A 115,343-nucleotide genomic window follows, 5' to 3' on the forward strand; every position below is an offset into this window, starting at 1 on the left:
AGGGGGGAAAGAGGAAACTATAGTACCCAACGTATTAAATTTAACTGCAATTGCTCTGTTTAACTTTTCGTTACATATTTAGGAATTTTCCTGCCCACTTACTTACTTGTCGAGAAATACCTGTTAATGTCAATGCATTGCCAAAATCGGACAACGAAAGTATAGAGTTGTAGCATCATCCAATTTTGCGATCGCATCAACTACCCAAGCTTCAACAAACCTTATATATACTGGTTTATCTGTAGCGAGGCTTGCTCTACTTTTCTTAACAAAATAATTAGCAATATCTGCATATTAAATAAAGAATTGTATTAGTTTGAGAACTGACACATCTGTATGCTCATATACTTATGGTGTTCCCCATTCGCGTGCATACTGCACATTTGGAGGTTCCAAAATGGTTCATACATACGAAGTATTAGTCGATATTAAGGAATTTATTGACCTGCCGAACAATACTTTTCAACGCGGAACAACAAGGTACGAAATCGACGCTCCTTCTAAAGAAACAGCTGATGGTATGGCGTTCCAAAAGGCTAGAAGCGAGCATCCACAAGGCACTGAATACGATGTTAGGGTAACCAGGCTGCTCAGATAAAGCGAACATTAAGTATGCTTGTTCTTCAGAATTAGCATTCTTCATAGTTGTAAATTAACTAATTCATATAAAGTAAAAAGCCGCCCTCAAACAATCGAGGGCGGTTGAATTTTTATAGAGCTATATTTTATATAATTAAAACTATAGAAATTTAAATATAAAAATAATTTTCTTCAAATTGTAAATAAAAATAATATCAAAAGCATTTAGTCTCAAAAAGTTAAATTAATAAATTTTCCATTTTTATGATTTTCCCGCTGATATAGCAATCCGGTTTAATTTTTAACTTGTTTCCCTGTTGCCTCGCTCTACGAGTAATTTCACAACTAAGTAAGTAGATGCTAATATTTAAAGCTATGTTACTGAATGTAAATGTAGGGGAGCCAGTGCGTTGCGGAGGTTTCCTCCGTTGTAGCAACTGGCGTTGTGTTGTCGCGCCGCGCAACGCACCGACCCACGATCAAGGATTCAAAGTGCGTTAGCCTACGGCATAACACACCCTCCTTCAAATTTATATTTCTTAATATGTATTGAATTTTTCTCACTGACTTACTTAATTTAGGATTTTATACTAAGTAAGTAGACATAATTAAACATAAAATGCCGATTTATGGACGGCAGACAGAAACAGCTTTTTGTCTTCTGCCTTCTACTTATAGCCAACAGTTAACAGAAAATAAACAGAAAGCCTCTGGTGCATTGTCAGGGGCTTTCTGTTTTACAAGATAGTTTGTAGGTTGCTCACTGACCCCAAGGTGAGGAAATAGGCGTTGTTGAAAGCACCTTGCTTGCTGTTAACCTAAGAGCCGTTTTGCCGCAACTAGGACATTGTATTTCTAGAAACGCTGGAGTTGCTGACTCTACTTCACTTAATAGACCTTGTTTACAGTGCCAACACTCAAAAATTATGCGACTAACTGGTTTGTTACAGTCGAGTATCTTGATGTGTTGACAACTAGTTGCCTCGGTATCTAGTTTTTTGGGTTTGTACGGTTTCTTAATTTCTTTTGATTCCATTGTTTTACTTGTCTCCATCAACATCGGCGGGGCTGGGGCGTTCAATCACGACATCATCGAGACACATACAGTCTTGACCTAATGTGGGTAAATATGGCTCAGAAAAAACTACTTTGCTTTAAAAGCATAGCAGGGTAGAGTGAATCGGGGGGATCTTCATTCACGTCTGCGATAGTTATAATATTGCCCCATTGATATTGATAATTTTAATAATCTCTCTTAAAGCAGGTGCGTTCTCTTTAATTAACAAGCCACTACTTAGGAAGGATTCATGAGGAGAACGCAATGTATTACAGAGTCACGAATATACTACATAGCAGGAGCAGTATTTGATGGCTAATATTGCAAAAAAGAAGTTCAGCAAACAGTTAATTAGCTGGTTGCTCGAAGAAGACCACAAACCAAAGGAAGGCCCCTACCACAAGGCAGAACCGCACCGTAAGCATCCTTGGTGGCAGGTTATGTGTTTGACTGGTGTAGACTATTTCTCAACACTTGGTTACCAACCTGGAATTGCAGCACTAGCAGCAGGTACTCTTTCGCCTCTGGCTACCTTGATTCTGGTGCTGCTGACATTGTTTGGAGCATTGCCAATTTATCGACGTGTGGCTGGCAAAAGTCCTCATGGCGAAGGGTCGATAGCAATGCTGGAAAATTTGCTTCCCTGGTGGCAAGGCAAGCTATTTGTACTTTGCCTACTCGGTTTTGTGGCAACAGACTTTATCATCACTATTACCCTCTCAGCTGCTGATGCTACTGCCCACATCATCGAAAATCCGCTGATGCCAAGTATCTTCCACCATCAAGAGATTACGATTACGCTAGTACTGGTGGCATTACTTGGTGCAGTCTTTCTTAGAGGTTTCCGAGAAGCGATTGGCATAGCAGTACTGTTGGTTGGAGTTTACCTATTTTTAAACTTTATTGTTATTAGTTTTGGTCTGTTGCAGCTGTTCAATCATCCATCTTTGATTAGTGACTGGCAAACTACACTTTTCCAGCAGCATTCTAACCCTTTAAAAATGATCGGCATAGCCTTGTGGGTATTTCCGAAACTGGCATTGGGATTATCGGGCTTTGAAACTGGCGTGACTGTTATGCCTCTGGTACAAGGCAACAACGAAATCTCCGACCATCCCAAGGGACGCATTCGGAATACGCACAAGCTGCTGGCGACTGCGGCTGGGATTATGAGCTTCTTTCTCCTCACCAGCAGCTTAGTAACTACTCTATTAATTCCAACAGCAGAATTTCAAACCGGAGGCAAAGCAAATGGACGTGCTCTTGCCTATTTAGCACATCAATATCTAGGCAATAGCTTTGGTACTATTTACGACATCAGCACTATTACGATTTTGTGGTTTGCAGGTGCATCGGCAATGGCAGGGTTGCTCAATATCGTACCTCGCTACTTACCACGTTATGGCATGGCACCAACTTGGACAAGAGCAGCAAGACCCTTGGTTTTAGTGTTTATAACTATTGCTTTTATTGTCACTATTCTATTTAAAGCTAATGTGGAAGCTCAAGGCGGAGCTTATGCAACAGGCGTACTCGTGCTGATGACTTCAGCTGCGTTTGCTGTAACCTTATCTGTTCATCGTCAGAGAAGTAAGCGAGGACAACTTGCCTTTGGCATAATTACACTGCTGTTTTTATATACCACTGTTACCAATATAATTGAGCGACCTGAGGGGATTAGGATTGCAGGATTTTTCATCAGCGCCATCATTCTCACCTCATTAATTTCCCGGGTATGGCGTTCAACCGAGCTGCGAGTAGAACGAATTGAAATTGACGAAAAGGCGCGTCAATTAATTACCGAACAAAGTCGGGGTGAGATACGACTTATTGCCAATCGATTGAATGAGGGCGATGTGCAAGAGTATTTTCTCAAAGAAAAAGAGGTGCGTGAGGATAATCATATTCCAGCCAGCGACCCCATTCTGTTTTTAGAAGTTATGGTAGCGGATGCTTCAGAATTTGCAGATGTGATTACAGTCGAAGGAGTGCAGGTTGGTGATTACCGCATCTTGCGTGCGGAAAGTGCAGCAGTACCTAATGCTATTGCCGCTTTACTTCTGTATATTCGCGACCAAACAGGTAAGATTCCACACGTTTACTTTGGCTGGGTAGAAGGAAACCCCATACAATATTTGCTGCGTTTTATCTTGTTTGGTGAAGGCGATATTCCTGTGGTGACTCGTGAAGTACTACGTAGGGCAGAGACAGATCCTGAGCGCCGTCCAGGTATTCATGTTGGGGGTTAGGTGGTATTTCAGACTGCGGTTTATCTGTCTGCAAAACCCCTACACCCTGGCTCAACAAAAAACATTTTTGCGTAAGTTGTGAAAGTAATAGCGATCGCCTTTACGAAAATACAAACATCACTGTTACACAAACTGCTCATAGCAATTTTCGCTGCCACTTAATTGGTGATGCTAGCTGGCAATTTATGAGTTGTCATTTCAAATAATTGCTGGGCATTTTTGCCTAAAAAAGCATCAAACAGTAGATGTTTTCCGGGTTCTATTTCTACAGGATAGCGCTGGGCAATTTCATAATAGGCGTAAGTCCAGGGTATCTGAATTTCTGCACCAGTGCGATCGTCTAACACCGTTACCATTTCTGTTACTGCTTGAGTTGCTGTTTGACGCAAACCGCAAGCAATATCACCTTCTATCTCTGTTTTCATTGGTACACCTAGGTTAATTAAACCGCTGACTGTGGCATCAATGTCTGGGTATTGTATAGTGTTTTGGCGGTTGATGTAGCCTGTGAAGTGGTTAACAGCATAACCATGTAGCAATACCCAAGCACCATACTGAGTTACCTGATTGACTTCTTCCACAACAGAACGTTGGGGAGTTTGCCAAGGACGGGTGAAGATTTTTTGGAGTTGTTGGGCAATGCTTTCTACGTTCCCATCTTCTATTAGGGAATCAGTTACAGGAGAGATGAGTTCGTATTGAAGTAAAGATACTGTTGTATAGATGAGTTGGGCAATTCTTGGAGGTAATTCATCGACAATTAACTCGCTGATAAACAGCTTGGGTAAGTCGAATTCTACTTGCTGGGGATGACTATAATGACGAGCATATAAATGAGTTTCAGGAAAAATATATTCCCCAGCAGCGACGTAACCCAAAGCTGTGGCCAGTTGTTCAAGGTAGTTAATTCCCAAGTTAATCTGACCTTTTGGACTATCTAGCGACAGACGCAAAGACCTCAAGGCAATGTGGTCATTTGCAACAGTCCCACCCGCAGCAGTAATCATTTGCTGGTAGGTACGGGCATGATTTACTCTGGCACTGTATTCTTGCCATAGTAATGAATAGAGATGAAGGGCTATTTCAGGTTTCATAAGTTATTTATTATTAGTTATTTGCCGCTTGGCATTGGTTTGGAGGCTTGCCATATTTATAAGCCATAACCCATCTAATTTATATATTAAATTTCATCAAATTTTATGGAGTGTGGAAACATGCCGGCTTCATAAAACTTTTGTCTAAAAGCAGCTTCTAGTTTATTTGGTTTCATAATTCTGATCTTTAGGAATTTGATTTGCTCACTAAAACCCTGATACGGTGGGCAGTACCCACCTTACTCGGATTGCTATACTTTATAAGTCTGCAATAAGTATTCTCCATTAAAATGGATGAGATGAGTGGCATCTTCAGCAACCCAAACATCTGTGTCCCATGCAATATCAGCTAAATACTCCACCATAGCTTTACGGCTTAGAAAAGCCGTTACCATGACCAGAGGAATTTTTATTTCTGCAAATAGAGATTGAAGCTCTTTTTTCCTTTTAGGGTTAATTGGACCGTGAGAAGTTACGGCTTCAATTAAAACTAACCAGTTATTTTTTAAATGATGGATAATCACATCAGGCATTTTCCCGTGAGCATCAACAGTAACACCTAAATCTTGCAAAGCCAGTTCATTAAAATGTGCAAACTTTTCATCTGTGTCGCCAATATAAATTAGCCTACCCCCTGGCGTAAAACGTTGTGCGAACTCATTAATAATTTTCTCAATTAAAACGTTTTGTCCACCTGGTGATAAGGTTTTCACTTCTCCTTCAATTACTACAGGGATACGTGATAATTCCCGCTCCTGTGCATATCGCTGTTTTAATGTTTCAACCGAAGAAAGGTAAGTACGAATACTTTTTTCCCATTCTGAACTTCCATAAGTCCGTAATAATTCCAGCACACTTTCTTCAATCTGATATACAGTTTTCGGACTATTAATCGGACGTTCAGGTGCATCTGGATTTGTAATTATTAAAGCTGCGTCTAAGAATTGATGAACTGTTTGGCGGCGAACAGTTTCCCGAGTATTGGGTTTGTATGATTTGCCATAGTGCTGTGCCATGAATTCCATCATGGGTGTGATTCCTATTAAAGGCGATGCCGCAGCAGACCAAGGATCATTGGGCTTTAAGTCAAGTAGAGCCAGAAGAGTTAAGGCTGAACGCTCATTAAGTTGTGCCCGTGGCAGTCCAAGTTCAACTAATATTTGCAGTGCTTCATCAATGCGGGCTTTAATTATTAAAGGGTTGTTGTCAAACTGATTTGTCATCCTGAGTAGTTCTTGTACAAGTTGATCAATTTCTTGCTGTGACGGAAAATGTTCCCCAATACTTAGTCCCACATTTATTAACTGCTCTATCGTCGGATATTTTAAATTGCGTAAATCGGTTGCATTAACCTGAGTATGCCCATTAAATAAACGAAAAAATGCGTCTACAAGACTGGAGTTAAGATAAGCAGCAAGACCGCGTGCTAGGGTGATATCGAGTCCCTTTCCATCTTGATGAAAGTAATTTAGGTGATTTTCAAAACCTACCCAATCACAATTAACTCGGTCAGCATCATATACGACTGCAACGACTCGCTTTTTTTCCTCTTTGGAAGAGAATCGTTTAGTCAGAACATAATGTTCGTTCGGTACTAGTAGAGAAATAGTTTCTTCTGCATAAACTAGAGCTTGGTGTTTTTTAGTTACCTTGGGATACTCAACATATCCTGCTGACAAATTCAATGGATAAATCAAAGGAACAGTGCTTTTCTCTGGTATTAAACGCAGATATTCTTTGGCACGGAAATCTACAACACGTCCAGTTGATACGGTTAATCTTAGGTCTTTTAATGTGCAGGTAAAATTCGTCATTTGTTGAATGACCTGCTGACTCAGAGTATCTGGAATAATGTGGATGAATTGTTGCGCGTCGTGGGGATGAACTATCTCTGCATAAGCTAAGGAATTGGTCATCACAAAATCGTCATCAGCACTTGAAGATGTGGTGATGAATACACGATCAAATTTTTGTTTTTGTTTGACAGCATGAATGATAATTGTTTCTTGCAAAACTTCATCATCGTTAAAAGCTTCCTGTCTGGATTCAAAAAGATGTATTTGGTCTAAAGCCATCATCCCCAAAAACATCCTGCGGAAGTCTTTAAAATATGGGCCATTACAAAAACTACGCGGTGAGATAGCGACAAACTCTCCTCCTGGCTGAAGAAGTTGGGCTGTAGCAGCCATAAAACCTGTGTAGAGATTGCTGGTTTCTAATCCTAAAGAACGTAATAAGCCACGAACTTGAGATTGAGCGTTGATTTTTAAATATGGGGGATTGAGAATAGCGTGTGTAAATCTAGAATGGTCAGGATTATCGAATACACTGGGCTGAAGTAACCTGACTGCATCTTGAATAAAGTCTTGATTTCGGATGTGATAATTCAAGGAAATACCAGCTAGTTGACATTCCCTGGCACATAATTCCAATGTCTGGTGTAAATATTTAATTAGAAAAGGATCAATTTCATAGGCAACAATATCTAAACTAGCTGGGCGTTGTTGCTGCTGACAAAGGTTACCCACAAACGCTGCAATTAATGAGCCAACTCCTGCGCCAGCATCAAGTAAAGATATTCGAGGCAGATTAGGCTTGTTAAACATCCCAGCCATTAATTCCGCTACTGATGCGGGAGTGAAAAACTGACCCAGTGTTCCCTTGTGTTTTTGCTCCAGTTTTAAGCTGGCGGCAATTCTCAGCAAGTCTACTTCATGGAGTAAGTTTCTGGTAGAGTGTTTTACCAAGCTGTTGAATTTCAACGACTTGTGATGATTCTCTGTAAACTCTCTACTGCTTGATGGGAACATTGGGGTTGATTTTTTGGAACAGGAGCGATGCCTTCGGCAGTAAACTACGCTCTTTTAAATCTACGCGATCGCTCTATCCTTTCTACCCCAAAAATAGCTTGTAGGCTGGATTCTTGTTTTCATCCCAATAACGGTAGCCGAGTGTATCCAAAAATGCTTGCCATTCTTTCATTTCGTGAGGTGGAACCTGGATACCGACGACAATTCGCCCGTAATCTGCCCCGTTGTTGCGATAGTGGAACATACTAATATTCCAGTTGGGACTCATGGAACCGACAAACTTCATTAACGCACCGGGGCGTTCGGGAAACTCAAAGCGGTAGAGTAATTCATTGTGTGCCAGGGGAGAATGTCCGCCAACCATGTGGCGCAGATGCAGTTTTGTGAGTTCGTCGTCGGTTAAATCGATAGTTTTGAAGCCGCAGCCTTCAAAGGTTTCGCGCATCTTTGTCGCATCGGCACGGTTTTGAATTTGTACGCCGACGAAGATATGTGCTTCTTGTTCATCGGCAATGCGGTAGTTAAACTCAGTTAAGTTACGGTTGCCGATACATTCACAAAATTTACGCAGACTTCCGCGTTCTTCGGGAATCGCTACAGCAAAGATGGCTTCGCGGCGTTCGCCAAATTCTGCCCGTTCTGCCACAAAGCGCAAGCGGTCGAAGTTCATGTTAGCACCGCAGGCGACGGCAATTAAGGTTTGTCCCTCGATTTGCTCGCGTTCAGCGTAGGCTTTGGCAGCTGCGATCGCTAATGCTCCAGCTGGTTCTAAAATCGATCGCGTATCTTCAAATACGTCTTTAATGGCGGCGCAGGTAGCATCGGTATCTACTAAAATGATTTCATCTACATACTGCTGACACAAGTGAAAGGTTTCCTCTCCTACTTCCCGCACTGCTACGCCATCGGCAAATAACCCCACCTGGGATAAGCGCACCCGATGTCCAGCTTTCAGCGATTGATTCATCGCGTCAGCATCCACTGGTTCCACACCAATAATCTTGATTTCTGGACGCAACCGTTTGACATAAGCTGCAATCCCCGCAATCAATCCGCCACCACCAATGGCGACAAAAATTGCATGGATGGGTTGTTGATATTGCCGCAGAATTTCCATGCCAATGGTTCCCTGTCCGGCAATCACATCGGGGTCATCAAAAGGGTGAATAAACGTGAGTCCCTTTTCTGCCTCCAATTCACGGGCATAGGCATAGGCATCATCGTAGGTATTGCCATGCAACACCACCTGTCCCCCCCGTGCTTTAACTGCATCTACCTTTACCTGGGGTGTAGTCACGGGCATGACAATAATTGCTTGCGTTCCCAACCGACTGGCAGATAGCGCGACCCCTTGGGCATGGTTGCCAGCGGATGCCGCAATTACACCTTGCTTTAATAAATCCGGTGGTAGGTTTACCATCTTGTTATAAGCACCACGCAGCTTGAAGGAAAATACTGACTGCATATCTTCCCGCTTCAGTAATAGCTTATTGTTCAGTCTCTTAGAAAGATTTGGGGCATACTCTAAAGGTGTTTCCTGGGCAACATCATACACGCGGGCGGTCAGAATTTGAACCAGGTAGTCGCAATACATGGGCGTCAAGGGGGTAGCAGATGCCGATAAATGATAATTTTACGGCACTTGTGTACCCATTACTGCGGATATTATTAGCGTAAGTTGCAGGGAGCGCTGACAATTACTAATTCGTAATTCGTAATTAACGAGTCTTTGATACTCGTGAATGAGTCTTTTATCCTCGTGAGCGAGTCTTTGATACTCGTCGGCGAGTCTTTAATACTCGTGAATGAGTCTTTTATCCTCGTGAACGAGTCTTTGATACTCGTGAATGAGTCTTTTATCCTCGTGAGCGAGTCTTTGATACTCGTCGGCGAGTCTTTAATACTCGTGAATGAGGCTTTTATCCTCGTGAATGAGGCTTTGATACTCATTAATGAATATCCAATGTTGAATCCGGATACAAATTTGTCATTGCAAGTGAAGCGATCGCAATCATTGTAAATATTTTTGCGCCTGTGTGCGGCTCACAGTGGGAAAATCTTCGAGAAATTCATCAAGGCGATCGCTAGTTAAATTGTATCTGGGTCAATATTTAATTCTCGCAGTTTGGCTGCCAAGCGTTCTGCGCGTTGAATTTCCTGTTCTGCGACTTCTTCTGGTGTGGGCACTAATTGCCCTGAGGGTGTAAAAAAACGCAATAATCCCTCATGAATTCCCAAATATAAATTTAGCTGTTGGCTCCACAAATGTCCTTGAGGATTTTGTTCTAGGGGTTGGTACTTACCATCTACTAAATGAAAGCCTGCAAATTCTAAATTATCTGGATCGAACCAAAAATAATCAGGGGTGCGAAAGGTATCTTGGTAAATTTGTTTTTTTAAATTTTTGTCAGTACTAGCAGTTTTTGGCGAAAGAATTTCAACAATTACATTCGGATATTTCCCATCTTCTTGACAAACTACCCAACTTTTACGAGTTTTCCGTTCAGTTCCTAACACAACGAAAAAATCTGGGCCGCGAAAATCTTCAGATTTACGTTGATTTGGGCTGTAGTAAATAGTCAGATTACCAGCCATGTAAAAGTCTTTTCTGTCCCGCCACAACCATTCCAAGCATGTCAGCAGTAGGATTATCTGTCGTAGATGCAGTTCCGTTTCCAAAGGAGGCTCATCGCTATATAAATCACCTGGAGGAAAGATAACATCTTCTGGGATATCCTGACGAGTATCGAAGTCTTGAGTAATAGACATGGCAAGGGTTAGGTGAACTGACTATGTGTTTAGTGTAGTTGGGATTAGCTGTGATGGGGTTGAATTGAAGCAGTAATTTGATGATTGCGATCGCTATACTACTGGCAGTACCAATACCTTTGATCGCGATCGTGAAAAATCAATGGGTGCAACAATTATTATTTTTGTCATCATTGGATTGATTGTCGCTGGGATTCTGCTCAGTCCTATCCTTACTAAACAGCGCAGAAATCGCATGAAATATCGACCTTTCCCGCCACTTTGGCAAGCAATTATAGAGAATAATCTTCCTATCTACTTAAATCTTGCTCCTGATCAATGTCGAAGACTTCAGGGACATATTCAGGTGTTCTTGGCAGAAAAACAGTTCATCGGCTGTAAAGGATTGCAGGTAACCGAAGAAATGAAATTGATCATTGCATCTGTTAGCTGTTTGCTGCTACTCAATGAGAGAGGCGAATACTTCCCAAAACTGCGTTCAATTTTGATTTATCCCAGCACTTATTTGGTAAATCAAACCGTCGCCACCGGAGATTATGTTGTCGAAGAAAGGCGAGAAGCAAGACTGGGAGAATCATGGAGTCGCGATCAAGTGGTACTGTCTTGGGATCAGGTGCAACAAGACACTCACAACTGGAAGGATGGACATAACGTTGTACTGCATGAATTCGCCCATCAATTAGATCAAGAGGATGGTAAAGCGGAAGGTGTGCCGATTTTGCCCCGAAAATCAGATTATCCAATTTGGGCGCAGGTGATGACAGCAGAATATCAGCAACTCTGCAATGATGTAGAACAAGGTGTCAAAAGTGTTATAGATAGCTATGGCGCAACTAATCCCGCAGAGTTTTTTGCTGTAGCTACTGAAACATTTTTTGAGAAACCTCACCAGTTACTACACAAGCATCCGGCACTATATGATTTACTGCAACGCTACTATCAAGTAGATCCTGGGCAATGGGTTCAGGAATGATATATAGCAGTTTTTATTTGCATGAGGTAGAAAGTAACTGGTTTTGAGGCAGGAGGCAGGAGGCAGGAGGTAGAAGAATTTCTAATATTTAATTCTCCAGTTGTGTACCTCATTTATTTGCAACCTGCTGTATATCATTGCGAGTGCAACATAAATTTTATGAAAAAACAGTATTAGCTCTCGTTATCAACTATCAAGCTATAAGGCCAAATTAAAGCTTTGAGTAAACAACCAAATTTTGAGACTAAATTTGCTGCCCAAACAATCGGAAAGTTAGTGTATTCCTCAAATTCTCGAAGTTTATTATTGAGTTGTAGCCATTGGATAATGGCTCCCAAAAGATAAGAAGAAATAGCAATAAATAGCCAGATAGACATATCAATATTTCTCTCTGATTTTATAGTAGATATGACAATATAGGAACTCTTAGTTAATAAGTTAAACTGTTTAAGTTTGGTGTTTCTGTCTGCTCCAAGCTTTAACCTTGGCTGTTGGAAGCCTTAACCTAATCGTTGTACTCAGATTTGGTATAACCACAAATAGCACGCAAAACCTCTCACACATCACCTCCTTTAGAATTATTTAGTGGGTAAATTTCTATTTCGTCAGATAGTACTTGATTTAAAAAATATCTACAACGTCCTCCTAGATAATTTTGGAAAGGTGAGTAGATAGTAATCCTAAATTTTTTGTAAAATTCTGCCTAACTCTGTAACCTTTACGTCCTCATTAGCAGCTTGCGATCGCCAGAGCCGTGTTGATATCAAAAAATACAGATAATACACCAATTTTCTAAATCGCTTACACAAATTACTTTTTTCTGCTTCTTTGTTCCTCTAGATTCCTATTTGGAGTATCCAGTCAGAGAAAAAGTATGACGCTAATCATGTATCATTTATAAAGTATTTTCTGTAAGTATTTACCCAAAGACTTAACAGTTCTGTTCTTTATTTAAACTGTAAACGTTTCTACGTCTTTTATGCCGCGAACAACCTCATCTACATCTGGCTCAGTCAAATCAACACCACTAGCTCTGTCTGAACTACATATCCGCTTAGAGGCTCTAGATAAAGAACACCAATCCCTACTAAAACAGATTAAGCGCAAGCGAACTGAACTGAAAAACTTTGTGGAAAAAATGCGTTCTCTAGCCACAGAAATATTTCAACGAGCTACTCCCAGCCTCAACAAAATGACAGACCTCGATCGAGAAATTCATGCTCTGTTTGAGGAAATTTTTGCTACAAGAAAATTTGGTAAACAAACTGAGAAAAATATCCAAGCAGTTTACCGTAAACTCCAGTTAGCAGGAATCATCAGTCCAAAACGCGATCGCGAACTAGAAGAGCCAGAGTTAGACGAGCTATTTGAAAATTTCCAGCAAGATAATAATTTCTCCCAAGGTGCTGAACAAGATTATCAAAATTGGAGAGGACAACAAGGATTTTCATCTTCTGCTGAAATCAATAAAGATGAATCTCGAAAAATTCGTCAGACATTTCTGAAATTAGCTGAAATATTTCACCCCGATAAGGTAAAAGACAGCGAAACGCAGATGTACCATACAGAAATCATGAAGGAGATTAATAAAGCTTACCAAGAAGGTGACTTGGCAAGACTTTTGGAAATTGAAAAACAGCATGAAGTGGGAGAATATATTGATAATAATAACGAAGATGATTTAACTCGAAAATGTAAGACATTAGAACAGCAAAATCAAATTCTCAAAAATCAGTATGAGAACTTAAAAAGGGAACTGCGTCAGGCAAAAAATACTCCTGAAGGCGCGATGGTATCTGATTCGCGTAAAGCTGCTAAACAAGGTATTGACTCTATTGATATGATGTTAGAAACAATAGAAGCACAAATGACTATAGTGACTCAAATTCGCGATTTTGTGCAAGACTTTAAAGAAGAAAAAATAACTATTAAAGAATTTCTAGGTGGTCCAGCAGTTTTACATTCTTTAAACCAGGAAATGATGGAAGACCTTCTAGAGCAAATGTTGTCAGAATTAGATAGGGTAGTGAATTTCTAAAGTTTGGAGACTCTTAGCTATTTCCTAATATCTGAAACATCTAACGTCGAAGCGGCAAGGTAATAATAAACTCTGCGCCTTCACCCGGTGTAGACTGACACTCTAACTTTCCTTGGTGCTTATCTACAATGATTTGGTAACTAATAGATAATCCTAAGCCAGTACCTTGACCAACTTGTTTGGTAGTAAAAAATGGGTTAAATATATAAGGCTTAGTACTGTCGCTAATGCCAATACCATTATCAGCAATGCAAATTCTAATTTTATCTGAATTACAAATTTGGGTACGAATTAAAATTTGGAGTTTTTCAGCAGTTTTTCCCCGAATAATTGACTTTTCTAAAGCCTCAATTGCATTCATCAGTAAGTTTAAAAATACTTGATTGAGTTGTCCCGCATAACATTCAATAGCTGGGAGTTGGCTGTATTCTTTAATAACAAAAATTTCTGGACGCTCCGGTTTTGCTTGCATGAGATTTTGCAAAATCATCAACGTGCTATCGATGCCTTCATGAACATCAACGGCTTTGATTTCTGCTTCATCGAGACGCGAGAAATTCCGCAGTGACATGACAATATCTCGAATTCTTTCAGCGCCAACTTGCATAGAATTGAGAAGTTTAGGTAAGTCTTCGGTGATAAAATCGAGTTCAATTTTGGCAATTTCGGCTTGTAGTTGTGGTGTAGGACTGGGATAGTGTCGGCGATAGGTTTGTAATACAAACATTAAATCATCAATGTATTCAGTGGCTGGTGTGAGATTACCATAGATAAAGCTGATAGGATTATTGATTTCGTGAGCAATTCCTGCTACTAGTTGCCCTAAAGAAGACATTTTTTCATTTTGAATTAGTTGAGATTGAGCGGTTTGTAAATTTTTGAATGCTTCTTCTAATTGCTGTGTTTGTGCATTTAATTGCGATGTCCGCTCGGCAACTTTTTCTTCTAAAGTATGCGAATATTCTGCTAATTGAAAGTTTGCCTGTTTTAGTTCTGCTGTTGTTTTCGATAAATTAGTGTAGAGTTGAGCATTTTGTAAAGAGATGGCGGCTTGCGCTGTTAGTAGTTGCACAACTTCTAAACGATCACGCGTGAAAACTCCTGCTGTCAGTTGATTTTCTAAATACAGCAAACCTATCCACTCACCTTGATTGATAATCGGAGTACACAACACACTTCTCGGTTGATGTTGAGTAATGTAGGGATCGCTAGCAAATCGAGGTTGTGTGGCAATGTCATCAATTACCAAGGATTCTAAGGTACGCTTCACGTAGTTGATAACGGTAAGCGGTATCTCCTGACTTGCTTCTAAAGGTATGGCTGAGACATCTGTTTGAGCGAAAATTTTTCCTTGATCAAAACCAGCTATGGAGGCGATCGCTAACCGATTATTTTTGGGTAACAAAAGTACAGATTTTTTCGCTCCAGCATTCTCCAGCATGACTTGCATAAAAATTGACAGGAGTTGTTCGAGTTGAATTTCTCCAGCGATCGCTTGTGAGGCTTTTAAAAATGCCGCAAAGTCTAATTGTGCTGAGAAACTGACGTTACTGCTAGAGATAGTTGTTTGTTCATGATATTCTATGTCCAACTGCGTCACAGCTTGATTTTGCTCCAACAGTTGCGGGTAATGTGCTTCTAAACGCTTAACTTGTGCGATGGCTCCCCACTGAGTATAAGCACTAACCGCCGCAGTTAAATAAAGTTGTGCAATATTAGTTTTATTTTTTGTTAGCCAAAACTTTGCGGCTAATTCATTAGCTAGGGCCAAATTTTGCGTAAATCCATTGGCTTCGGCAGAAGCGATCGCGCGATCGTAAAGATCCATCGCCTCTAATTCTTGTTTGCTAATCCGAGCCATCTCAGCTTGAATCAACAAATATTGATGCTCAAAGTTTTCCGGGCAATTATCTGCCCAAATTTTCAGTTGGTTTTGATGATTAATTAGGCTTTGCCAATATTGGCGTTGTTTGGATGGTGAAACTTGGCAATAAAGCGCAGTTAAAATCAAAGCCTGATAAAAGGGATAGCTAGCCGAAGTTGTAAAACCTAAAATTGCTGGGAGATAGCTTTCTGCCTGAGTTATATGCTTCAAAGCCAGCTGATACTGTTCTTGAAAATAAGCCAATTGGGCTTGCAAAATTTGGGCGATCGCTATTGCCATTGGGGTGTGGCTAACATGATGGCGTTCTGAAGCATCTTGATAATTGCAGGAGCCAATTAAACCATCTATTACCTTTTGTACTTCGAGTAAAATTTCAGATAATAAAGTGTTTTGCGTTTGTTGTGCAAATGGCAGAAATTTGCCAATATCCAAGCGAATACTATTCAGATTAATTCCCTGGAAATACTGATTGCATATATTGCCAAAAATATTATAGCCAGCAAATTGTAATTCTCCAGATTCTAGTCCAGCTTGATAACCATCATTATTGATAGGAATTGCTAAATGAGTTGGCTTCATCCAATTATTTAACCAACTACCTAATAATAAATTAACCTGAGATTTCTGACCTTTATGTTGAAATTTTTCGGCTATTTCTGTAGCCACAACTCCAAAATCGTATCCTGTGGAGTAATCTCCAAAAAAAGAACCAAGCAGAAAACCATAATTAGCATAAGCTTTGGCAGATTCTGCCACATTGCCGTATTGAATCGATAAATTGACAGCCTTCACTGTAATCAAGATATATAAATCAAGCTCAGAATTAATATAAGTAGGTGGATCTAAATTTATTAGTAATTTAATTGCATAACAATAAATAGGATCTAGATTATCTGGCAACTCTAAAATAGCAGTTATTCTCTGATTTTCTAAACGGGCTTGAATTGCCGCAATTTCTGCATCAATGGCAAAGTTAAGATTATCTGTTGGTAAATGAATACCTAATAACTCTAAAGCTTGTTTACCAGCTTGAATAGCAACTGAGTAATCTGCTTGAAGTGTCCGCTGCACAATTAACAAGTTATATATTTCGGCTTTGTCTAGTGCTGATTGTGCCAGTAATAATGCTTCTTCTATAAGCGTATACGACTGTTCAAAATTGCTGTTAAGATATTCAACTTCTAAGCTTTCTTTGTAAATGGCAAAAGTTAATTCATACTGCTGTAACCAACTATCTTCAGCCAAAAATTGCATGGCGATCGCTAAATATTGTGATGCTGTAGCATAAGCTGTAGATGCTTTAGCTTTACGCCCCGCCTGTAAATTTAACCGAGCGATTTGCTCTTTTTCCTGAGGTTCGGTAAGCAATTGGCATCCCATATTTAGGTGATTGACAATCTCAAAAATATGTTCTTCCTGTTCTGCTATTGGAATATTTTGCAGCAATAATTTTCCAATTTGTAAATGAGTAATTTGTTTTTGTGCTTCGTCAATTAGAGAATAACCTGCCTGTTGGACGCGATCGTGAAGGAACTCGTATACATAATCTTGAGAGGGTAGAAAATTTACTTCAGAAACAGATGCAGACCACTGCTGAAGGTCAGCCACTAAATCAAGTTGATTATTGTCAAGAAAACCTTGCTCTTGATTATATTCTTGAGCTTGTCTTTGCTCGTTTTCTTGTTGAAAAATTTTATATGTCTGACTCGTAGGCATAATTAGTCCCTCAGCTAAAGCCGACCATAAATCACTTGCGGTTTTTTCTAGCGAGTTTTCATAGACAATTGCTAACGTTACTAAGTCAAAGGTATTACCAATACAAGCTGCTAATTTTAAAACATCTTGCGTTGTCTGTGGTAGCTTCTGCAATTGCAAAACCATAAACTCTACAACATTATCTGTAAGGTTTAAAGTTTGTACTTGCTTTAAGTCATACTGCCAACTGCCAACTTCTGGGACAAAAGTAATATGTCCTTCTGCATAAAGTGTTTTCAGCATTTGAATGCTAAAAAAGGGATTCCCCTGGGTTTTTTGGTAAATTAGTTGTGTTAGTGGTAATGCTTCTTCTAGCTTGCAATTCAAGCTATCTGCAAACAGGTGATTTAGATCTGTGGCAGTAAGAGCAGTTAAAGTAATAGTCGTTATTGCTCCTTGATATTCACAATTGCGAATTTCTTCTAATGTCAGCATTAAGGGATGAGTATCAGAAACTTCGTTATTTCGGTATGCTCCAATTAATAACAAATGACTAATCTGCTTTTCAGTCATCAGCATCTGGAGTAACTTGAGTGATGCCATATCAGCCCACTGCAAATCATCCAGAAATATCACTAATGGATGTTCTGGGATTGTAAATACTTGAATAAATTTGCGAAATAAGCGATTAAATCGTTTCTGTGCTGTATTCCCAAAAAGTTCTATTACTGCTGGTTGTGAACCAATAATTTTCTTAAGTTCAGGAATCACATCAATAATTACTTGAGCATTATCCCCTAACGCAGCCAAAATTTTATTTTTCCAATCATTAATTTGTGCATCGTTTTGGGTGAGAATTTGTGCCATTAAATCCTGTAATGCCTGTACAAACGCAAAGAAAGGAATATTGCGTTGAAACTGGTCAAACTTACCTGCAATAAAATAGCCTCTATGCCGAACAATGGGCTTTTGCACTTCATTAATTACAGCAGTTTTACCAATACCAGAAAAACCTTCTATGAGAATCAATTCGCTTTGAGGTGATATATCGGAGGTTTGATTTATCTGTTCTTGATTGCCAGCAACTCGGTCAAATACTGCTAGTAACGTCTCTACCTCATTTTGGCGGCCATAGAGTTTTTCTGGAATTAAAAAGCGATCGCTAATGTCTTTTTGCGCGAGTTGGAAGGGTACAATCTCTCTTTTTTCTTGCCACTGACAAAAACACTGCTCTAAGTCATACTTTAAACCGACAGCACTCTGATAGCGGTCTTCAGCATTTTTCGCCATCAGTTTCAGCACAATATCTGAAATCACTTGCGGAATTTCTTCTTCTCTCCTGCCTCCTAACGGTGGTGGTTGTTTGGCAATATGACAGTAAACTAACTCCATTGGATCGGATGATTCAAAGGGTAACTGTCCAGTCAATAACTCGTAAAAAGTCACACCTAGAGAATAAAAATCTGTGCGATAATCAATCCCCCGATTCATTCTTCCAGTTTGTTCTGGAGAAATATAAGCTAGAGTTCCTTCTAAAATATTAGGGTTTTGAAGTTGTTGGGTTTCTCGCGGTAATAAAGAAGCGATAGAAAAATCAATTAGTTTAACTTGCTTAGTTTGGGGATGAATTAAAATATTGGCAGGTTTAACATCTTTATAAAGAATGCGTTGTCGGTGGAGTTCACCAATAGTTGTCGTAATTGCAATGGCTATAGGGAAAAATTCTTCTAGGGTAAATTTACCTGACGTAGTATATTGATTGAGGTAACTAGGCAAAGAGATACCACCATAATCTTCCATTACTAAAACATAGCCATTTCCATATTCTTCAAGGCTATATGGTTTGACGATACCGCCGATATCAAGATTTGCAGTAATAGTGTACTGGTTACGAAACTGAATAAATTCGCTGAAATTGGGGGATTCATTCCGCATCATTTTGAGAATCACAGAGTGTAAATCTTGTTCTCTAATTCCCCGGTAGACAAGCGTTCTCGCACCAGCGTAGATTTGTTCATCAATCCGGTACCCAGGAATTTTTAATAATGCAGTCAGCATATCTATGGAACTACTGTTAATAATGTTTTAGCTCAACCACATCTATTTTGATAACCATAGTTTTAAAAGTAGTGGGAGCGGCTTGCTCCCTGCTCTTAGTAGCAGGCTTTCCGTCCCGCACTACTCCAGGTTTCAAAATGGACGAGGTTTATTAAATAGTGTTCCCATGAAGCTATGCTGTATAACAGTGAATGATTCGCCAAGAGTAATTAGATACTTATCTAGTTAGCGACTCTAGCTATTTATTAAGAGCAATTAGTGATTATTACAATCAATTTAATTTTATGGAAGTAAAAAATCTCAACAAATTTGCAGTTAAAAATACTAAAATATTAACCGAATAAAAATTTATAATTCAAAATACTTTACACAAAAAGTATAGAGCTTTAATTTTGCAGCATCAAATTATACAGCAGCGATCGCACAAACTTGTAAACCAACAGGTGTATGGATAATTACAGATTCTACGCCAAAGACTTGGGCGATGGTATGGGGAGTGAGAACTGCTTCTGGTGTACCAACATCCCACAAATTACCATGTTTTAATAAAGCAATGCGGGAACTATAGCGTGCAGCTAAATTCAATTCATGTAACACCGTAACAATAGTTAATTGTTGTTGCTGATTGAGGTCTTTGAGCAACTCTAATAGTTGTAGTTGATAGTTAATATCTAAATAAGTCGTTGGCTCATCTAACAATAAAACTTGCGGTTCTTGCGCCAATGCTAAAGCTAAAAAAGCACGTTGCCTCTCACCACCAGAGAGTTGTTCAACTAGGCGATCGCTCAATTTTTCTAGTTGCGTTTTGGCAATTGCTGCTTCTACTTGTTGCCTATCTTTCGCTGTTAATTCCCATTGCCACCAAGGTTGATGAGGTGTACGTCCTAAACTAACTAATTGTCGTACAGTTAAACCCACAGGAACAGTTTGTTGTTGGGGTAACAATGCCAATTTCTGAGCAACTAAATTCGGTGGTTGCGAGTGAATTGCTTTACCATCAAGTAGCACTGTTCCCTGTTGGGGTGAGAGAATGCGACTCAGCAATTTCAATAATGTAGACTTACCAGAACCATTGGCACCAACTAAACTTAACCATTCTCCGGTTTGCAGAGTGAGGTTAATGTTTTGAATAATTGGCGCTGTGGTGTAACCACCAGTCAGGTTTTGTAATTCGAGTGGCATTTGAAGAATGTATAGCAGGGCACAAGCAATAGCTTTGAAAGGCTTTTGCTACCTGTATTGTATGTAATGCAGGTTTACTAATCTATCTGGCGATCGCTATACTATTTAAAAATTTACTGTTGAACTGGAATTTTGATCGCAAATTCCGTTCCTTTTCCCGGTGTAGATTGGCATTCGATACTACCACCATGCTTTTCTACGACAATTTGGTAGCTTATAGATAAACCCAATCCAGTTCCTTTACCTATAGCTTTAGTCGTAAAGAAAGGATTAAATAGCTTTGCTTTTACTTCTTCACACATTCCTGGGCCATTATCAGCGATGTAAATGGCAACCCAATCATCTTCAATCATCATCGTCCGAATTTTAATCAGACTGGGATTTTGTTTAATATCTTCCAATGAACGCTGTTGATTATATTCATCTAGGGCATCAATAGCATTAGCAATAATATTCATAAATACTTGATTAATTTGTCCAACATAGCATTCAACTAGCTGAAACAAATTGTAATCTTTAACTACTTCGATTTCAGGATGCTCAGGTTGTGCTTTTAGGCGATGATTCAAAATTGTCAGTGTACCATCAATACATTCATGGATATCAATCTCTGCCAAACGAACTTCATCTACATGAGAGAAAATCTGCATAGACTTGACTATTTCACGTATGCGCCGTGCGCCAAAATTCATCGATTTGAGTAGATTTAACAAGTCATTATCAATAAATTCTATGTCAGTCAATTCTAGTTCTGCTTGAATGCGAGGGGTAGGAGTTGGATATTCCTCTTGATACAGATGCAGAAGATGTAGCATTTCTTGCGTATATTCATTGGCATGGATGAGATTACCATAAATAAAATCCACTGGGTTATTAATCTCATGAGAAATTCCAGCAAACATCTGCCCTAAGCTTGACAGTTTTTCACCTTGAACTAGCTTGATTTGTAGCTGTTTTAGATCATCATAAGCTTGATTTGCTTCGGCAAATTTTTGCTCTAACAAAGTATTTTTATGTTCTAATTCTTGTCCCAAGGTATGCAGCTTTAAATGCAATTTCACCCGTGACAAGACTTCTTGTTGCTGAAATGGTTTAGTGATATAGTCCACAGCCCCAACTTGAAAACCTGCAACTTTATTGGTGGTGTCAGAAAGTGCTGTCATAAAAATAACAGGAACATCTTGAGTTTGTGGATTTGCCTTTAATTGCCGACAGGTCTCAAATCCATCAATCTCTGGCATCATTACATCCAATAATATTAAATTGGGTAAGGCATATTTGACTCTTTCTAGAGCTACCTTCCCGGATTTTGCTACCCATACTTCAAGACCAGCTTGATCCAAGGTATCAGATAAGACACCTAAATTAGCAGGATTATCATCAACAATTAGAACTGTCGTAGTTTGTGCAGTTGCAAAATTCATAACGCTTACTTGTGAAATTGAAGTAGTGCCAGAATTTCTTGATCTTGAAATCCTTTTGCTAGTTGGTGCAAATGTTGTGCGAAGGGAATATATTTGTGATCCATTTGTGTAATTAATGTAGCTTGTTTTATAATTCCCTTAAAATTGCCTTTCATTACCAACTCATACAAAATTTCTATTTCTGATTGCGGTGGTAAGACAAATTCAGCATTTTTCAGATTTAGCTGATTTTCAGGTTTTTTCTGTTCATAAATCCAATCTAAATTGAGATAATGCCGCATTTTTTGAAATAGTACACTCGCTTGTATAGGTTTAGCCATAAAATCATTGCCGCCTGCTTCTATGCTGCGGTGTTGATCGCTTTCAAATACGCTCGCTGAAGAAACAATAATAATAATGTTTTTATATGTTTCGGACTCACGAATGCGCTTGATCAACTCGAAACCATCAAGCTCTGGCATGAGCAAGTCAGTAATTACGAGATCTGGTTGAAATTCCAAAATTTTCTGCCAACCCTCTTCGCCATCGGTGGCTTCAGTGACATCAAAACCAATGGGACTGAGCAAATTGTTAACTACTGAGCGATTTTCCCATTTATCATCAACAACCAAAATCTTCGGTTTACGGTCTTTAATACCAATAATTTGACCATAATCATCAGCTTGAGAGGTTTTCACCCATTCATCAGCTTCCGGTAAGTGAACCTCAAACCAGAAAATACTGCCAACACCTAGATCACTCTGAACTTGAATGGTACTGCCCATCAATTCCACAATTCTTTGGCTGATTGCCAATCCCAATCCTGTACCCTCGATCTGTCGCCGGCGATCGCCTGCTTGCTCGAAGGGTTGAAAAATCGCTTGCAGTTTTTCTGGGGCGATGCCAACACCTGAATCACGAACTTCAAAGCGAATTTTGCCTTCAGAAGCATAGCTGATGGTAAAGGTGACAGTGCCAGCATCGGTAAACTTAATGGCGTTGCTGAGTAGGTTGATTAATACTTGTCGGAGTCGTTTTTCATCGGCACGGATCGCAACGGGTAATTCTAAAGCCAATTGATGGCAGAATTGAATACCTTTAAGTTCTGCACGAATACGACACATCTCAGCTACACCTTGGAGAAATGCGGGGAAGTGGAAGTCGCTAGTCATAAGTTCCACTTTCTGAGCTTCGATTTTCGACAAATCTAAGATGTCATTAATTAAGGTGAGCAAATGGGAACCGCACTGGTAAATGACATCAATTCGCGATCGCTCGTCTTCATTCAGGTGTTTAGAACGCTGGAGAATTTGCGCATAACCGAGAATACCATTTAGGGGAGTGCGTAACTCGTGGCTCATGTTGGCAAGAAATTCACTTTTGGCATGACTGGCGGCTTCCGCTGCTTCTTTGGCTTGAGCGAGGGCAAGTTCAAATAGCTTGCGTTCAGTAATATCAGTGTTAGCACCTACCCACTCTCGAATACTATTATCTGCATTCAAAATTGGTACACCACGCACATTCAAGTAACGATACTCACCGTCATAACGCCGAATCCGTGTCTCCGCCTCATAAGCAGTGCGGTTGGTAAGTGCTGCTGACCATGCCTCATTAGTCTGAGCCTGATCTCCTGGATGTATCATATTTAGCCATCCCCAACCCCAAATTTCTTCAACGGTTTGTCCTGTGAAAGCTCGCCATTGTGGTTGGTCGGTAACAAATGCACCTTCAGCATCAGTGCTCCAAACAATTTGAGATGTCGCTTCAATTAGGGAACGGAATCGTTCTTCACTCTGTTGTAGTGCTCGTTCAGTTTCTTTGCGATCGCTAATATTCCGTGTGATGGCGATGATACCCAAGATGTTGCCATGAACATCTTGCCAAGGAGCCTTGGTAGTAAGAAAAGTACCGCCGATTTCACCATTAGAAACATCTTCCTCATAAGTTTGAGTCATGCCTGTGGCAAGAACCTGGCGGTCTTTTGCCATGATTTCACGGGCAACATCTAATGGGAGTATTTCCGTATCATCTTTGCCAATAATCTCTTCAATTGGTTTACCCATGAAGTTGGCTAAATTCGAGTTAAGAGCGACATGACGCCCTTGACAGTCTTTGACGACAATAAAATCTGGTGTACTTTCTAAAATTGAACGTAAAAGTGCGTTATTTTCCCGTAGGGCAACTTCAGCTTGTTTGCGATCGTGGATGTCATTGCAAATGCCTACCCATTCGCGGATACTACCATCTAGTTCAAAAAGCGGGATACTCCGCATCTGCATATGACGGTATTCGCCATCATGTCGTCGCAGGCGATATTCTACTTCATATGCACTACGTGTTTTAATCGCTGTTTCCCAAGCCTCGCCAGCTGCTAGGCGATCGTCTGAATGAATTACCTCTAGCCATCCCCAGCCCAAAAATTCCTCTAATGTTTGCCCAGTAAAGTCCCGCCAACTGAGATTATCATTAACGACGTTGCCATCAGAAGGCACGACCCAAACGACCTGAGAGATTGCAGTAACGAGAGACCGATAGCGCTCTTCATTGTGGCGCATAGCGATTTCTGCTTGTTTGCGCTGGGTAATGTTTTCGCTAAACATCATAATGCCGCCGATTTCACCGCTTGCCACATACCAAGGGCGAATTGACCAACGTACCCACTCTACTGAACCATCTGCCCGCGGGTAGGGATCTTCATCACATTGTTCAATTGCTCCTGCTAAACAGCGTTGGTGAATCTGCTTCCACTCTTGGGGGATATCAGGAAATATTTCATAGTGAGAGTGCCCGATAATATCTTTGGGCAGATTATATTCTTCCAGCCATTTGTGACTCAGAGCAAAATAGCGCATTTCTTGGTCTAATATGGCGATCGCAACGGGAGCATATTCAATTGACTGCTGCAAGTATACTTCGCTCTGATAAGAGTTGATTTCTGCCTGTTTGCGATTTGGATTAATATTCCCTTTTTGCTGGGCAGTGTCCTGGCAGTTTTCCGATGGTGAAATATCGCTCATCTTAAATGTTGGATCTTGCTGGAATTTAGTATTTTTACTCAGGAGTCAGATTCGCAATCTAAAGATTGGTTAAGTATAACCAGCAGTGTTTGCTCTCCTGTAAATACAGAATTCCCTCTCACAGCCAACAAATAACAAGGATTAAGCAAATTTAAAGTAAAAGGGTATTACCAATTCAAGTGCCAGAAAGTTGAGGATCTAATGTTGATGCGATGTCTTCTCTACGAGACGCTGCGCGAACGACAAGCCGCTCCGCGTCTACGCCCCGTGATTAATTACAATTGCAGGTCGATGTAATCGTATTGCAGGTCGATGTAATCGTATTGCAGGTCGATGTAATTGAATTGCAGGTCGATGTAATCGTATTGCAGGTCGATGTAATTGAATTGCAGGTCGATGTAATCGTATTGTCAACTTCAAAATTATCGAGAATCACCTGCAAAAAACATTGTGCCCTACTGATTCAAACCAGCAGAACGGCGATAAAGTAACCAGATAAATAACGGTGAACCCAGCAAGGCGGTGACGGAACCTACAGGTAATTCTATGGCTCCTAATCTAGAGAGTAAATCGGCAAAGATGAGTAACCATGCACCTGCTAGTGCTGAAAGCGGTAAAACAAAGCGATGATCTGTACCGACAATTAAGCGGACACCGTGGGGAACTACAAGACCGACGAACCCAATCAAGCCGCTGATGCTAACTGCACCTGCGGCGAGTAAAGTAGCAACACCACCAATTAAAAGACGCGATCGCGTTAATGATACTCCCAAACCCAAAGCTAAATCATCTCCCAAGGCCAGCACGTTGAGCGATCGCGCCAGCAAACATCCGCCCAGCAATGCCACAATAATGTAAGGGCCAGTAGTGGTAATTTCTTTCCAACCCCGTCCATTTAGGCTACCAACCAGCCAGTTAAGTGCAATTTGAATTTGACCGTCTTCGGCTAACAGCAGTAATGTACTTTGTACTGCACCAAATAAAGAACTCACAGCCACTCCGCCTAAAATTAAGCGCTCAACTGCAATTCCTGACCCCGCACGGCCCAGGAAAATAACTATAGCCGAAGTCAAAATTGCTCCCACCCACGCCGCCAGAGGAATAGCAGCCGGGAAGATTTGCAACACCACCATAAATATGACAATTAGCCCTGCACCTGCGGAAATACCCAAAATAAAGGGATCGGCAAGACTATTACGCAACATTCCTTGCAGCAGCGTGCCTGACATTCCCAAAGCTGCACCAACAATCAGTGCGGCAATAATCCGCGGAAGCCGCAAATCCCAGAGAATTGTCTGCTTCACCGGATCGCCTTGGTGAAGAATTGCTTGCCATAATTCACTTCCACTCAAAGGTACTGCGCCTTGAGAGAGGGAAAGCCCTAAAGTCACTAGCAGTGCTGTAACTAAGAGTAAAATCGCCCAGAGTAGACGGTGTTTGGTAAAGATTGTCTGCAATGATTTATTCATCTCAACGATTAAGGATGAGTCTAGCGCCATTGGTGTCAACTGAAGTTTAAACGCCTATCCGAGATACATTTGATTCCAAATTTTTACTACCAAACAAAACATGGGTGGAGCGATCGGCAGTTATTGTAGCTAATTTGGGGCAATTATCTGATAGCGTTTCTATGACCTTGGGAATGCAGACATCACCTTTTTGATAGACAGCAGTATCGAGTATTTTCAATTATGTTTCTTTCTATAGAGTGAGTGACAAAAGCAGGTTAAGTGTGAACTGCACCATCAGGCATAATGGCTCCACTTAAATTAGCTCCAATGAGTTTAACCAGAAGGCGCTCGCCAGAGCGAATCCGCGCACCTGTTAAATCAGCTCCCCGCAAGTCAGCGCCACTGAGGTCTGCTCCAATTAAATTAGCAGAGCGCAAATTTGCCTCTCGGAGATCGGCTAAAAGTAGGTTAGCCCGAAATAAATTTGCTTCCGATAAATTTGCACCTCTCAAATTAACTTTGTGCATAAAAGTATCGCTGAGATTTGCACCACTCAAGTTCGCAAAACTCAAGTTTCTTCCGGATAAATCTTTGTTACTCAAATTAGCTCGACTAAAGTCTTGACCACTCAAATCGGAATTTTTCTGTGTTGGTTGATGGTTTGTTTGCGGTGGCTTTTTTGGTTGAGGTGGTGGTGGTGGAGAGTCAGGCGGTGAGTAAGGTTGTGAGTAACGCGGTGAGTAAGTTGCAGGTTGATGCTTAACTTCAGGTTGATGCTTAACTTTTAGAGAACGCAATTTATCACGTGCTTCATTAATTGCTTTAATTTTGTCTTGTGCCTTTTGTTGTAAACGGAGATTGTCTTGCGGAATGCGATCGGGGTGCCACACAAAAACCAAATCTTTATAAGCCTGGTTCACTTCCTCAAGTGTTGCACCAGGCTCTAATTCCAAGGCTCTATAATACCGTTCCAACTCGCTCATAAGATGTTTTAGTGGACAATCAAGTTAATTATGAGTGATGCATCCCTCTATTGGCTTAATTCTTTATTAAATCTCTATTTACTTGTACTATTTAATAACACATATACTTTGAGTTTTTGAGTGCCAATAGAAGTAGTTTTAGCAACCTGACTAGCTCAATATATTAATTGAGCCACAGTAGCCTTCGTTGCAAAAAAAGTTATATTAATATGCTAACTGATACAGTACGGCAATTTTATCAGGTGTATTAGCTATTGTAAAAGCTACTTGTATAGTGTTTTTGTCGTATTTATCTACTCCTTTAACATTATCTAAAAATGATCGCAAATAGTTTTGTTGTTCAATTTGACGATTAGTGGTTGGTGAAACTCCTATGATTGTAAATAATCAAGCCAGATACGATCTTTGCTGACTGCTGATTCTGAGCGTAAGCGCAGAATAGGCAAATTCGACCCTTTCGCCAAACCTGAAACGAGAGACGGGGTATTTCTGTTGCAACTGCTTGTATAGTGAAGTCTTACAGCAGAACACTTTCACACAGTTATTATACAAGCCAATAGTGACGAACTCAGTCCATCAATAACCTTTCTGTTGGCAAACCACTCTTAGCAGCTGGCATAATTGGGCTGTTCTGGGATTTTTCCTTTAGTTAATAGTTATGATTAATTTTTTTCTATCTTCTATCTCTCCATCTATCCATTTCTCCATCGATTTATAGCTCTTAAATATGCTGCAACTGGAATTTGATAAACCTCAATAAAAATCCAAACAATAATTGCTAAATGTAACAGAAAAGTTAATATAGTCCAGATATATGGTATCCAAGTAATAAATTGATGTGGAGATGGAGGAAAATTGTAAGCCACAATGCCAATCAAAGTTGTGGGCAAGAGTATAAAAGCAATTGCTGCTAACCCATAGCCCCAACCTAATTCCACCCCTTCTAACTGGGCTTCTGTCCAGCTAAAACCATTCCAAGACCAAATTAGCGGCGGTTGGCGGGAAGGCATCTTGATTTGCTGTTGTTCTAGGTTGACAGTAAAAATCTCTTGGCAGAAGTCACAAGCCATAGCTTCCATTAATGGCATCCGAGTAATCTTACCTACACGGCAGACTGGGCAAGGGTAAGCTCCTTGAGAGTCGAAAGATGTGGCTAAAATTTTAGAACGAGGCATCATAAAACCTAGTGGCACTAATAATGTGATTGGGCTGCCGCGGAATTTGACAGGAATGATGAATTGCTAGATTGTTTAGAGTTCATCAATATCCTGTTACCCATGACCCAAAAATAGTTGTAAGTTTATATAATTTCTACGGTTATAAGTCAGGAAAACGTCTTGACAGGCGCAATAGTACTGAGTTTAACCCTTTTTCAAGAGTTGTGGAGCTATTGACTCCTCCAACTGGGTCTGTTATCGTGACTTATATATAAGGATTACATCAAAATTATCTAGTTGCGTACACTAAAAATGTTCAACAGCAAATCTTACTTTTATTTTTGGTTTAAGGCGGTTCACCGGCGGTGAATTAGTTTCCTAATGGAAACCGCCAGGTGAACCGCAGAGCAAACTCTGCGGTTTTTGTTTTTTTGGAGCATTTCATCGTCATGATCTATTTCGGTAGTTGGTTTTATGGTTTTTACTTTTGGCCCAGAGCAAGTTCCAGGTAAATAGCGTCATGTCGATGATTTAGAACGCGCCCGGAACTCTCAAGCTGAGTTTCCGGGCTTTTTTGTTATCAACCTCACTCTCATAACCTCATACAAGGAGAATCTCACAATGATTAATGCTCAACTCGCTGCTCAATCTCATCCTAGCCACCAAACAATTGTCAAACTCTCAGAAACAGTCAGCTTCGGAGGAGAAGAAATAGTAATTATCGGTGGTCCCTGCACAGTTGAAAGCTTAGGGCAAATGCAGACAGTCGCGCAAAAGTTAGCTGCTGCACCTGTACAGGCTTTACGTGGCGGCGTCTACAAACCTCGCACATCTCCTTACGCTTTCCAAGGAATGGGAGAAGAAGGACTGGAAATTTTGGCAGCGGTGCGATCGCGTTACAATATCCCAGTTGTGACTGAAGTTATGTCAATTGCCCAAATTGAAATAGTTGCTGCCCATGCTGATATGCTGCAAATTGGTAGCCGTAATATGCAAAACTTCGATTTGCTCAAAGCTTTGGGACAAGCTGGGAAGCCGATACTACTCAAGCGAGGACTGGCGGCGACAATTGAAGAATTCGTCATGGCAGCTGAATATATTTTGAGCCACGGCAATCCTCATGTGGTACTCTGCGAAAGAGGTATTCGTAGCTTTGATAATTACACTCGCAATGTGTTGGACTTAGGAGCAGTAGCTGCTCTCAAACAAATCACTCATCTACCTGTGATTGTAGATCCATCCCATGCTGTGGGTAAAAGAGAATTAGTAGCACCTATGGCTAAAGCTGCTGTTGCTTGTGGGGCAGATGGATTAATTATCGAGTGTCACCCAGAACCAGAAAAATCTGTTTCCGATGCACGTCAAGCACTATCTTTAGAAGATATGGTGAATCTAGTTAATAGTTTAAAGCCTGTAGCCGCAGCAGTTGGGCGGAATATCTCAGAATCAATCGGGGTGGGTTTAAAACCTGCCCCGATTTTTTGTGCTGCTTAAATTTTGCTGCCAAGCGATGTCTGAAAATATTAATCTTAGAGACATAGGATGCTATGTCTCTAAATTGCGTCTAGATTTACTGAGTATAAAGACTTGAAGAACCGCTTTTCTGCATCTTGGGATCATCATCTGTTGCACCTTTTTGAAGAATTAGTATTCTTGTAAACTGATGACTTTCAATCCTGCACAATTTCCAATATGGCAATTGGATGATTGCGATCGCAGTTTGTATTACCAAGTAGGTATGCTAACAAATTTCTACAGTCTGAAGAGCATAATGCGTTAGTTAGCCTGCCTGTTCAAAAATTCTGCCATTAGTATTTAATCATAAAGCACAGTTCGGTTGCCTATTCCTAGTCTAGCGCCAAGATATAGCACTAAGGATGAGTTTTGCTGCCTTGCATAGCTACTCAAAGATTGAAAACGTAGCGACAAAATCCGAAGTGGCACTAAATATTTTTACTTACAAAGAGTTATAGAGATTTCATCACTCTAAAGATAGGTAATTGATTTAAAATTGGTTGGAGCAACTATTCTTTATCTTAGCTTCACAGATAATTGTGATTTTTTAATCAGCCTTTGTATAATCTAGAATCTCATGATGAATGCTTTAAATACTTAAAGTATTGAAGGGTGTATTTTGTTTACTGTGCTATAACAGAATGAACATCAGTCATGCTTTTGATAGATTTTTGTGCTGGAATTACCTGCTTAATAGCCATTTTTTATACCTTTAAATATAAAACACTGACTTAATATTCTCTTAATAAAACCAGATATGATACTTAAAAAGCTTAGTATTTAAGAGTATTAGTAAGACTTTATACGAACTTTATGGACTAATGTATTTTTTTTACAAACACTTTATGTAAGTCTAGAGTAAACACTTAGATAATGAAAATATCTGCGACAATGAGATTAACATGTCCTTGTTATTGCTACTAACAGCAAATATAAATAAGGAAGTGAATGTTTACTAACTCCTGAAGAGCTAATGTTTGCAACTCATTAGGAAAGTTTGCAGATAGCAAAAATCTAGTAATTCTGGATGGAGAAAATTATGAATTTCAAATCAATAGGCTTGGGAATAGCTTTGACTTGTGGCACATTGTCCTTAGGTAGCACTGTCGGTGTATCACAAGCTCAAGCAGCTACAGTAGGAAGTGCAAATTTTGCGGGACTGCTGAGTTTTCAGAATCAATCCCAGGTTAATCCACTCACTGAAACACTCAAATTCAGTAATCCAGGAACTGTTTTGAGTGCTGATGGTATATTTGCTGGTTCAACCAATGTTACCATCGGCACTGGCAACCCCTATAGCCTGCTATTGAATAAAATTTCTAACGTCAATGCTACATCAGCTCTATACACAGCAAATTTAGCTTCCATAACTGACCCATTCCTTACTTTTAGTAATGGGATAAAGTTTCAGGTAACTAGCATATCCAACTTTCTGAGAACGACCGAATCAAACACTACCAGTATTGATGGCTTTTCGATCGCTGGAAAATTCTACAATGGTGTAAATGCCGTAGCTGATGGAGCTATCACTGGACAACAGAAAAAAGGCGCTATTGGCAGTTACTCATACAGCATAGTTGCTACAGATGTTCCTGAACCTTTAACTATCTTAGGTTCAGCAACGGCTTTAGGATTTGGCGCTGCCTTGAAGAAGAAATACGCCAAAAAGCAGAGTAAAGAAAAGGCAATGGCTTAATCACCTTTTCAAGAACTGTCATTGATAATGCTGAAACGCTGGTTGAATAGCTAGATTTTTAATTGTTGCATCTAACCATTTATTTATCTACCCAAACAAATAGTACCCTTAGTCTCTCAACAGAGCTTAAGAGTAGTGATTGAGTTCCCTATTTGGTATTAGTACGAAATTTCCCAGATTATTATATTGTTATCAGGTTTATTCAGGTGTTACCAGCAAATGATTCAATTCTTCACAAATATGAAATGTTGTACTAAACCATCATTACAATAAATTCTGAAGTACAAGGTGCATTTTCTTAAAGCTTATTCACCCAGCGAAAAAATTAGCTAAAGTCAGAAGTAATTAGAAAATTTGAAGTTTGAATTACGTTAATTAATTAGACCCATCAGAAAATTAACTCAGTAAAAAAATAGAAGATAAAATTTTATTTTTATATGTCTTAATGTCTTAGCCATATACCTTTAGCGGATTATACAGCATAATAAATCATGCTGAGGCTCAAAATTTGAAAATTCTATTTTAGTTATCTAAATCATTATCAACTATGAAAAAATCTAATAGCTAAGTTGATTGAAGGCATGTAAGCAATCTTTAAAATCCTTGTAAAAACTGGGTTATAAATGTTTTAACCTATGTATTAAACATCTAGAATGATTGCCCTTATCGATGAGGCTTGCTAGCTAACGAAGCACTACCAAGAAAACTGGACAAACCTACTAGCATCCAGCCTAGACAGACATGCTTTCGTGTCTGCCAATCCTCTTGCTTGCTGATGATTACTAATTTAGTATTAGTATCAATGATTTCTAGCCCCCAACATCCCAACGCACTTATCCCGAAAAAGCTAGCAATCAACACAGAAGAAATTGTGATTGTTTCTAAAATGTGATCGCCCAGAGTTTGTTGTATGCTAAAACGCTTGACAGCCCGGCGATTCTGAATCATAGCCAACTCAATTTTGTCTATAGGCTTTATATAGTTTTGTTGAGATGGATGATCAGCAATTTGTTTATTATTAACCATTTTTTTCCACCTTTGTATTGTTTCTGAGGTGTGAATGTAGACAGGTAATCAGACAGCTTATTTGATTTAGAATGGCTTTTATATCTTGGCTTCTGTGAACTAGAATCTGTTGAAAACAGTACAAAAAAATACCTCTTTATTGTAAAAAAATCTTGTTATTTAAGTAAGCTTTTCATTAAGCTGTGATAGCAACTTTAGGACAAATACTGCCATATTGCATTTCATTACGGCTTTCAGACTTACCTAAAACTTTTGTAACCTCTCAGCATAGCTGGCAGTACATTCTCCAGTAAATAATTATAAGTTGTTGTGCACCACTGCTATTCTTTTTTATAAGAGAAAATAGGTAGTGCAAAACTCCCCCTAAATCTTTGGTTCATTGTTTGCAAAGACTCAGCTAGTACCTCGCCTCAAAGGCTTGATTTGTTCTTGCCATTGATTCATTTATTACTTTGTTTCATATTTATTTTGTAAAAGCAGTATTTGGTCACTACCTCGCATTCTTATAGCAGATGAACAGGCACACATGAGTCATACCGAGGCCGTAGATTTTGGTCATGCTGCTATGATGCTCAGACTATTACACTCAATAATGGCGATCGCAGTGCACAATAAAGACAAATAAGAGCGATTTTTAGCGCCACCATGAGCTACTGCCTTAATCCCCGTTGCCCAAAACCGGAAAATTCTGATGTTGTCAAGTTTTGCCTGACTTGTGGATCTAAGTTACTCCTTAAAGAACGTTATCGCGCTATTCAACCTATAGGGCAAGGTGGTTTTGGTAGAACTTTTTTGGCGGTAGATGAGGATAAACCCTCGAAACCGCGCTGCGTGATTAAGCAATTTTACCCCCAAGCCCAAGGCACTAATACTGTGCAAAAAGCTGTGGAGTTATTTACCCAAGAAGCCGTGCAGTTGGATGAATTAGGCAAACATCCCCAAATTCCAGAACTGCTGGCATATTTTACTCAAGATGACAGACAGTATCTTGTACAAGAATTTATTGATGGAAAAAACTTAGCGCAGGAATTAGTAGAGCAAGGCGCTTTCAATGAAGTGCAGATACGGCAGTTGCTCAATGATTTATTGACAGTACTGAAATTTTGTCATGCCAGACAAGTAATTCACCGCGATATTAAACCCGAAAATATTATTTTACGTGCGAGCGATGCCAAACTAGTATTAGTAGATTTTGGTGCTTCTAAATCTGCCACCAACACCGCTCTCAACAGAACTGGTACAAGTATTGGTAGCCCAGAATATGTCGCTCCAGAACAAATTAGAGGACGGGCGATTTTTGCCAGTGATATCTACAGCTTGGGAGCTACTTGTATTCGGTTATTAACTGAGCGATCGCCTTTTGATTCTTATGATATTAATAATGATGCTTGGATTTGGCAGCAGTACTTAAAAACTCCTGTTAGTAATGAGTTGAGCCGCATTCTCAACAAAATGCTAGAAAGTATCCCCATTCGTCGCTATCAAACAGCCGATGAAGTTCTCAACGATCTCCAAAAGTCGCCAGTAGCGCCTACACCAGCCATATCAGCCAAGCCTGTTACTATTTCGCCATCTACACCTCAACCTGCTGGAAACAGCAAATCTCACAGTCAAATTGATCGAGAATTAGAGGAGATGAAAACTCAATTTCTTGGCGGCGTTAAGCCTCAAAAAAATAAAATAAACCCACCAACTTCAACTTCTCAATCTACTAGTAAAAGCATCATAGATGATGAGCTAGAAGAATTAAAAGCTAAATACCTTGGAAACAATAACACACCAAATCAATAAGAACTACAGATAAAAAAGTCTCTATTACATCACACATCTTGAAAATCTACTCTCGATACTTCAAAGAGGTATCATATTGCACAAAAAAATTGAGAAGTTAGGAGTTTCAAATCTACTAATCTAAGTATGGCGCGAGATTTATTCCATGACATTGTTAGATCAGCCCTAGAAAAAGACGGGTGGACAATTACAGACGACCCGTTAAGTATTCGTTGTGGTGGTGTAGACGTGCAAATTGATTTAGGTGCAGAACGCCTCATTGCCGCCGAAAAAGCCGGGGAGAAAATAGCAGTTGAAATCAAAAGTTTCGCTAGTGCCTCAAAAATATCAGAATTTCATACAGCCTTGGGGCAATTTATCAACTATCGTTTTGCCCTGCGGACAGAAGATCCAGAACGAATTTTATATTTGGCAGTCCCTTCTTTAATTTATAACGATTTTTTTAGCTTGCCCTTTACCCAATCAGTAGTACAGGAAACTAAACTTCTACTGCTAATTTACAACATTGAAACGGAGGAAATAGTGCAATGGCTAAATTAGATCAATATCGGCTGATAATTCAGCAATTGCTGGACAAATATGCACAGTATAAACCTAGTTATGGCGATGTAGACGTCGAGCCGATATTTGATACACAACGTGACCACTACCAAATTATCAGCGTTGGTTGGAATCAACAAAAACGGGTTTATGGCCCTATCATCCACCTGGATCTCAAAAATGAAAAGATCTGGATTCAGCAAAATACTACTGAAGTAGACATCGCTACGGAATTAATAGAAATGGGTGTACCTAAACAGGATATTGTCATTGGCTTTCACACACCAAAAATGCGGCAACTGACTGGTTTTGCTGTGGAATAATATTTGTGTCTTTATGGTTATGACAAAAAAAGTGACTCTAATATCTAGAGTCACCAGCAAATAATCTAAGAATTTAGAGAGGTGAAAGTTTATCCTTTCTCAGCTTCAGCAATGGGAACCCATTCAGTGTGGAAGGTTCCAGGCTTATCAGTACGCAGGTAGGTATGCGCGCCGAAATAGTCGCGTTGTGCTTGAGTCAAGTTTTGCGGCAAGCGATCGCGGCGATAGCTGTCAAAATAATCTAAAGATGCACTAAATGCTGGGACTGGAATTCCCAATTTGGCGGCTGTTGCTATGACTTCCCGCCAAGCGGTTTGCCTGTCGAGAATTGTTTGCTTAAATTCAGGGGCCAATAGCAAGTTAGGCAATGCTGGATTTTCGTTAAAAGCCTTCTTAATCTTATTCAAGAAGCCAGCGCGAATAATACAGCCACCTTTCCAAATCCGCGCCATTTCGCTCAGATTCAAATTCCAATTATATGTTTTTGAAGCTGTAGATAGCAGTGCCATCCCTTGAGCGTAAGAACAGATTTTTGAGCAATAGAGAGCATCCCGTACCTTGTTCACAAAGTCTTTGACCTGCCCATCATACTTACCGCTAGGCCCTGTCAAAATCTTGGATGCTGCTACCCGTTCGTCTTTAATAGAAGAGATAATTCGGGCATTAACTGCGGCTGTGATTGTGGGAATGGAAACTCCCAATTCCAATGCAGTCTGCACAGTCCAGCGTCCGGTTCCCTTTTGACCTGCGGCGTCAACAATTAAATCGACTAGGGGTAAATTTGTTTCAGGGTCAATGTAAGGGAAAATATTGGACGTAATCTCAATCAAAAATGAATTGAGTTCGTCGGTGGTGTTCCATTCAGTGAACACTTCATGCAGTTGATTGTGGTCAAGCCCAGCAGCACTTTTGAGCAAATCGTAGGCTTCAGCAATTAGCTGCATATCGCCGTACTCAATGCCGTTGTGTACCATTTTGACGTAGTGACCAGAACCACCAGGCCCAATGTAAGTTACGCAAGGACCGTCATCGACTTGGGCAGCAATTTTGTTAAAAATTGGTGAGAGATACTCGTAGGAGCTTTGTGTACCTCCAGGCATTAGTGATGGGCCATTCAAAGCACCTTCTTCGCCACCACTGACACCCATACCGAGAAACCGCAACCCAGCAGGTTCTAATTCTTGGGTGCGTCGTTCTGTATCTTCAAACCAAGAGTTACCACCGTCGATAATGATATCGCCTTCATCTAGCAATGGTTTGAGTTGAGCAATCACAGCATCGACTGGCTTACCAGCTTGCACCATCACTAATATTTTGCGAGGACGTTCTAGTGCAGCTACGAATTCTTCCAAGGTAAAGGCGGCTTTGACATTCCGTCCTGGCGCACGTTGCGCCATAAAGGCATCGGTTTTTTCTCTGGACCGGTTGTAAACTGCAATTGGGAAGCCATTACGCTCGACGTTTAGAGCGATATTTTCGCCCATAACGGCTAAACCAATCACACCAAAGCTTTGTAGTGTCATAAACTATGTTTGGCTAACTCTTGCAGATCCTTTTATCTTTAAGGGTAGTCCGAGATTTTCGCTTCTCTCCTAAAGAAGACATTAAGAAAGAGTAAATCTAGGCTGCAAAGATACACAACTAACATAGATAATTAGTTTTAATTTGTATCTAAATCAACAATTAAGTTGCAAAATTTGCAAAAGTGAAATATCTAGTCAAAGGACACAGTAAGGAGTAACCAAATAATGCTGGCATATGTCCTAGCTTTGGCGGTGGGCCTTGGAAGCTTAGCCATTTATTTATCAGCTTTCTTCTTTCCGGAAATCCATCGCAAGAATGATTTTATTTGGAGTGGGATAGGGCTATTTTATGCTCTGATGTTATGGGTTTTTGCACAACGCATTAATGGCGGTCTTTTGCTGGGTCATGTGGCTAGTGTCGCTCTTTTGGGTTGGTTTGGCTGGCAAACTTTCTCATTACGTCGGCAGGTAACACCGCAAGCACAACAAACACAAGTCCCCAGTTCAGAAGCTGTAAAAACTTCAATTCAGCAACAGGTTACTAAGTTGTCTCTGCCAGAACGGCTGGCCCAGTTGCAAAAGGGTGTTGGTAACACCTTTAGTGGAGTAACAGATAAATTTCAAAAAACTCCTAAAAAAGCACCTGCAACATCCAAAACTAAAGCTTCTTCTCTGGTTGAAATTATCGACAACACTACTGATACAACAGAAACCCCAGTAGCAGAAGTAGTTACGACCACTGACACCGACTTTCAAACTGCCATATCAGAAAAACCAACCGATGAGGTAGTCACCACTACTGACACGGAAGCGAAAACTGAGAGTCTTCCAGAAGTAGTTCCACCAAATCCCCCATCTCCGGAGTTGGTGGAAGCAGCACAAGCCCATTCTGAGGCTGAGAATAAAGAACCAATTCCCGTCGAGGAAATTGCACCGGATGCGGTACTCGCTCCCCCAGCGGAAGTACCGCCAGACCAAATACCGCCAACTGATCAGGCTAGTTGAATTGAGTGAAACCCAGCATTAATCGTAAGATAATGTTGGGTTTTACTTAAAGGTATAGGCACCTTGAAGAGCTAGTAGCACAGATAAAACAATGTCTTAGTGACTTAGCTGATAGCTTGATTGAGGCTGGGATCTAGATGGAACCAACAACAGAACAGTTGAAAGCTTTTTACAACTGATGAAGCCGCTGCCCAAGCAATTCTTGCTAAAATCGCCTCAAGCTAAATGGTCATGTGATCAATCACACAATGCTCGGTATTAAAATCAATGCCCTATTTTTAGCATATAAAAGTTTACCAAGCTCTGCTTTTATTTTCGAGGAGAGGTTTATAAAATCAGTATGCAACCAAATACTGATTCTTATGTTTGGGTAACTAAAGATGTCTACACAGCCTTTTGATCCCACAAAGTACTACCCATCTTATGTCAATCCCAATCCTCAATTGACACCTGAACAGTTTCGCCAAATCCAGAATTCTTGGAAGCTAGTTAAAGACGGTCAGTTTGATGATTTTAAACAGCAGGAGTTGATTTCTGACTCATTGGGTTTTTGGGGGTTAGAGTTTTACGAGATACTCTTTGAACTCGATCCAGCGCTGAAACTTATGTTCAAAAACAAGTTTAATCAGAGCCGAATGCTGACACAGATGGTTGATGCTGCCTTGGGTCTGTTACCAGGTACTATAGACCCATTTTTGGGTGATGAGAAGACAGAACTAGACCCTAAACTTATACCTATATTAGTAGACTTGGCATCAAAGCACGTTTCTTATAACGTAAAGGCGAGTCATTATCATACTGTAGGTTTGGCACTCGTCCGTACTTTGGAGAAAACATTAAAGAACAATTTTGATAAGGAAACTAAGGCTGCTTGGTTAGAGCTTTGGTCTTTGATGTGTACGGTGATGATTCCTGAACATGTGAAGAAAACTCAAGAATTAGGTCTAGAGGTATAAGTTTTATTTCCCGAGAATTTCAACAACTCAAGGTTATATATCTCAGATTTGGGGCGAAGAATTGAAAAATTATTGCGATCGCAATAATCAGATTATGCCCGTTCAAATACCTGTCATTGCGTACTATTTCGGATAACCCGTTTGCATAGCGTCTCTGGCAGGAGAAGGGTACGAAGTGAAGCAATCGCAGAGTCCTTGTGATTGCTTTATTACACTACCCTACGGGAACGCCTAACGGCGAACGGGAAGCCACCTTTCAGGCGTCTAAGTTGCACTCGCTGCGGACATATTAAGGGCAATTTGCCGGACATCATATGAATCAAGCAATTCTCTAGCCTAGAACCAATGCATATTTCCCAAGCACCGTATCGTGAACTGTTTGATTCGATTCTTAGTTATCAAGGAACCGATCTCTATTCAGAGATATTGCATCCGTGGTGTGCAAATGCAATGGCAATCAAGGCTTGGTTAAGCGATTTTGCAACAAGAAGCGGTTCTCCAATACCAGAAGCATCAATTGAGGATTTGTGGCAACTTTATGCACTTTCCCGTATAAACGACTTGTTAATCTGGCATCTCCGTGATGAGGATACTGAAATTGGTTCTGGAGCAGAAATTACAAGTGGTAATTATCTTGAATTTATGCGATCGCTAGGTTTCGAGGTAGTGACCTCTAGACAATTTTCGCCGTTCTATCACGAAATTGTTCAGGTTATTCAAGATGAACACCGCTATCCAGAAATCACTGTTATTAGTATCTTTTGGGATTCTCTGATGCTAGGGGACATGATATTTTCTCGTGCTGGTGCTTGCGTAGCTGGTGGTATAGCAAACATTAATAAATCCATTGCAGAGAAGTCAACGCTGTACTGGACTTATCGTAGAAAGACACGAAAATGCCAAGATCTTTCCTATGGTTGGGGAAGCAATTCTCAGTGGCGAACAAGTTTTCGACGAGATTACAAGATTAACAATTTTGTTTACTACAATATTGACGGAAAAAATGATCTAAATTTGGGGCAGTGCGAGAACGCTGAAAGTGATGATTTAGAATTGCAAGAGCGAATTGAATTAGTCAAGCATCGATGTTTTATTACCGTCAATAAACCTGATGATGATTTGTTTCCATACGATGATTGCTATTGCGAAGCCCTCCAATAGAGTCATATTCCCAAATGCACAATCTGAAAACCCGCCACTATATCCTACTGGCGATCGCACAATTAGAATTTCCACAAAAGCTTATGATCTTCTAATCTGTTGAAGAAACTCAACATTTAGATCTAACTTATTTCCTAACCACAAAGAATGGTCTATATGGTCTGCCACATCGTCACCAGTTGAAGGGTGAACAAGAATGTCTAACTCCTCACGATTGAGCATTAACCAGGGAACAACATTGCCAAACTGCTCTGGAGAAAATGCAACTTGATACATTGATTTTGGGTGAGGGCCAATAGGCTTTTCATGCCAACGTCCGAGCTGCACATCAAAACTAGCACCTAATCCTTCGCGTACACGTGCAGCCGCCTCACGACTTGCAATATCGAAGTAAACATGAGCGTGAAAACCAGTGATTTTAACAGTATCTTCTTTCATCACTCTTAGCTCCACTAATAAACTTCAAACTCAACCCAAAAGCTCGTCAGCGGTAAAGGAGATAAACAATTCAAAATTCAAAATCGCGAAGCGCTGCGAGCGTATGTATATTTAAAAATAAATCAGGTAGTAATCCTATATATCAAATAATATAAATCTATTTTTAATCAAATTATCGATTTATAGAATGACTATTGATATAAGCGTTTTCCGTAAATAAGGGCACGCAATCACTAATATTAAAAGCTGCTGCTAATTCAACATCCAATTCATAACCTTTATCAATCAATTCTTTTCCAGAACTGCATTTTTTTAAAAATGTTAGCAAATTATTCTGAAAAGTATGAAATGCTACTATGGCAGTTTCAGCTTCCGGAGATAAGCTACCACTTAAGCAACTTAGGATTGCGCCAGCACCAATTAAATCTTCAAAAGCTGGCCGCAGTGTACCATCTTCCCACTTTTCACCAGCGGGAATGACTGCAATTCTTGAACCATATTTTTGAGCAAATTTTGCCACGGCTTCACTGTTTCGCAAGCAACCTGCTATCGTTGGAGTCTTACCAGTTAGCAATGTCAGAGTAGAACCATTAGGAGAAGGTATAACTAACTTAGTTCCCGTAGGAATTTTAGTTAAAGATGCAGGAGAAAGTGAATAACCTTCTTGAGACATACGACCTTTTGATAATTCTGCTTTTAGAGACTTGGCATAATCAATTGCCGAATCATCTCTCCATTGATAGGGATATATAATTGCACCATTATTGGTAGCAATTTCTGTCGCAGTAGAGAAAGATAGAACATCGACAATAATAATGGCATCACTAATTGGTGCAAGTTGAGCAACTCCTTGCTGTCCCCACTCACAGCGTAAAGCAAATTCTGCTTGGTCAAAAATCATTTTTTTACTGATGAATTTTTCTATGATAGAGTAGCGCGATCGCAATTCTAATTATGGATTTGAGAACCGCCGCCTATTTTAAAATAGTACTAGCTTATATGAGGTGCGATCGCTACTATTTTCTCTGCTTCATCCACTGTTACGCGTGCTAATCCAAACCGTTCAATGATCGCTGCATTTGTTGTTAAATGAGTACTAATCTCAGATGCTCGATACTGGCTTGCCCCAGATGCTAAAGTTGCTGGCAATAATAATTGATCTGCCAAATGTTCATCCACTGGCGCACCTGTTTGGTGAAACTGTAATAGTTGCCGACAAGCAATATCTGCAACTTTCTCTGCTGGTAAGCGCAAACGTCCAAATCCACCAAACCCTGTTAAGCTGTTTTTATACTCAGCAGTTAAAAAAACACCTGCCCCAGGTGCGACACCTTTTTCTCGCAATGCCTCAATAGCAGCTTTCAATCCAGCTTGACGCAACAAATTCTCGGCACGATTCGCCATTCGTTGGGCAATATGAGAAGCTAATTCTGTTACTACTGCTAGTCCCCGCACTTGGTGTAAGTTACCCCGTTCCAACAAAGTAATCCCATTGATTGTGCCACTACCACTGACTTTTATATGCATCTCTCCACCACCTTGAGGATACCATCCCCACGCACGTAACTTTGCTGTCGCCTTTACTCCCATGCGGCGCAGCATCGGTAGATAAACTTGCTCAATGTATGTCATTGTCGGACTAAAAGGAACATGAGTTCCGCCTTTTAAAATCACTTGCGAGTCATCAGCAGCCAAGGCTAAAGGTAAAAGCACAGTCTGCAAAACCAGAGTCATCGCCCCAGCCGAACCACCTTGCTGTGCTTCTGTGACATCAAAAGTATATTGTCCTGGCTGTACAGCACTACCAGGAATGAATTCCAGCTTCATTGAACCTAAAGCATCACCTCGCAATTGCGCATGACAGATTTTGGCCGCAGCACGAACTGCTGTGAGGTGTTGTGCGGCTAGCCCTGGCCTTTTACGTTTGGCACGAATACCTGCAATGCTGATAGCTTCACCAGTGATAGCGGCTAAACTCAAGGAGGTACGCAGAACTTGTCCACCGCCTTCTCCGTAGGAACCGTCAATTTCAATCATGGGCAATTGGTGATTTTTAAACTTTGATTATCTCTACGGTTGAGTAATCAGATTACAAAGTTTATAGCGGTTTACACTTGAGTGCAATACAACTTTTGCAGGCAAGGGAAATCTTTACAGCTGGTAATGATTCCCCTATTTGCTGTTAATGTTGAATCTTGAATTCTAATACTTTGCTTTTACCAGGATTCATCAATCCATAGGGGTCAACCATTTCTTTAAATTTTAACTGCTCAGGGTCAATTACTTTTCTGCCGCCGTCTTCAATAATGTATGTATGAGGATTGGCAATCATTACACCCTGCGCTTCGTGATAGCGGATAATCTCGTTGAGGCGTTCTTCTGTGGTGTAGCGCACGAGTTGTAAAGCACCAGGAATAACTGCACCTTTGACCCGAAAAAATTCTAAATGCATCATAATTTCATCACCAAAGTGATGATACATATGTTCCACCAATTGCAAACTAGAATCTGGAGGAAAGATACTTTGCAAATAGGTAATTGAGGTATCTACAGTACGGGCGTGTAAGGTGGTGTGGTTCCAGGTAAATTCTGCTAAATTTGTACCTTTACCTGCATCTTGTGCGGGTTTTTGATAGGTAATTTGTCCGCCATATTGGTGAACCAATCCTGGTAAAAATTCCAAACTCGGTTCAGCAACCATTAAAAATGCTGGGTGCGTACCTTTTGGGATGTATTCATGTAAAGCGTGAAAGTATTGAGGAATTGGCGATGCAAACACGCTAATCAATTTCTTCATCATGCCATCAGCATTACCAAGGGCATTACCAAATTTGGCGGCTGTTATAAAGTCGTCAAAGGTGACAATTACTTCCGCCCAAGGATAAGCTGGCCCTAAAGGTAGTTCTAATTGCGTGATGATGCCATTAATACCCCAAGCATGATTTACCTTTTGCACGTCATCGCCGCGTAACTCGATGATGCGGGGTTCATCTTCTAAAGTTACCACTCGCAGTCCTAATAGATTACCGCGATCGCCTAATAAGCCATATTGTATTGAGCCTATACCCCCACTTCCACCAGCTATAAATCCGCCAATTGTAGCTGTACGGTAGGTTGAGGGAGCCATGCGCATTTCCCAACCGATTTCTCGCGCTTTTTTATCCAAAGCTGCCAATTTCACCCCAGCTTCTACCCGCGCTACTGCTGGTTTTACCCAGAGAATTTCGTGCATTTTGGTCATATCAAGAATTACGCCACCATGCAGAGGTACGCATTGCCCGTAATTCCCTGTTCCTGCACCCCGGACGGTTACAGGTATGCGGTGTTTGGCACAGGTTGCGGCTACTTTAATGACTTCTGCTTCATTGGCGGGACGGACGACGATATCCCCGACTTTTCCGGCTAATTTGGGTACGAGAACCGGGCTAAAGGTGTGATAGTCCTGGGATAATTTGGCGACTTGGGCGGGATCGGTAATGGTTTCGATGTCTGCAAAAGCAGCAATGAGGGTATCTAAGTTGATAGTTTTCATTAGTATTTTGGTTAAACTAGCAAATTTCTTTTTATTTTCACGCAAAGGTGCAAAGACGCAAAGCGAATTCTTGCTAGGTAGGCGCAAAGATGATTGAGCGCTAATTTAAAATTAAATTCAGGAGTTCAGTTGAGAAGAGGTAGAAAAATGAAAACCGAACAAGAACGCGAACAGTTAATTAAAGCAATCAATGTACTTTTACATCAAGCTTATGATAGTACCTTAGATGAAATTTATGCACTACTACAAAAAATTGAGGATGAAGAAGAAGAAAACGATTTAAAAGCCTATCATGCTGCTAAAAGTGATATGGAAAATAATAGTCTTATTGCATGGGAGAACATTAAACAGGAAATCGCTAATGAACGAAACAAGGATGTAGCGTGATTTACGAAGTTAAATTTACCAAGGGTGCGAGAAAAGCGTTCATCAAACTATCTCCAGAATTGCAAGACCGGATACAGATAAAAATAGATAGAACGATTGACCACAGCGCCGTGCTGCTCTATCATCAACAACGGCTGCACAATCAATCTGAAGTTGTCAAAGCTAGACTTAATACTTGTGACTCTCCTAAACCCAAATCCCAAGCAGCAATTTCAGGAGATACAGCCGGAATTTTTACTATTTGTATCCAAGAAACATTAGGCAATTGTCTTGAGGCTGCATCATCTTCCCCTGCTGAAGTGACTTCTGTAAATATACCTTCGGGAACAATGATTTCTTTAAAGAGTTGTGAGAGTAATTCTGTTTGTTTACTTTTAAATAAAACAATCAGAGGTGAAGAGTTGATAATGATGCGGTTAATCGACATTTGTCATTTATTCGGCTATTTCTTCGGTAGTGTATTGCATAAAATCAACTCGGTAACGAGAGAGAGCATTAATAAACTCTGCTCGTGTTAATCCTGCAATTTCTGCTGCTTTCGCTTGAGATATTTCGCCTCACTCGTACCATTTTACTGCGGCAATCCGCATCTCTTGAACGAACTCTTCAGGGTTTTTGCGGAGAGCCGAAAATACAGTTGATGGTAATTGGATTAATACTGTTTTCATAAAATTGTCTTATTTACCGGATTTTCTAAGTAGCTATACCAACCTTTGATTGATGCTTCAACAATGCGTTGCACTAAATTTGGATTTTTCTCTACTAATTCTTTCTTTGTCTCAATAGTAGTTGCATATGCTGGATAACCATAATCTGCTAGTAAAAATACTATCGGCTTAACCCCACCTTGTTTTTCAATAGCGAAGGGTTCTGATGTTATATAGCCTTGTTGTGCTGAGGTTTTGTCAGCTAAAAATGGGGCAAAATTAAAGTTATAAGGGCGTTTTTGTTCGTCGTAAAACCATATTTAGCTTTGAGAAGAGGCCAAAAATTAACATTAGCTGCTGCTGAGATATAAATTGGTTTGCCTTTGAGATCGGCAAGGGTTTTAATTGCTGTGTTGGGATGGGAAATTATACACTGAGGGTCTTTTTGAAAGATTGCCGTTACCGTAATTTTAGGAATTCCTTGTGCTACGGCGTTGATGGCATCAATGCCATAACCCATGAAAAAATCTACCGCATCTCCCATCAATAACTGGGTACCACTGGGTACTTGGGGACCACCCATTTTAATAGTCACATCCAGACCGTGGTTTTTGTAGATTCCAGTTGCGTAGGCACAGCCCGTCGTAGACATCGCCTGATAAAATCCGCCGTGTTCTGCTTGTGCAATCCAATTAGTACCAAAGGTAACTTTATCTAATCCTGAATTTGTGGTTGCGGAGTTGCTATTAGCACAGGCTGCAATCAAACTATTACTTATACTGATGCAACTGTACTGAATAAACTGACGGCGACTAAGGCGATAAATTACTGTTGATGAGGATGGAGACTGATTCATGGAACAAATTAACGCTCTCTTATTTGTGGTGTTTTAGCTGATTCTGAATGTACATTCTAGAATCAGCTTTTGGTTCACTACAGAATAAGGTTGAATTAGTAGAGCGCGTTGAAAAGCTTGGATTGCTTCACGATACTTTCCTAATGCGGCATAACACAATCCCATACCGTGGAGTGCGCCAAAATGTACAGAATTGAGATTCACAACCATCTGACAATCCGCCAAAGACTTTTGATAATCGCCGATGCTGTAGTAAAGAAAAGCACGACGATTCCATGCTTCGGCAAAATCTGGTTGTTCTGTAATTAGTTGGGTTAGGACTTTTTCTGCTTCAGTAGTTTCACCAGCATCTAACAACTTTTGACTGTGGTCAATTTTCTCCAACCCGTAAATTCCTTTTTGCTGAAACCAGATGCGCCATATTTTTTTAGTTGCCTTTTCCCGGATTGCAGCATCGGAATTTTTCAAATCTTCAAGTAAAGAGTTGATAGATAAAGAATCCATAAATTCGGTCTAGGTAATTGTATTTATATATCAACTTTCGCACAAAAATCTCTACTTAGTCATTTTTAAAGTCATCTTTAAATTCTCTTTTTACAGTTGCAAATTGAGCAATTTCCGTGTTGTTATTTTTAGGTATTCAGCAATACTATAAATACGGGTTTTAATATGTAAATTCATGGTTAACTAATCGTTAGTACATCATAAATTTAAAAATAAAAGCCAACTGTTGGTACTTGACAAACCCCTGTTGACTAATACTTGATAAAAACATCACAAAAAATAAATTGTCTATGCCAAAGCCAAATAGTGTTTCCAGGCATATTGTTCTAACATCCCATCCTAATAATTTTGGTCCCAAACCAATCCCCATTCACTGGGGAGCAGCTGACCCGATGGAACGTGGTCCGATTATTGCCACTTTGACTAAGCAGGCGCACCGGAATGTGATTGGCACTCATTCTGGTAGTTATGCTGTGTATCGCGCTTTAGCAGTGGCTAGCGGTGCTTTACAGTCAGATCATCGCGCAGATCTGACTAATACATCACCAGTTACACATATTGGTCCCCATCCCAGCTGGGCCGATCCTGAGAAAATTGTTTCCCTCGATCCCTTTGGGGCAGTGGCTAGTGAGGTGTTTAGCTCTTATTACGCCCAAGGATATGATATCCGCCCGACGATCGCCATTACTCAGGCTCATATTAATATGCCGGAACTGCAAGATGCGGTGGATAAAGGGCGCTTGCAGGTTGATGGCAAAATTATGAAGCCAGGTGGTGATTTAGTTGTCACTAAGGCTGCAATTGAGCCAGTGTGGTATTTACCAGGAATTGCCAAGCGCTTTGGAATCACAGAAGCAGATTTACGTCGCGCTTTATTTGAACAAACTGGGGGGATGTTCCCAGAATTGGTGACACGTTCTGATTTAGAAGTGTTTTTACCACCAATTGGGGGTGTAACTGTATATATTGTCGGTGATGTAGCCGCGATCGCCGATCCGAATAAACCCTTAGCGGTGCGGGTACATGATGAATGCAACGGTTCTGATGTGTTTGGTTCCGATATCTGTACCTGTCGTCCTTATTTAGTACATGGAATTGAAGTTTGTGTACAAACCGCACAAGAAGGAGGTGTAGGCGTAATAGTATACTGCCGCAAAGAAGGAAGAGCCTTGGGAGAGGTGACGAAATTCTTAGTTTACAATGCCAGAAAGCGCCAAGAAGGAGGCGATCGCGCTGATGCCTATTTTGCCCGGACAGAATGTGTGGCGGGCGTGCAAGATATGCGCTTCCAAGAGTTGATGCCCGATGTGTTGCATTGGTTGGGTATTACCCGTATTGACCGCATGGTGTCGATGAGTAATATGAAGTTCAAAGCCATTACCCAAGCCGGGATTGAGATTGTCGAACGGGTTCCCATCCCAGAAGATTTGATTCCTCAAGATGCACGGGTAGAAATTGAGGCGAAGAAAGCAGCAGGCTACTTTACTACAGGTGATGTGTTAGATGGTGAGGGTTTGAGTGAGGTGAAGGGGCGAGAGTTGGAAGAGTGAAGAAGGCAGAAGGCAGAGGAGCCACTCCATTGCGGTGAGCAGTGCGTTGGGCGGCTTCGCCGACTTGAAGCAACTGCGAACCCGAAGGGAGGTTCCCTGCGTTGTAGCAAGTGGCGTGGTAGAAGGCAGAAGGAATACTGCTCTCTGCACTTCTGGCTTTGTTAATAAAGTGTGAAGGATAAAGGATGAAGTTTTATCCTTTATCCTTCTGGGGTGTATCAGGAGGTGAAGGATGGAGATAGGAACCGCAGAGGCGCAGAGAGAATTAGTTGCATATCTTCGTTCTCCAGAGGCGATTCGGGAACGATGTGGGCAATTGTTTTCGTGGGTATGTGAGGGGAAGTCAGATAATTTTGTTTGTGATTTGATGCAGTTGGGAAGGGTTGCGGATTATGTAATTGAGGTGATGCGGGAGGAATACCCAAATCTAGATATTCCGTTTCATAGTCGGTGGCGACATTTTGAAGTTGAGGGTGTGGGGCGATTAGCTAAGTTGGATAATCTGTTGCTGGGATTATCGCCTGTAGAGAAGGCGGCGGCTAAGTTTGATTTGGCGATTGTGAGTGTGTTGTTGGATGCGGGTGCAGGAGATAGGTGGCATTATAACGAGCAAGAAACTGGCTTGAGATTGGGGCGTTCTGAAGGTTTGGCTGTAGCTAGTTTCCAAATGTTTTGTCAAGGTAATTTTGCTAGTGAGGGTTTACCGCAGGTTAATGCTTTGCGGTTGCAAGAATTAACTGAGGCAGAATTAGCAACTGGATTCCAGGTAAGTTCTGAAAATCCTTTGGTGGGAATTGCGGGAAGGTTGAATTTATTACAAAAGTTAGGTCAAGTTTTATTGGCTTCACCCCATATCTTTGGAGATAAAAATCCTCGTCCGGGGAATTTAGTTCATTATCTGTTGGGTAAGTCAGAGAATGGTGAGTTAGCAGCTACAACTGTGTTAAGTGCAGTGCTAGAAGGGCTGAGTGATATCTGGCCGGGAAGATTAGAGGTAGCTGGGGTAAATTTGGGCGATGTATGGCAACATCCAGCTATTGGCGATGATGGTTTAGTACCTTTTCATAAGCTGTCTCAGTGGTTGACATACTCTTTATTAGAACCACTACAAGAACTTGGGTTAAAAATTACTGGTCTAAATCAACTCACTGGATTACCAGAATATCGCAATGGGGGCTTATGTCTTGATTTGGGGCTTATCAGTGTTAAAAACCCAGATATTTTCAGTTCATCTCACTCAGTGGCATCGGCAGTTATAGTTGAATGGCGGGCTTTGACCGTGATTCTTTTAGATAGAATCGCTGCTACAGTGCGTGAAAAGTTGAGTATGAGTACTGAGGAACTACCATTAGTAAAAATCCTCCAAGGGGGAACTTGGACTGCTGGACGCAAAATTGCGGCTGAACTCAGAACAGGTGGGATACCCCCCATACAATTAGAAAGTGATGGTACGGTATTCTGAATTGGGGAGATTAGGGAGATAAGGGAGTGTGGGGAGAAATGAGGCAAGGAAGGAAGACAAATAACCTATTGCCTAATGACTATTGCCTTCTTGCCAACTGACAACTGACAACTAACAACTGACTAATGACTATTGACCAAAAAAATCAAGTAACACTTATTGAACATCCCTTAATTCAGCACAAATTAACGTTGATGCGGCGGGCGGAAACTAGTACAACGAAATTTCGTAATCTTGTTAAAGAAATTAGTTTGTTGTTGGCTTATGAAGTAACGCGAGATTTACCGCTGAAATACGAAGAGATTAAAACACCACTCGCACCAATGAATGCGCCTGTTTTGGCCCCTGATAAAAAGCTGGTGTTAGTTTCGATTATGCGGGCGGGACAGGGAATTTTAGATGGGATGCTGGAGTTGATCCCATCAGCAAGGGTGGGACACGTTGGTTTATATCGCGATCCAAAAACTTTAATTGCTGTGGAGTATTATTTTAAGGTTCCCTATGATGTCGAGCAGCGAGACATGATCGTTGTCGATCCGATGCTAGCCACGGGAAATTCTGCGGTGGCGGCGGTGGAACGGTTGAAATCAACTAATCCTTTGTCGATTAAGTTTGTCTGCCTACTCGCTGCGCCAGAAGGTATTCAGCATTTCTGTGAGGTGCATCCCGATGTACCTTTGTACACAGCCGCAATTGATGACCATTTGGATGAACACGGCTATATTATTCCTGGATTAGGCGATGCAGGTGATCGCTTGTTTGGCACAAGATAATAAAATTAGTCTGAGTGGCGATTTTCTCCAAAGTAGGGAGTGCCTAAAGCTTTAGGTGGTGTAGATTTCCCGGCTAAGCCGACTAATGCCAATAAAGCGATCGCATAAGGTAGCATCACTAAAAATTGGTAAGGGATATTTGCCCCTAATGCCTGAATTCGCAGTTGTAAAGCTTCCGTAGCCCCAAACAGCAAACAAGCCAAAGCACTACCTATAGGATGCCATCTGCCAAAAATTAAAGCTGCGATCGCAATAAATCCTTTACCTGCACTCATCCCCTCAGCAAAAAATCTCACCTGTATCAAACATAAATAACCACCGCCTAAACTCGCAAGACAACCACTAACTATCACAGCGATATAACGTACAAATTGTACTGAGATTCCAGCCGTATCAGCAGCTTTAGGAGATTCTCCCACAGCGCGCAATGTTAATCCAAAGCTGGTTTGAAATAAAATATATGTAGTAAAAATAACTAATATAAATAGTAAATATACTAAAATATCTTGCTGAAATAGTAGCGGTCCAAGTAGGGGAATATTAGCTAAACCAGGAATAATAATTGCCCCAATTCCAGGTAATTGCTGTGTACTATTACCGCTAAATACTAGCCTTGCCACAAATGATGTTAACCCAGCAGCTACAAGATTAATTGCTAGCCCTGACACTAATTGGTCAACACGCAAAGTTACACATAAAAAAGCATGGAGTAATCCTACCAATCCCCCAGCAATCAAAGCTGCGAAGATACCCAGCCAAGGATTACCAGTGTGAAAGGTGGTAGCAGCACTCGTAAAAGCACCAGTGAGCAACATACCTTCTAGAGCAATATTAAGTACCCCTGACCGTTCCGAGTACAATCCACCTAGGGCAGCAAATCCTAAGGGTACGGCTAGACGTAAAGTAGCCACCAGGTAATCAGAGAAGAAATTGAGATTATTCATAAAGCTATTTTTAAACGCAGAGGAGCGCAGAGGAAAGCGCAGAGTTTCGCAAAGTTTTCTCCGTGTTACTCTGTCTTGAAAAGTTTCCTACGCCGGGAAACCCGGCTTCGAGGAACTTTTCGCTGCGTTAAACCTCCGCGTCTCTTTGCGTTTTTACTCTTATCTCCCTTTCCACCGCCAGACTGATAGCAATAAACAACACCGTTAACCCTTGAATGGCGTAAACCACAGTTACTGGAACACCTGCACTACGCTGCATCACATTCGCACCACTGCGAAGCGCCGCAAAAAATAAAGAAGTTAGCACTACACCGACAACACTACCACGGCTTAAAAAAGCGATCGCAATCGCATCAAACCCATAACCGCTCGAAACTTGTTCAAATAGTCGATATTTCAACCCCATCACCTCACAACTCCCAGCTAACCCCGCTAAACCTCCCGCTAACGCCATCACCAGCATAATGGTACGTTCCACAGACATGTGGGCATAACGAGCGGCGATGGGGTTAAATCCCACTGCCGTAATTTGGTAGCCTAGAGGCGATCGCACTAACAATACCCATAAAATTCCTGCGGCAGTTAATCCGAATAAAATCCCAGCATGGGCGAGGCTCTGCGGTAAAATAATTGGTAATCGGGCAGATTTGGCAATTAATGGCGAATAAGGGCTAGGTGCACCAGGTGCCATCAGTGGATTTTGTACGAGGTAGCTAACTAGATTCACTGCGATATAGTTGAGCAACAACGTCGTAATTACCTCATTCACTCCGCGCATTGCTTTAAGATAACCAGGAATCCAACCCCAAACTGCACCAAAAAGAAATCCTGCCAAAAGTGCTAAGGGGACATGAATCACAGCAGGTAAGCCTTGCACGTATAACCCAATTAAAGTACTTCCCAACGCACCCAGATAAATTTGTCCTTCCCCACCGATATTAAATTGCCCAGCCCGCAAAGCTACTAACACGCCTAAACTGGTGAACAATAGCGGTGTCATTTTGGTGAGGGTGTTACCAAATCCAAAGTAGGTAGAAAGAGATTCTTGAAATAAAGCGCTGTATGCGGTGACGGGATTTGCCCCAGCAAGTAGGATGAGGATAGCACCAACAATCAGGGCACAGGCGATCGCAATTAGCGGTGATAGGATTGGTAGCAGGAATTTAGTGCGATTAGTTGCGATCATTAGATGTGGAGGTATGATTTCCTATGCAGTTCAATTAACTCCTCAAAGCTGAATCAAATTGAACAATCCATCAGATATCTATCACGTGAAGAACAGTTATGGTTAGTTGAGCGAATTATCCACAAGATGAGAGTCAGATCTTTAAATGATACTTCAAACATTACAACAGAGAGTCTTGAACAACAACTAGCAAATATGGCGAACGATCCAGCAATTCAAGCAAAACTAATAGGTATTAACCAAGAATTTGCTATTACGGAAATGGATGCTTTGATTGAGAAATGACTATCCAACGTGGAGAGATTTACTTTGTTAACCTCAATCCAGTTCAAGGTAAAGAACAGGCGGGAGAATGTCCTGTACTTATACTTTCAATTGATGCGATTAACCGTCTTCCCTTAGTTGCTACTGTAGTTGTTGGTACTAAAGGCTCTAATGTTCCTCGTGATTATCCAACAATGGTTAGACTCCCTTCATCAGAGAGTGGTTTACCTTTAGAAACTGTATTTTTGTGTTTTCAAATTCGTTCTCTTGACCCAAAGCGATTTCCAGAAAATCCAGCAGGTAATACCATTTCGCCTTAATAATGATACAAATACGCGCTTCAGGGTTTAGCATTGCTCATTGGTGTCAACTTAAGCTCAACGCTTATCCCACATACGTTTTACCCCACCCCTTAATCCCCTCCCCCGAAGTTTGCTCAACGGGGGGGAACCCCCGCACGCAACTTCTCTCCGCAGGCGGGGAGGGGAAGTTTTGGCTTTAGACAAAACTGGGGTGGGGTGACGAGGATCGTAATGGTAGGTGAGTGAATACAAAATCACCTTATAACAAGGGTTTCACGTTAAGTTGACACGTATGAGCATTGCTAAACCCCTACGAAAAATTTATGTGTATCAGGATTTTCGTGAATTGGTATAAGTTATCTGAACAGACAATGCTATTGGTTGAAGCAAGGACTCGCTACTGTTTAGGTTTATGAAATATCATTTTTAGTTTTAACTTTTGTTCTGACGATTCTGCTGATTTTGAACTGCTGGAATCTCATCAGCAGTGAAAGTCACAACCTTGCTATCTTTCATAATCCGATCGCTCATTGCCATCACTTCATAATAAATTGTGGCACTGCGATCGCATCCTACTCATAATCCAATATGGTTCAGTTAAGGTGATAAGAGTTCTCATCTGTCGAACAAAAACCAAGATTTGGGGGATTATCCCCCAAACCCCCGATTGGGGGACGGTTGCGTCCCCCAAGCCCCCTCCAAAATAATTGTTCGGTTTTTTGTTTAGTAATTATTTGTGAACTTTGTTGTCAATGAATTTTCTTAACTGAACTGTATTGACTCATAATCGAGAATAGAAGGCTGCTGTGGTGTTGTAGAGATTCATGATACTTCTGCTTTTTCCTTGCGCTGTCTGACTCTTTTCTTCTGTTTACTATTGCGGTGCGTTATCCGCTTACGTAAAGATTCCATGTAGGTGTAGAAAACAGGGGTAATATAAAGCGTTAGTAGTTGAGAGAACAATAACCCACCTACAACAGCTAAACCTAAAGGACGACGAGATTCTGCACCTGCACCTAAACCGAGTGCGATCGGTAAAGTACCCATCAATGCTGCCATTGTGGTCATCATAATCGGACGGAACCGCACTACACAAGCTTCATATATGGCATCAAACGGCGTTTTTCCCCGATTTTGTTGGGCATCCATTGCAAAGTCAATCATCATAATGCCGTTTTTCTTGACGATACCAACTAGCATAATAATGCCGACAAAAGCGTAGATATTTAAGTCAACACCAAACAGCATCAAAGTGAGCAAGGCACCAAACCCCGCAGAAGGTAAACTAGAAAGAATTGTGATTGGGTGAATAAAATCTTCGTAGAGAATCCCCAATATAATGTAAATTATCAAAATCGCAATTATCAGCAAAATTCCTAAGCTGGAAAGCGAAGATTGAAACACCTGTGCTGTACCTTGGAAGCTGGTACTAATGGTTGCGGGTAAAGTTTCACGAGCCAGTTTTTCAATGGTTCCGGTAACGCTACCTAGAGATACTCCAGGTTTGAGGTTAAAGGAAATAGTAACAGCAGCAAGTTGCCCAGCATGGTTAATTGTTAATGGTCCGACGCCTTTAGTCAGAGTTGCAACTGCATTTAAGGGAACTTCTTGACCATTAGTAGAGCGAACTGTTAATAGGTCAAGGTCATTGGGGCTTAGTTGATACTGTGGGTCTACTCCCATAATTACTTGATACTGACCATCAGACGCATAGATAGTAGAAACCTGACGCGTACCATAAGCGTTATTTAACGTGGTTTCTATTTGATTCGCTGTCAATCCAAAGGTTGAAGCTTGTTCGCGGTTAACTTGGACGTTAATTTGGGGATTTTTTATTTGCAAGTCGCTGTTAACATCTTGCAGTTCCGACATTTGGCGCATTTTCGTTTCTAAAGCTGGCGCGTATTGATACAATTCTTGTAAATTTGGGCTAGAGAGTCCAAATTGATACAGCGCTTTTGTTTGTTGTCCACCCAGGCGGATAGATGGCGGGTTTTGCACAAATGCTCGAATTCCCGGTATACCAGTTAGTTTAGGTCGTAGTTCATCCGCTACTGCGTCAGCATTTTTATGTCGTTGAGAATGGGGTTTTAATTTAACAAAGATACGCCCTGAGTTAGATGTAGCATTGGCTCCACCTGCACCAACGCTGGAGTTAATCGCTTCCACATTGGGGTTGCGACGCACAATGTTTGCTACCACTTGTTGATGCTTTACCATTTCAGCAAAGGAAATATCTTGAGCTGCTTCTGTGCTAACGCTTAGCTGTCCGGTATCATCATTGGGAATGAATCCTTTAGGAACGACAACAAACAAATATATTGTTGCAACTAAAATCACTCCCGAAAGAATCATTGTCGTGCGGTGATATTTCATTGATAGCTTTAGAGTTGCTTCGTAACCCCGCAGCATCGTATCAAATACCCATTCCGAAGCATTATAAAGACGACGTTTCCAATTTTTAGCTTTCTTTTCTTTGGTTTTATTTATTTGATGTCCATTACCATTGTTGGATATATCATAGCCATTGCTTGTATTTAAATTTTCATCGTGAGATATATCATGACCATTGCTTGTATTTAAATATCCATCATTAGATATGGCATGACCATTATCTGTATGAAGATGTCCATTACCATCATTCGATATTTCATAACCCTTGTCTGCATGAAGATGTCCATTACCACCGTTGGATATAGCATGACCATTGCTTGCATTAAGATGTCCATTATCTGAATGTTGATGCTCACCTTCATGCTTAAGAAAACGACTACAAAGCATCGGTGTGAGGGTGAGGGAAATAAATCCAGACACTAAAATTGACACGCTAATAGTGACTGCAAACTCACTGAATAGCCTTCCCAAAATGCCACCCATGAACATAATGGGAATGAATACAGCTACCAAAGAAATCGTCATTGATAAAATTGTAAAACCAATTTCTTTGGAACCGTTGAGAGCAGCTTGCATTCGATTTTCGCCCATTTCCATGTGACGCACAATATTTTCTAGCATCACCACGGCGTCGTCTACCACAAAGCCAACGGCTAGAGTAAGTGCCATCAATGAAAGGTTATCCAGAGAGTAACCAAGTAATAGCATTACCCCAAAGGTTGCTACTAGTGATAAAGGTACAGCCAAGCTGGGAATGATAGTAGCTGAGATATTCCGTAAAAACAGAAAAATTACCAAAATTACCAAGCAAATCGTCAGGAACAAGGTAAATTTGACATCGTTGACTGACTCGCGAATAGATTGGGATCGATCATAAAGAATTTCCATATCTACCGCTGCGGGAATTTGTTCCCGGAAGCTAGGCAAAATTTTCTTGATCCCGTCTACAACTGCTACAGTATTACTCCCTGGCTGTCGTTGAATTGCTAAGACAATTGCTCGCTTCCCATTGAACCAACTTGCTACTTTGTCGTTTTCTACGCTATCAAATACCTTACCCAATTCTCTCAACTGAATTGGTGCGCTGTTACGGTAAGCAACTACTAAAGAACTATAAGCTTCGGCATTACTTAATTGTCCGTTTGACTCAATAGTATAGTTTTGGTTTTGTCCATAAAGGTTACCAGTAGGTAAATTAGAATTTCCTTTAGAAACGGCATCTGCTACTTCGTCAATCCCCAAACCCTTAGAACTTAATGATTGTGGGTCTAGGTAAATGCGAACAGCATACTTTTGCGAACCGTAAACCTGTACCTGCGCTACACCATCAACCATTGAAAGGCGCTGTGCTAAGATTGTTTCCCCATATTTATCCACTTCTGACAATGGCAGTGCTGTCGAGTTTAAAGCTACATACAGAATAGGTGAATCTGCTGGGTTGACTTTGCGATATGATGGTGGATTAGGCATACTAGTCGGTAACTGCCGCGCTGCTTTTGCGATCGCAGATTGCACATCTTGAGCCGCACTATCTATATCCCGACTCAAATTAAATTGCAGTGTAATCTGTGCCGAACCCAGAGAACTTGTAGAATTCATCGAATCCAGACCAGCAATACTAGAAAATTGCTGCTCTAATGGCGTTGCTACCGATGAAGCTACCGTTTCAGGACTAGCTCCCGGTAAACTAGCTGACACCTGAATTGTGGGAAAATCCACAGTTGGCAGGTCACTTACTGGTAGCAATTGATAACTCATTAAACCAAACACCATGATGGCTAGCATCACGAGTGTGGTCATGATCGGTCGGCGAATAAATAATGCAGAGATGTTCATAGGCTATATGGGAAGCAGGGAAGGGAGTGTGGGGAGTGTGGGGAGACAAAGAGGAGAAGGAGGAAAATAACTAATGACAAAGGACAAATGACCAATGACCAATGACAAAAAGTATAAATATTTACAAAATAAAAGCTATTGTGAGGGGTTTTGATTTCCTTGGTTAACGCCTCCAGCCTTTTGCCCTGTGCCTACTGCTTGCTTAATTTGTACTTTGGCTTTTGGTCTGAGGTTAAATTGTCCATCAGTGACGACTTGGTCGCCTTCTTTTAGCCCTTGCTGAATCACTGATTCATTACCAACTGCATTACCCACAACAACTGAACGCATATCTACGGTCTGGTCGGTAGGATTCAACACATAGACAAACTGCCCTTGTTGTCCTGTTTGAATGGCTGTGGTTGGCACAACTATGGCGTTGGGTTCTTGTGTTAGCCGGACAACCACATTGACAAATTGCCCTGGCGATAGCCGTCCATCGGCGTTAGCAAAGCTACTTTTAAGTTGAATAGTCCCTGTTGTGGGATCTACACCACTGTCTACAAAAAAAAGTTCGCCACGTTCAGGACGCTGTTCATCTTTGGGAATGTAGGCATCTACTTCTATTTTTCCCTGTGCCCGATATTTGTTAAGTTCTGGTAGTAAGCGTTGCGGAAGGGAAGTAGTAATGTAAATGGGGCTAATTTGACTAATTGTGACCAAGGGGTTGGTATCGTTATCTTTTACTAAGTTGCCTTGATTAACCTTCAAGCTACCTGTACGCCCAGTAATTGGTGAAAAAATCGAATTATAAGAAAGTGCGATTTTAGCGCTATCAACTGCTGCTTCGGCTGCACTAACTTCTGCTTTAGCATTATTGAGGTCGGCTTTTGCAGCGTCAACTGCTGCAATGGTGTTGGCAATACCTTCGTTATCAGCCAGCACTGTTGCTTTTTGAGCATCAGATGCGGTACGGTACTGCTCTGCTTGCTCTTTGCTAATCGCTCCTTGAGTGAAAAGCGTACTATAGCGTTGTGCTTGGGCTTGGGCGTTTTTGGCTTGGGTTTGGTCTTTGAGGAGATTAGCTTTGGCTTGATTGACTTGGGCTACAGCCTTAGAAAGGTTAGCTTGCGCCTGTTTTACCTGAGCGATCGCCTTATCTCGATTCGCTTGCGCTTGCATTAAGGTGGCTTGCTGTGGTCTGGAATCTATTTTGAATAGCAGTTGACCTTTCTTAACATTCTGACCTTCTTGAAAATAAACTCCTGTAAGCGGCCCTGCAACTTGCGACTTTATCCCTACAGTCGAATACGCCACAACTGTTCCTGTTTGTCGTAACTCAATAGGTATGGTTTTACGCGTTACTCTCGCTACCACAACAGGTACAGCACGCTGCTGATTTTTGCCTTTTTGGTTATTGGACTGTGCTTCAGTTGCCGTACAACCACACAGAGCAATTAAACTGAACAGCATGATTCCCCTGCTCAATTGTTTCGGCATTAAGGGCAAAAGTCCTTGCCACGTCAGCTTTTGAGCGTCTAAAGAAGGTCTAGTCTTAAGCTTAAGAGATAAATATCTCATACTGACCAGCGACAGCATTAATGAGAGCCTCTAAATACAGGTTTAACAGATGTTTGAAAAACACACACTTAATTTTAGCTAAAATTAGTTAGCTACGCTAACAGTTAGCCAAACATCTATCCCCAGAACCATTTCTGGTATAACCTGCGAAAAAATTACTGGAAGCTTCCTGCCATCTAATGCATAAAACATCAGATTTTTGCAGATTTGGTTAGATAGACTGAGTAACAGAAGCCGCAGCTTGACAAATGACAGTTTTGGCGCAAAATCTCCTACCAAATCCGCATTTCTAACTCTGCTTTGTCCTGACAACTTTAGCAAATCGGAGTATTGAAACCGGGTTTAGTATCAGTCATGCGATCGCCTCAACTCTTCGCAAAATCCCCAATCTAAAATTGTATGAGTCCCAAAAAACTAGCCCCAGAAGTAACCCCGGAACAATGCGCTGCTAAAATGATGGAAACAATTCCGATTATTATCAAGTTCTTTCGGACAGAGATGCGACGTAATGCTTCTTTTCTCCCAGAGTCGCTTTCTGTCCCGCAATTTCGGGCGCTTGCTTTTCTCGATCGCCATCCAAGTGCTTCTCTTTCCCAAGTGGCAGAACATTTAGGGGTAACAAGGGCTACAGCTTCAACGCTTACAGACCGACTCGTACAAAAAAAATTGGTCAGCAGAGTAGAAAATCCCCTAGAGCGTCGTCATGTTGTCCTCAATTTAACTGATACAGGAAAGTATCATCTACAACAAATTCGCTCCTTGACGAGTGCCAGAATTGCCACCGTTTTAACTAACCTACCAGAAGAACAAATGAGGAGTGTGGTAGAAGGTTTAACAGTGCTAAGTAATACTTTTGAACAGGTAATGCCAGAATAAGTAGGCTTGTAACTGAAAATATCTGATAATTTAGAATATTTTAGCGACTGACGGCTTAAATTTATAGATGCGATCGCGCTTTCAAAATTTGGTAACGCGATCGCGATAATTGTTTACCCTAACTAAATAAATGCAGCTGATCTACTGCTGCATTAATCAAATTATGAGTAATGGGGAGGCTATCAATTACCATGCCAAGACACAACAGCATCATGTAGGAGATGGAATAGAGAAATAGCTCTCTGGCTACAGTCCGATCCTCTGGGTTTTGCAATAAGCGCCAAGCTTTGTGGATGAATATGGCTCCTAAACCAAGAGCGATCGCTGCATAAAAAATCCCAGTTGCGTGTAAGGGGAAAATTAGTAACAGCGTTGCAGCTACTGTTACCAAGGTGTAGTACCAAATTTGCTTAACTGTTGCTGTATCACCGACAACAACTGGTAACATCGGGATTCCGACTTTGGCGTAGTCATCCCGAATCATTAAAGCTAAAGCCCAGAAATGAGGAGGCGTCCAAAGAAAGACAATCGCAAAAATTAACCATGCTGCCCAGCTTAAAGTGCCTGTAACAGCGGCCCAGCCTACTAGCGCCGGAATTGCTCCAGCTGCCCCACCAATGACGATATTCTGGGTGCTATGGCGCTTTAGCCAGTGTGTATAGACTAAAACATAGAAAACTATGCCAGAAAAAGCCAGTAGGGCAGCTAGTAGGTTAGCAAAAACTGCCAATAAAGTGAAAGACATGACAGCCAGAGCCACAGCGAAAATCAGCGCTTCCCGTGGCTGTACCTTACCAGAAGGGATGGGACGATGACGCGTCCGCTCCATTTCATAATCAATATCCCGGTCATAGATACAGTTAATCGTCTGGGCGCTAGCAGCAGCCAAAGTGCCGCCAGTCATAGTTACTAGCAACAATAATGGGTCTACTTGTCCCTTAGCAGCAATCCACATACTGCCAGCAGTGGTAATTAAGAGCAACGGGATAATCCGGGGCTTTGTTAACTGGTAGTAGCTTTGAATTACCTGGAGAAATGTTTCGTGGTGGCGAGAGACATTAGTCTCAATCATTTTGGCTCTAGTTCCTTATTTTTCAACAAGTTATGTGCACGCCCTGCTCAGTCTGATTGGTGCGGTTGAACGAAAGTACAGACTTCCTGCATCTGGCTGGGTCGCAATACGCGCCGTTGCGCTTCCATGAAGAGTGCTACTCACGGCTTTTATTTGTAGAGCCTTTGTAGAAACGCTGTTATTTGCGTTTTGATGTCTCTTGGGATGCAGGTAGAGACAAGGGTTTTTTTGGTTCCACCACTTCTAGTTGCTAGGGATTGGTGCTAGATGTGATGTCAAAGAAGCAAGGGAGCAGGAGCCTAAAGGAGCAAGGGAGAAACCCCAAAATTAGGAAAGGGGCTAGTGACCAAGATGGCAGGGAGATTAAATTTCTCCCCTGCGCCTTGCTCCCTTTCCCCCCGCCTCTTTGAGTTATGAATGCGATCCATTCGCTTGTGTGTTTGTAGTTAATGTTACAGTCACAGGGTAAATGTTAGTTTCACGACTAGCAACCCAGTCGCGTAATGCTAGCACGGTGAAAGCCACTAAAGTACCCAGTAAAGCTGCGCCTACAGCTTGGTGAGATACAGTGAGAGGCTCGACTTGCAGACGTAATCTGAAAGTGGCAACTCCCAACAGTATTTGTATAAGCAGCAACCCACCAGCCATATTTGCTAATCGCCGCAAAGCAGGATGAAGTGCTGGTCTTTGCCAAGATATCAATACCACCGCTAAAGTTGCCACTGTCGGTGGTACTAAGCCGAAGATGTGGCTGTACATCACAGTACAAAGTTGGGATGTGCCCAAACATTGGTGTAGTGCCCAGCGAGACCCTACCAAGGCACCTAGTAAACTTTGTAGGTAAACCAAAATAGAGGCTGCTAAACCCAACCAAGGCAACTTGCCTACATTGCCAGTGCCTTGATAAGGAGTGAGTGCCGTACCAACAATCAGTAGGGTGGTGAAAAACAACAGCGCTGTCCCCAAGTGGGCAGTCACAATATCAAACCGCAACAGTTCGGTGACCGTAAGTCCCCCCAAGATGCCTTGGAAGACGATTAAAAATAGGGCGAATGTAGATGCCCAAGGCAGCCAAGTAGGTAGGGCGCGACGATGCCACCAACACAGACCAACAAGGGCGATCGCACTGACACCAATCAAAGCTGCGTCCAATCTGTGAAACCACTCCAAGAATACTTGGAGATTCATTTGCTTGGCTGGCACTAATTGCCCGTAGCACAAGGGCCAGTCTGGGCAAGCAAGTCCTGCGTTCATCACCCTTGTGGCACTGCCTATTGCCATCAAAATCAAGGTGGCTATACAGATCTTCCAAACCAAACGACGAATCATTTCCTTGGGCTTTGGCTGCGGAGCTGCCGCTTCATTTTGTTGTTCTAGGACAAATTCGCTCATGAACGATACCTTATGCCCGCTCTTGAGTAGAGCTACTTAAAATTATTAGTTTGTCAGTCACGACCCATATCCACCCTAGCGTATACGACAAGGATTTATAGATTAGCTTTCAGTTATACCTTTCACTTATACTTTGAATCACTCTTGCCACTTTTTGCCCGAAACTTTAGGTATTTTTCAAGTTGTTATGAGTCCTTTTTTTGCAATAAATTTTACTATCTAAATTTATTCTTAAATTTTTGCCATGATTCACATCTATCCTTAGCAATATCTGATAAAACTCTTTTACTCAAAAATAGTTATGTAGCTAAAAAAATTAATAAAAATTTCAGACCTTAATAGCCCAGAACTGATGGACTGGACTACCTTAGTAAGTGGGCAGCTTTGAGATAACGTAGTAAATTCATTTTAAGTAAGCCGTGAAAATTCCAAGTTCGATCTGGACATTACTAATTGGCATTGTGCTAACCCTAGTCAGCCTTTGGTACGGTCAGAATCACGGTCTGTTGCCAACAGCAGCCTCTGATGAAGCCGTCTTAGTTGATGGTTTGTTTAACACAATGATGATCGTCTCGACAGCTATATTTATAATTGTCGAAGGTGTTTTGATTTACGCTGCATTTAAATATCGGCGGCGACCTGGTGACAATGAAGACGGACCACCAGTTGAGGGTAACGTACCTCTAGAAATACTCTGGACGGCGATCCCAGCAATTATAGTTATTGGTATTTCTGTATACAGTTTTGATGTGTACAACGAAATTGGTGGCTTCGATCCCCATGCTGTTCATGAAGCCCCGATTACTCAGAATATGTCGATGAACATGCCTGGGGCAGCTATTGCTGCAACTTTAAACGATACGCCACCAAGCACAGAACCCAACCTCAATCAACAAAAGTCTGATGAGGCGATGCAAGACCCAGCCACGGCAGCAGTTCGCAATGCTGACCAAATTCCTCAAAAGCGGAATGCTCCTGGAATCGGAGTTGTTTCTCCCACCATTGGGCCTAGTCCGGAAAACGTAGGCAAACCGCCAGCGTTGGCAATTAACGTTACCGGTCTCCAGTACGCCTGGATTTTCACTTATCCAGAAACAGGTATAACTACTGGTGAAATGCACGTTCCCATTGGGCGGGAAGTGCAAATCAATATGACAGCCAACGATGTGATTCACGCTTTTTGGGTACCTGAGTTTCGCTTGAAGCAAGATGCTATCCCCGGTAGACAAAGCGAGATTCGCTTCACACCCAACAAGGAAGGTGATTATGCCCTCATCTGTGCTGAACTTTGTGGACCCTACCACGGCGCAATGAGAGCACCGATAGTTGTTGAGAAACAAGAAGCATTTGACAAATGGCTGCAAGAGCAGCAAGTAGCCAGCCGCGAAACCCTGAATCAAGCTGTTGCTCTTAACCCAGCAGATTTATCCCCTAATGAATTCCTTGCTCCTTATACCAAAGAAATGGGAATTAAACCTGAAGTACTCCATCAAGTTCACCATTAGTCAAAAGTCCAGAGTCAAAAGTAACAACTCAGGACTCAGCACTCCAGACTCAGCACTCTTATGACCCAAGCTCAAATACAAGAAACTGCCAATATTCCTGCCCGTATTGAAGAACCAGGGGAGAGAAAATGGCAAGATTACTTTACTTTTAATACCGACCATAAGGTGATTGGGATTCAATACCTAGTCACTACGTTCATTTTTTACTGTATAGGCGGCGTTTTAGCGGACTTAGTTCGTACCGAGCTACGTACCCCAGAAGTAGATTTTGTCACGCCTGAAGTTTATAACAGTTTATTTACGCTGCACGCCACAATCATGATTTTCTTGTGGATTGTGCCAGCTGGTACAGGGTTTGCTAACTACCTGATTCCCCTGATGATTGGGGCTAAGGATATGGCATTCCCCAAACTGAATGCTGTTGCCTTTTGGATGATCCCGCCTGCTGGTTTGTTGCTGATCGCTAGTTTAGTGGTAGGGGACGCACCAGATGCAGGTTGGACTTCCTACCCTCCCCTGAGCTTGGTAACAGGTCAAGTGGGTGAGGGAATTTGGATTATGAGTGTCCTCTTACTAGGTACATCATCGATTCTGGGGGCAATCAATTTCCTTGTTACCTTGCTGAGGATGCGTACCCCAGGCATGGGTTTCCATCAAATGCCCTTGTTCTGCTGGGCGATGTTTGCCACCTCAGCACTGGTACTGGTATCAACACCGGTGCTAGCAGCTGGTTTAATTTTGCTGGCTTTTGACTTATTCGCCGGAACGACATTCTTTAACCCGACTGGGGGTGGCGATCCGGTGGTTTACCAGCATATGTTCTGGTTTTACTCTCACCCAGCGGTTTACATCATGATTTTGCCTTTCTTTGGGGCAATTTCTGAGGTGATCCCAGTTCATTCCCGCAAACCGATTTTTGGCTACAAAGCGATCGCTTACTCTTCCTTGGCCATCAGCTTTTTAGGACTAATCGTTTGGGCGCACCACATGTTTACCAGCGGTATTCCTGGCTGGTTGCGGATGTTCTTTATGATCACCACTATGATCATTGCCGTACCCACAGGAATTAAAATTTTCAGCTGGTTGGCAACAATGTGGGGCGGTAAAATCCAGCTAAATACTGCCATGCTATTTGCAATGGGCTTTGTGGGCACATTTGTGATTGGTGGGATTAGTGGCGTGATGTTGGCGGCTGTACCCTTTGATATCCACGTTCACGACACCTACTTTGTAGTCGCACACCTGCATTACGTCCTGTTTGGTGGTAGCGTGCTCGGCATTTATGCCGGGATGTACCACTGGTTCCCGAAAATGACAGGGCGGATGATCAATGAATTTTGGGGTAAGGTTCACTTTGCCTTGACCATTGTCGGTCTGAATATGACATTCTTACCGATGCATAAGTTAGGGATGATGGGTATGAACCGCCGTGTTGCCCAATATGACCCCAAATTCACGTTTTTGAACGAAATTTGCACTTATGGTGCTTATATACTCGCAGTTTCTACCTTCCCCTTCATTATCAACGCGATTTGGAGTTGGCTATACGGAGAAAAAGCTGGTAATAATCCTTGGAGGGCACTAACCTTAGAGTGGATGACTACCTCACCACCTGCGATCGAGAATTTTGATGAACTCCCGGTACTGGCTACAGGCCCCTACGACTACGGCTTGGAAAACGCTGACAAGGGTGTACCTCTATCAGATCCCAATCCAGTTTTGTCTGGCGGTGTTAACTCGGTGTTAAGAGCCGAGCCTGACGAGCCATATCCAGCAATTACTGCTGAAAAAGAATAGTGCAGGGCATTGGGCATGGGGCATTGGTCAGTTGTCTCCCCTGCTTCTTTTTCCCCTTTACCCTTTACCCTTTCCCCCTTCCCCTCCTGCCTCTAGTCCCCACCCTCACCTGTCCTCTAACAATTCAAGATTCATGCAAAGTCAAACTATTGACTCAGCAAAAGCTGAACTGAATCATCACCATAGTGCGGAAGCAGCACATGCTCATCACGAAGCACATCCAGACCATCGCTTGTTTGGGCTAATTGTCTTCCTCGTAGCTGAAGGGATGATTTTCATGGGGTTGTTCGGAGCCTATCTGGCTTTCCGTTCTATCTTACCTGTATGGCCGCCAGCAGGCACGCCAGAATTAGAACTTTTACTACCTGGAGTTAACACTGTCAATCTAATTGCCAGCAGTTTTGTCATGCATAATGCTGACACTGCCATCAAAAAGAACGATACCAAAGGTATGCAAACCTGGTTGGCAATTACTGCTGCAATGGGTACGATTTTCTTGGTAGGGCAAGTATATGAATACACCCATCTAGAATTTGGTCTAACTACCAATTTATTTGCTAGCGCATTTTATGTTTTAACTGGCTTTCACGGTTTGCACGTTACCCTTGGCGTTTTGGCGATTGTGGCTGTCTTGTGGCGATCGCGCCGTCCGGGACACTATAGTAATGAAAAGCACTTCGGTATTGAAGCTGCGGAAATTTACTGGCACTTTGTAGACGTGATTTGGATTATTCTTTTCGGATTGTTGTACATACTCTAAGTATTAATAAGTAGTTGTTCACTCCACGCGAATAACTACCCAACCCCCAAATGGGGGTTTTTTTCATGGTTATTTATGTAATCGACTTCTGATACCAATTCACGAAAACTTTGCTACAGATAGATCTCTCGTAGGGGCACGGCAATACCGTGTCCTTATCAACGTATTTGTATCATGATGAAAGTGAAACGGTATGATACCAATTTGAAAAATGATTGCGACAGATGGAAATCTGAAACGCTGATCCAATAGTTGTTTGTTTTAGAATCTAATACCAATTCAAATAATGTTTGCGACAGATAAATTCTTTGTAGGGGCACGGCACCAGTAAAATAATTTGATATACCAAAAGATTGTGGCTGCCGTGCCCCTACTCATGTGTCGCGTTCTTTTTTCAAAATGGTATGAGTATTGACAGGCGATCGCCTAAAATTTTTCTAGATATTTTTTCTGGGTATTCCAGTGCCGAATCAGCATTAATTGAGTCACAGAAGGCTTAAGGTGCGAGATAATTTGTGAAAGACACAAGGGTGCATTTCATTGGTTCAACAATCACAAATCCCAGAAAATTCATCGATGCGAGCAATCCAGCGTGTACTGGGGAGCTTGAGCAATTACCAATGGATTTCCTTAGGAGCTTTGTTCAGTCTCTTACTTTTGACAGTTGCAAATGCAGCTACACCACAATTATTTCGCTGGGGAATCGATCAAGGTATTGCCCAGAAAAACTTACAAATTGTGCTTTACAGTGCTGCATGGATGGTAGTTGCGGCGATCGCTCGCGGTTTATTTAACTTTGGACAAAGCTATTTGGCAGAGGCGGCTTCTCAAGGTGTTGCCTATGATTTACGCAATAAGATTTTTAGTAAGATTCAAAATCTCAGTTTTAGCTATCATGACAAGGCACAGACTTCCCAACTGCTAACTCGCGTCACCAGTGATATCGAGCAGATCCGTACATTTATTGGTACCAGTCTGATTCAGGTGATTGGTGCAGTGGTGACGTTGGTAAGTGTTGCGGTAATTCTGCTAGTGATGAATTGGCAGTTAGCATTAATTACCCTGACAGTAGTGCCGATATCAGGATGGTTAATGGCACGATTCGTTACCCGCAATGAACGAATATTCCGGCAGGTACAAGAGCAACTGAGCGACCTGAATGCGGTATTGCAAGAGAACTTGTTGGGGATCAGGGTAGTAAAAGCTTTCGTGCGGGAATCTACCGAAAGGTCGCGTTATACGACCTTAAATGATGCCCTAGTCACGGCCAATATGAAGACTATTAGCGCCATCCGCAATACCTTCCCCTTTATCTTTTTAATGAGTAATTTGGTAACTGTCGCAGTTTTTGGCTATGGGGGAGGACAGGTAATTGGTGGTAAGTTCTCTGTTGGTGAATTGGTAGCGTTTAACTCTTACCTGGTGTTGGTACTCCAACCAATTTTGTTGATTGGATTTGCTGCACCTGCGATCGCTCAAGCAGCTGCTTCCGCGGAACGAGTTTACGAAGTGGTAGATGCGGAGGTGGAAATTAGCGATCGCCCCGATGCTGTAGAGTTTAACACCTGCGGCGGCAGAATCACTTTTGAAAATGTCTCGTTTCGTTATCCTGGAGCTAGAACTGAAGCTCTAAAGAATGTTTCTTTTGAAACCAAGCCTAACGAGCTAATCGCTATTTTAGGAATGACTGGTTCCGGCAAAAGCACAATCATGAACTTGATTCCCCGCTTTTATGATGTCACTAGGGGAGCAATTCGCATTGATGGGCGGGATGTGCGGGATTTTACCCTGAAAAGTTTGAGAGCGCACATTGGGATTGTGTTTCAAGAAACCACCCTATTTTCTGGTACCATCCGCGAAAATATTGCCTACGCAAAACCGAATGCAGCTTTGGAACAGGTGCTTGAAGTGGCAAAAACTGCCCAAATCCATGAATTCATCGCCAGCCTACCCGATAGCTACGAAACAATGGTAGGTGAACGAGGCATTGGTTTATCTGGGGGACAAAAGCAACGAATAGCGATCGCCCGCACCTTACTCACTGATTACAGTATTCTGATTTTAGATGACAGTACTTCTGCTGTAGATGCCAAAACTGCTGCGCAAATTCAAGCCGAACTGGATAACCTTATGCGCCAAAAAGCTTGTGTAACTTTTGTGGTGGCTCAACGCATTAGTACCATCAAGAATGCTGATCGCATTTTTTTGGTCGATAAAGGACAATTAGTTGCCCAAGGCACCCATGAAGAATTAATGCAAACCAGTCCACTTTATGGGGCGATTTTGGAATCTCAAGTAAAGCAGAAGGAGAACAAATGAGAGGCTTCGGTCCGGTTGTTGCACCTGAGCAACAGGCAAATCACCAACTCTCCACTTTACGGCGCTTTTTGCAATACTTGCGGCCCTATCGCAAAGAAATCCCCATAGCCTTGACATTAGTACTGATTGGTGCGTCAACACAGGCGATCGGGCCATTCTTACTGGGTTGGTCAATCGATCATCTAATTGCTAAAGGAAATTTGCCGGGGTTGATGCTGCTATTAGGGCTGCTGGGACTAATTTACGGGCTTGGTATCTCGGCAACTCGTGGTCAAATTATTCGGGTCGGCTGGATTATGCAGCGCTTGCTGGCGCAACTGCGGCAAGATATTTTCACGAAAATCCAGAGTTTGCCACTCAGCTTTTTTGACCGCAGCGAAGCGGGCGATTTAATGAGCCGCCTGCTCAATGATGTGAATACAGTGAATCAGGCATTTGGTCAGACCATCGCCCAAATGCTGGGCAACACTTTTAGTTTGGTTGGCATTGTCATTGCCATGCTCTCAATCAACTTACAACTTGGCTTGTTAAGCAACCTCGTTGTACCACTGATGATTTTGACCACGAGCTTGTTTGCACGTTGGGCAAGAGCGAGATTTCGCGTCACACGACAGACAATTGGCGAACTTTCCACCAAGTTGGAAGAAGATATTGGCAGTGTGCGAGAAGCACAGGCATTTAATCGCGTACAGATGAACATTCAAGAATTCGCCACTCTCAACGCTGCTAATCGCGATGCCAACGTCCATGCTGTGGCAATTACTGCGGCCTTTTTACCGTCGATTGATTTTCTTAATACTCTAGCAACCGCAGGTGTACTAGCTTATGGTGGCTATCTTGCTGTCACAGGCGCAGCAACAGTAGGTGTCGTGACATCATTTTTACTTTATGTACAGCAATTCTTTCGCCCGATCCAAATTCTCAGTCAGTTTTACACCCAAGCTCAGTCTGCCTTTGCGGGATTAGAACGAATCTTCCTGCTGTTGGATGAACCATCACAACTTAAAGATGCACCTGATGCTATCCAAATGCCACCAATTTACGGTGATGTGACATTTGAGAATGTCAAGTTTGGCTATAACCCAGAGCAAATGGTTCTCAAAGGCGTGAATTTACACGCCCGCCCAGGGCAGATGGTTGCATTAGTAGGCCCGACAGGCTCTGGAAAAACGACAATTATTAATTTAATATTGCGTTTTTATGATGTCTCTGATGGTGCAGTAAAAATTGATGACATTGATGTGCGTAGTGTTACTCAAGCTAGTTTACGGCGTCAGATTGGTATTGTTCTGCAAGATAATATTTTATTTAGCGGTACTGTGGCGGAAAACATTGCTTTTGGCTCTCCACATGCTACCCAAGCCGAGATCGAAGCCGCTGCACAAATGGCAAATGTGCATGAGTTTATTACTTCATTACCACAAGGTTATACAACTCAACTGGGTGAACGGGGTGCGCCTCTCAGTCAAGGACAACGGCAACTGATTAGTATTGCCCGTGCGGTGTTGATCGATCCCCGCATTCTGATTCTTGATGAAGCTACCAGCAGTATAGATACCCGTACAGAAGCACTGGTACAAAATGCGATCGCTCGCTTGCTGCAAGGTCGTACCAGCTTCGTAATTGCTCACCGCCTCAGTACCGTTACTCAGGCCGATCAGGTATTAGTAATTCAGCAAGGACAAATCATCGAACGCGGCACTCATGCAGAACTCATGAGTCTGCAAGGTGTCTATGCAAACCTCTATGCTCTCCAGTTGGGTGCAGCAACCACAATGGAATTTCAATAATTAGTAAAACCCTAAATGAGTTGTGAAATTACTTGTTGAGTCAGGATCTACAAATTTACTTTGTTTTTTCACAAATGAAATAGGACTGCTATAGAATTTCCAATCCAATGAAATACAGCCCCTTGTAAGGACACAACAACGTTGTGTCCTTACTATCATGTCGATTGCTAGAAATGATCCAATCTAACATCCTTCCAAATTTCAGAAACCTGCCAGCCTGTATTCCCAACTGATTGGACTACAGGATTGTCACGCAAAGGAATATAGTGAGGTTCTCTAATCTCTACATCCAGTACTTGTTTCGTCTCTAATATCGATTCTAGAGCATCGATAGTATCGTCTTGAAGATTTTCTTCTTCTACTTCCTCCATAATCTTAATTTTCTTCAGGAGGAGTTTTTCAGATTTTTTGATCAGTTTCATCTGTATCTACTTAGAATTTTGAAAACTGGACATTCGGAGATGAGAATCTTCATATTGATTCTGAAAAGATTAATATAATCTTTTCAAAATTTTCAGACAGATCCGCAAGAAATTTTATGAAGTATAGTGTTGAATAATTTAACTAGGATTAACTAGGATACAGCAAATTTGCGAAAAATACGAGCATTTTTCTTAACAAGGTATTGAAGCGCATTAAGTAAGCTGATACAAATAAACCGAACTATGTAATAGAATGTAAAATGCATAAAACCCTTGCCATTGCTACCCTACGAGAAGGGTTAAGGACGGGTTTTATCGATGTGTTGCATTCTTTTTTCAAATTGGTATTACTTATCTCTTAATGCTGCATCATTTGAAAGATTTTATGGATTCTTGTGCAAGAAAGCCTGGATCTCTTTTAGCTCTTGCTCGTTGAGACGAAATTCACTTGCACCGATTATTCCTTCTACTTGTTTACTGTTGCGTCCGCCAACAATTGCCGCTGTTACCGCAGGATTATTTAAAGTCCAAGCGATCGCTACTTCACCAGGTGAACGCCCATGTTGTTGACCAATGTGTTGCAACATCTCGACCAGCTTCAGATTACGAGATAGACGTGGCTCCTGAAATTCACTGCTGTTCTTGCGCCAATCATCATCTGGCAGATTAGCAACTCGCTCAGATGTCATCGCCCCAGTGAGCAAGCCAGATTGCATTGGTGAATAAACAATCACACCTATATTATTTTCCTTACAAAAAGGCAAAATATCCTTTTCTACATCGCGCTTGACCAGTGAATAAGGCGGTTGCAATGAAGTGATTGGTGCAATCTCCTGGGCACGTTTCAATTGTTCTACATTGAAGTTTGAAACCCCAATATAGCGAACCTTACCTTCATCTTTTAGCTGGCTGAGGGTTTTCCAACCTTCTTCGAGTTCTGCGTCTGGGTTGGGCCAGTGAATCTGGTAGAGGTCAATGGTTTCAATGTTGAGTCGGCGCAAACTAGCTTCAACCTCCCGCCGCACCGAATCTGCCTTGAGGCTACGACCAATTTCGCCTTTTTCATTCCAAATCATTGAGCATTTAGTAAAAATATAGGGGCGTTCTGCTCGACCTTTAAGCGCTTTAGCAACAATCTCCTCTGAATGGCCCAAACCATAAATAGCTGCGGTGTCAATCCAATTAACACCCAGATCGAGAGCGCGATTGATCGCTGCAATCGATTGTTGGTCGTCCTGTGCTCCCCAACCAAAAGCCCAGTCACCTCCACCGATAGCCCAAGCACCAAAGCCGATTGGGGTGATTTGAAGCTCCGAATTGCCGAGTTGTTTGGTTTTCATGCCTACTTTCTCCAAGAATTAGGAATTTTAGGTGAGCAGCGTTTCCAACAATGCTCGAAGTAATCTAAAGCTTTACCTTGCCAAAGAAACCGAATTATTTATTTTTAAAAGTCTTGCCCAGTCAGCTTAAAAGCTGTTGTATCGCGTTAAACAGCGCTCTCAAATAAGCTAGTTGTTGGCTGTAATGACTCTGCTTGAACAAATAGCGTACTTTGGTCAGGAAAAGCTGTCCAATTTTGCTCGAATAGAGGTTCAGAAGCAACAATGACTTGGTTGGGCTGCTTTAGATGATCGCAATACCAATAAAGACTAGGGGCTTCTGTACGGTAGGCGTAGCGAGTTGCCGCAACTGCTTGACCGTCACTAACTATGATATTGGCACTAAAGCTGGTATCGTGCTTTTTAGCCAAGTCAGTCAATTTTTGCAGTGTCGCACGTAAGGCTGATAATAGGTTGCGATCTAGAGACGACTGCCACATTTCCACTAGCAAAGCGAAGATGTGTTCAGAATCAGTCATACCCTTAATCAGCTGGTATGTGGAATCAGAAAGGCTTTCGCGTATCGGTCTATAAAGCGTTTGTTGAAAGTTTTCGATCTCACCATTATGTACAAACAACAGCTTGCCACTGCGGAATGGCTGACAGTTACTAATGTCGAGCGTTTCACCGCTCCCTGCTAGGCGGACATAGCCCACAACACAGTTAGATTGGACATAGTTGCTCAACTCTTCTATATTCGGATCGTTCCACAGGGGGATGGTGTTCCGGTAAATAAACGGTTTACTCGCTTCGTTATACCAACCTACACCAAACCCGTCTGCACAAACTACTCCTGATTTTAATTCCTGCGGGTTATAACTTTGCTTGTATAGCGAATGCTCTTGCTTATAAAGCAACTCATCTAATTGAATGCTATTACCAAGGTAGCCAACTAATCTACACATAAGAAAAATAGCTAAATCATAAAATACGCATATAAAAGTTTAGCAAGCGAATTTTTTGCAGCTATCTAACATAGGGAGGATTTCCTCGCAGAGTGAGTTAATACTCTCGTTTGAAGCCAGGAATAGGGGATGATTTGGATTGCGATCGCTCTTCAGCATGAACACTACAGCGGCTACTTTCTTTGGTGTCCTGTCAAAACTTGCTCACATTTTAGGCACTAGTACGAACTACAGTCTGTTAGAATGCAGAGCTGCGGCATTCGCTGTCAGTCTTGGCGCTTACTGCCTTCTATCTCTTCAAACCATCCGTCCGCCTAAGACTGATGCCGCCAGTGGCGACAGGCCGATGTTATTTCTGGAGTTTTATGTCTTTTTCTACTCTCGGCTTGTCCCCTGAAATTATCCGCGCCGTCACCGAGCGAGGCTACACTCAACCCACGCCAATTCAGATGCAGGCGATTCCTGCTGTATTGTCGGGTGGCGATTTGCTAGCTGGTGCCCAAACTGGTACTGGAAAAACTGCCAGTTTCACCCTGCCGTTGCTGCATCGCTTGTCATCCGAAAAGAGCATTAAAGGCACATCTCATCATGGATGTCCGCCGATTCGGGCGCTGATTCTTACCCCAACTCGTGAACTCGCCGCCCAGGTGGAAGAAAGCGTGTTTGCCTATGGCAAGTACCTGAAACTGAACTCAATGGTCATGTTCGGTGGGGTCAGCATTAGTCAGCAAAAACAGCGTTTGAAGAGTCGTGTGGATATTTTAGTCGCTACCCCAGGGCGACTGCTAGACCACGTGCAACAGGGCACGGTGAACCTGTCGCAGATTGAGGTGTTAGTGCTGGATGAAGCAGATCGCATGTTGGACATGGGCTTTATTCGTGATATCCGCCGCATTCTGTCGCTCCTGCCTAAACAGCGGCAGAATTTGCTATTCTTCGCGACCTTTTCCGACAAAATCAAGGAACTCGCCGCTGGGTTGCTCAATCGCCCGACGATGATTGAGGTGGCACGCCGCAATGTTACCGCTGATACAGTGGCACAGAAAGTTTACAAAGTAGACCGTGATAGGAAGCGTCAATTACTGGCTCACCTGATACGGAAAGATAATTGGTATCAAGTGTTAGTGTTTACCCGTACTAAATACGGTGCAGACCGGTTGGTCAAGCAGTTGGGTGAGGACCGCATTCAAGCACTGGCTATCCACGGTAACAAGAGCCAGTCAGCGCGTACCCACGCTCTGGCAAAATTCAAGAACGGCAGCCTACAGGTACTAGTAGCAACCGACATTGCAGCTCGCGGTCTCGACATTAGCGAACTGCCCCATGTGGTCAATTTCGATCTCCCCAATGTACCGGAGGATTATGTTCATCGTATTGGTCGCACTGGGCGTGCTGGCGCGTCAGGTGAAGCTGTATCGCTGGTAAGCGTCGATGAATATTCGTTGTTGGCTGATATCGAAAAACTGATTAAACAGCGCTTGCCCTTTGAAGTGATCGCTAGCTTTGGAGCCAACCCCCACACCAAGCCCGAAGCAATGCCAAGTGGAGGCAAAGATAAACCCAGAACTGGAAGTGACCAGCGGACAGCTGGCTCGACTGCTGAACCGTTACCAAAAAAAACGCCTAAAAAATTGGCAGCACCAACCGTAGCTGGTGACAAAAAGTCCGGTAGTGGTTCCTCCACATCACGCCGTTGGGCTAAACGCGATCGCTAATTTATCAGTGTTAAATATTGGCTCAGTTCCTATCTCTACCCACTCTTTGACGGAACAACCTTCAGTGGGAACTGATGCCATTTCTATTTAAAACTTGCCAGATTGCGAAAAGATTTAACTAGTGCAACTCCTCCAATCAATACGAAAATTGATCCCATACCAGTAAACATTGCAGGTAAAAACCATAGCTCAAGCCAAGAATTAATCATGGCAGAATTTGGTTTTTGAGGGTTGTAGAGAACTTCTACCTGTTGACCTTTACTAAATGCTGGTGGCTTGCTGCCTGTATTAGATTCAAATACAGTTGGTTCACCAGAACTTGGAGTGAATTTAACGACTGGATAGTAAGCAGAAGAGGCGCGACCCTTACTATCAGTTGATGAACGTCGCTTTAAATCAATTACAGTTCCTTTTATTGATTCTGCTGTGCCAACAAAAGAATGAGTATTAATTACAAATATGATGCCTGTGACAGCAAATATACTGCCAATACCAGCAAATATAGAACCAAATACCAGAAAGAACTTTGAATCGTCCATAGAATTTTTTTATTTTGCTAGGAGCAGACACAATTGAGATGAAAATCCCAACAATCAAACTGCCAAAAACCTTTGAATCACATCCTGACTGAGTTCGTTGGTTGAACCAGAGGCAACAATACCGCCTTTTTGCATGGCGTAATAGTAATCAGCTTGACGAACGAAGTGCAAGTGTTGCTCAACTAATAAAACAGAAATGCCTGTGGTTTCAACAATGCGACGGACTGCGGCTTCAATTTCCCAGATGATTGAGGGTTGAATACCTTCGGTGGGTTCATCTAGTACGAGTAATTGAGGTTGTCCCATTAAAGCACGAGCGATCGCCAGTTGTTGTTGCTGTCCACCACTCAAATCACCGCCCATTCGCGAAAGCATTGTTTTCAACACAGGAAATAAGCTAAAAATTTCCTCGGAAATTCCGGCTTTTTGTGCCTGTTTCTGTCTAGCTTCTAACCCCAACAGCAGATTTTCTTTAACTGTCAAACGGGGGATGATTTCTCGTCCTTGGGGAACATAACCAATTCCCATTTTTGCCCTTTGATCTGGAGATTTAGAGTTGATTAATATCCCAGCAAAGTTAATTGTGCCGCTGCGGGGTTTAAGTAAACCCATAATTGTTTTAAGCAGAGTTGTTTTACCTACACCATTGCGTCCAATTAAGCAGACCATTTGCCCAGATGGTACGCTCAAATCTACGTTGCGGAGAATATGGCTTTCACCGTAGTAAACGTTAAGGTCAGAAATTGTGAGCATTGATTTTTTACGATTTATTCCTGTTGTTGTCCCAGATATACTTCAATGACGCGGGAGTCATTTTGGACTTCTGCAAAACTACCTTCGCACAGTACCGAACCTTCATGTAAAACTGTTACTTTCCGGGCAATTTGTTGCACAAATTCCATATCATGTTCAATAACTAAAATTGAATGATTCTGAGCTAGTGTTAAAAGCAGTTCGCCGATATTATAAGTTTCTTCATCTGTTAAACCCGCCACTGGTTCATCAACAAGTAATAAATCAGGAGACTGTGCTACTAACATTCCAATTTCTAAACGTTGTTTTTCTCCGTGGGATAACAAAGCTGCGGGAATGTCTGCTTTAGAAGTTAAACCGATAGTTTCTAATAAGCCTTTAATACTATTGCTTTCCGTAGCATGAGAACGTCCAAACAAAGTAGAAAAAACATTTTTATTGTGGTTGCTGGTAATTTCTAGATTTTCTCGGGGCGTTAAGTTTAGAAAAACTCTGGGTGTTTGAAACTTGCGGCCAATTCCCAACCGCGCAATTTGATGCTCAGGTAAAGAACGTAAGTTTTTTCCTTTAAATAGGACTCGCCCCACAGTTGGTTGCACTTTCCCGGTAATCACATCAAGAAACGTGGTCTTTCCAGCACCGTTGGGGCCAATTACCACCCGCAACTCACCAACTTCCATACTAAATTTCAGTTGATTGAGAGCCTTAAAACCATCAAAACTAACAGTTACGTTTTCAGTTTCCAATATTTTGGCGTTCATGTTCTACTTCGGCATCTTCTTCTAAACTGGGATATGTAGAAATTGGTTGAGGGCGGTTGAAAATAGGAATGTTTTGATGACGTAACCATCCCACTATGCCATCAGGAAGCACTGTCACGACTATTAACAATAATGCTCCTTGGAAAAATAGCCAGATTTCGGCAAATTGTTCGCTTAAAAAAGCACGAGCGTAATTAACTAACAAAGCTCCAACAATCGCCCCGATTAATGTCCCTCGTCCGCCTACAGCTACCCAAATCACCATTTCAATCGAAAAAGCAATATCCATTGATCTAGGTGATACAGAACCACTTTGCAGGGTATAGAATGCTCCTGCTATGCCTGCGATCGCACCAGAAACTGCAAAGACCACTACTTTAAAATCTGTAGGGTCGTATCCAGAAAATCTTACCCGGCTTTCATCATCACGAATAGCTATCAATAATCTGCCAAAGCGTCCGCTTGTTAACCAGCGACAAATTCCGTATGTGGCTGCAAGCAACAATACTGTCAGGATATAGAAAACGAATTGCGTTTTGGCATCACTGACTGTTGCACCAAACAAAGTTGTGAAATCTATCAGTCCATTTGTACCGTTGAAAAGTTGTTGTTGACCGTTAAAAAAGTTAAAAAATACAATAATTGCAGCTTGAGTCAAAATAGAAAAATAAACTCCCTTGAGGCGATTGCGAAATACTAAATATCCTAATAAGCCAGCTAGTAAAGCTGGAATCATGAACACAGCAACTATAGCTACAGGAAAAGAATAGAAAGGTTGCCAAAACCAAGGTAATTCCGTAATTCCATAAAGCCCCATAAAATCAGGTAACTCGCCAGGGGGGACTTGCAGCTTCAAGTACATAGCGATCGCATATCCACCCAAGCCAAAGAAAATGCCATGTCCCAAACTGAGTAACCCAGTGTAACCCCAAATCAAATCAATACCCAAAGCCACAATAGCCAGCGACAAAAATCTGCCCAACAAATTCAGCCGAAACTGTGTAAGTACTACTGGCATAATCAATATGAGGATAAGTGCGATCGCCACCACCACCCCAAATTCAATTAATATTAACCTTCCTCCCTTCCTTCTCATTCTCTGCGCCTCTATGGTTTAAACATCAACAGTACGACCTTTTTGCGGAAAAATTCCTGCAGGCTTCCACTGTAAAAACACAATAATCAGCACAAATACCATCACCTTAGCCATACTTGCTGTAGCAAAAAAAGTAAAGAAATTTGCTAAAGGTTTGACATGAGTAAATAACGAAGTCAGAGTACCAGAACCAATTAAAAAGTTAGCTGTACCAATTGCCAAGGCAGATACAATCGTACCTAATAAATTGCCTACACCACCGACAACAACCACCATAAAAGTGTCGATAATATAGTTTTGCCCGGTATTGGGGCCTACGGAACCTAGTAAACTAATGGCACATCCAGCCACACCAGCTAAACCAGAACCCAATGCAAAAGTGATGGCGTCAACTTTTTGAGTTGGAATCCCTAAACAAGCACTCATACTACGGTTTTGCGTAACCGCCCGAATTCTTAATCCCCAGTTAGAATGTTGTAAAAATAAGTAAATTCCTGCTACGCAGATTATTGTCAAACCAATAATAAATAACCTAGCAAATGGTAATTGCACACCACCTAGAGATATTCCATCCTGTAACCAACTAGGCGCTGTGACATCCACATTCTGAGCACCAAACCAAGGTTGATTCACTGCTTGCTGATAGGTTTGACTCAATAAGTTGCAAATTGATACTGTCATTAAGAATGATAGCAATAATATTACTGCTATAACCCAATTACGAATTCTCTCCAGATTTGTGCGAGAATTTAAAATCCATAAACTTCCAAAAAATAACACAGAAAATAAGACTATTCCAATTACCAAAACCCAATTGACGCTACGGACAAACTGCTGAAAAATCAAACTTACTCCCCAAGTTGCTAGTAGAGTTTCTAGAGGGCGTCCATAAAGATAACGAATCACGCCTCTTTCGAGAATTAAGCCCACAGCCGCCGTGAAAATAAAAGCGATTATTAAAGCTAAAAAAATATAAATTTCAAACCACAGTCCGCCCAATTGTTTGCAACCATTTTGGACAACAAATGTTGCATAAGCGCCAAACATCATTAATTCACCATGCGCCATATTAATAACGCCCATTAAGCCAAATATAATGGCTAGCCCTAACGCTGCTATTAATAATACAGCGCCAATGCTGATACCATTAAATACAGCCTCTAAGAAAACTGTTAACACTTCTTTTTCTCCCAGAAATCTCAGTTTATTATTAGTTAAATTTCAAGAGATTGAATATGATATTTTACGACTTAAATTACTAAATTAACGTACTAAGATAAATGGTGCGTTGCGCTTCGCTATAACGCACCCTACTAAGAAACCTATGAATACTTTTTGTCCCAATAAATCTCAACAAAATTCGTAATTGTAATTAATTACGAATTACGAATTACGAATTAATTTTACTTAGACTTTTTTGTACTTACCACCTTTAGCTGGATCTGACCAATCACAAGCAAAACCCTTAGTCTCTTTCACAAACTGATTCCAAGGAACTGGCTCAACTGGTACAGGAGTAGCATAGACAATATCAAACAAACCATCTTGCCTTACTTGACCAATTCGCACAACTTTGGATAGGTGATGATTGGTATTAACTGTCACTTTTCCTTCAGGTGCATCTATGGTTTGATTGTATGCCGCAGCACGCACTTTAGCTAAGTCGGTAGTACCAGCTTTTTCCACTGCTTGCTTCCATAAATAAACTGCGATATATGCTGCTTCCATTGGGTCATTGGTTACGCGCTCTGCGCCATACTCTTTCTTAAAAGATTCGACAAACTTTTTATTAGCAGGTGTGTCTACTGTTTGGAAATAGTTCCAAGCCGCATAGTGCCCTTTGAGATACTCTACACCAATTGCTTTGACTTCTTCTTCGGCAATACTTACAGACATAGAAGGATATTTTTCTGGGGTCAAACCAGCCCCTTTCAATTGTTTGAAGAAAGCAACATTACTATCACCATTCAACGTATTGTAAATCACACCACCGTTAGGCAAAGCTTGCTTAATTTTAGTGATAATAGGTGTCACTTCTGTGCTACCTAATGGTAAGTAATCTTCACCAACTGTTGTCCCGCCTAAAGCTTCTAATTGAGCTTTAATAATATTGTTAGCAGTACGGGGGAAAACGTAGTCAGAGCCTACTAAAAAGAATTTTTTACCCTTATTTTTCAACAACCAATCAACAGATGGTTCTATTTGTTGATTTGGCGCAGCACCAGTGTAGAAAATGTTTTTAGAACATTCTTGGCCTTCATACTGCACTGGATACCAAAGCATATGGTCTTTACTCTCGAAGACTGGCTTAACATTCTTGCGACTTGCAGAAGTCCAACAACCAAAAACTACAGCCACCTTATCTTGATCAATTAGTTTGGTTGCTTTTTCTCTAAAGGTATCCCAGTTAGAAGCACCATCTTCAACAACTGCTTCAATTTGTTTACCCAAAACACCACCAGTAGCGTTAATTTCTTTGATTGCTAATTTTTCAGCATCCACAACGCTTTTTTCACTAATAGACATTGTGCCACTGAGTGAATGTAAAATACCTATTTTAATAGTGTTACCACTAGCAGCAGCAACAGGAGAAGCATTGCCAGAGACAGCTGGACTGTTCGTCGCGGTTGGGGAATTATTAACGCAAGCTTTGAGAAAAATGCTGCTGCCGATAGTTACAGAACTGTAAATCAAAAACCTACGTCGGTTAAAATGTCTACTCATATCTTGATTAATTTTCCCTCAATAAATCAGCTAACTCGTAGAAAGCTTACAAGATCAACCTTTAAATTGTGATATTAGTTTGATAGGTTACTATTAAAAAGTTAATTTTTATACAAAATGTTTATTTTATACAATCAGATATCAATTTGATTTGGTTAAAGTTAATAAAATTTTATACTTTTAAAGTCTTGCTCCACTGTTAAAGAGATACTTAGGCAACTATTTTACAATAACAATATCATCATGCCTGCACAAAAAATCAGAGCCAGAAACAGTATTCCAGCCAGGTAATTCGCGTCCCCGTTCCCTTAAAAGAGGCTGTATGGCACTTAGCTCGATTGCATAGACTCTGACTGCCAACCGAGGTAATGTGAGAAATACAATATTTTTTGTGTCACTTAACACTTTAATATTGATGATGTACGTATGAAATTTTGGGACTTTACTCATCATTAATGCGATCAACCACTAGTGAACAAAGTAATGACAAATGATCAACTATGTTCGCATTTGCTCGTAGCCGTCGTAACCTTACTTACTTATTTGCACTGTCGATGGGGAGTATCCTCATTATCTTTGCTGCCATAGCTTATTACTTGGGAACTGAAAACCAGCTTCAGGTTTTTGATGAAGAACTTTATTCAACCAGCAAAGCAATTACAGCAAATGCACAGCATCGTCTCTACAGAGAACGATGGCAGGTGAATAAAGATAATATTCCGATTCTTGGTGATGCGCTACCTTTAAATGGCAAATTGGTATATGTCCGCTGGTTCAATCCCCAAAGAAAATTAGTGAAATCTAGTGGCGAAAATATCTCCAAAAAATTAACTTTTGTTGCTGGTTTTCAAACTATTCAAATTAATGACATTAGTAAAACCTGGCTCCGAGAGTTAACGTTACCAGTTATCCAAAATAATGTTGTCATCGGCTATTTACAGATTGCTGCACCTCTGACACCTTTGCGTAAAAGCTTAAATAGAAGCAGGTTATTTTTAACAATAGGCGTACCCGTAACTTTAGGTTTAATTGGGATTACTGGTTGGTTTTTGGGTGGACTTGCTATGCAACCAACTCGTCGCGCTTATGAGCAACTACAGCGCTTTACTGCTGATGCTTCTCATGAGTTACGTGCTCCTGTGGCTGCGGTTTTGAGCAATGCACAAGTTGCATTAATGCCGCCAGAAGATGAATCAGAGCAGCGTTTTCGCCTAGAAAATATCGAGGAGATAGCGAAATCAATGAGTACTCTGATTAGCAATTTGCTGTTTCTAGCTCGTCATGAGGGGCCTTTAGATCCTACCGAACTCAAGAGCATTGACCTTGTAGAACTACTGCGATCGCTCTTTGAATCATACCAATCACAAGCAGCTTCCCAAAATCTTAATTTTACGCCTTATCTCCCCCAGCAGCCTCTGTACTTGAAAGCAGATGCAGAATTGTTAAAACAGGCTTTTGTTAACTTGCTCGCCAATGCCTGCAAATATACCCCAGCCGGAGGGACAGTTAAGCTACGACTATTTCAACGTGGTCATCGAGCTGTTATCCAAGTAGAAGACAACGGCATTGGTATTCCATCGGAAGATTTACCTCATATATTTGAACGATTTTATCGCGTGGGCAATGTGCGATCGCGTCAAACAGGAGGCTTTGGTTTAGGATTGGCGATTTCTCAGCAAATTATTCAAGCGCATCGAGGGCAAATTACAGCTAGCAGTGTACTTGGCCAAGGTTCAACCTTTGAAATCCAACTGCCCTCAGATAGGAATTAAACTAGGAAATTTGATGAATTAATTTGCAGACAGTGATTATTTGCCAATTGGGTAATCAGTTGCTGTTTTGATATAACTAACAGCCAAGGGTGTGAGTTGACTTTCGAGTTGGGTGACAAAAGCTCGATCAAATTCTGACCAAACTCGCTTGTTACCAAAGATAGCAGGCTGTAAAATTCCCCACAATTGATGATTTTGGCACAAGTGAGCATGAATTAACGCCCTATGTCCAAAGTTTTGGCGCTCAAATTCTTTATTAACAACTTCTGGACTGGCGGTTTCTATATCTTCGACATATACAGAAGGATCATTGCGGAGTGCAGCGGCAAATAAGGGATCTTCTTGGGGTAAAGACTCTGGATCTCGTCTCCAGTCCGAGTCTGTAATATCTGGTATTGCTTCATTTCGCCGCCAGCAATAAGCGACTTTAGCCCACTTATTTTGGGGATTTCGCAGATAGAGAAAACAGCGATCGCACTGTAATACTTCTCCAATTGCTGGCAGGATTGCAGTAAAAACAGCATCCGGATCGCTGTATCTGTCTAGAACATTTTGTACAGCTTCTGGCAGAACTAGGCTAGTCATCAAAAGGCAGGTAAATATCTTGGATATTTTCTCAATGCTCTGCAATCGAAAACATCATCCTACCGATACAGATACTTGGTAGAGACGTTACACCTAACGTCTCTACTTGCTTACATAACACTGCAACGTCTATTTAAGCTACTTCCAATGTTTCCAGATTGCTTTCCAACCCAGAGACTATCAGGCTAATTGTTTGTAGTATTGCTGCGCGATCGCCCCTCTGACACCTCTCAAACAAAAGATGGGCATCCAATTCCTCGTGGTTTGCTAAAGTTTCTAATATATTTTCTCTAGCGTTCAAGTTATTATTTGCGCAAGCAGAAAAAAGTAGCACTCCTGCCATAGTGTACATATCTAACATCGGCTCATCACTATCTTCGAGATGGACAACGTTAGGAAACTCAGATAGAGGGTGAAGGAATTGCTCAAAGGTTAATTGGATCATAGTTGTTGTTGAGTCGATACCTTGAATAAGTTCAAACCCCAGGTAATCAGGCATTACGGTGATGTGCTGCGGTTCAGACCGAAAAATCAGACTTACCTTTGTTTCTAGAGCGAAATTCTTGATGCAGTTAACTCTAGTTTTAGTAACGGGGCAGAATGCAACTTGAAAATAGGGTAGGCAAATCAACGAGCAGATGTTGCAGAATAAGTACAAGCATATATACTTAATACAAAGGGGCAAAAAACCATTAAATTTCTAAATAAAGGTGAGAAGCTAGCTACCAAAAAAGCAGCTAGCTTCTATGTGGTCTACCGTTTCTTAGTCTTCAGCCGCTTACTGCTCCATTTCCCCATACTAGGCTTGTCATTTTTTTTTGTCAAGCTGTCATTTAAATATGACAGAAACAAATGTCTTGCATTTCCGTTTTCATGAGTGAAAATAAAGACAAGCATAATATTCAACATTTGGACTTATGACTGACAGAAGGCGTTCTGATGATTACAAGCAAATTAGCGGCTATATCCCACTGGATTTAGCTTTAGAGTTTAAAAGCATCTGTGCTCGCTTAGGCATTTCCCAAAGCGACGCCATAGAAGAGATGACTCAGGAGTGGATAGCCAAAAAAACTGGTTCTCTCGCCAAAAAAACTCAAGCCCCAAAAACAATTGCCGATTTAGTACAAGCCAACATGGCAAAATTGAAACGCTGTGGCGTTAAAAACCTACAAGCGTTGGCAAAAGGTGAAGTTTTACCAACACCAGGAGACTTTGCCATCATTACATCGGCTTTAGCTATCCCAGAGGAGGAAAGAAAACAAATCTGGCAAGAAACGTTCAAAATTTCCGTGTATCACGATGCTAAGGGTGTAAAACTATATAAAGATTCTGGAGGTGTCAAAGAAGATGAGTGCGAGTATTCTTAGAATCCTCAATTTACCGGGGTGGAACTATAAAATGTCTCATGAAGGGGTTTCAATTTTTGCCCCGACAAAACGCGATGCCACGCACCTGGCTCAATGCTACGGAGACGCTCTGAGTGAAACTGCATACAAAATTAATGGCAAGGTGCGAATTCGATGGAAAGGCTGCAAGCAACCAATTGAATTTTTCGGGTGGATGGCAAGCAAGCAACCGCCTACACCATCGGAAATAGCCGAACGAATTTTGCAATATCAAGGTGCGGTGTTTTGCAGCCAGCTACACATACCATCACAGTTGTTATACCGTATAGTTGCTGCTGCGGAAAATGAGCGCCCTGTCAGCATCGTCAGACAAGATACTCGCAAGCAAATCATTGTGAATCAGCCAATGGCTGAGATGCTACAGACACCGCCAGAAATTGCCACTCAAAGGATCATGACCCAGTTTTGGTTACCTGAAGATTTAGCTGAACTGGAACAAAGGTTGCACAATGATAGACAATTCACCTGGACTTATTCTGCTGGACTGAATGAACGAGCTTGGGCAATCCTCACTACCCAATTCGAGGCTTTTGAGGTTGAAGGCATTTGGTACAGACAGGGAATCTGCTTGTCAACTCCTCAACTGGTGCCGATTCCCCCAGGAGTATTTGAACCCGCTTAAATAAAAATTTGACTCCTTCAGGAATACCAACAGTTATCAGGTGCTTCAATCCGTTCGGGTGCGCTCTATCAAGCATTTACAGCGTTAGATAATTTTGAATATTTTGGATATAGAAACTGAAACAACGACGCGAAGATTGATGTGTCGTCAGATTTTAGACAAATGGTATTATTTGATTTTAAAAATACAGGTAGGTTGGGCTAGAGGCTAGGGAGGACAAGGGAAAGAAGCAAGGGGCAAGTAATTTAAAATTCAAAATTATGACTCTTGCCTATTGCCCCATACCCAATTTAATAATGACTACCAGATTTACGATGTTCGATGGCAGTCACACCATCATTTTCTAATACTTCTCCCTTATCTACTACGGCATAAATCAAGTATCTGTCACCACATTCGAGTTGATTTTGTACCGTACATTCTAAATAGGCTAAAGCCTCAGTTAGAATTAGGCACCCGTTATCAGCAGTTTGGGTAGGAAGATTAGCAAACGGATTATCGCCTAAAGTGCTGTGACGAGCAAAATAGCGTCGGACATTTCTGCCTTCTTTGAGGATGTTCAGCACAAATTTATCACCAGGATGACGCATTAAATCTGCATTCTGTTCTTGGGTAATAGCAATCATGATCCCTGGTGGGTTAAAAGTTGCCTGAGATACCCAAGAAGTTAAAATCCCTGTGTGGTTGTCTCGATCGCGAGTAGTGAGGACACACAAAGAACCAATAATTCTGCCTACTGCCTGTTCGGTACGGTCTACTTGCGCTTCTGTGACTACCTGACGAGGAGTACGCAATTTTTTCGTTTTCTTCAAGTTTTGGGCAAAGGTAGCGCCTGCATCTTGACACTGCTGTATAGTGTACGGCGTCGGGCTGAAGCGTACCCGAATTGTGTCAAAACCTAAACGATAATTGGCATCTTTGAGCTTGTTTTCGAGTAAATCAATTGCCTCTCCACTCCAACCATAGGAACCAAACACACCAGCTAGCTTAGTTTTCGCCGCAGATGAGAGGACTATTCCTAAAGCCGTTTGAATTTGAGTAGGTGCATGTCCCCCTAAAGTGGGCGAACCAATTATAAATCCATTACAAGCCTCGACAATGCGGGTAATCTCGGCTGGTTCTGCTAGTTCACAGTTGATGGATTCGACATTAATGCCATTTTGAATCAAACCTTGAGCGATCGCATTGGCTATAGTTGCTGTATTGCCATAAGCAGAGGCATACAGCAAAGCCACACTAAACTCCTGAGACTTTTGACCTTGGCTCCATTGGCGGTAATCATAGGTAAAACGACTGAGGCTGTAACGTACAACTGGTCCATGTGCTGGGGCGTAAGATTTTGCACCCAAAATCGTTAATTTATCTAAGGCAGCTTCTACTTGTTTGGCTTGGGGAGCATGGAGACAGTCAAAATAGTAACGGCGTTCTGGGTCTAAAGCCTTCCAATCTTCATCGAACAATGCATCTTCACAAATATGAGCACCAAAGAATTTATCGGTGTAGAGAATTTTAGTGGCACAATCGTAGGTACAAAGCCCATCAGCCCAGCGGGGAGTGGGAACGCTGATAAATGAGAGGTGATGTCCTTGCCCTAAATCTAGGGTATCTTCTGATCGCACAGCTTGAATACGTGATTCCCATTCAGGAAAGGCGGTTTTTAAAGCATTAGCAGCTGGGCGAGAACAGATTAACGTGACTTGCGGCCCTAGAGAGAGCAAAACTTTTAAAGTAGCCCTACGGTTGGGGTTGACATGGCCAAGCACAACGTAATCTACGGTGGTCAAATCTAGATGCTGTGCTAGTTGTTCTAGAAAAATTTCGGTAAACGATTCACCGGGAGGGTCGATTAAAACCTTTTTATCAGCTTGGATCAAATAAGAGTTTGCCGTAGTACCCCGTTGACGGGAATACTCAATCTCAAATTTTAGACGTTCCCAAGTACGCGATCGCAATATCAGCGTATTTGTACCAAGTTCAGCAACCTGAACATCTCTATGGCGGTTGGGCATTAAAGTAGCAGTAGACATAGTAACCTCTTTGTCAATGGGCATGGAGCATTGGGCATGGGGTATTAGAAACAATTTTGGATTTTGGATTGGATAGTAATTTAAAATCCAAAATCTAAAATTCCTTCTCCCCTTCATCTTCTTAACGTCCGTTGCTTTTTGCTAATTCTTCTCTATGGAGACGTTTATAACGTTTAGATACTTCTTGTTCCGGATCGATACCTTCAAAGGTAGGGGGTAACCAAACGCGCAGGAAAAGTAGGACTCCCAAAACTAATAAAAATGCACAAGTTGCTAAAACTTGACTCGAAGTAATTTCTAATACGCCTTTAACAATTACTTCTCGCAAGGCGGAAACAATAGAAACTTCAACAGCTACTCCAATAGATATTCTTTGTTCTTGGAGATAAATAATTAGGAGCCGGAATAACTCAACTAAGATGAGTAAAAAAAGAATATCGGCTGTTACAACATGGAAATCTAGAGGGGGAAGCAAGGAGAAAAACATATCCCTCACCTGAATCACCATGAAACTAAATAAACCGATACACAAAGAAATCACAATCATGTCTTGGATAAATTCCAAGGTTCGCAGGATGCGCCCCCGATGGATTTCATACATGGAGATTGAGTTCTTTTCAGTAGACTGATACATATAAAACTCTTAATTGATTTGTGAAGTTACTTGTAGAGGTAGGCAAATAGGCAATAGATTGCTTCAGTGTAGGGTGGGCAATGCCCACCTTACAAATAACAAATGAAGTTTAATAATGATTGCCAATTTTGCGGTGATGGACGGCGGTTAATGCATTTACCTTGGCAACTCGTCCAGTTTGGATGGTGCTATAAATAATCCAATGATCTCCACAATCCATGCGGCTAGTGATTTCACATTCCATATAAGCTAAAGCTTCAGCTAATATTGGAGATTCATTAGTTGCAGGATATGTTTTAACTCCCGCAAAGCGATCTGCACCAGGAGCAAAGCGCTTGAGGAAATGTTTCATTAATCCTTGATAATTGCCTTCTTCTAAAACGTTTAAAACAAAGCGATCGCCAACATGCATCAAGGATTCTATTGCCCGGTCTTTAGATACAGCAATTGCTACTCCTAAAGGATTCAGACTGGCTTGTGTTACCCAAGAAGCAAACATTGCACTTTGAACTTCTCCCTTCTTGGCAGTGATAATATACAATCCATTGCTAATCCTACCTAGGGCTTTTTCTAAATCTGTATTGATGGATTTTATTTGTTTAATAGTGCGATCGCGGGTCAACCATTGACCTAAATCTGTTCCCGCTTCATCACAAAGTTGTTCTAGAGATGGTGTGGGAGTTTCTTTAACTAAAATTGGGGGAAAGGCTTCAGTTAATCCTAATTCTTGGAATTTGTTGCGTAAGGGATAAACTGGTTCATCTTCTCCTCCGCCTGACTCTAATAAACCAATTGTTTGTTTATGATGAGCCGCTGCTAAGATAGTGCTGATAGCTGCTTGAGCCGTAACTGAATGTTGGGCTGGCATACTAATAACTAAACCCAAAGCTTGTCCAACTAATTCCCGGACTTCTTGTGGTTCAGCACTATTAATATCTACTAATTCTACTGCTACACCCGTTTTTGTACATCCATGTGCTATTGTTCTTACTAAATGTTCGCTAGAACCATAATCTTCAGCATAGAACATTGCTACTAATGTCTCTGTTTTTGCTTGTTCTAAACTCCAAGTTTGATACCTTCCTAACCATTCGGAAATATAATGTTGTAGTAAAGGCCCGTGTCCTGTAGCAACTATGCCTATGTCTAATTTTTCAATCCGCTTTAAAGCTGCTAAAACAGAACGTGCATTCGGTCCCATGAGACAGTCATAGTAATATTTAAAATCTTCCTCTATGACAGTGAAATTCTCGTCATAGGTGTGGTCATCACAGTAGTGCATTCCAAATACATCACAGGTGTAGAGAATGCCAGTTTTATGGTCATAGGTCAAAATTGTATCAGGCCAATGTAAGTTAGGCGCAGAAATAAATTCTAATTCATGACCATTGCCTAATGCTAAACGTTCTCCACTTTTCACCAATATTGATTTAAATGGTTGGTGAACCATATTTTCGAGAAATTGAATAGCTACCTTAGCACCGACTATGGTAATGTCAGGAGCTAGTTCTAAGATGTCTTTAACTAAGCCACTATGATCTGGTTCTGTGTGGCTGATAATTAAGTAATCTATTTTGGTTGGGTCAATTAATCCTGTAAGTAATTCAAGATATAACTTCTCAAACTTGCGGTGAGAAGTGTCAACCAAAGCATTTTTTTCGCCTTGAATTAAGAAAGAATTATAGGTCGTACCATTGTGTAAACCAAATTCAACATCAAAACGTTCTCTATCCCAATCTAGACAACGAATAGCAGTAGTTTTCGCAGCAATTTCCGCAGTTTGAACCGTCAAACGTCCGGGAGTTGTAGTAACCTGAGTAGACTCTGTAAGTAATACCATGTGTTTTAACCAAAAAGATATTTTCTATAGTTAATGTTCTTATTCTTATAATTGCCTGAAAACAGGTAATTGGTAAAATGCTAATTTCTAAAGATAGCCATCAGCAAAATTTATTGTTCTGCTCATTTAATTAGCATTGAAATAATCAATGTTTACTATTGATATTTCAATACAGTTCAGTTAGTGATGTTCATTTCTCGGAGATCCCCCCAACTCCCTTAAAAAGGAGGGATAAGGAGGATCAATCCTTCATTGAACCGTATTGAGTGAGATTTCACATAATAAATATTTAAAGATTGAAGTTAAGCACAATATTGTTAACTAATCCTAGTTAATTTTTGGCTATATATCAGTTCTATCTGAATTTATGAAAAATGCTTTTAAAGAAAGAGGTAAGAAAGAATTTTATGAATGATTTAAAACTGCTATGGCTACTATAAGGAGTAATGCCGCGTCTGCACATTTCTGTGTTAAATGCGAAACTTACAGCAAATTTCAAGTTGGTGAAGTATATATCTTAAGTCTCAGACCCAAGCATAAAGTTTATTTTCCTTCTGAATTCTGGATTCTACTGTAACTACGATCGCTCTACCTGGAATTTATGGTGATGTTGGGTTGGGTAATGTCTCTACAGCTAGCCAGGCAACCTTTGTGGCTGGGTGATGGTTGCGGCTGAATTCCGCTTCTACCAATAATTATTCTCCACAAGCGCGATTGCAGTAGCAGTTGAAGATTCTTCATGCACCCAAGTGTAGCTGTAAATACAATTTTTGGGCATTTTTTGGTCTTTAATACAAAATAAACTTCAAAAACGCATGTATCTTTAGCTGGATAAGGCATCTATCTTAAGACATAAATATTTGGTATATAATGAATTTCATCTTATGAATAAATAATTTGTGAACAGCTTTAGAGACACACTACTTTTTTATTAGTAGTGTTTTCCCGGATGGCAAACGATTGTTTATCTGATTACGGTGGATTATACAATACGTAGATTCTAAGTATTTGGGAAGTACTAGCGAGGTTGGCAGACAACGTATTAATCCACATTTTTTCCTTAATATAAAAACCGCTTCAGGTGGAAAGCTAAAGGATGAAATACTGGATCAGGAATTTAGTAGTCTATATATTCTTACTGTGTAACTTGTTACTAGGAACTAATTACGCAGCAGCCAACCAACTTGCAAATGCAAATATTGATGTGCAGCAATTAAATCTACTTCCGGTAATTGAAAACATCGCAAGTGTTGACAATATTTTTGGGGAAAGTAGAAAGGAAGATTTTCGGAGATTTCGGGAAATAATCAAAGGAACAGAGAAATTAGAGGGATTATTCACGGTTTATCGCAGTCATGAAGACGGCAGAATTTATTTAGAACTAGCACCAGAACAGCTAAATAAAAACTACTTAGCAACAGTGACATTGGAATCGGGATTGGGGGAAAGTGGGATTTATAGTGGATTACCTCTGTCTGATTTTCTCTTCTACTTCCAGCGAGTACACAACAATTTGCATTTTGTGGTTCGTAATGTTAAATTTCGGACAGAGCCAGGTGAACCAGAACAGCGATCGCTTGCTCGTTCCTTTAGCGACTCAGTTCTGTATGCGCTGGAAATAGACACTATTGATCCACGTAGTAAAAATATTCTGATTAACCTGGATAATCTCCTAATGCAGGATTTTTCAGGTTTAACTTCCTTATTAAAATACTCTTTACAAGCTGATTATCGCTTAGAAGCAAGCAAGTCTTACTTTGATGATGTCAACAGCTTCCCGGAAAATCTAGAGATTGATTCAACTTATGGTTTTTCATCAGCAGAAGGTGCAAATTTAGTCACCTTACCTGATAGCAGGGCACTCACTTTAAAAGTACACTACAGTTTTTCTAAACTAAGAGAAAATAACGGTTATATTCCCAGGCTTGCCGATGATCGAGTGGGATATTTTATTACTGCTTTCCAAGATTTTTCTCACAATCACACTCAAGAATCATTTGTACGTTACATCAATCGTTGGCATCTAGAACCATCCGACCCCGACGCACCTTTATCTCTACCTAAAAAACCGATTGTGTTTTGGATTGAAAATGCTGTGCCATTAGAGTACCGAGACGCAATTCGTGAAGGTGTGCTGATGTGGAATAAAGCCTTCGCCAAAGCAGGATTCCAAAATGCCATTCAAGTGCAGCAAATGCCAGATGATGCTGATTGGCATCCCGCAGATGTGCGTTATAACACTATTCGCTGGTTCAATTCTCTAGATGCAGGTTTTGCCCAAGGACCAATGCGCGTTAATCCATTCACTGGGGAAATATTGGACGCAGATATTATTGTTGATGCAGGTATGGTGCGTTCAATTCAGCAAGAATATCGCGCTTTGATGGATGCAAATGCAAGCAAAAACCCATGTCAAGACGTTGGGCAAAGGCTGGAGGCACAGAGCAGTCTAGGCTTTGTCCAACTAGAGCAACTGCAAATAGGTAAGAATTCTGTTATTCAACCATCTTCTGAGATTTGCTATGGCAAAGAGTCTTTAGATCAAGCAGCTATGGGGGCGTTGGCCTTATCACTGTTGCAGAATACTACACCAAGTAGTGAAGCGATGCAGGAGTATGTACATCAATATTTGCGTTCTGTGATCGCTCACGAAGTCGGGCATACTCTTGGTTTGCGCCACAATTTTCATGGCAGCACCATGCTAGCGCCGCAGGAATTAAATCAGACAGAAATTACTCGCGCTAAGGGTTTAGCGGGTTCTGTGATGGATTATTTACCAGTGAACATAGCACCACAGGGAGAACAGCAAGGTGATTATTTCCCTGGGGTGGTTGGGCCCTATGATGAATGGGCAATTGAGTATGGTTATAAAAGAAGCCCTCAAGCTGGACTTGATTCCACGATCCCAGAAGCAGAAAGGAGCTTTTTGGAACAGATTGCGCTAGCGTCGCCTCAGCCTGAATTATCATACGCCACTGATGAAGATATCTGGGATATTAATCCGCTAGCAAACCTTTGGGACATGAGTAGCGACGTACTTGTTTATTCTCAATGGCAAATGGATAATGCCCGTGTGATGTGGCAACGACTTGACAAGCGTTATCTCTCGAAGGGAGAAAGCTATAGTAATTTGCGTGTCTTATTTAATCGAGTACTAAAATACTACTTTCGCAATGCCACCTTAGTTTCTCAATACATTGGTGGGCAATCATTTCGGCGTGTCCATGCTGGAGATGACACTTCCTGGGCATTTGTGCCAGTTTCACTAATCAAACAACGTCAAGCTTTGGCGAAGTTGCAAGAGTATGTATTTGCGGAGGATGCTTTTAGTTTCTCACCGCAATTGCTGAATCAGCTAGCACCATCGCGCTGGCAACACTGGGGTAACCCCATACCTAACGATCGCCTCGATTATCCCATACATGAACGCATTTTAAGATTCCAAAGTCGGGTATTGCGATCGCTCTTAAACAGCGATCGCCTGAATCGGTTACAAGATATAGAATTAAAAACACTCCCAAGCGAAGCCCTTTCTATCCCCGAATTATTCGACACCTTGCAAAAAGGCATCTGGACAGAAGTTTTAGCTCCCGAAGCACCAAAGCAAATTTCTAGTATCCGCCGTTCATTGCAACGAGAACATCTGAATATTTTGCTAGAGATGATGTTGCGTACTACAGATGCACCAGAAGACGGTCGGACATTGGCTTGGTATGAATTGCGTCAACTGCAAACAGCTATTAATAGTAGGCTAAAACAATTTGGTGAAAATCTTGATATTTCTACACTAGCTCATTTGGAAGTTTCTAGCGATCGCATCACTAAAGCATTCAACGCACATTTACTCTCTAATTAATACAAATTCACGAAATTATTGATACAAATTACTTCCTCTGCTTCCTCTGCTATCCGAGATGTATCATTTTTAAAGTGAAATGGTATAAGATGCTTTTGCTGGGGAGGGGGGAAAAACAGTAATATGTCAAGCTTTGTTGCAACTTACTTTTAGCTAGGTGAAATCTCGCTACCTTGAAGATAACTCTGCACTTAAATTAAGCTCAGGGAGGTAGTAGCCATGATGGGAATAATTTTGGTTTCGATTTTTTGCTTGCTTTGGCTAGTCGGCTTTACACTTTTAGCGGAAGCTTGGTTTTATGAAGAAGAGCAGCAGTAAAAACGCTGAGTATTGCTAAATGAACCTTTAAAGATCAAAATGCGATCCCTACTTCCTGCGCGGTGTGTGCACGCAGCAATTCAATGGCGCTAGCGCAATCTGGAGGCTTGGGACAAGTGGATGAATAAATTGTCATCCTGACGAGTTAGCATCATCTAAAATTTATTTCTTAATTATTTTTCAGCCCGCAAAAGCGGGCCTTATTTATATAGCCACAGGCTTCAGCCTGTCAGCTATTTATAGAAATTACCCAACTACGATATAAGGCGAGTTAATCGCCGCTACACGACCAGCATCTACTAAAGCTTGATAAACTAGTGCCGCTACCTCAGCGCGTGTAGCATCGCGGGTAGGGTTGAGTTGTTTGGGGTTCGGGTAATTGACAATAATCTCCTTATCGATCGCTTTCGCTATTTCATCCTTGGCATAGTCAGGAATCTTTGCTTGGTCATCAAATTTGAAAGAGGTTGTAGCATTACCAGCTAATCCCAATCCATTCACCAAAGAGACGATAACTTGCACGCGCTGGATATTTTGGTTGGGGTGGAAGCTACCATCAGGAAAACCAGCGAGAAACAGACCTTGATATGCTTGTTGAATTACCTTAGATGCCCAAAAGTCTGCTGGTACATCCTTAAATTTGTTAGCCGCACGGTTTGGGGATGGGTTGAAAGCTTTGACCAGTAAGGCAGCATATTGTGCCCTTGTCATCGTAGCATCAGGTTTAAAAGTGCGATCGGGAAAACCGCTAACAATCCCCTTTTTAACTAGTTCTCGAATAAATGCAGCTGCCCAATGATTACCAATGTCTGTCAAGTCGCTGGGTGCTGGTGTCGGCGTGGGGGTTGGTGTTGGTGTTGGAGTGGGTGTTGGTGTTGGAGTGGGTGTTGGTGTTGGAGTGGGTGTTGGCGTTGGAGTGGGTGTTGGTGTTGGAACAGGTACAGGTATGGGTGTCGGTGTCGGTGTCGGTGTCGGTGTTGGGGTAGGTGCTGGTGTAGGGGTTGGCGTCGGTGTCGGTGTCGGTATGGGAGTGGAAGCAAACTCAATGTTGCCCGATATTTTAGTCGGATCTATTTGATTTCCTACAGAAATCAGCTTGTTAGCACCTGCATTTTGCAAATCAAACTTACCATTGTTGCGTAGAACGTTACCTCCAGGATTATCGGCACTGCCCAAATCTGGAAGGGCATTTGCAATCACTGTGAGACCGTCATCAGTATTTTTTTCACTGATATTATTACGCAGAATGGGACGCGCAGTACCAGAGATAACAATCCCAGAGCGATTTTCGGAAATTTTGTTATCTACAATAGTGGGTGATGCAGCATCACTAATGGCAATACCATAACCTGTTTTGATGAAGGTATTACCTTTAATTTGCCCTTTGGAATTTTTAGCTATTGAAACACCATTGGCAGCATTCTCAGAGAAAAAATTGCCGACGATAACTGGATTTGCGTCGCCAGTGGCAAAAACTCCTTCGCGCTTGGAATTAGTGAAGGTATTATTAGCAACAGTTGGTGTACTTGACTCAACCCAAACAGCAGAACCACGGCTAGCTGGATTTGTTACACTTACTCCCCGGAGTTCTGCGCCATTGAGCAGCACAAAGGTAACATTTTGTCCAGCAAATGTACGGCTGAGGTAGTTACCACTACCTTCAATTACAACACTGCTGCCTTTGTTGGCCTCATTACCTACGACTATTACATCAGATGGAACGTTTAGGGGGAAGACTTCACCAGTAGTAGCATTGTAATTCCCGTCTGCCAGTTGAATTTTGCTGCCTGGAGTAGCAACCTTGAGGGCTTGAGTAATTGTTTTGAAGGGAGCTTGTTGGCTACCAGCGTTGCTATCACTGCCAGTCCCTGGATTTACGTAAAAATTTTGCGCCATATTTATACTGCGAAAAAAGACATAGATATCCTAGCGCTAACCATTGAAGTAGGTAGCAATTGCTAAAGTTTAAATCGCAACATTGACTTCCACAGTAGTATGATACATTCCGCAAAAATCGAGAAGAATATGTGCTTGGGTTCAAACTCAAGCAAAAGACTCCTTTGGTGGAGCCGTTCTCGTACCTTTAAGAGAAAGCAAACTACGCATAGCGTCTTCGACAGGAGAAGGTCTAAAGAAAGCGGATGTATTCATGGAGAAACAAAAGCGATCGCATCATTGCTAAAGCCCTAGGCTTTATCCGTGTGGAAATCCCGACTCCTTCTTACAATGAAATAACATAAGTAATTTGTTAGATATAATATGAGCAATTGTGAATAGCTAGAGACATAAAAAAAGCTGAGACTGCAAAAAATAGAGCCTCAGCAATGAAATTGAATGTATTTAAAAAGTACTACTAGCGATATCTTAAATTCATCCACCTAATTATGCATCCTAGCTTTGATTCTAGATTCTGTTGCTATTTTTTCAGTACTAAAGTATTCTTTAGCATGATAGAAATCAGTACTAGATTCATTGCTCTCATTTATGCCGTTCACTAACAAACCTAAGACGTTGTGACCGGAGCGCTGTAACATCTCTTTAGCATGATTAGCACTGTTAGAATCAATCACCCCAGGACGAGCTACTAACAAAATTCCATCGGTCATGTGGCTTAAAGTCAAAGCATCAGCAGCAAGCAGCAGTGGCGGAGCATCAATAATTACAAAATCATATTGACTGGAAAAGTCTTGAATTAATGATGCCATACGTTTGGAATCTAACAAAGCCAGTGGATTAGGAGGTCTAACGCCAGCAGTTAAGACATCAAGATTATCGATGACGTTACAGGCGGCAGTTTTAAATTCAGCCTCACCAACAAGTACCTCGCTCAAACCTGCTGTATTAGTTATTTGCCAGAGATGATGCTGAGAAGGAACTCGCATATCTGCATCAATTAGTAAAACTCGCCGTCCTAATTGAGCGATCGCTGCTGCTAAGTTAGCCGAAACTGTAGACTTGCCTTCTTTCGGAACTGCACTACTTACCACAATAGTTTTTAACACCTTATCTGAACTTAGAAATCTCAGATTGGCCTGAATCATGCGGTAAATTTCGCTAGTTAAGGAGTGAGGCGTATCTATGACAGCAATTTCTGGATTGATTAAATCTGTCTCTCGATTACGGGAGCGAAGCTTTTTAGTAGATGAGGGAACTATCCCCAATAAGGTATATCCAAATATCTCTCGAATTTGTTTAAGTGTTTTGAGAGATCTATCTCTCGTTTCTAGAAAGATAACAGCAGTAGTCGCTAAAAAGGCTCCTAATAAAATACCTAGCACTAAAACGAAAGGTTTCAGCCCTAGTGCTGCCTTGTTGGGAACTAAACCTTTAGCAATAATCCGGGCATTGGGTGTATTATTATTTTCTGCTACCTGTAATTCTTGAACCTTTTTCAATAGGGTCTGGTAGGTAGATTGAGCAACATCGAGTCTCCGTTGTAGCTCCCGTTGTTGTTGTTCCAACTGAGGTATAATTTTCACCCGTTGCTCATAGATAGAGCGAGAATTGTACAAAGAATTAAGTTTTTGAGCTAAACCTTGGCGCTGAACTTCAGATTGCAGAAATTCTTTGATCAGGTCTTGTTTGGTTGGCCCTATCTGTAATGTTTTTGGCTGAATATTGGCTGAAGTGCCACCATTCTGACCAACTTCCTGTTTTAGGAGTGCTTGGAGGTTAGCTCTCCTTGCTACTAGGTTAACAATTACAGGATTTTCTTCTTGGAAACGGCTGCGTTCAGTAGCTAACTGACGATCTACTTCTTGAATTTGTGTGAGAATTCCCTGTACCGCAGGTGACTGACTAAGAGTACTTGCAGATAGTGCTTCTTGCGAACTTAAAGCTACTTTCTGGCGTAGTTCATTAGTTTGAGCAGTGGCTTGGTCTAAATCAGCTTTCGCCGTATTAATGCCGTTGTCTAAATTTCCAATAATTGCAACTGCTGACCTTGTTTCTTCAACCAAGTCCACAATATTATACTTTTGTTTAAATATGCGTAGCGCTGCTTCTGCTTCTTGAACAGCATTTTTAGTATTAGGCAGCTGCTTAGCCATAAATTTCCGAGTTGCTTCGGCTTCGCCACGATTTGTGAGAATATCATTCTCTAGATAGAGATTCATAATTGTGTTGACTACCGCCGCTGCCTCTTCAGGATTAGGGCTGTTATAGCTAACTAGCAACACATCTGTACCACCAATAATTTTTAGATTTATGGCTTTTTTCAGTGCTTCAACTGTTAACGGTTCGCCTATAGCATTTTTAAGTTGTAGTTCGTCTATTGTCCTTTGCAACAAAATAGGCGAAGAAATCACTTCTATTTGCGTACTGATAGGATTCTGAGTTGAAACCAGAGGCTTTAAATCACCTGATGTTCCTCCTTCAGAGTCACTTGGCAAGAGATTAGTTCCAACTACGTTAAAAGAAGGAGTTTTAAATAGTAATTTGCCTTCTGCTTCATAGGTTGGCTTTAGAAATGTTGTCGCTACAGCGCTGAGAGCTACTGTACTCGCAAAGATAGTAACAGCTGGTAGCCATTGCCGTTTCACTATCGATAAGTAACGACCCAAGTCGAAATCAATAGATTCTCTAGATTCCATAGCTCTTCCTAAAGATATAATTTTCAAAAGTGCAGATCTCAGGCAATAGACAAAAAATTTACTTACTTAAAGTTGTCATGAAGCATTACTATTGAAATTAATAATACTATTCAACAGTAGTATATACTAATTACATTAAAAAACTATGAAGTTATCTATAAGGCTTTTGTTATATCGATAAAAATACTGAATTTAGCGTCTTGGAGCACGATCAAAAGCTCTAGCGATCGCATTCCATGCCAGTTTAGGTTTGAGATTGGCATCTAGTGGTAAAGGTCTGACAGCAGCACCATCAGCACGGCGAAAAAACTCTGAAAGCCAGGTATAGCGATCACTAATTCCCCAACTGATTACAGTTATTACTGCTGGCTCTTGTAATACTGCCCCAAGATAATCTTCATAAGTTGCAGCCACAAAGCGATCGCGTGCACGAGTATCTAAGGGAAGCTTTTTGTCTATAACATCCAACTCTGTAATCATAATTTTCAACCCCATATCAGCAACACGACTGAGAAAAGTCTGTAACTTTTTAGGGTTAAACTTGTTGCCATTAGCTTCTAAATGAGACTGGATGCCTAGAGCATGAATTGGCACTCCCCGCGATTTCAAACGCTCTAGTAACTTTAAAACAGCATTTCTTTTAGCTTCATGTTGTGGAGTGTCATATTCTATTCCAAAGTCGTTGTAAACCAATAATGCTTTGGGATCTACTTCCGCAGCCAAACGAAAAGCATATTCTATATAATCTTTCCCTAAATACTTCAGCCAAGGTGTATTTCGCAAACCGTCAGATCTACCATCTTTTGGGTCAATTGCCTCATTTACTACGTCCCAAGAGTGCATTTGTCCAGCATAATGACGTAAAACTTTCTGAATATGTTGCGTCAACAACTGCTGGGCATTTTGATGATTCACTGTCTCCTTAAACCAGGAAGGTAAAGACTCATGCCATACCAAAGTGTGTCCGCGCAGCAACATACCTTGTTGGCGAGCAAATTTTGCAAACCAATCGCCTCTTTTAAAATTAAAACTATCCGCAGAGGGACGTATAAGATTCCACTTGAGAAATCCTGCGACTAGCATCGCACACTCTCTGGCCACAACCTTTGCTAGCTCAGGATCTGATTGTAAATTTAATGTGCCACAATCTGCTCCATAGATTAACCCCTTACTAGCAGCACGCTGTTTTAAAGGAGTTTGCCCAACTACGCTGAAGTCTCTTCTTAAAGGAGTAACAGCTTGAATTTGCTGATGGGGATGTATTGCTTTGCTCATTGTCAAAGCACCTACGCTGGCCGCAGTCCCTAAGCCTAAGTACAGGAAACTTCGCCTATTAAGCAACCCATTGTTTGTCATTGCCAATCATCTCCTAGATGAGGGTTTTTTTAACTACAGAGGAGCAAGTCTTATTGGAACTATATTCCTCCCACCTGTGCAATCGATTATTAGCTTGGAAACAAACTAATAAATCCACAAGAAATGCTGTGACGGCAATGGGAAAAAAGATTAATGCCTTATGCAAAGATAAATTTAGAAGACTTTTAAATCGGCGCAGCAGCAACCACTCAGGGATAGCCCATCCATTCTTTTGGGACACTGTTGATTGAATGAGCTTGCTGACCCAAGAAGGGTCTTGCTCGTTTCTAGACTTAATGATTGAACCTGCATCTTGCTGTTTGTTGCAGCTTGACTGTAAATCGTTATAGATATACGTGTTGATTGTATTGGCTAAAATCAACCATTGCTCGTGTCGGAGTAAGCGACGTATATCAGTATAAGCTTCAAAAATATGGGATGCAGAATTAGCACGCACCACTCGTTCTGGAACTTCTGGTGAAGTCAGCAAATCGGTGACGACCATTTTCCACACAAAACCATCTTCAACTTCAATACCTTTGGGCATCCAAATTCTGCGTAATACAGAAGCGCGAGTACAGTAAAGCTGTCCGCATATCCATACTGATTTTGCTCCTGAGACTCGCGAAACTGAAAGAGACAATTGATCTATGAGGCTTTTTTTCTCCTTCAGTGCCACGTCCTTAACCAGAGTATCTACAGATACCCAAGCATCGGGGTTGACTTCCAAAGTCTCAACCATTGAGTGGAGAGTGGTAGGATCAAGAAACTGAATGTCCGCATCCATTAGAAACAGATAGTCAGCACTGGGATCGGAAAACTTATGCACATAATGATTCCAGGCATTAGGCTTACCGGCTTCTTTAACTTCGCAAACACTCCAAGATACAGAGGAGTTAGCAGCAGACTTCACCAAATTTTCCAATGTACTGCTAGCGATCGCAGCTGTCTCATCACTACAACCATTAGGCACTACCACAACTTCGATTGCTGTGTTGGTATCAACCTCGTTAAATATGCTTTGTTCAAATAGCGATTGCAGCGTGTTGCTAATGCAGTTCGCCTCATTATAAGCGAGTATACCAATACTAATTTTCAATTTCCTACCCTCTTAATCTCAGCAAAATTATGATTATTGATGATTAGTTAAACTTCAATACACCAAAGCGCTGCTTCAGTACCAGCCAAATAAATGTAGGATTACCCAAAATATATCGTTTCCACAAACGGCTAGGCTCAACAATCAGGCGAAACAACCACTCTAGACCTGCCTTTTGCATCCAAACTGGCGCTCTTCTAACCATATCGGCAACTAGCTCAAAGCTAACGCCAATCCCAATAGAAATTGGCACTTGTAGCTCTAAATAATTATTAGCTATCCATTTTTCTTGTTTGGGTGCGCCCAAGCCGACAAAGAGAATATCAGGAGATGCAGCTTTAATTTTAGAGTTAATAGATTCTAATTCTTCTGGTTGGTACTCAAACCCATAAGGAGGACAATAAGTTCCCACAATTGACAAATTAGGATGCCGAGCTTTTAACTTTTGTTTAGCTTGTTCAGCGGCTCCAGGACGACCACCTAATAAAAATACTCTTAATCCTTTTTCTGCTGCAATAGCACAGAGTTTTTCAAACAAATCTGTGCCATTAACTCTATCTTTAAGAGGAGTTTGCAAAAACTTAGCTGCCCATAGCAAAGACACCCCATCGGGCACAACTAAAAAAGCTTGACGATAAATCTCTCGAAAATAGACATCCTTCTGTAAGGATAAAATATGCATGGCATTGGGAGTCACGACATATTCTGGCTTGCCTTTTGAGAGCGCATGATTAACAATTTGGTTGACAACCTCGTTAAAAGTATATTTATCTATTTCCACCCCACAAATATTAATTCTCATGCACTACCTCCTCAGTTTGATGCAATTGTGATAATGAATAATAGATTTCAGCTAAATGATGGCAATAATTTCTAATATCAAATTGTTCAACATTTTTCCTACTAACTTTGCCTAGAGAGAGCCGTAAATCTTCATCAGCAATTAACAACTCCATCGCTTGCGATAACTGTTGAATATTTCCTGGAGTAACTAACAGACCATTTTGTTTGGCAATGACCAACTCTGGTATACCTCCTACAGGCGAGGCTATTATAGGCAAACCCCAGCCCATCGCTTCTAGGATGGCCATTGGCAGACCTTCGTTATAAGAAGGCAAAACAAACATATCTGCCTTGGATAACAACTCATCTCTTTGCTGGGAATTAATCCAACCCAGAAAAGTCACTCGTTCTGCTAGGTTGAGACTCGCTGCTAGCTGCTGTGCTTTGGTAATCTCTCCATCTCCTGCCAGAATCAACTGAGTAGATTCTTTTTGTCTATCCGGTAATTTAGCAAACGCCTCAATTAGATCAAAGGCCCCTTTGCGTTGACCCACTCGCCCACAAAACACCACATTAATCTTAGTAGGGTTTTGACGATTGGGAACATGATCTGGTAGTTCAGTGGGATTAGGCATAACAATCACTTGTTTTGGATTTAACCCCAAATTGGTTACATAGTAATCTTGCCAAGTTTTTGAGAGGACAATAAATCCTTGGCAGTGACGAAATACCCAGCTGACAGTTTGCTGTGCCCATTTAGGAAGCTTTTTATAAGTTAAATGGAACTCAGCCCCATGAGCGTGCATTAATACAGGCTTACCGAATATTGCAGCCAAAATTGCTAAAATAGCTTTGCGTAATACACTGCCTCCATCGGAAAGATGAATATGTACAAGAGCGATTTTTTGGCTTAAAAGACTCCACAGTAACTTTGTAAGAGCTGTACCAAAAACTCTGATTCTGTGTAAAATTGAACCCTCATCATGGCTGGTAATATGCTGAATTTTAATATTAGGAGCAATATGTTGAATTATCAATTTTTCAACAGTTGCTATTCCTCCATTTTGTTCTAAGCTAGCTCCCAACATTAGTATTCGCATTTTGTTCCTTAACCTTGAATTAAGTAATTTTGCTGTGGCTGATGGATACTATAGACATTTTTTTTCTTCAGAAATTCATTCATTTCTATTTTGATTGAGGAAGCTAAGGCGATATACATTATCCAAGGAATACTATCGCTTCCTAATAATGCAGTTTCCGTCAAGTTTGTTAGCACTAAAGCAGTCATGTGTATTACGGGAAAAATAGCTTCTATCTTTCTATTAACGCGAACAAAAGCTAGTGCCCTCATATAATTTATGACAAAGCCCAGAAAGAATATTGAAAGCCCTAATAAACCCAAATCTAACCATAAAGCTAAAAATCCATTGTGCGGATGGGTGGGAGTCCAAGCTTGAACACGCCAAATATAAGCAGACTCTCCATTCCAGCCGTTCCAAAAGCCACCATATCCATACCCTAACCAAGGATGTTTCCAAATCATGTCAAACACATAAGACCAGAGATCTCCGCGACCACTAAGATTTGAATCTTTACCAAGACTACCAAATATTAAATCTGCGCTATTTATGAATCCAAAATAGATAATTTCACCTATGATTGCTATGCCTATGAGCGCTGGTATCATGACATAATATGGTAACCATAAAGCTCGTAAAGCTACCAATACAGCTATTAAAATAGCTAAATTAAGCAATGCCGAAGTTGAATTAGAAAGCAATAATAGCAGTACAGATAAACCAAAACCTAGCCATAAAAATTGGCGCTTTTTTTTTAATCCAACAGCCATCAACAAAAATAGAATACTGCTGTTGAGCATACTAGCACCAAGACCATTTTTATGTACAAATATGCCTCGCCATTTACCTGCATGTACTCCGCCCATAACTCCGTATTTCGGTAAGGCTACAGCAAATATAAAACTCAAGACTATCGCTATGCCGCACATCCAAACTAATAGTTTTAATTGCTGTTTTAGAGTATAGCGGCTCGACAAATAAACTCCGAATAGGCTTGAGCCGATCAGCCTCATACTATCTTTCAAGGTTATTGCTGGCGCAAAAGACCAAAGTATAGAGAATAAACTTAGTCCTACCAATAACCAAATTAATTTATTTTGCATTAATACATAAATAGTTTTCTTCCAACGTAACAATAGAAGAAATAATGTAATTAGATAGATTAATATGCATGATACCTGATATAAAGTAGTATCATAGTTAACAGTTGTATCTGTTTCGTTTGCACCTCCTGAAAGTATTAGTATCAGAAGACCACCAGAATAAATTAGCAATGTAAATACTGTAAATACTTGTTCAGAAAAAAGCAGAATTTTTCTCATATTTATGATATTTAAATATTTATGGGATTTCGCACTAACTTTTGGTAAACTTCGACTGTTTGAGCAGCAATATTTGACCAGTTTAAGTCGTTTTTAGAGCGAGATAGCGCGGCCAGTTGCATTTTTTGCTGCAACTGGCGATCGCTCAATAGATCAATAATCGCATCAGCCAGTGCTTGAACATTACCAGGTGGAACTAAAAGACCATCTTGTTGGTGTCGAACTATCTCTTTTAAACCGCCTACTTCTGAGGCAATTACTGGTGTTCCCATCCCATAGGATAACGCTGCTACACCACTTTGAGATGCTTCAATATAAGGTAAAACTGTGACTGTACTCCGTTCAAATAAACTAACTACATCTTCGTAAGAAATATAATTGTTCATAACTTCATAGCGTTGCTCGTCATAGCCATGAGGAAAATATTGATCAATATTTTCACCTCTACCTGCAATAATCAGCTTCACCTCTGGAAAACGTTCCGCAACTAGTGGCATTGCTTGCAACAAGTATTTTAAGCCTTTATACGGCCAAATCCGCCCAAAAAATAACAAAGTATATGGCTCGCGCGATAGGTTTCTCTTATGGCTACGGCGCTGATATAAACTACCAAGTTCCCCATGCGCTAGCACATTGATTTGTTGGTCAGGTATATTAAATTGTTGATTTAAATTTTGTTTATGTAGCTGAGTATGGACAATCAATTGTTGCGATCGATGAAAAGAAATAGGTCGAGTGTACTCAGAAGCAAATACTGTTTCACCATCACCTGGGTGACTAAAGACATCATGAATAGTTGTAACCAAAGGAGGAGTTTTATTTAACAGAATAGTTAATAAATACCAAATGTCATATGCTTCCTGAACATGCAGAACATCAGGTTTGACTTCTCGAATCAGACGCATCATTTCCCACATGGAAAGTATATTCTTAGGATTGCGCGTAGATGGTTTTTTAAACCTCAGCACAGGAATACGCTCATCGAGAACACCTTCACAAGCGGAAGAACTTTTCTCTTGTTGAATTAAGATTAAATCTACATAGTTGACTAAACTATTGGCCAATTCAATAGTGTAATCATCAAAGCCAAAGTTTAGTAGTGCAACTCTAATACCCATTTGATTTATATTTTTTAAAATTAATTGAATATAGTTTAGTTTTATTTTTTTAGAATCTCTCATCCTTGGTTAAAAAGTTTTTGCCGTATCTTATGCAGTCCTCCGAATTGATTAATAGTCATTAAACTCATTATCAAAGCATAAGCAGATATGGCAATAATCAAGGTTAATAAAAAGTCTAGATGGATGTTTTGAAGTATGACAAATATAATTGACATTAAACCGGTAATTAGCAATGGACGACGGAAAACTTGCCATAGTCGCAATGAAAACAAACGAGTATAGGCAGTATACATATATAAACTAAAGCTCATAAAAGTCATTACTAAACCCATCAAAGCTGCTCCTAGTAGCTTATATTGAGGAATGAATATCACACCTGCTAAGCCTCCAGCAGCAGATGTAAAAGCTACTTCTATTAAGTTAAACTTCTCTAAACCATTCGCTATTAACAGATTACTGAGCGCTCGGCAAAATGTTGAAGCAATAATTGTTACAGAAATGAGATGCAGAATTACATCAGCTTGTAAAAAACTTTTATCTTTGTAGACAAATAATAATAATTCGTGCCCAAAAAACCACAGACCCACTGCAAAAGGTAGTCCCATGCAAAGTAAAAGTTCAATAATATTTTCTGTAGACTGGCGCTGTTGTTCTTTTCCCAAAGAAACTGCCTTTGACATATTTGGAAATGCTGCCATATTTGCACTATTAGCAACAATCGAATATGGCTGCAACAATTGACCTACAGCACCATAAAGACCAATCAAGAACTCGTTGCCTAAAAGAGATAGAATGAGTACATCTAGCTTACTAGCAATAATACCTACGCCTTCAATGGCAAAAAATGTACGAGCAGTCTTGAGCGTATTCCACATGAAATCTCGCTTAATTTGCCATTGAGGTTTAATCATTTTGGTGAGTAATACCCATTCTATGACTAGAATTAAAGATTCTGAAATCATTAATATTCCAGCAAGATATTTTACTCCATAGTGCAGTTGCATTGCCCAAAGCATTACTAATAAACGCAGGATGTAAACTGGCACTGTAGAAATCGTAATCAGATGCATTTTCTCTTGGGCTTGGAAAATGGCCTCTGTAATGTTAGAAAGCGCAAAGGGCACAATAGTTAAGCCCATGATGTAACAGACGACTGAGGTATCAGGACTGTAGGGTAATACAAATACCCAAATAACAAGTCCTAGATAGCCGAAAACACTAAGAATTAACTGTAATAAAGTACCGCTTACTAGATAAACAGGAATTTGTTCTGGTGAACGAGCTAATTCTCGTGTAAACAAAGTCTTTAAAGCTTGAGAAGCAAAGTTTACAAAGATATAATAATAGCTAACTGCTAGTAAATATTGCCCTAAAGAATAAGCCCCTAAACTACGAGCTATAGCGGCCGTTAATACAAAGGTTGTAATCCCTTGTGTCAAACGATTTATTAAAAGTGATAGAGAATTTTTGAGTACTTTTACTTGTCTCATTATTTATCTTGTACAAGTTAGTATGTTTTTTTATGCGACCGACTTGAGGACTATTTTTTGAATAACAGAAAATTTTACTTACTTTTATTACTTTTTGAAGCATATATCATGTTAAATGCTAATTTATTACCAAGTAGATAGTATTGAATTCTGCGGGCAATTATTCCTGGTAATCGGATAATTAACTGTAACCAAAAATAAGGATTAGATAGCATTTCAGCTAAGGTACGCAACCATTGCTTCTGCTTTATATTTCCAATCACACGGTAATAAGCTAAGTTTCTTTGAAAAACCCGAAGATTTTTAGATAGGGCACGCCCTAAATCAGGATTTAGATTAAAAATATCTTCTTCAGTGAGAAAATCTGAAATTTTACAACAACATTGCTCAAGGTTCCTTTCTCTATTTGATGGATTATTTGAAAACGTCAGCGAACCCTGACGGGATCGGTAAAAATAATATGGTTCTGGTACAAGTACAAACTTAGCTCCCTTGATTAAACAATTCATAACTAACCAAAAGTCCTGAACTATGGTTAAATTTCTATCATACTCAATACCATTCTTTATCAGAAAATCGCGTTTAAATAAAGGCTTTGATATTCCCAAATGCAAACCTGGTTTTCCATATACATCTGTTTTTACAAAATATACAGGGTCAATTATTTTTATATGATTAATACATTCACCGCTTTGACTAATTAATGTACTCCAAGGAGAATTTTGCCCATCTTGTATAAGATATAAATCATCAGCAATCATGTCCGCATTTTCTGCGTCTGCAATTTGCAAAAGTTTTTCTAACCGCTCAGGCGCATACCAATCATCTGAATCAAGGACGGCAACCCATTCACCCCTAGCTTCTCGAATGGCACGATTACGTGCACCACTCGCACCAAGATTTTGTTCATTTACTAATACCTTAAGCCGCTTGTCACTAAAGCTTCTAGCTATATCGACAGTTTTATCGGTAGAAGCATCATCTACAACAATCACTTCAATATTGCTCAGAGTTTGCTGTAAAACAGACTCTATTGCTTGAGCAATATAGGCTTCAGTATTGTAAGCAGGAATGATCACAGATACTTTTGGTTGCATATCAAAGAATTGTAGTGATAAATAATTTCAGGTCACTTGATATTTTCAATCTGTTGTAAATGTCAGCTAAAATAGCTGGATTTACACCACATTACTGTTTGACTAATGAATTGTAAGGCGCATTAACTTTTAACACCCAAGATTTCTGATTATTAATAAGCGCCTTCTTTGTTAAGAACTACCTTAACTGTTTTAAGTAAGATTTCAAAATCTAGCCAAAGTGACCAATTTTCAATGTAGCTAAGATCAAGCTTGATTACTTGTTCAAAATCTAAAATGTCTGATCTGCCTGAAACTTGCCAAAGTCCTGTAATACCAGGTAAAACTTCATGACGAATAAAATGGTGTTCGGAAAACTTATCTACGTCTCTAGTAGGTAAAGGTCGAGGTCCAACTAAACTCATCTCTCCAGATAGCACGTTAAAAAGCTGAGGTAATTCATCTAAGCTATAGCGACGGAGAAATGCACCAACACGTGTAATGCGAGGGTCATTTTTAATCTTGAAAATAATACCATCCTTTGTCTCGTTTAATGCTTCTAACTCTCTTTGCAATTTCTCTGCATCAGACCTCATGGTACGGAATTTCCAAACTTTAAAAGGTCTGCCACGTAAACCAATACGGGTTTGCCTGTAAAATACTGAACCAGGAGAATCTAGCTTGATTGCTATAGCGATCGCTATATAAATGGGGAATAATAAAAGTACTACTATCGCAGCTAAGCAAAAATCTAAACTCCTCTTGATCCAAAAATCCTTACTGGTGATGATAGGACAATCTAAACTTAGACAAGTTACGCCACCAATTTGATTAAATTCTACATTTCTATAAATGTTTTTGATTTCCACGGATAAAAGATGTACCGTAATCCCAGATGCCTGAAATAACCAACGTAAGAACATTCTATTTTTGATGGCGTTCCAAGCGACAAAAACTTCAGTTACTCCTAACTGATTGAGCTTTTCTAAAGTTTCCTGACGATAATATCTATCCAAACACCTAGCGCTTGCAGTTCCGCAAATTATGTACCGTTTTTCTTTCTTAATAAAACTAATAAACTTTTCGGTGTCTTCAGGATCGCAAATAATAAAAACAGCAGACTGTCCTAAAATTTTTCGGTTACGCAAGTGCTCGAGCGTAATATTTGCTACAGATCTACCAGTACAAACAAATGATGTGCTGAGTAACCAAGACCATATTAATGTTGAGCGTGTAATCTCAACAGGAGATTGATATAAAAAACCTGCAACTAATATTAATCCGTGGGCAAAACTAAGTGTTTTAATAATATTCAAATAGTCATAACGCTTTTTACCAGGCTGATAATTACCTTGGATTGCTAGCGCTCCTATTTGAATAGCAACAGTCATAAGTAGTGGTGAAAAACTACTTGGCGTCTGCCAATCAAAATCCACAGCATCAGTATGATATTTAGTTAATATCCAAGCCACGAACAAAAGAGTAGCGTCCACTGAAACCAGTGTTATTAATCGCAGCCACCATAAACCCTTTCTCATTCTTAGAGATACTGATGCCCGCAAATCTAGAGGAACTTCTCTTAAATGGGTATTTGTTACAGTTTTAATAGTCATAAATATTACTGGATTATTTAATTCATCAATAATCTTTGGTTTAGCTAATTGCACATTGGGGTAGGTTGATTAAAAACTCTGTTGCCAAGCTAGCCCAGCAATTCAATGGGGTTTATCTCCAACAGTACTGTGCACATAGGTCATATCTGCACACAATTCTACGTCTCTTCAACTTTCCGAGGCTTTACAGCTAAAGAGTTGTTCATGCTTCTGTTTATGAGTTTTTAATTCAAGCTTCAGGTAATGGCAAGACGTAAGTACTTAAATGTTTCCTCTTAATTTTGGTGGTTTATTGAACTTTATATCTACCGCAGTAATCATGCTTTTTTTACCAACCTGTCTACTGGCACCAGCAGTAGCAATCTTAAGGTAATACTTGAGACTCTACTTTTCTGGTTAGAGGTAACATCAATTCGGACGGTTTGATGTAATTTCAACACAATTGCCTCCGAATAACTCGTTTAATATGTCTTACTAAGATTGCCTCCCCGAATGTGAATACTACTTAGGGATTTTCTCAACAATTAAAAATTAATGAATCTATCTCGAGAGAGGGATGAACTTCAGGCGGTAGATACTTCAAAGGTTTTAAGACTATTTGTTCCATCTAACTCAACTTTTAATTTCGTATGAAATAGCATTGGCTAGTTAGAAGTTAACATTTCTTGCCCCCGGAGCTACACAATTCATGGCAACTTTACGGAGTATTTAATTTTTATGTCTCACAAAATTTAGTTTGTGTTGATAATATGAAGAAAATTCCTAATTACATATTTATGCTAGGATCACCGGGCAAGTACGGAAGCAGAAAATTATGTTTTTACTTAATTGCTAATTCCCATAGCATTACCAGCTATGTAAGCCGTAGTCCAAGCACTCTGGAAGTTAAAGCCACCAGTAATGCCATCTATATCCAGGACTTCTCCTGCAAAGTACAGGCCTGAAACCAACTTACTTTCCATCGTTTTGAAGTTGATTTCTTTAAGATTAACACCTCCACAGGTCACAAATTCATCTTTAAAGACTCCTTTACCATTAATTAAGTATTCTCCCTGAGTGAGTTCCCCTAGCAATCTATTTAAGGTTTTGTTAGACAGTCCTGCCCAACGGTCTTCTGTAGTTATACCGATGCGGGTAAGAATGTATTGCCAGAGGCGGTGCGGTAAGTCAACTCCCCTATGGAGGGTAATTGGCCGTTTTCCCCACTCAGTCTTGACAGCTAAAATTTTTTGCCGCACTTGTTCTTGCCGCAAATCAGGTAGCCAATTAATCAATAATTTGGCTTGATAACGGGTTTCATGTAAAATTCTCGCCCCCCAAGCAGAAAGTTTTAGAACAGATGGACCACTTAAACCCCAATGAGTAATTAGCAGTGGTCCAGTTTGTTCTATTGGGGATTTGTTACTAATAGACAAGCGCAACTTTACAGGATTAACACTGATTCCAGCCAATGCCCTCAACTTTTGATCTGGAATATTGAAGGTAAATAAAGAGGGTACAGGCGGTTCAATTTGATGACCTAACTCTTGAGCTATTTTATAACCTGCAAGGTTGCTTCCCGTTGCTAGCAGTAAGCGATCGCACTTTACTATCTCTCTCGACTTCAAAACAATCTCGAACCCTGTTGTTTCCGTTTGTCGTTTCACGCTTACCACGGGTGTACCAATACGAAGTTCTACACCAGTCTCTATGGCTGCATTCATTAGACACTCAACAATGGTTTCGGAACTATCCGTTAGGGGAAACATTCTGCCATCGGCTTCAGTTTTGAGATGGACTCCTTGGGCCGCAAACCAATCTACTGTATCTTTTGCTTGAAAGCGAGTGAAAGCACCCAAAAGAGCTTTGCCACCTCTAGGATAATTTTGAACCAACCTTTCTGCTTCAAAACAAGCATGAGTAACATTACAGCGTCCCCCACCCGAAACGCGAACTTTCGCTAGTGGTTGACGGCTGGCTTCTAGTAAAGTAACTTGGGCATGAGGATTAACTTTAGCACAAGCGATCGCACCAAAAAATCCCGCAGCCCCACCCCCGATAACAACAATTTTCAATGGTAACAAGTTCAAAAATCTCTCAACAGTACCTACTTTACTAGGCTAGCTGTTAAGTTTACTCTTCTACTAGTTCAAATTCATCTTTTGTCGCCCCACAAGTTGGACATACCCAATCCTCTGGGATATCTTCAAAGGCTGTTCCTGGTTCTATCCCACCATCTGGATCGCCTACTTGTGGATCGTATTCATAGCCACAGATAGTACATATATACTTTGCCATTGTGCTTACCCCTAGAGAATTTTTGCTTGACTATATATATACTGCTGGCAGCACTGTACCATAAGCTCGCTAGCATTTATCACCCTCATAGGAGATGGGGTATTGGGTATTTGTCAAGAAGGAAAAGGTAACACGAAAGAGTGAAGACTTATTGGTTACTTCTTCTGTTGTCCCCCTGCGTCCTTCTTGTGCGTGAATTCCTGAAGCGGAGTGAATGTTAAAAACGCCACCAGGTCTTTTGAACGTAACTGAGAATCCCAATAGCGATCGCTCCTAGTAATAATAGCCAAATAACACCGCCGGGAATAAAAGTGAGAAGACCGAACCCTCTGAGTAGCCACACGGCTATTCCTATGCCCAGTAGGATACCGAAAATTTGGGTTAATCTACGATTTAAAGAAGACTGACTCACTTATTTTGCCTCTGACCTCAATAATTTAGTGAATGCAACTTGCATATTTGATGATGTTTGTGCCATTCTATCTTTTAGAAATTCAGTTTTTCAGCTGAAAGTGAGACTCGTGTAAAAGTAGCTAACTCTTTTCTTTAAATTTTTTTCATAATAGATACATATTTTTAAGTATATTCATCAAATATTTACCGAGGAATCACTATTTCCGGAAATTTTATCTAGTCGAGTGGAACTAGAATTTAAGCGGTTGGACTCAAGCCAGTGAAATGGTTTGTAGTTTAAACCGTGTAAAGTGGCTGGTTTGAGGAGTAACTAAAATCAATATGTCTGCGTCTCATATTTCAGACTCAATAAATAAAGGTTCAAGTATGCCTTGGAATCAAAACGAGCAAAAGTTGCTCATGCAGGGTGAAATCTTTGTCAAAACAGAATCGCATACGGCGTGGGGTGGTGCTGTCACTGCTTGGATGTACGTGCCACTAGTGCGATCGCAAGTATGGCAGCAATTAACTGACTACCCCCGGTGGGTACATTATTTTCCTGACATTACTAAAAGTGAGGTTTTATCTAAAGGCGAGGCGAAGCGTTTGTATCAAGCAGCACAAAAAGCTTTTTTATTTTTTACAGCTCAGGTCGAAATTTACCTGAATGTTGTAGAAGTGCTGGGGCAACAAATTCAATTTCGCATGGAAAAAGGCTCTTTTGAGGACTTTAAAGCCAATTTAGAACTACAAGATTGCGGTAATGGCACTTTGCTTGCTTATAACGTCCAAGCTACACCAAATATGTTGATCCCCTCTATTTTTATTCAACAAGCAATGAATTTTGAGTTGCCTGCGAATATGCGTAAAATGCGGCAAGTGCTTTGTAAGGGTCAATAACAGCAATGTCACAGGCAAAAGCTATTTTGGAATTCTGGTTTGGTCATCCCGATGAACCGAGTTACGGCAAACCTAGGGATTTTTGGTTTCGTACAACACCAGATTTCGATCGGGAATTGGCAAGTCGCTTTCTTCAAGATTACCAAAAGGCAGCAGCAGGATTCTTAGACGATTGGGTAGATTGGCCGGAAACCTGTCTAGCACTGATTCTGCTGCTCGATCAATTTCCCCGAAATATGTTTCGTGGTACTCCCCAAGCCTTTGCCACAGATTGGGAAGCACTTTCAGCAGCGCAGCAAGCTGTAGCTAGAGGCTATGACCGTGAATTCCTGCCTGTGCAACGCTGGTTTATCTATTTGCCGTTTGAACATAGCGAAAACCTAGACGATCAGCGGCGGTGTGTGAAGCTATTTCAGCAAATCAGCCACGATCCTGAAAGTGCTAGCGCAATTAAGTATGCTTTTCGTCACATGGAGATAATTGAGCGTTTTGGGCGTTTTCCTCATCGGAATAATATTTTAGGACGCCTTTCAACTTCAGAGGAAATAGAATTCTTAAAACAGCCCGGTTCGTTATTTTAGAGTAATTTCTAGCTAAGACGCTTTCTAATCGGACAGCGTCTTTAAATCAGGTGATTTCTCAACTCAGCTTCCCTAAGTCGTTTTGTGCCTCTTAGTCTAGACTACAAAAATAACGACCTACTCATCTTCTTCTTCAAAAAGGCTTTGGATATCTCTTGCTCCATGTAGAACAAGAATGACTTCAATCCCTTGGTTTATAGGACGGTAGAAAATCAGATAATTCACTACCGGAAAACTCCGCAGATTTGGCGCTAAGGAATCACGCTTTCTTCCCATACCTGGGTTTGATGCCAGCATTTTGAGTTGGCTGTCTATTTTTTGTAGAAGCCGATCTGCTTTTTCAAAGCTGTCATTAGCAATAAAATTCCAAATATCTAATAAATCAGCTTGCGCTAACGGTTTTTTGAGAATTATCGCCATTATGCAGATTCTTTCTGCTGCCGTTGTTGTTTTGCCAATTCGATGATTTCATCCATGTTTAGAGGTGTAGATTCTCCGCTATCAATCCCAAGCTGTATTTCCTGACGCAACTCGGCAAGGCGTATTGCTTTGAGGGCATCCTGCTCCTTGAGAAGCCGCAGACCTTCACGGATAACTTCCGAAGCTGAAGTATACATACCGCTTTTAACTTTGGATTGCACCCACTTTTCCAGTTCTGGGGTCAAAGAAACATTCATCTGCTACCTCTTGATAGGCTCATAGCAATAATCCTACCGAGAATAACAAAAAATGTCCAAGTTTGTTATTACTGGAGTTTAAAGAAAGCCTAAGTAAGAAAATGAAACCGAACACTCATCAACTTCACCTCCTGCAATCCAAGCAAGTTCTTCTACAGGTTTCGCTGGTAGCAATCTTAGTGGTGGTTTCAATGATTCACTCATCCATAAATTCTTGACTATCGTTTAGTTTGGAGTTTTGCTGCTTCAAGCACTCTCTTTAATTTACTGAATCTTCTAGCTAAAACCCAATAACAGAAACAGCCTTCCGCTTCTGCTCTAGCGTGACATCCAGATAACGCTGCAATGTCCCTAGATCGCTGTGACCAGAAATTTCTTGAATAGTTCTCAAAGATATCCCGTAAAATTCAGCCAATATAGCTGATAGCATCGGTAGAATGTCTACAATCTGTGTATCTCTCTTATTCTCAAGAGAAATTCCCAGATTTTGCTAAATTCAAAGAATTATCTACCAAGCTAGACTCGCTTTCAAACCATACTTGATCTAGCTCGGTTTCATTGAAGCTATAGCCATGAGAAGCAGCAAATCTCACAATCTTAGCTTTATCCCAATGACAACTGCCAAAAAATCCTTGGCTACAGCACTTCTTATAATATTGATCGTAGATTGCTGGCTCTGATGTTAAAAGGTTATAAAAATTATTAACCTGTTCTAGTGACATATAATGTTTCCTCCTTTGATAGGAATTTTCTAATTTACTCACAACTACATATAAACAAACTCTAATTCCGGGTTGGATATTTTAGCTTTGAATAAGCTTGGTTCTTGTTCTTGTAAAGTTCTGCAAAAGCTATGGTGGCTTTAATTTGAAGCTCATAAACACGGATAATAGTCAACTATTGAAAGGATGATTATAAAGAAGATATTGTAATTTGTTTTTATCTACAGTGGTAGAATATTTTTGACAAAAAAGATGATTTTATTTAAGTTCATACCTAGGTAAGAATTAAGCAGCATCAAAATATAGATATTTGAATAACACGTATTTACCTGAATAGCGATCGCTACTTGTAGGGAGTTGCTTACAAAAACGCCAAGAACTTTTTAGTGTCTTGGCGTCTTTGAAAAAGGTTATAGGTAACCGGATTAGCTAGTAAACACCTCAACAGGCAAACGGCTGAAGGAAAGGCGTTCATTTTGCACATCTACAAAGATAGAGTCGCCGTCGTGGAATTCGCCGCGCAAGATAGCTTTGGCAATCTGAGTTTCTAATTCTCGTTGAATTGCTCGCTTCAGTGGACGCGCTCCAAACACGGGATCATATCCAACCTCAGCTAAGAAGTCAAGGGCAGCATCAGACAGTCTTAGAGAGATCTTGCGATCGCTAAGTCTTTGGCGCAATCTATCTGCTTGCAACAAGACAATTTGCCGCAATTCCTGTTTCTGCAAACTGTGGAAGATAATAAATTCATCAATGCGGTTGAGGAACTCTGGACGGAAGCTATTGCGCATGGCTTCCATTACCCGACGGCGCATTTCGTCATAGC

The 115,343-nt window shown here is 41.0% G+C and carries 95 protein-coding genes and 1 pseudogene (1 of these 96 running past the window's edge); 31 read left to right on the forward strand and 65 right to left on the reverse strand.

The window, feature by feature from the left end:
• Positions 1-397 precede the first annotated feature (397 nt).
• Positions 398-598, forward strand: coding sequence for a hypothetical protein (locus BV375_RS26370; protein WP_086765966.1), 201 nt, complete (start codon positions 398-400; stop codon positions 596-598).
• 741 nt (positions 599-1,339) lie between these two features.
• On the opposite strand, the gene BV375_RS38365 is transcribed toward BV375_RS26370, so the two are convergent.
• Positions 1,340-1,615, reverse strand: a complete 276-nt coding sequence (locus BV375_RS38365; RefSeq protein ID WP_086766144.1) for a hypothetical protein — start codon at positions 1,613-1,615, stop codon at positions 1,340-1,342.
• A 332-nt stretch (positions 1,616-1,947) separates the two neighbouring features.
• On the opposite strand from BV375_RS38365, the gene BV375_RS26380 reads away from it, so the two are divergent.
• The gene (locus tag BV375_RS26380; RefSeq protein WP_086765968.1) at positions 1,948-3,885 is read left to right on the forward strand and encodes an amino acid transporter; all 1,938 of its coding nucleotides are present in this window, start codon (positions 1,948-1,950) and stop codon (positions 3,883-3,885) included.
• Between the two features lie 158 nt (positions 3,886-4,043).
• Here the strand turns inward: BV375_RS26380 and BV375_RS26385 are convergent, their stop codons facing one another.
• The 3 genes from BV375_RS26385 to ilvA all read right to left on the reverse strand — a co-directional run bounded on the left by BV375_RS26385 (position 4,044) and on the right by ilvA (position 9,383).
• Positions 4,044-4,979, reverse strand: coding sequence for a DUF1338 domain-containing protein (locus BV375_RS26385; RefSeq protein WP_086765970.1), 936 nt, complete (start codon positions 4,977-4,979; stop codon positions 4,044-4,046).
• 251 nt (positions 4,980-5,230) lie between these two features.
• Complete coding sequence (locus BV375_RS26390) at positions 5,231-7,789, reverse strand: BsuBI/PstI family type II restriction endonuclease (protein ID WP_086765972.1); 2,559 nt, start codon at positions 7,787-7,789, stop codon at positions 5,231-5,233.
• 82 nt (positions 7,790-7,871) lie between these two features.
• Positions 7,872-9,383, reverse strand: a complete 1,512-nt coding sequence (ilvA, locus tag BV375_RS26395) for a threonine ammonia-lyase, biosynthetic (protein WP_086765974.1) — start codon at positions 9,381-9,383, stop codon at positions 7,872-7,874.
• A 144-nt stretch (positions 9,384-9,527) separates the two neighbouring features.
• On the opposite strand from ilvA, the gene BV375_RS37190 reads away from it, so the two are divergent.
• Positions 9,528-9,809, forward strand: coding sequence for a hypothetical protein (locus tag BV375_RS37190; protein WP_166507530.1), 282 nt, complete (start codon positions 9,528-9,530; stop codon positions 9,807-9,809).
• 68 nt (positions 9,810-9,877) lie between these two features.
• Here BV375_RS37190 and BV375_RS26405 read toward each other — a convergent pair whose 3' ends face one another.
• Positions 9,878-10,558 (reverse strand): Uma2 family endonuclease, encoded by a 681-nt coding sequence (locus BV375_RS26405; protein WP_086765979.1) that lies wholly within the window; start codon positions 10,556-10,558, stop codon positions 9,878-9,880.
• A gap of 142 nt (positions 10,559-10,700) precedes the next feature.
• Between BV375_RS26405 and BV375_RS26410 the strand changes: the two genes are divergently transcribed.
• A complete protein-coding gene (locus tag BV375_RS26410) occupies positions 10,701-11,531 on the forward strand; it encodes a M90 family metallopeptidase (protein ID WP_086765981.1) in 831 nt (276 codons plus the stop codon).
• A gap of 173 nt (positions 11,532-11,704) precedes the next feature.
• Here the strand turns inward: BV375_RS26410 and BV375_RS26415 are convergent, their stop codons facing one another.
• Positions 11,705-11,908, reverse strand: coding sequence for a hypothetical protein (locus tag BV375_RS26415; protein WP_086765983.1), 204 nt, complete (start codon positions 11,906-11,908; stop codon positions 11,705-11,707).
• A gap of 602 nt (positions 11,909-12,510) precedes the next feature.
• Between BV375_RS26415 and BV375_RS26420 the strand changes: the two genes are divergently transcribed.
• Entirely contained in the window at positions 12,511-13,569 is a 1,059-nt protein-coding gene (locus BV375_RS26420) for a J domain-containing protein (RefSeq protein ID WP_086765986.1), read from the forward strand.
• A 40-nt stretch (positions 13,570-13,609) separates the two neighbouring features.
• On the opposite strand, the gene BV375_RS26425 is transcribed toward BV375_RS26420, so the two are convergent.
• The 8 genes from BV375_RS26425 to BV375_RS26460 all read right to left on the reverse strand — a co-directional run bounded on the left by BV375_RS26425 (position 13,610) and on the right by BV375_RS26460 (position 28,418).
• Positions 13,610-19,207, reverse strand: coding sequence for an ATP-binding sensor histidine kinase (locus tag BV375_RS26425; protein ID WP_086765988.1), 5,598 nt, complete (start codon positions 19,205-19,207; stop codon positions 13,610-13,612).
• A gap of 405 nt (positions 19,208-19,612) precedes the next feature.
• Positions 19,613-20,389 carry an ABC transporter ATP-binding protein gene (locus BV375_RS26430; protein WP_086765990.1) on the reverse strand — a complete coding sequence of 259 codons (777 nt, stop codon included), beginning with the start codon at positions 20,387-20,389 and terminating at the stop codon, positions 19,613-19,615.
• Positions 20,390-20,502: 113 nt separating this feature from the next.
• On the reverse strand, positions 20,503-21,813 hold the full coding sequence (locus tag BV375_RS26435; RefSeq protein ID WP_086765992.1) for a response regulator: 1,311 nt from the start codon (positions 21,811-21,813) through the stop codon (positions 20,503-20,505).
• Positions 21,814-21,818: 5 nt separating this feature from the next.
• A complete protein-coding gene (locus tag BV375_RS26440) occupies positions 21,819-24,809 on the reverse strand; it encodes a PAS domain S-box protein (protein WP_086765994.1) in 2,991 nt (996 codons plus the stop codon).
• Between the two features lie 455 nt (positions 24,810-25,264).
• Positions 25,265-26,308 (reverse strand): iron ABC transporter permease, encoded by a 1,044-nt coding sequence (locus BV375_RS26450; RefSeq protein WP_166507531.1) that lies wholly within the window; start codon positions 26,306-26,308, stop codon positions 25,265-25,267.
• Positions 26,309-26,324: 16 nt separating this feature from the next.
• A complete protein-coding gene (locus BV375_RS37195; RefSeq protein WP_166507532.1) occupies positions 26,325-26,498 on the reverse strand; it encodes a hypothetical protein in 174 nt (57 codons plus the stop codon).
• Between the two features lie 37 nt (positions 26,499-26,535).
• Positions 26,536-27,243, reverse strand: coding sequence for a pentapeptide repeat-containing protein (locus tag BV375_RS26455; RefSeq protein ID WP_086766000.1), 708 nt, complete (start codon positions 27,241-27,243; stop codon positions 26,536-26,538).
• Positions 27,244-27,935: 692 nt separating this feature from the next.
• Complete coding sequence (locus BV375_RS26460) at positions 27,936-28,418, reverse strand: hypothetical protein (protein ID WP_086766002.1); 483 nt, start codon at positions 28,416-28,418, stop codon at positions 27,936-27,938.
• A 603-nt stretch (positions 28,419-29,021) separates the two neighbouring features.
• Between BV375_RS26460 and aroF the strand changes: the two genes are divergently transcribed.
• Positions 29,022-29,894, forward strand: coding sequence for a 3-deoxy-7-phosphoheptulonate synthase (gene aroF / locus BV375_RS26465; protein ID WP_086766004.1), 873 nt, complete (start codon positions 29,022-29,024; stop codon positions 29,892-29,894).
• Positions 29,895-30,954: 1,060 nt separating this feature from the next.
• Positions 30,955-31,611: a PEP-CTERM sorting domain-containing protein gene (locus BV375_RS26470; RefSeq protein ID WP_166507533.1), complete on the forward strand. Its 657-nt coding sequence runs from the start codon at positions 30,955-30,957 to the stop codon at positions 31,609-31,611.
• Between the two features lie 663 nt (positions 31,612-32,274).
• Here the strand turns inward: BV375_RS26470 and BV375_RS26475 are convergent.
• On the reverse strand, positions 32,275-32,637 hold the full coding sequence (locus BV375_RS26475; protein WP_086766008.1) for a hypothetical protein: 363 nt from the start codon (positions 32,635-32,637) through the stop codon (positions 32,275-32,277).
• 645 nt (positions 32,638-33,282) lie between these two features.
• On the opposite strand from BV375_RS26475, the gene BV375_RS26480 reads away from it, so the two are divergent.
• From BV375_RS26480 to BV375_RS26490, 3 genes are all read left to right on the forward strand, one after another.
• A complete protein-coding gene (locus BV375_RS26480) occupies positions 33,283-34,428 on the forward strand; it encodes a serine/threonine-protein kinase (protein WP_086766010.1) in 1,146 nt (381 codons plus the stop codon).
• Positions 34,429-34,554: 126 nt separating this feature from the next.
• Entirely contained in the window at positions 34,555-34,968 is a 414-nt protein-coding gene (locus BV375_RS26485; RefSeq protein WP_086766012.1) for a XisH family protein, read from the forward strand.
• A complete protein-coding gene (locus BV375_RS26490; protein WP_086766014.1) occupies positions 34,956-35,291 on the forward strand; it encodes a XisI protein in 336 nt (111 codons plus the stop codon). Before BV375_RS26485 ends, BV375_RS26490 begins: the two co-directional genes overlap by 13 nt.
• An 89-nt stretch (positions 35,292-35,380) precedes the next feature.
• On the opposite strand, the gene gndA is transcribed toward BV375_RS26490, so the two are convergent.
• On the reverse strand, positions 35,381-36,814 hold the full coding sequence (gene gndA / locus BV375_RS26495; protein WP_086766016.1) for an NADP-dependent phosphogluconate dehydrogenase: 1,434 nt from the start codon (positions 36,812-36,814) through the stop codon (positions 35,381-35,383).
• Positions 36,815-37,039: 225 nt separating this feature from the next.
• On the opposite strand from gndA, the gene BV375_RS26500 reads away from it, so the two are divergent.
• From BV375_RS26500 to BV375_RS26510, 3 genes are all read left to right on the forward strand, one after another.
• Positions 37,040-37,819: a Ycf66 family protein gene (locus BV375_RS26500; RefSeq protein WP_086766018.1), complete on the forward strand. Its 780-nt coding sequence runs from the start codon at positions 37,040-37,042 to the stop codon at positions 37,817-37,819.
• Between the two features lie 380 nt (positions 37,820-38,199).
• Positions 38,200-38,775: a globin domain-containing protein gene (locus BV375_RS26505; RefSeq protein ID WP_086766020.1), complete on the forward strand. Its 576-nt coding sequence runs from the start codon at positions 38,200-38,202 to the stop codon at positions 38,773-38,775.
• 345 nt (positions 38,776-39,120) lie between these two features.
• The gene (locus BV375_RS26510) at positions 39,121-39,936 is read left to right on the forward strand and encodes a hypothetical protein (protein ID WP_086766022.1); all 816 of its coding nucleotides are present in this window, start codon (positions 39,121-39,123) and stop codon (positions 39,934-39,936) included.
• Positions 39,937-40,017: 81 nt separating this feature from the next.
• On the opposite strand, the gene BV375_RS26515 is transcribed toward BV375_RS26510, so the two are convergent.
• The 4 genes from BV375_RS26515 to BV375_RS26530 form a co-directional block, all read right to left on the reverse strand.
• Positions 40,018-40,374 carry a DOPA 4,5-dioxygenase family protein gene (locus BV375_RS26515; RefSeq protein ID WP_086766024.1) on the reverse strand — a complete coding sequence of 119 codons (357 nt, stop codon included), beginning with the start codon at positions 40,372-40,374 and terminating at the stop codon, positions 40,018-40,020.
• A 172-nt stretch (positions 40,375-40,546) separates the two neighbouring features.
• Positions 40,547-41,275: a 2-phosphosulfolactate phosphatase gene (locus tag BV375_RS26520; RefSeq protein WP_086766026.1), complete on the reverse strand. Its 729-nt coding sequence runs from the start codon at positions 41,273-41,275 to the stop codon at positions 40,547-40,549.
• A gap of 89 nt (positions 41,276-41,364) precedes the next feature.
• Positions 41,365-42,411, reverse strand: a complete 1,047-nt coding sequence (rtcA, locus tag BV375_RS26525; protein WP_086766028.1) for an RNA 3'-terminal phosphate cyclase — start codon at positions 42,409-42,411, stop codon at positions 41,365-41,367.
• A 145-nt stretch (positions 42,412-42,556) separates the two neighbouring features.
• A complete protein-coding gene (locus BV375_RS26530; protein ID WP_086766030.1) occupies positions 42,557-43,906 on the reverse strand; it encodes an FAD-binding oxidoreductase in 1,350 nt (449 codons plus the stop codon).
• A gap of 147 nt (positions 43,907-44,053) precedes the next feature.
• Between BV375_RS26530 and BV375_RS26535 the strand changes: the two genes are divergently transcribed.
• Positions 44,054-44,293: a hypothetical protein gene (locus tag BV375_RS26535; protein WP_086766032.1), complete on the forward strand. Its 240-nt coding sequence runs from the start codon at positions 44,054-44,056 to the stop codon at positions 44,291-44,293.
• A 142-nt stretch (positions 44,294-44,435) separates the two neighbouring features.
• Here BV375_RS26535 and BV375_RS26540 read toward each other — a convergent pair whose 3' ends face one another.
• The 5 genes and pseudogenes from BV375_RS26540 to BV375_RS26555 form a co-directional block, all read right to left on the reverse strand.
• Positions 44,436-44,720 carry a hypothetical protein gene (locus BV375_RS26540; RefSeq protein ID WP_086766034.1) on the reverse strand — a complete coding sequence of 95 codons (285 nt, stop codon included), beginning with the start codon at positions 44,718-44,720 and terminating at the stop codon, positions 44,436-44,438.
• A gap of 7 nt (positions 44,721-44,727) precedes the next feature.
• Positions 44,728-44,961: pseudogene (locus BV375_RS26545) on the reverse strand (UPF0175 family protein).
• A complete protein-coding gene (locus BV375_RS38850; RefSeq protein WP_339376788.1) occupies positions 44,958-45,260 on the reverse strand; it encodes an ABC transporter substrate-binding protein in 303 nt (100 codons plus the stop codon). Before BV375_RS38850 ends, BV375_RS26545 begins: the two are co-directional and overlap by 4 nt.
• Positions 45,203-45,796, reverse strand: coding sequence for an ABC transporter substrate-binding protein (locus BV375_RS38855; protein ID WP_279432968.1), 594 nt, complete (start codon positions 45,794-45,796; stop codon positions 45,203-45,205). The genes BV375_RS38850 and BV375_RS38855 overlap by 58 nt, the downstream gene beginning before the upstream one ends.
• Before the next feature lie 33 nt (positions 45,797-45,829).
• Entirely contained in the window at positions 45,830-46,300 is a 471-nt protein-coding gene (locus BV375_RS26555; RefSeq protein WP_086766036.1) for a tetratricopeptide repeat protein, read from the reverse strand.
• 290 nt (positions 46,301-46,590) lie between these two features.
• Between BV375_RS26555 and BV375_RS26560 the strand changes: the two genes are divergently transcribed.
• The 3 genes from BV375_RS26560 to upp all read left to right on the forward strand — a co-directional run bounded on the left by BV375_RS26560 (position 46,591) and on the right by upp (position 50,085).
• Entirely contained in the window at positions 46,591-47,850 is a 1,260-nt protein-coding gene (locus tag BV375_RS26560) for a GTP cyclohydrolase II (RefSeq protein WP_086766038.1), read from the forward strand.
• Between the two features lie 232 nt (positions 47,851-48,082).
• The gene (locus BV375_RS26565; protein ID WP_086766040.1) at positions 48,083-49,312 is read left to right on the forward strand and encodes a URC4/urg3 family protein; all 1,230 of its coding nucleotides are present in this window, start codon (positions 48,083-48,085) and stop codon (positions 49,310-49,312) included.
• 125 nt (positions 49,313-49,437) lie between these two features.
• The gene (upp, locus tag BV375_RS26570; RefSeq protein WP_086766042.1) at positions 49,438-50,085 is read left to right on the forward strand and encodes a uracil phosphoribosyltransferase; all 648 of its coding nucleotides are present in this window, start codon (positions 49,438-49,440) and stop codon (positions 50,083-50,085) included.
• Between the two features lie 5 nt (positions 50,086-50,090).
• On the opposite strand, the gene BV375_RS26575 is transcribed toward upp, so the two are convergent.
• Both BV375_RS26575 and BV375_RS26580 read right to left on the reverse strand, forming a co-directional pair.
• Positions 50,091-51,029: an ABC transporter permease gene (locus BV375_RS26575; protein WP_086766044.1), complete on the reverse strand. Its 939-nt coding sequence runs from the start codon at positions 51,027-51,029 to the stop codon at positions 50,091-50,093.
• Positions 51,030-51,156: 127 nt separating this feature from the next.
• Complete coding sequence (locus BV375_RS26580; RefSeq protein ID WP_086766046.1) at positions 51,157-52,215, reverse strand: ABC transporter permease; 1,059 nt, start codon at positions 52,213-52,215, stop codon at positions 51,157-51,159.
• A gap of 281 nt (positions 52,216-52,496) precedes the next feature.
• Here BV375_RS26580 and BV375_RS26590 point away from each other — a divergent pair, with 281 nt between their 5' ends.
• Positions 52,497-52,799: a type II toxin-antitoxin system PemK/MazF family toxin gene (locus BV375_RS26590; protein WP_086766050.1), complete on the forward strand. Its 303-nt coding sequence runs from the start codon at positions 52,497-52,499 to the stop codon at positions 52,797-52,799.
• Positions 52,800-53,603: 804 nt separating this feature from the next.
• Here the strand turns inward: BV375_RS26590 and BV375_RS26595 are convergent.
• Positions 53,604-57,011 (reverse strand): efflux RND transporter permease subunit, encoded by a 3,408-nt coding sequence (locus BV375_RS26595; protein ID WP_086766052.1) that lies wholly within the window; start codon positions 57,009-57,011, stop codon positions 53,604-53,606.
• 135 nt (positions 57,012-57,146) lie between these two features.
• A complete protein-coding gene (locus tag BV375_RS26600; protein ID WP_243714063.1) occupies positions 57,147-58,463 on the reverse strand; it encodes an efflux RND transporter periplasmic adaptor subunit in 1,317 nt (438 codons plus the stop codon).
• Positions 58,464-58,970: 507 nt separating this feature from the next.
• Between BV375_RS26600 and BV375_RS26605 the strand changes: the two genes are divergently transcribed.
• Positions 58,971-59,447 (forward strand): MarR family winged helix-turn-helix transcriptional regulator, encoded by a 477-nt coding sequence (locus tag BV375_RS26605; RefSeq protein ID WP_086766055.1) that lies wholly within the window; start codon positions 58,971-58,973, stop codon positions 59,445-59,447.
• 118 nt (positions 59,448-59,565) lie between these two features.
• Here BV375_RS26605 and BV375_RS26610 read toward each other — a convergent pair whose 3' ends face one another.
• Both BV375_RS26610 and BV375_RS26615 read right to left on the reverse strand, forming a co-directional pair.
• A complete protein-coding gene (locus BV375_RS26610; RefSeq protein WP_086766057.1) occupies positions 59,566-60,519 on the reverse strand; it encodes a heme o synthase in 954 nt (317 codons plus the stop codon).
• A 411-nt stretch (positions 60,520-60,930) separates the two neighbouring features.
• Positions 60,931-61,911, reverse strand: a complete 981-nt coding sequence (locus BV375_RS26615; protein ID WP_086766059.1) for a heme A synthase — start codon at positions 61,909-61,911, stop codon at positions 60,931-60,933.
• A gap of 419 nt (positions 61,912-62,330) precedes the next feature.
• On the opposite strand from BV375_RS26615, the gene BV375_RS26620 reads away from it, so the two are divergent.
• From BV375_RS26620 to BV375_RS26640, 5 genes are all read left to right on the forward strand, one after another.
• Positions 62,331-63,416: a cytochrome c oxidase subunit II gene (locus tag BV375_RS26620; RefSeq protein ID WP_086766061.1), complete on the forward strand. Its 1,086-nt coding sequence runs from the start codon at positions 62,331-62,333 to the stop codon at positions 63,414-63,416.
• Positions 63,417-63,476: 60 nt separating this feature from the next.
• Entirely contained in the window at positions 63,477-65,213 is a 1,737-nt protein-coding gene (ctaD, locus tag BV375_RS26625; protein WP_086766062.1) for a cytochrome c oxidase subunit I, read from the forward strand.
• A 133-nt stretch (positions 65,214-65,346) separates the two neighbouring features.
• The gene (locus BV375_RS26630; RefSeq protein ID WP_086766064.1) at positions 65,347-65,973 is read left to right on the forward strand and encodes a heme-copper oxidase subunit III; all 627 of its coding nucleotides are present in this window, start codon (positions 65,347-65,349) and stop codon (positions 65,971-65,973) included.
• A 576-nt stretch (positions 65,974-66,549) separates the two neighbouring features.
• Entirely contained in the window at positions 66,550-68,292 is a 1,743-nt protein-coding gene (locus BV375_RS26635) for an ABC transporter ATP-binding protein (protein WP_208099197.1), read from the forward strand.
• The gene (locus BV375_RS26640; protein ID WP_086766068.1) at positions 68,289-70,082 is read left to right on the forward strand and encodes an ABC transporter ATP-binding protein; all 1,794 of its coding nucleotides are present in this window, start codon (positions 68,289-68,291) and stop codon (positions 70,080-70,082) included. The genes BV375_RS26635 and BV375_RS26640 overlap by 4 nt, the downstream gene beginning before the upstream one ends.
• Positions 70,083-70,249: 167 nt before the next feature.
• Here the strand turns inward: BV375_RS26640 and BV375_RS26645 are convergent, their stop codons facing one another.
• From BV375_RS26645 to egtC, 3 genes are all read right to left on the reverse strand, one after another.
• Positions 70,250-70,453 (reverse strand): hypothetical protein, encoded by a 204-nt coding sequence (locus BV375_RS26645; protein WP_339376787.1) that lies wholly within the window; start codon positions 70,451-70,453, stop codon positions 70,250-70,252.
• Between the two features lie 434 nt (positions 70,454-70,887).
• Entirely contained in the window at positions 70,888-71,844 is a 957-nt protein-coding gene (locus BV375_RS26650) for an aldo/keto reductase (protein WP_086766072.1), read from the reverse strand.
• 146 nt (positions 71,845-71,990) lie between these two features.
• Complete coding sequence (egtC, locus tag BV375_RS26655; RefSeq protein WP_086766074.1) at positions 71,991-72,788, reverse strand: ergothioneine biosynthesis protein EgtC; 798 nt, start codon at positions 72,786-72,788, stop codon at positions 71,991-71,993.
• Between the two features lie 365 nt (positions 72,789-73,153).
• Here egtC and BV375_RS26660 point away from each other — a divergent pair, with 365 nt between their 5' ends.
• Positions 73,154-74,503, forward strand: a complete 1,350-nt coding sequence (locus tag BV375_RS26660) for a DEAD/DEAH box helicase (RefSeq protein ID WP_086766076.1) — start codon at positions 73,154-73,156, stop codon at positions 74,501-74,503.
• 83 nt (positions 74,504-74,586) lie between these two features.
• On the opposite strand, the gene BV375_RS26665 is transcribed toward BV375_RS26660, so the two are convergent.
• The 6 genes from BV375_RS26665 to urtA form a co-directional block, all read right to left on the reverse strand.
• The gene (locus BV375_RS26665) at positions 74,587-75,042 is read right to left on the reverse strand and encodes a DUF3592 domain-containing protein (protein WP_086766078.1); all 456 of its coding nucleotides are present in this window, start codon (positions 75,040-75,042) and stop codon (positions 74,587-74,589) included.
• Positions 75,043-75,096: 54 nt separating this feature from the next.
• Positions 75,097-75,795 carry an urea ABC transporter ATP-binding subunit UrtE gene (gene urtE, locus BV375_RS26670; RefSeq protein ID WP_086766080.1) on the reverse strand — a complete coding sequence of 233 codons (699 nt, stop codon included), beginning with the start codon at positions 75,793-75,795 and terminating at the stop codon, positions 75,097-75,099.
• Positions 75,796-75,809: 14 nt separating this feature from the next.
• Positions 75,810-76,556, reverse strand: coding sequence for an urea ABC transporter ATP-binding protein UrtD (urtD, locus tag BV375_RS26675; RefSeq protein ID WP_086766082.1), 747 nt, complete (start codon positions 76,554-76,556; stop codon positions 75,810-75,812).
• The gene (gene urtC, locus BV375_RS26680) at positions 76,531-77,652 is read right to left on the reverse strand and encodes an urea ABC transporter permease subunit UrtC (RefSeq protein ID WP_086766084.1); all 1,122 of its coding nucleotides are present in this window, start codon (positions 77,650-77,652) and stop codon (positions 76,531-76,533) included. Before urtC ends, urtD begins: the two co-directional genes overlap by 26 nt.
• Positions 77,653-77,670: 18 nt before the next feature.
• A complete protein-coding gene (locus BV375_RS26685) occupies positions 77,671-78,831 on the reverse strand; it encodes a branched-chain amino acid ABC transporter permease (RefSeq protein WP_086766086.1) in 1,161 nt (386 codons plus the stop codon).
• A 228-nt stretch (positions 78,832-79,059) separates the two neighbouring features.
• A complete protein-coding gene (urtA, locus tag BV375_RS26690) occupies positions 79,060-80,376 on the reverse strand; it encodes an urea ABC transporter substrate-binding protein (RefSeq protein WP_086766088.1) in 1,317 nt (438 codons plus the stop codon).
• A gap of 500 nt (positions 80,377-80,876) precedes the next feature.
• On the opposite strand from urtA, the gene BV375_RS26695 reads away from it, so the two are divergent.
• On the forward strand, positions 80,877-82,148 hold the full coding sequence (locus tag BV375_RS26695; RefSeq protein ID WP_086766090.1) for an ATP-binding protein: 1,272 nt from the start codon (positions 80,877-80,879) through the stop codon (positions 82,146-82,148).
• Positions 82,149-82,184: 36 nt separating this feature from the next.
• Here BV375_RS26695 and BV375_RS26700 read toward each other — a convergent pair whose 3' ends face one another.
• Together BV375_RS26700 and BV375_RS26705 are read right to left on the reverse strand one after the other, a co-directional pair.
• Positions 82,185-82,733 (reverse strand): GAF domain-containing protein, encoded by a 549-nt coding sequence (locus BV375_RS26700; RefSeq protein WP_086766092.1) that lies wholly within the window; start codon positions 82,731-82,733, stop codon positions 82,185-82,187.
• Between the two features lie 133 nt (positions 82,734-82,866).
• Positions 82,867-83,232, reverse strand: coding sequence for a hypothetical protein (locus BV375_RS26705; RefSeq protein ID WP_243714064.1), 366 nt, complete (start codon positions 83,230-83,232; stop codon positions 82,867-82,869).
• Between the two features lie 418 nt (positions 83,233-83,650).
• On the opposite strand from BV375_RS26705, the gene BV375_RS26710 reads away from it, so the two are divergent.
• Both BV375_RS26710 and BV375_RS26715 read left to right on the forward strand, forming a co-directional pair.
• Complete coding sequence (locus BV375_RS26710) at positions 83,651-84,100, forward strand: hypothetical protein (protein WP_086766094.1); 450 nt, start codon at positions 83,651-83,653, stop codon at positions 84,098-84,100.
• Positions 84,081-84,761, forward strand: a complete 681-nt coding sequence (locus BV375_RS26715) for a PAS domain-containing protein (RefSeq protein WP_086766096.1) — start codon at positions 84,081-84,083, stop codon at positions 84,759-84,761. Before BV375_RS26710 ends, BV375_RS26715 begins: the two co-directional genes overlap by 20 nt.
• Positions 84,762-85,051: 290 nt before the next feature.
• Here the strand turns inward: BV375_RS26715 and BV375_RS26720 are convergent, their stop codons facing one another.
• From BV375_RS26720 to BV375_RS26730, 3 genes are all read right to left on the reverse strand, one after another.
• Positions 85,052-86,788 carry a diflavin flavoprotein gene (locus tag BV375_RS26720; protein ID WP_086766148.1) on the reverse strand — a complete coding sequence of 579 codons (1,737 nt, stop codon included), beginning with the start codon at positions 86,786-86,788 and terminating at the stop codon, positions 85,052-85,054.
• Between the two features lie 121 nt (positions 86,789-86,909).
• Positions 86,910-87,422 (reverse strand): phosphate-starvation-inducible PsiE family protein, encoded by a 513-nt coding sequence (locus tag BV375_RS26725; protein ID WP_086766098.1) that lies wholly within the window; start codon positions 87,420-87,422, stop codon positions 86,910-86,912.
• A 109-nt stretch (positions 87,423-87,531) separates the two neighbouring features.
• Positions 87,532-89,262, reverse strand: a complete 1,731-nt coding sequence (locus BV375_RS26730; protein WP_086766100.1) for a diflavin flavoprotein — start codon at positions 89,260-89,262, stop codon at positions 87,532-87,534.
• A gap of 1,096 nt (positions 89,263-90,358) precedes the next feature.
• Here BV375_RS26730 and BV375_RS26735 point away from each other — a divergent pair.
• The gene (locus BV375_RS26735) at positions 90,359-93,118 is read left to right on the forward strand and encodes a zinc-dependent metalloprotease (RefSeq protein WP_086766102.1); all 2,760 of its coding nucleotides are present in this window, start codon (positions 90,359-90,361) and stop codon (positions 93,116-93,118) included.
• 564 nt (positions 93,119-93,682) lie between these two features.
• Here the strand turns inward: BV375_RS26735 and BV375_RS26740 are convergent.
• The 14 genes from BV375_RS26740 to BV375_RS26805 all read right to left on the reverse strand — a co-directional run bounded on the left by BV375_RS26740 (position 93,683) and on the right by BV375_RS26805 (position 111,656).
• A complete protein-coding gene (locus tag BV375_RS26740; protein WP_086766104.1) occupies positions 93,683-95,332 on the reverse strand; it encodes a DUF1565 domain-containing protein in 1,650 nt (549 codons plus the stop codon).
• Positions 95,333-95,814: 482 nt separating this feature from the next.
• Positions 95,815-98,028, reverse strand: a complete 2,214-nt coding sequence (locus BV375_RS26745; protein ID WP_086766106.1) for a polysaccharide biosynthesis tyrosine autokinase — start codon at positions 98,026-98,028, stop codon at positions 95,815-95,817.
• A 192-nt stretch (positions 98,029-98,220) separates the two neighbouring features.
• Positions 98,221-99,384, reverse strand: a complete 1,164-nt coding sequence (locus BV375_RS26750) for an endo-1,4-beta-xylanase (protein ID WP_086766108.1) — start codon at positions 99,382-99,384, stop codon at positions 98,221-98,223.
• Between the two features lie 13 nt (positions 99,385-99,397).
• Complete coding sequence (locus BV375_RS26755; RefSeq protein ID WP_086766110.1) at positions 99,398-100,483, reverse strand: glycosyltransferase; 1,086 nt, start codon at positions 100,481-100,483, stop codon at positions 99,398-99,400.
• 43 nt (positions 100,484-100,526) lie between these two features.
• Positions 100,527-101,285 (reverse strand): WecB/TagA/CpsF family glycosyltransferase, encoded by a 759-nt coding sequence (locus BV375_RS26760; RefSeq protein ID WP_086766112.1) that lies wholly within the window; start codon positions 101,283-101,285, stop codon positions 100,527-100,529.
• Entirely contained in the window at positions 101,275-102,366 is a 1,092-nt protein-coding gene (locus BV375_RS26765; RefSeq protein WP_086766114.1) for a glycosyltransferase family 4 protein, read from the reverse strand. Before BV375_RS26765 ends, BV375_RS26760 begins: the two co-directional genes overlap by 11 nt.
• A gap of 8 nt (positions 102,367-102,374) precedes the next feature.
• Entirely contained in the window at positions 102,375-103,667 is a 1,293-nt protein-coding gene (locus BV375_RS26770; RefSeq protein ID WP_086766116.1) for an O-antigen ligase family protein, read from the reverse strand.
• Between the two features lie 11 nt (positions 103,668-103,678).
• Complete coding sequence (locus BV375_RS26775) at positions 103,679-104,785, reverse strand: glycosyltransferase family 4 protein (RefSeq protein WP_086766150.1); 1,107 nt, start codon at positions 104,783-104,785, stop codon at positions 103,679-103,681.
• A 59-nt stretch (positions 104,786-104,844) separates the two neighbouring features.
• Entirely contained in the window at positions 104,845-106,278 is a 1,434-nt protein-coding gene (locus BV375_RS26780) for an oligosaccharide flippase family protein (RefSeq protein WP_086766118.1), read from the reverse strand.
• A gap of 74 nt (positions 106,279-106,352) precedes the next feature.
• Positions 106,353-107,375 (reverse strand): glycosyltransferase family 2 protein, encoded by a 1,023-nt coding sequence (locus tag BV375_RS26785; RefSeq protein WP_086766120.1) that lies wholly within the window; start codon positions 107,373-107,375, stop codon positions 106,353-106,355.
• Between the two features lie 152 nt (positions 107,376-107,527).
• Positions 107,528-108,967: a sugar transferase gene (locus tag BV375_RS26790; RefSeq protein WP_086766152.1), complete on the reverse strand. Its 1,440-nt coding sequence runs from the start codon at positions 108,965-108,967 to the stop codon at positions 107,528-107,530.
• An 824-nt stretch (positions 108,968-109,791) separates the two neighbouring features.
• The gene (locus BV375_RS26795) at positions 109,792-111,030 is read right to left on the reverse strand and encodes an NAD(P)/FAD-dependent oxidoreductase (RefSeq protein WP_086766122.1); all 1,239 of its coding nucleotides are present in this window, start codon (positions 111,028-111,030) and stop codon (positions 109,792-109,794) included.
• A gap of 49 nt (positions 111,031-111,079) precedes the next feature.
• Positions 111,080-111,244, reverse strand: coding sequence for a rubredoxin (gene rd / locus BV375_RS26800; protein ID WP_086766124.1), 165 nt, complete (start codon positions 111,242-111,244; stop codon positions 111,080-111,082).
• Positions 111,245-111,461: 217 nt separating this feature from the next.
• Complete coding sequence (locus BV375_RS26805; RefSeq protein ID WP_086766126.1) at positions 111,462-111,656, reverse strand: hypothetical protein; 195 nt, start codon at positions 111,654-111,656, stop codon at positions 111,462-111,464.
• Positions 111,657-111,979: 323 nt separating this feature from the next.
• Here BV375_RS26805 and BV375_RS26810 point away from each other — a divergent pair, with 323 nt between their 5' ends.
• Complete coding sequence (locus BV375_RS26810; RefSeq protein ID WP_086683416.1) at positions 111,980-112,537, forward strand: SRPBCC family protein; 558 nt, start codon at positions 111,980-111,982, stop codon at positions 112,535-112,537.
• A gap of 5 nt (positions 112,538-112,542) precedes the next feature.
• On the forward strand, positions 112,543-113,118 hold the full coding sequence (locus tag BV375_RS26815) for a DUF924 family protein (RefSeq protein WP_086766129.1): 576 nt from the start codon (positions 112,543-112,545) through the stop codon (positions 113,116-113,118).
• A 117-nt stretch (positions 113,119-113,235) separates the two neighbouring features.
• On the opposite strand, the gene BV375_RS26820 is transcribed toward BV375_RS26815, so the two are convergent.
• The 6 genes from BV375_RS26820 to clpB form a co-directional block, all read right to left on the reverse strand.
• Positions 113,236-113,538: a type II toxin-antitoxin system RelE/ParE family toxin gene (locus BV375_RS26820; protein ID WP_086766131.1), complete on the reverse strand. Its 303-nt coding sequence runs from the start codon at positions 113,536-113,538 to the stop codon at positions 113,236-113,238.
• The gene (locus BV375_RS26825) at positions 113,538-113,795 is read right to left on the reverse strand and encodes a type II toxin-antitoxin system ParD family antitoxin (RefSeq protein WP_086766133.1); all 258 of its coding nucleotides are present in this window, start codon (positions 113,793-113,795) and stop codon (positions 113,538-113,540) included. The genes BV375_RS26820 and BV375_RS26825 overlap by 1 nt, the downstream gene beginning before the upstream one ends.
• A gap of 78 nt (positions 113,796-113,873) precedes the next feature.
• Positions 113,874-113,999 carry a hypothetical protein gene (locus BV375_RS38860; RefSeq protein ID WP_279432969.1) on the reverse strand — a complete coding sequence of 42 codons (126 nt, stop codon included), beginning with the start codon at positions 113,997-113,999 and terminating at the stop codon, positions 113,874-113,876.
• Positions 114,000-114,075: 76 nt separating this feature from the next.
• Entirely contained in the window at positions 114,076-114,225 is a 150-nt protein-coding gene (locus tag BV375_RS26830) for an integrase (protein WP_143842222.1), read from the reverse strand.
• Between the two features lie 37 nt (positions 114,226-114,262).
• On the reverse strand, positions 114,263-114,517 hold the full coding sequence (locus BV375_RS26835) for a Nif11 family protein (RefSeq protein WP_086766135.1): 255 nt from the start codon (positions 114,515-114,517) through the stop codon (positions 114,263-114,265).
• Between the two features lie 425 nt (positions 114,518-114,942).
• Positions 114,943-115,343 carry the end of an ATP-dependent chaperone ClpB gene (clpB, locus tag BV375_RS26840; RefSeq protein WP_086766137.1) on the reverse strand. The gene runs 2,218 nt beyond the window's last position, so only the last 401 of its 2,619 coding nucleotides appear in the window; its start codon lies beyond the right edge, outside the window; it ends in the stop codon at positions 114,943-114,945.

It is taken from the genome of Nostoc sp. 106C (genome assembly GCF_002154725.1).
In the GTDB taxonomy this organism is placed as follows: Bacteria; Cyanobacteriota; Cyanobacteriia; order Cyanobacteriales; family Nostocaceae; genus Aulosira.

Coding starts and splice junctions, on each gene's coding strand:
- BV375_RS26520 (WP_086766026.1), bottom strand. CDS start 41,275: ATGATTTTTGACCAAGCAGAATTTGCTTTACGCTGTGAGTGGGGACAG.
- BV375_RS26645 (WP_339376787.1), bottom strand. CDS start 70,453: ATGGAGGAAGTAGAAGAAGAAAATCTTCAAGACGATACTATCGATGCT.
- BV375_RS26605 (WP_086766055.1), top strand. CDS start 58,971: ATGAGTCCCAAAAAACTAGCCCCAGAAGTAACCCCGGAACAATGCGCT.
- BV375_RS26560 (WP_086766038.1), top strand. CDS start 46,591: ATGCCAAAGCCAAATAGTGTTTCCAGGCATATTGTTCTAACATCCCAT.
- rtcA (WP_086766028.1), bottom strand. CDS start 42,411: ATGATTGAAATTGACGGTTCCTACGGAGAAGGCGGTGGACAAGTTCTG.
- BV375_RS26420 (WP_086765986.1), top strand. CDS start 12,511: ATGCCGCGAACAACCTCATCTACATCTGGCTCAGTCAAATCAACACCA.
- BV375_RS26565 (WP_086766040.1), top strand. CDS start 48,083: ATGGAGATAGGAACCGCAGAGGCGCAGAGAGAATTAGTTGCATATCTT.
- BV375_RS26510 (WP_086766022.1), top strand. CDS start 39,121: ATGCATATTTCCCAAGCACCGTATCGTGAACTGTTTGATTCGATTCTT.
- BV375_RS26380 (WP_086765968.1), top strand. CDS start 1,948: ATGGCTAATATTGCAAAAAAGAAGTTCAGCAAACAGTTAATTAGCTGG.
- urtE (WP_086766080.1), bottom strand. CDS start 75,795: ATGCTCACAATTTCTGACCTTAACGTTTACTACGGTGAAAGCCATATT.
- BV375_RS26385 (WP_086765970.1), bottom strand. CDS start 4,979: ATGAAACCTGAAATAGCCCTTCATCTCTATTCATTACTATGGCAAGAA.
- BV375_RS26730 (WP_086766100.1), bottom strand. CDS start 89,262: ATGGTATTACTTACAGAGTCTACTCAGGTTACTACAACTCCCGGACGT.
- BV375_RS26515 (WP_086766024.1), bottom strand. CDS start 40,374: ATGAAAGAAGATACTGTTAAAATCACTGGTTTTCACGCTCATGTTTAC.
- BV375_RS26390 (WP_086765972.1), bottom strand. CDS start 7,789: ATGTTCCCATCAAGCAGTAGAGAGTTTACAGAGAATCATCACAAGTCG.
- BV375_RS26740 (WP_086766104.1), bottom strand. CDS start 95,332: ATGGCGCAAAATTTTTACGTAAATCCAGGGACTGGCAGTGATAGCAAC.
- BV375_RS26500 (WP_086766018.1), top strand. CDS start 37,040: ATGCTGGCATATGTCCTAGCTTTGGCGGTGGGCCTTGGAAGCTTAGCC.
- ctaD (WP_086766062.1), top strand. CDS start 63,477: ATGACCCAAGCTCAAATACAAGAAACTGCCAATATTCCTGCCCGTATT.
- BV375_RS26455 (WP_086766000.1), bottom strand. CDS start 27,243: ATGAGCGAGTTGGAACGGTATTATAGAGCCTTGGAATTAGAGCCTGGT.
- BV375_RS26665 (WP_086766078.1), bottom strand. CDS start 75,042: ATGGACGATTCAAAGTTCTTTCTGGTATTTGGTTCTATATTTGCTGGT.
- BV375_RS26600 (WP_243714063.1), bottom strand. CDS start 58,463: ATGCTGTTCAGTTTAATTGCTCTGTGTGGTTGTACGGCAACTGAAGCA.
- BV375_RS26615 (WP_086766059.1), bottom strand. CDS start 61,911: ATGAGCGAATTTGTCCTAGAACAACAAAATGAAGCGGCAGCTCCGCAG.
- BV375_RS26720 (WP_086766148.1), bottom strand. CDS start 86,788: ATGTCTACTGCTACTTTAATGCCCAACCGCCATAGAGATGTTCAGGTT.
- BV375_RS26815 (WP_086766129.1), top strand. CDS start 112,543: ATGTCACAGGCAAAAGCTATTTTGGAATTCTGGTTTGGTCATCCCGAT.
- BV375_RS26775 (WP_086766150.1), bottom strand. CDS start 104,785: ATGGGTATTAGAGTTGCACTACTAAACTTTGGCTTTGATGATTACACT.
- BV375_RS26410 (WP_086765981.1), top strand. CDS start 10,701: ATGGGTGCAACAATTATTATTTTTGTCATCATTGGATTGATTGTCGCT.
- BV375_RS26530 (WP_086766030.1), bottom strand. CDS start 43,906: ATGAAAACTATCAACTTAGATACCCTCATTGCTGCTTTTGCAGACATC.
- BV375_RS26595 (WP_086766052.1), bottom strand. CDS start 57,011: ATGAACATCTCTGCATTATTTATTCGCCGACCGATCATGACCACACTC.
- BV375_RS26475 (WP_086766008.1), bottom strand. CDS start 32,637: ATGGTTAATAATAAACAAATTGCTGATCATCCATCTCAACAAAACTAT.
- BV375_RS26695 (WP_086766090.1), top strand. CDS start 80,877: ATGTTCGCATTTGCTCGTAGCCGTCGTAACCTTACTTACTTATTTGCA.
- BV375_RS26580 (WP_086766046.1), bottom strand. CDS start 52,215: ATGATCGCAACTAATCGCACTAAATTCCTGCTACCAATCCTATCACCG.
- BV375_RS26425 (WP_086765988.1), bottom strand. CDS start 19,207: ATGCTGACTGCATTATTAAAAATTCCTGGGTACCGGATTGATGAACAA.
- BV375_RS26745 (WP_086766106.1), bottom strand. CDS start 98,028: ATGGAATCTAGAGAATCTATTGATTTCGACTTGGGTCGTTACTTATCG.
- BV375_RS26370 (WP_086765966.1), top strand. CDS start 398: ATGGTTCATACATACGAAGTATTAGTCGATATTAAGGAATTTATTGAC.
- BV375_RS26630 (WP_086766064.1), top strand. CDS start 65,347: ATGCAAAGTCAAACTATTGACTCAGCAAAAGCTGAACTGAATCATCAC.
- gndA (WP_086766016.1), bottom strand. CDS start 36,814: ATGACACTACAAAGCTTTGGTGTGATTGGTTTAGCCGTTATGGGCGAA.
- BV375_RS26460 (WP_086766002.1), bottom strand. CDS start 28,418: ATGCCTCGTTCTAAAATTTTAGCCACATCTTTCGACTCTCAAGGAGCT.
- BV375_RS26765 (WP_086766114.1), bottom strand. CDS start 102,366: ATGCGAATACTAATGTTGGGAGCTAGCTTAGAACAAAATGGAGGAATA.
- BV375_RS26770 (WP_086766116.1), bottom strand. CDS start 103,667: ATGAGAAAAATTCTGCTTTTTTCTGAACAAGTATTTACAGTATTTACA.
- BV375_RS26555 (WP_086766036.1), bottom strand. CDS start 46,300: ATGGATTCTTTATCTATCAACTCTTTACTTGAAGATTTGAAAAATTCC.
- BV375_RS26705 (WP_243714064.1), bottom strand. CDS start 83,232: ATGCCTGATTACCTGGGGTTTGAACTTATTCAAGGTATCGACTCAACA.
- BV375_RS26610 (WP_086766057.1), bottom strand. CDS start 60,519: ATGATTGAGACTAATGTCTCTCGCCACCACGAAACATTTCTCCAGGTA.
- BV375_RS38365 (WP_086766144.1), bottom strand. CDS start 1,615: ATGGAATCAAAAGAAATTAAGAAACCGTACAAACCCAAAAAACTAGAT.
- aroF (WP_086766004.1), top strand. CDS start 29,022: ATGATTAATGCTCAACTCGCTGCTCAATCTCATCCTAGCCACCAAACA.
- urtA (WP_086766088.1), bottom strand. CDS start 80,376: ATGAGTAGACATTTTAACCGACGTAGGTTTTTGATTTACAGTTCTGTA.
- urtD (WP_086766082.1), bottom strand. CDS start 76,556: ATGAACGCCAAAATATTGGAAACTGAAAACGTAACTGTTAGTTTTGAT.
- BV375_RS26760 (WP_086766112.1), bottom strand. CDS start 101,285: ATGAGAATTAATATTTGTGGGGTGGAAATAGATAAATATACTTTTAAC.
- BV375_RS26435 (WP_086765992.1), bottom strand. CDS start 21,813: ATGAATTTTGCAACTGCACAAACTACGACAGTTCTAATTGTTGATGAT.
- BV375_RS26835 (WP_086766135.1), bottom strand. CDS start 114,517: ATGTCACTAGAACAGGTTAATAATTTTTATAACCTTTTAACATCAGAG.
- BV375_RS26415 (WP_086765983.1), bottom strand. CDS start 11,908: ATGTCTATCTGGCTATTTATTGCTATTTCTTCTTATCTTTTGGGAGCC.
- BV375_RS26735 (WP_086766102.1), top strand. CDS start 90,359: ATGAAATACTGGATCAGGAATTTAGTAGTCTATATATTCTTACTGTGT.
- BV375_RS26825 (WP_086766133.1), bottom strand. CDS start 113,795: ATGAATGTTTCTTTGACCCCAGAACTGGAAAAGTGGGTGCAATCCAAA.
- BV375_RS26650 (WP_086766072.1), bottom strand. CDS start 71,844: ATGAAAACCAAACAACTCGGCAATTCGGAGCTTCAAATCACCCCAATC.
- BV375_RS26820 (WP_086766131.1), bottom strand. CDS start 113,538: ATGGCGATAATTCTCAAAAAACCGTTAGCGCAAGCTGATTTATTAGAT.
- BV375_RS26430 (WP_086765990.1), bottom strand. CDS start 20,389: ATGCCACTCGAATTACAAAACCTGACTGGTGGTTACACCACAGCGCCA.
- BV375_RS26540 (WP_086766034.1), bottom strand. CDS start 44,720: ATGTCGATTAACCGCATCATTATCAACTCTTCACCTCTGATTGTTTTA.
- BV375_RS26780 (WP_086766118.1), bottom strand. CDS start 106,278: ATGAGACAAGTAAAAGTACTCAAAAATTCTCTATCACTTTTAATAAAT.
- BV375_RS26700 (WP_086766092.1), bottom strand. CDS start 82,733: ATGACTAGCCTAGTTCTGCCAGAAGCTGTACAAAATGTTCTAGACAGA.
- BV375_RS26440 (WP_086765994.1), bottom strand. CDS start 24,809: ATGAGCGATATTTCACCATCGGAAAACTGCCAGGACACTGCCCAGCAA.
- BV375_RS26575 (WP_086766044.1), bottom strand. CDS start 51,029: ATGAATAATCTCAATTTCTTCTCTGATTACCTGGTGGCTACTTTACGT.
- BV375_RS26785 (WP_086766120.1), bottom strand. CDS start 107,375: ATGCAACCAAAAGTATCTGTGATCATTCCTGCTTACAATACTGAAGCC.
- BV375_RS26590 (WP_086766050.1), top strand. CDS start 52,497: ATGACTATCCAACGTGGAGAGATTTACTTTGTTAACCTCAATCCAGTT.
- upp (WP_086766042.1), top strand. CDS start 49,438: ATGACTATTGACCAAAAAAATCAAGTAACACTTATTGAACATCCCTTA.
- BV375_RS26710 (WP_086766094.1), top strand. CDS start 83,651: ATGACTGACAGAAGGCGTTCTGATGATTACAAGCAAATTAGCGGCTAT.
- BV375_RS26535 (WP_086766032.1), top strand. CDS start 44,054: ATGAAAACCGAACAAGAACGCGAACAGTTAATTAAAGCAATCAATGTA.
- BV375_RS26480 (WP_086766010.1), top strand. CDS start 33,283: ATGAGCTACTGCCTTAATCCCCGTTGCCCAAAACCGGAAAATTCTGAT.
- ilvA (WP_086765974.1), bottom strand. CDS start 9,383: ATGTATTGCGACTACCTGGTTCAAATTCTGACCGCCCGCGTGTATGAT.
- BV375_RS26725 (WP_086766098.1), bottom strand. CDS start 87,422: ATGTATCAGTCTACTGAAAAGAACTCAATCTCCATGTATGAAATCCAT.
- BV375_RS26715 (WP_086766096.1), top strand. CDS start 84,081: ATGAGTGCGAGTATTCTTAGAATCCTCAATTTACCGGGGTGGAACTAT.
- egtC (WP_086766074.1), bottom strand. CDS start 72,788: ATGTGTAGATTAGTTGGCTACCTTGGTAATAGCATTCAATTAGATGAG.
- urtC (WP_086766084.1), bottom strand. CDS start 77,652: ATGAGAAGGAAGGGAGGAAGGTTAATATTAATTGAATTTGGGGTGGTG.
- BV375_RS26810 (WP_086683416.1), top strand. CDS start 111,980: ATGTCTGCGTCTCATATTTCAGACTCAATAAATAAAGGTTCAAGTATG.
- BV375_RS38855 (WP_279432968.1), bottom strand. CDS start 45,796: ATGAATCAGTCTCCATCCTCATCAACAGTAATTTATCGCCTTAGTCGC.
- BV375_RS26790 (WP_086766152.1), bottom strand. CDS start 108,967: ATGACTATTAAAACTGTAACAAATACCCATTTAAGAGAAGTTCCTCTA.
- BV375_RS26505 (WP_086766020.1), top strand. CDS start 38,200: ATGTCTACACAGCCTTTTGATCCCACAAAGTACTACCCATCTTATGTC.
- BV375_RS26635 (WP_208099197.1), top strand. CDS start 66,550: ATGCGAGCAATCCAGCGTGTACTGGGGAGCTTGAGCAATTACCAATGG.
- BV375_RS26405 (WP_086765979.1), bottom strand. CDS start 10,558: ATGTCTATTACTCAAGACTTCGATACTCGTCAGGATATCCCAGAAGAT.
- BV375_RS26490 (WP_086766014.1), top strand. CDS start 34,956: ATGGCTAAATTAGATCAATATCGGCTGATAATTCAGCAATTGCTGGAC.
- BV375_RS26450 (WP_166507531.1), bottom strand. CDS start 26,308: ATGGCGCTAGACTCATCCTTAATCGTTGAGATGAATAAATCATTGCAG.
- BV375_RS26750 (WP_086766108.1), bottom strand. CDS start 99,384: ATGACAAACAATGGGTTGCTTAATAGGCGAAGTTTCCTGTACTTAGGC.
- BV375_RS26830 (WP_143842222.1), bottom strand. CDS start 114,225: ATGCTATCAGCTATATTGGCTGAATTTTACGGGATATCTTTGAGAACT.
- BV375_RS26470 (WP_166507533.1), top strand. CDS start 30,955: ATGAATTTCAAATCAATAGGCTTGGGAATAGCTTTGACTTGTGGCACA.
- BV375_RS26660 (WP_086766076.1), top strand. CDS start 73,154: ATGTCTTTTTCTACTCTCGGCTTGTCCCCTGAAATTATCCGCGCCGTC.
- BV375_RS38860 (WP_279432969.1), bottom strand. CDS start 113,999: ATGAGTGAATCATTGAAACCACCACTAAGATTGCTACCAGCGAAACCT.
- rd (WP_086766124.1), bottom strand. CDS start 111,244: ATGGCAAAGTATATATGTACTATCTGTGGCTATGAATACGATCCACAA.
- BV375_RS26640 (WP_086766068.1), top strand. CDS start 68,289: ATGAGAGGCTTCGGTCCGGTTGTTGCACCTGAGCAACAGGCAAATCAC.
- BV375_RS26485 (WP_086766012.1), top strand. CDS start 34,555: ATGGCGCGAGATTTATTCCATGACATTGTTAGATCAGCCCTAGAAAAA.